The 113,307-nt window shown below is 67.9% G+C and carries 110 protein-coding genes, 1 tRNA gene, 1 other RNA gene and 2 pseudogenes (2 of these 114 running past the window's edge); 47 read left to right on the forward strand and 67 right to left on the reverse strand.

Annotated elements, in window-relative coordinates:
• The 13 genes from LCL87_RS15625 to LCL87_RS15685 form a co-directional block, all read right to left on the reverse strand.
• Positions 1-36, reverse strand: the beginning of a protein-coding gene (locus LCL87_RS15625) for an oxygenase MpaB family protein (protein ID WP_225021166.1). The gene continues 867 nt to the left of window position 1, outside the view; only the first 36 of its 903 coding nucleotides appear in the window; its start codon is at positions 34-36; its stop codon lies off the left edge, out of view.
• Positions 37-93: 57 nt separating this feature from the next.
• Entirely contained in the window at positions 94-687 is a 594-nt protein-coding gene (locus LCL87_RS15630; RefSeq protein ID WP_225021168.1) for an Rv1363c family protein, read from the reverse strand.
• On the reverse strand, positions 674-1,894 hold the full coding sequence (locus tag LCL87_RS15635) for an MlaD family protein (protein ID WP_225021170.1): 1,221 nt from the start codon (positions 1,892-1,894) through the stop codon (positions 674-676). The genes LCL87_RS15630 and LCL87_RS15635 overlap by 14 nt, the downstream gene beginning before the upstream one ends.
• Entirely contained in the window at positions 1,891-2,928 is a 1,038-nt protein-coding gene (locus LCL87_RS15640) for an MCE family protein (protein WP_225021172.1), read from the reverse strand. The genes LCL87_RS15635 and LCL87_RS15640 overlap by 4 nt, the downstream gene beginning before the upstream one ends.
• Positions 2,928-4,043, reverse strand: a complete 1,116-nt coding sequence (locus LCL87_RS15645; protein WP_225021174.1) for an MCE family protein — start codon at positions 4,041-4,043, stop codon at positions 2,928-2,930. The genes LCL87_RS15640 and LCL87_RS15645 overlap by 1 nt, the downstream gene beginning before the upstream one ends.
• Positions 4,040-5,110 (reverse strand): MCE family protein, encoded by a 1,071-nt coding sequence (locus tag LCL87_RS15650; RefSeq protein ID WP_225021176.1) that lies wholly within the window; start codon positions 5,108-5,110, stop codon positions 4,040-4,042. The genes LCL87_RS15645 and LCL87_RS15650 overlap by 4 nt, the downstream gene beginning before the upstream one ends.
• Complete coding sequence (locus tag LCL87_RS15655) at positions 5,107-6,153, reverse strand: MCE family protein (protein ID WP_225021178.1); 1,047 nt, start codon at positions 6,151-6,153, stop codon at positions 5,107-5,109. Before LCL87_RS15655 ends, LCL87_RS15650 begins: the two co-directional genes overlap by 4 nt.
• Positions 6,150-7,328 carry an MCE family protein gene (locus LCL87_RS15660; RefSeq protein ID WP_225021180.1) on the reverse strand — a complete coding sequence of 393 codons (1,179 nt, stop codon included), beginning with the start codon at positions 7,326-7,328 and terminating at the stop codon, positions 6,150-6,152. Before LCL87_RS15660 ends, LCL87_RS15655 begins: the two co-directional genes overlap by 4 nt.
• A 1-nt stretch (position 7,329) precedes the next feature.
• Positions 7,330-8,187 carry an ABC transporter permease gene (locus LCL87_RS15665; protein WP_225021182.1) on the reverse strand — a complete coding sequence of 286 codons (858 nt, stop codon included), beginning with the start codon at positions 8,185-8,187 and terminating at the stop codon, positions 7,330-7,332.
• The gene (locus LCL87_RS15670) at positions 8,187-8,996 is read right to left on the reverse strand and encodes an ABC transporter permease (protein WP_225021184.1); all 810 of its coding nucleotides are present in this window, start codon (positions 8,994-8,996) and stop codon (positions 8,187-8,189) included. Before LCL87_RS15670 ends, LCL87_RS15665 begins: the two co-directional genes overlap by 1 nt.
• 76 nt (positions 8,997-9,072) lie before the next feature.
• Positions 9,073-10,671: a fatty-acid--CoA ligase FadD5 gene (gene fadD5, locus LCL87_RS15675; RefSeq protein WP_225021185.1), complete on the reverse strand. Its 1,599-nt coding sequence runs from the start codon at positions 10,669-10,671 to the stop codon at positions 9,073-9,075.
• A 265-nt stretch (positions 10,672-10,936) separates the two neighbouring features.
• Positions 10,937-11,719: an enoyl-CoA hydratase gene (locus tag LCL87_RS15680; RefSeq protein WP_225021187.1), complete on the reverse strand. Its 783-nt coding sequence runs from the start codon at positions 11,717-11,719 to the stop codon at positions 10,937-10,939.
• Positions 11,716-12,699: an NAD(P)H-dependent flavin oxidoreductase gene (locus tag LCL87_RS15685; protein ID WP_510850781.1), complete on the reverse strand. Its 984-nt coding sequence runs from the start codon at positions 12,697-12,699 to the stop codon at positions 11,716-11,718. Before LCL87_RS15685 ends, LCL87_RS15680 begins: the two co-directional genes overlap by 4 nt.
• Before the next feature lie 274 nt (positions 12,700-12,973).
• On the opposite strand from LCL87_RS15685, the gene LCL87_RS15690 reads away from it, so the two are divergent.
• From LCL87_RS15690 to LCL87_RS15700, 3 genes are read left to right on the forward strand one after another with little or no spacing between them, the layout of a single operon-like run.
• Positions 12,974-14,236 carry a TetR/AcrR family transcriptional regulator gene (locus tag LCL87_RS15690; protein WP_225021189.1) on the forward strand — a complete coding sequence of 421 codons (1,263 nt, stop codon included), beginning with the start codon at positions 12,974-12,976 and terminating at the stop codon, positions 14,234-14,236.
• Complete coding sequence (locus tag LCL87_RS15695; protein ID WP_225021191.1) at positions 14,233-15,366, forward strand: NAD(P)-dependent alcohol dehydrogenase; 1,134 nt, start codon at positions 14,233-14,235, stop codon at positions 15,364-15,366. The genes LCL87_RS15690 and LCL87_RS15695 overlap by 4 nt, the downstream gene beginning before the upstream one ends.
• Entirely contained in the window at positions 15,363-15,839 is a 477-nt protein-coding gene (locus LCL87_RS15700; protein ID WP_225021193.1) for a DUF4334 domain-containing protein, read from the forward strand. The genes LCL87_RS15695 and LCL87_RS15700 overlap by 4 nt, the downstream gene beginning before the upstream one ends.
• A 30-nt stretch (positions 15,840-15,869) precedes the next feature.
• On the opposite strand, the gene LCL87_RS15705 is transcribed toward LCL87_RS15700, so the two are convergent.
• From LCL87_RS15705 to LCL87_RS15715, 3 genes are read right to left on the reverse strand one after another with little or no spacing between them, the layout of a single operon-like run.
• Positions 15,870-16,712, reverse strand: a complete 843-nt coding sequence (locus tag LCL87_RS15705; protein ID WP_225021195.1) for an oxygenase MpaB family protein — start codon at positions 16,710-16,712, stop codon at positions 15,870-15,872.
• A 37-nt stretch (positions 16,713-16,749) separates the two neighbouring features.
• Entirely contained in the window at positions 16,750-17,430 is a 681-nt protein-coding gene (locus LCL87_RS15710; RefSeq protein ID WP_225021197.1) for a GntR family transcriptional regulator, read from the reverse strand.
• Between the two features lie 8 nt (positions 17,431-17,438).
• Complete coding sequence (locus LCL87_RS15715; RefSeq protein WP_225021199.1) at positions 17,439-18,581, reverse strand: acyl-CoA dehydrogenase family protein; 1,143 nt, start codon at positions 18,579-18,581, stop codon at positions 17,439-17,441.
• A 174-nt stretch (positions 18,582-18,755) separates the two neighbouring features.
• Here LCL87_RS15715 and LCL87_RS15720 point away from each other — a divergent pair, with 174 nt between their 5' ends.
• Positions 18,756-20,291 carry an aldehyde dehydrogenase family protein gene (locus LCL87_RS15720; protein ID WP_225021201.1) on the forward strand — a complete coding sequence of 512 codons (1,536 nt, stop codon included), beginning with the start codon at positions 18,756-18,758 and terminating at the stop codon, positions 20,289-20,291.
• Positions 20,261-21,232, forward strand: coding sequence for an oxygenase MpaB family protein (locus LCL87_RS15725; RefSeq protein WP_225021203.1), 972 nt, complete (start codon positions 20,261-20,263; stop codon positions 21,230-21,232). Before LCL87_RS15720 ends, LCL87_RS15725 begins: the two co-directional genes overlap by 31 nt.
• On the opposite strand, the gene LCL87_RS15730 is transcribed toward LCL87_RS15725, so the two are convergent.
• Entirely contained in the window at positions 21,211-22,128 is a 918-nt protein-coding gene (locus LCL87_RS15730) for a LysR family transcriptional regulator (RefSeq protein ID WP_225021205.1), read from the reverse strand. The genes LCL87_RS15725 and LCL87_RS15730 overlap by 22 nt on opposite strands.
• A gap of 74 nt (positions 22,129-22,202) precedes the next feature.
• Between LCL87_RS15730 and LCL87_RS15735 the strand changes: the two genes are divergently transcribed.
• Together LCL87_RS15735 and LCL87_RS15740 are read left to right on the forward strand one after the other, a co-directional pair.
• Positions 22,203-23,117, forward strand: a complete 915-nt coding sequence (locus LCL87_RS15735; RefSeq protein ID WP_225021207.1) for a DMT family transporter — start codon at positions 22,203-22,205, stop codon at positions 23,115-23,117.
• 114 nt (positions 23,118-23,231) lie between these two features.
• On the forward strand, positions 23,232-24,776 hold the full coding sequence (locus LCL87_RS15740) for an acyl-CoA synthetase (RefSeq protein ID WP_225021209.1): 1,545 nt from the start codon (positions 23,232-23,234) through the stop codon (positions 24,774-24,776).
• A 66-nt stretch (positions 24,777-24,842) separates the two neighbouring features.
• Here LCL87_RS15740 and LCL87_RS15745 read toward each other — a convergent pair whose 3' ends face one another.
• The gene (locus LCL87_RS15745; RefSeq protein WP_225021580.1) at positions 24,843-26,165 is read right to left on the reverse strand and encodes an NAD(P)/FAD-dependent oxidoreductase; all 1,323 of its coding nucleotides are present in this window, start codon (positions 26,163-26,165) and stop codon (positions 24,843-24,845) included.
• A 155-nt stretch (positions 26,166-26,320) separates the two neighbouring features.
• Between LCL87_RS15745 and LCL87_RS15750 the strand changes: the two genes are divergently transcribed.
• The gene (locus LCL87_RS15750) at positions 26,321-27,256 is read left to right on the forward strand and encodes a LysR family transcriptional regulator (protein ID WP_225021211.1); all 936 of its coding nucleotides are present in this window, start codon (positions 26,321-26,323) and stop codon (positions 27,254-27,256) included.
• Here the strand turns inward: LCL87_RS15750 and recR are convergent, their stop codons facing one another.
• The 3 genes from recR to LCL87_RS15765 all read right to left on the reverse strand — a co-directional run bounded on the left by recR (position 27,257) and on the right by LCL87_RS15765 (position 28,681).
• The gene (gene recR / locus LCL87_RS15755) at positions 27,257-27,865 is read right to left on the reverse strand and encodes a recombination mediator RecR (RefSeq protein WP_225021213.1); all 609 of its coding nucleotides are present in this window, start codon (positions 27,863-27,865) and stop codon (positions 27,257-27,259) included.
• Positions 27,866-27,874: 9 nt separating this feature from the next.
• On the reverse strand, positions 27,875-28,174 hold the full coding sequence (locus tag LCL87_RS15760) for a YbaB/EbfC family nucleoid-associated protein (RefSeq protein WP_219910028.1): 300 nt from the start codon (positions 28,172-28,174) through the stop codon (positions 27,875-27,877).
• A gap of 72 nt (positions 28,175-28,246) precedes the next feature.
• On the reverse strand, positions 28,247-28,681 hold the full coding sequence (locus tag LCL87_RS15765) for an SRPBCC family protein (RefSeq protein ID WP_225021215.1): 435 nt from the start codon (positions 28,679-28,681) through the stop codon (positions 28,247-28,249).
• A 171-nt stretch (positions 28,682-28,852) separates the two neighbouring features.
• Between LCL87_RS15765 and LCL87_RS15770 the strand changes: the two genes are divergently transcribed.
• From LCL87_RS15770 to LCL87_RS15780, 3 genes are all read left to right on the forward strand, one after another.
• Positions 28,853-30,454, forward strand: a complete 1,602-nt coding sequence (locus tag LCL87_RS15770) for an ABC transporter substrate-binding protein (RefSeq protein WP_225021217.1) — start codon at positions 28,853-28,855, stop codon at positions 30,452-30,454.
• Between the two features lie 121 nt (positions 30,455-30,575).
• A complete protein-coding gene (locus LCL87_RS15775) occupies positions 30,576-32,030 on the forward strand; it encodes an FAD-binding oxidoreductase (protein ID WP_225021218.1) in 1,455 nt (484 codons plus the stop codon).
• A complete protein-coding gene (locus LCL87_RS15780) occupies positions 32,027-33,325 on the forward strand; it encodes a class I SAM-dependent methyltransferase (protein WP_225021220.1) in 1,299 nt (432 codons plus the stop codon). Before LCL87_RS15775 ends, LCL87_RS15780 begins: the two co-directional genes overlap by 4 nt.
• A gap of 53 nt (positions 33,326-33,378) precedes the next feature.
• Here the strand turns inward: LCL87_RS15780 and LCL87_RS15785 are convergent, their stop codons facing one another.
• The 5 genes from LCL87_RS15785 to LCL87_RS15805 form a co-directional block, all read right to left on the reverse strand.
• Positions 33,379-34,146, reverse strand: coding sequence for an IclR family transcriptional regulator (locus tag LCL87_RS15785; RefSeq protein WP_225021222.1), 768 nt, complete (start codon positions 34,144-34,146; stop codon positions 33,379-33,381).
• 29 nt (positions 34,147-34,175) lie between these two features.
• Positions 34,176-34,949 (reverse strand): SDR family oxidoreductase, encoded by a 774-nt coding sequence (locus tag LCL87_RS15790; protein WP_225021224.1) that lies wholly within the window; start codon positions 34,947-34,949, stop codon positions 34,176-34,178.
• Positions 34,950-35,109: 160 nt separating this feature from the next.
• Positions 35,110-35,892, reverse strand: coding sequence for an SDR family oxidoreductase (locus LCL87_RS15795; protein ID WP_225021226.1), 783 nt, complete (start codon positions 35,890-35,892; stop codon positions 35,110-35,112).
• Positions 35,893-35,920: 28 nt separating this feature from the next.
• Complete coding sequence (locus tag LCL87_RS15800) at positions 35,921-37,060, reverse strand: serine hydrolase domain-containing protein (protein ID WP_225021228.1); 1,140 nt, start codon at positions 37,058-37,060, stop codon at positions 35,921-35,923.
• A gap of 29 nt (positions 37,061-37,089) precedes the next feature.
• Positions 37,090-38,457, reverse strand: coding sequence for an NAD(P)-binding domain-containing protein (locus LCL87_RS15805; RefSeq protein ID WP_225021230.1), 1,368 nt, complete (start codon positions 38,455-38,457; stop codon positions 37,090-37,092).
• 213 nt (positions 38,458-38,670) lie between these two features.
• On the opposite strand from LCL87_RS15805, the gene LCL87_RS15810 reads away from it, so the two are divergent.
• The gene (locus tag LCL87_RS15810; RefSeq protein ID WP_225021232.1) at positions 38,671-39,306 is read left to right on the forward strand and encodes a TetR/AcrR family transcriptional regulator; all 636 of its coding nucleotides are present in this window, start codon (positions 38,671-38,673) and stop codon (positions 39,304-39,306) included.
• A gap of 32 nt (positions 39,307-39,338) precedes the next feature.
• Here LCL87_RS15810 and LCL87_RS15815 read toward each other — a convergent pair whose 3' ends face one another.
• Positions 39,339-39,920, reverse strand: a complete 582-nt coding sequence (locus tag LCL87_RS15815; protein ID WP_225021234.1) for a TetR/AcrR family transcriptional regulator — start codon at positions 39,918-39,920, stop codon at positions 39,339-39,341.
• Positions 39,921-40,106: 186 nt separating this feature from the next.
• Between LCL87_RS15815 and LCL87_RS15820 the strand changes: the two genes are divergently transcribed.
• The gene (locus tag LCL87_RS15820; RefSeq protein WP_225021236.1) at positions 40,107-41,255 is read left to right on the forward strand and encodes a 3-ketosteroid-9-alpha-monooxygenase, oxygenase component; all 1,149 of its coding nucleotides are present in this window, start codon (positions 40,107-40,109) and stop codon (positions 41,253-41,255) included.
• 75 nt (positions 41,256-41,330) lie between these two features.
• Positions 41,331-42,755 carry a DUF1214 domain-containing protein gene (locus LCL87_RS15825; RefSeq protein ID WP_225021238.1) on the forward strand — a complete coding sequence of 475 codons (1,425 nt, stop codon included), beginning with the start codon at positions 41,331-41,333 and terminating at the stop codon, positions 42,753-42,755.
• Positions 42,756-42,832: 77 nt separating this feature from the next.
• Here the strand turns inward: LCL87_RS15825 and LCL87_RS15830 are convergent, their stop codons facing one another.
• From LCL87_RS15830 to LCL87_RS15840, 3 genes are all read right to left on the reverse strand, one after another.
• Positions 42,833-44,470, reverse strand: a complete 1,638-nt coding sequence (locus tag LCL87_RS15830) for a long-chain-fatty-acid--CoA ligase (RefSeq protein ID WP_225021240.1) — start codon at positions 44,468-44,470, stop codon at positions 42,833-42,835.
• Between the two features lie 46 nt (positions 44,471-44,516).
• Positions 44,517-45,746, reverse strand: coding sequence for a cytochrome P450 (locus LCL87_RS15835; protein ID WP_225021242.1), 1,230 nt, complete (start codon positions 45,744-45,746; stop codon positions 44,517-44,519).
• A 273-nt stretch (positions 45,747-46,019) separates the two neighbouring features.
• Positions 46,020-46,640 (reverse strand): TetR family transcriptional regulator, encoded by a 621-nt coding sequence (locus LCL87_RS15840; RefSeq protein WP_225021243.1) that lies wholly within the window; start codon positions 46,638-46,640, stop codon positions 46,020-46,022.
• Between the two features lie 45 nt (positions 46,641-46,685).
• On the opposite strand from LCL87_RS15840, the gene LCL87_RS15845 reads away from it, so the two are divergent.
• The 4 genes from LCL87_RS15845 to LCL87_RS15860 all read left to right on the forward strand — a co-directional run bounded on the left by LCL87_RS15845 (position 46,686) and on the right by LCL87_RS15860 (position 51,543).
• Positions 46,686-48,332 (forward strand): outer membrane protein assembly factor BamB family protein, encoded by a 1,647-nt coding sequence (locus tag LCL87_RS15845; RefSeq protein WP_225021244.1) that lies wholly within the window; start codon positions 46,686-46,688, stop codon positions 48,330-48,332.
• 57 nt (positions 48,333-48,389) lie between these two features.
• On the forward strand, positions 48,390-49,199 hold the full coding sequence (locus tag LCL87_RS15850) for an SDR family oxidoreductase (protein WP_225021246.1): 810 nt from the start codon (positions 48,390-48,392) through the stop codon (positions 49,197-49,199).
• 16 nt (positions 49,200-49,215) lie between these two features.
• A complete protein-coding gene (locus LCL87_RS15855; RefSeq protein ID WP_225021248.1) occupies positions 49,216-50,586 on the forward strand; it encodes an aldehyde dehydrogenase family protein in 1,371 nt (456 codons plus the stop codon).
• Positions 50,587-50,736: 150 nt separating this feature from the next.
• Positions 50,737-51,543 carry an IclR family transcriptional regulator domain-containing protein gene (locus LCL87_RS15860; RefSeq protein ID WP_225021250.1) on the forward strand — a complete coding sequence of 269 codons (807 nt, stop codon included), beginning with the start codon at positions 50,737-50,739 and terminating at the stop codon, positions 51,541-51,543.
• 66 nt (positions 51,544-51,609) lie between these two features.
• Here LCL87_RS15860 and LCL87_RS15865 read toward each other — a convergent pair whose 3' ends face one another.
• The 3 genes from LCL87_RS15865 to LCL87_RS15875 form a co-directional block, all read right to left on the reverse strand.
• Positions 51,610-52,596, reverse strand: coding sequence for an alpha/beta hydrolase (locus LCL87_RS15865; protein ID WP_225021252.1), 987 nt, complete (start codon positions 52,594-52,596; stop codon positions 51,610-51,612).
• Positions 52,597-52,780: 184 nt separating this feature from the next.
• Positions 52,781-54,922, reverse strand: coding sequence for a 3-hydroxyacyl-CoA dehydrogenase NAD-binding domain-containing protein (locus LCL87_RS15870; protein ID WP_225021254.1), 2,142 nt, complete (start codon positions 54,920-54,922; stop codon positions 52,781-52,783).
• A gap of 31 nt (positions 54,923-54,953) precedes the next feature.
• A complete protein-coding gene (locus LCL87_RS15875; RefSeq protein ID WP_225021256.1) occupies positions 54,954-56,168 on the reverse strand; it encodes an acetyl-CoA C-acetyltransferase in 1,215 nt (404 codons plus the stop codon).
• Positions 56,169-56,414: 246 nt separating this feature from the next.
• On the opposite strand from LCL87_RS15875, the gene LCL87_RS15880 reads away from it, so the two are divergent.
• Positions 56,415-58,130 (forward strand): amidase, encoded by a 1,716-nt coding sequence (locus LCL87_RS15880; RefSeq protein WP_225021258.1) that lies wholly within the window; start codon positions 56,415-56,417, stop codon positions 58,128-58,130.
• A 25-nt stretch (positions 58,131-58,155) separates the two neighbouring features.
• Here LCL87_RS15880 and LCL87_RS15885 read toward each other — a convergent pair whose 3' ends face one another.
• The 4 genes from LCL87_RS15885 to LCL87_RS15900 form a co-directional block, all read right to left on the reverse strand.
• Positions 58,156-58,794 carry a response regulator transcription factor gene (locus LCL87_RS15885; RefSeq protein ID WP_225021260.1) on the reverse strand — a complete coding sequence of 213 codons (639 nt, stop codon included), beginning with the start codon at positions 58,792-58,794 and terminating at the stop codon, positions 58,156-58,158.
• Positions 58,791-60,749 (reverse strand): histidine kinase, encoded by a 1,959-nt coding sequence (locus LCL87_RS15890; RefSeq protein ID WP_225021262.1) that lies wholly within the window; start codon positions 60,747-60,749, stop codon positions 58,791-58,793. The genes LCL87_RS15885 and LCL87_RS15890 overlap by 4 nt, the downstream gene beginning before the upstream one ends.
• 60 nt (positions 60,750-60,809) lie before the next feature.
• A complete protein-coding gene (locus LCL87_RS15895) occupies positions 60,810-61,505 on the reverse strand; it encodes a hypothetical protein (RefSeq protein WP_510850782.1) in 696 nt (231 codons plus the stop codon).
• A gap of 140 nt (positions 61,506-61,645) precedes the next feature.
• A complete protein-coding gene (locus LCL87_RS15900) occupies positions 61,646-62,014 on the reverse strand; it encodes a YbjQ family protein (RefSeq protein ID WP_225021264.1) in 369 nt (122 codons plus the stop codon).
• A gap of 184 nt (positions 62,015-62,198) precedes the next feature.
• Between LCL87_RS15900 and LCL87_RS15905 the strand changes: the two genes are divergently transcribed.
• From LCL87_RS15905 to LCL87_RS15915, 3 genes are all read left to right on the forward strand, one after another.
• Positions 62,199-63,140, forward strand: coding sequence for an AraC family transcriptional regulator (locus tag LCL87_RS15905; protein ID WP_225021266.1), 942 nt, complete (start codon positions 62,199-62,201; stop codon positions 63,138-63,140).
• A gap of 24 nt (positions 63,141-63,164) precedes the next feature.
• Positions 63,165-63,707: a dioxygenase family protein gene (locus LCL87_RS15910; RefSeq protein WP_225021268.1), complete on the forward strand. Its 543-nt coding sequence runs from the start codon at positions 63,165-63,167 to the stop codon at positions 63,705-63,707.
• Between the two features lie 66 nt (positions 63,708-63,773).
• On the forward strand, positions 63,774-64,229 hold the full coding sequence (locus LCL87_RS15915) for a GNAT family N-acetyltransferase (protein ID WP_225021270.1): 456 nt from the start codon (positions 63,774-63,776) through the stop codon (positions 64,227-64,229).
• 7 nt (positions 64,230-64,236) lie between these two features.
• Here the strand turns inward: LCL87_RS15915 and LCL87_RS15920 are convergent, their stop codons facing one another.
• Positions 64,237-64,758: a hypothetical protein gene (locus LCL87_RS15920; protein ID WP_225021272.1), complete on the reverse strand. Its 522-nt coding sequence runs from the start codon at positions 64,756-64,758 to the stop codon at positions 64,237-64,239.
• A 139-nt stretch (positions 64,759-64,897) separates the two neighbouring features.
• Here LCL87_RS15920 and LCL87_RS15925 point away from each other — a divergent pair, with 139 nt between their 5' ends.
• Positions 64,898-65,812, forward strand: coding sequence for an SMP-30/gluconolactonase/LRE family protein (locus tag LCL87_RS15925; protein ID WP_225021274.1), 915 nt, complete (start codon positions 64,898-64,900; stop codon positions 65,810-65,812).
• 9 nt (positions 65,813-65,821) lie between these two features.
• On the opposite strand, the gene LCL87_RS15930 is transcribed toward LCL87_RS15925, so the two are convergent.
• Positions 65,822-68,053: a DNA polymerase III subunit gamma and tau gene (locus LCL87_RS15930; RefSeq protein ID WP_225021275.1), complete on the reverse strand. Its 2,232-nt coding sequence runs from the start codon at positions 68,051-68,053 to the stop codon at positions 65,822-65,824.
• 186 nt (positions 68,054-68,239) lie between these two features.
• Between LCL87_RS15930 and LCL87_RS15935 the strand changes: the two genes are divergently transcribed.
• Both LCL87_RS15935 and LCL87_RS15940 read left to right on the forward strand, forming a co-directional pair.
• Positions 68,240-69,556, forward strand: coding sequence for an ammonium transporter (locus tag LCL87_RS15935; protein ID WP_225021277.1), 1,317 nt, complete (start codon positions 68,240-68,242; stop codon positions 69,554-69,556).
• A 202-nt stretch (positions 69,557-69,758) separates the two neighbouring features.
• On the forward strand, positions 69,759-71,195 hold the full coding sequence (locus LCL87_RS15940) for a DUF6924 domain-containing protein (protein ID WP_225021279.1): 1,437 nt from the start codon (positions 69,759-69,761) through the stop codon (positions 71,193-71,195).
• A 41-nt stretch (positions 71,196-71,236) separates the two neighbouring features.
• Here the strand turns inward: LCL87_RS15940 and LCL87_RS15945 are convergent, their stop codons facing one another.
• The 3 genes from LCL87_RS15945 to LCL87_RS25920 all read right to left on the reverse strand — a co-directional run bounded on the left by LCL87_RS15945 (position 71,237) and on the right by LCL87_RS25920 (position 73,198).
• Positions 71,237-72,106 (reverse strand): TrmH family RNA methyltransferase, encoded by an 870-nt coding sequence (locus LCL87_RS15945; RefSeq protein ID WP_225021281.1) that lies wholly within the window; start codon positions 72,104-72,106, stop codon positions 71,237-71,239.
• 208 nt (positions 72,107-72,314) lie between these two features.
• On the reverse strand, positions 72,315-72,572 hold the full coding sequence (locus LCL87_RS15950) for a hypothetical protein (RefSeq protein ID WP_225021283.1): 258 nt from the start codon (positions 72,570-72,572) through the stop codon (positions 72,315-72,317).
• Positions 72,569-73,198, reverse strand: coding sequence for a competence protein CoiA family protein (locus LCL87_RS25920; protein ID WP_510850783.1), 630 nt, complete (start codon positions 73,196-73,198; stop codon positions 72,569-72,571). Before LCL87_RS25920 ends, LCL87_RS15950 begins: the two co-directional genes overlap by 4 nt.
• Before the next feature lie 437 nt (positions 73,199-73,635).
• Between LCL87_RS25920 and LCL87_RS15955 the strand changes: the two genes are divergently transcribed.
• From LCL87_RS15955 to LCL87_RS15970, 4 genes are all read left to right on the forward strand, one after another.
• Complete coding sequence (locus tag LCL87_RS15955; protein ID WP_225021285.1) at positions 73,636-73,827, forward strand: hypothetical protein; 192 nt, start codon at positions 73,636-73,638, stop codon at positions 73,825-73,827.
• A 20-nt stretch (positions 73,828-73,847) separates the two neighbouring features.
• The gene (locus tag LCL87_RS15960; protein ID WP_225021287.1) at positions 73,848-74,060 is read left to right on the forward strand and encodes a hypothetical protein; all 213 of its coding nucleotides are present in this window, start codon (positions 73,848-73,850) and stop codon (positions 74,058-74,060) included.
• Between the two features lie 49 nt (positions 74,061-74,109).
• Positions 74,110-74,424 carry a hypothetical protein gene (locus tag LCL87_RS15965; protein WP_225021289.1) on the forward strand — a complete coding sequence of 105 codons (315 nt, stop codon included), beginning with the start codon at positions 74,110-74,112 and terminating at the stop codon, positions 74,422-74,424.
• 629 nt (positions 74,425-75,053) lie between these two features.
• On the forward strand, positions 75,054-75,605 hold the full coding sequence (locus LCL87_RS15970) for an ATP-dependent DNA ligase (protein WP_237692254.1): 552 nt from the start codon (positions 75,054-75,056) through the stop codon (positions 75,603-75,605).
• A 30-nt stretch (positions 75,606-75,635) separates the two neighbouring features.
• Here the strand turns inward: LCL87_RS15970 and LCL87_RS25925 are convergent.
• The 3 genes and pseudogenes from LCL87_RS25925 to LCL87_RS15980 all read right to left on the reverse strand — a co-directional run.
• Positions 75,636-75,854 (reverse strand): annotated as a pseudogene (locus LCL87_RS25925) (DUF6615 family protein); the annotation flags it as partial.
• A 72-nt stretch (positions 75,855-75,926) separates the two neighbouring features.
• Entirely contained in the window at positions 75,927-76,349 is a 423-nt protein-coding gene (locus LCL87_RS15975; RefSeq protein ID WP_225021293.1) for a hypothetical protein, read from the reverse strand.
• 141 nt (positions 76,350-76,490) lie between these two features.
• Positions 76,491-76,691, reverse strand: a complete 201-nt coding sequence (locus tag LCL87_RS15980) for a hypothetical protein (RefSeq protein ID WP_225021295.1) — start codon at positions 76,689-76,691, stop codon at positions 76,491-76,493.
• 345 nt (positions 76,692-77,036) lie between these two features.
• Here LCL87_RS15980 and LCL87_RS15985 point away from each other — a divergent pair, with 345 nt between their 5' ends.
• Both LCL87_RS15985 and LCL87_RS15990 read left to right on the forward strand, forming a co-directional pair.
• On the forward strand, positions 77,037-77,438 hold the full coding sequence (locus LCL87_RS15985) for a putative Ig domain-containing protein (protein WP_225021297.1): 402 nt from the start codon (positions 77,037-77,039) through the stop codon (positions 77,436-77,438).
• The gene (locus tag LCL87_RS15990) at positions 77,413-77,574 is read left to right on the forward strand and encodes a hypothetical protein (RefSeq protein ID WP_225021299.1); all 162 of its coding nucleotides are present in this window, start codon (positions 77,413-77,415) and stop codon (positions 77,572-77,574) included. The genes LCL87_RS15985 and LCL87_RS15990 overlap by 26 nt, the downstream gene beginning before the upstream one ends.
• Positions 77,575-77,710: 136 nt before the next feature.
• Here the strand turns inward: LCL87_RS15990 and LCL87_RS15995 are convergent, their stop codons facing one another.
• Positions 77,711-78,136 carry a hypothetical protein gene (locus tag LCL87_RS15995; RefSeq protein WP_225021301.1) on the reverse strand — a complete coding sequence of 142 codons (426 nt, stop codon included), beginning with the start codon at positions 78,134-78,136 and terminating at the stop codon, positions 77,711-77,713.
• 358 nt (positions 78,137-78,494) lie between these two features.
• On the opposite strand from LCL87_RS15995, the pseudogene LCL87_RS16000 reads away from it, so the two are divergent.
• Positions 78,495-78,829 (forward strand): annotated as a pseudogene (locus tag LCL87_RS16000) (VOC family protein).
• Between the two features lie 12 nt (positions 78,830-78,841).
• Here LCL87_RS16000 and LCL87_RS16005 read toward each other — a convergent pair.
• Genes LCL87_RS16005 through LCL87_RS16020 form a run of 4 tightly spaced genes read right to left on the reverse strand, consistent with a single transcriptional unit; the run spans position 78,842 to position 82,339 of the window.
• Positions 78,842-79,501, reverse strand: coding sequence for a class II aldolase/adducin family protein (locus tag LCL87_RS16005; protein ID WP_225021303.1), 660 nt, complete (start codon positions 79,499-79,501; stop codon positions 78,842-78,844).
• A complete protein-coding gene (locus tag LCL87_RS16010) occupies positions 79,498-80,460 on the reverse strand; it encodes a PfkB family carbohydrate kinase (RefSeq protein WP_225021305.1) in 963 nt (320 codons plus the stop codon). The genes LCL87_RS16005 and LCL87_RS16010 overlap by 4 nt, the downstream gene beginning before the upstream one ends.
• The gene (locus LCL87_RS16015) at positions 80,457-80,957 is read right to left on the reverse strand and encodes an SRPBCC family protein (protein ID WP_225021307.1); all 501 of its coding nucleotides are present in this window, start codon (positions 80,955-80,957) and stop codon (positions 80,457-80,459) included. Before LCL87_RS16015 ends, LCL87_RS16010 begins: the two co-directional genes overlap by 4 nt.
• Before the next feature lie 2 nt (positions 80,958-80,959).
• The gene (locus LCL87_RS16020) at positions 80,960-82,339 is read right to left on the reverse strand and encodes an FAD-dependent oxidoreductase (RefSeq protein WP_225021309.1); all 1,380 of its coding nucleotides are present in this window, start codon (positions 82,337-82,339) and stop codon (positions 80,960-80,962) included.
• A gap of 156 nt (positions 82,340-82,495) precedes the next feature.
• Between LCL87_RS16020 and LCL87_RS16025 the strand changes: the two genes are divergently transcribed.
• Both LCL87_RS16025 and LCL87_RS16030 read left to right on the forward strand, forming a co-directional pair.
• Entirely contained in the window at positions 82,496-83,107 is a 612-nt protein-coding gene (locus LCL87_RS16025; RefSeq protein WP_225021311.1) for a TetR family transcriptional regulator, read from the forward strand.
• 143 nt (positions 83,108-83,250) lie between these two features.
• Positions 83,251-83,649, forward strand: coding sequence for a VOC family protein (locus LCL87_RS16030; protein WP_225021313.1), 399 nt, complete (start codon positions 83,251-83,253; stop codon positions 83,647-83,649).
• A gap of 17 nt (positions 83,650-83,666) precedes the next feature.
• On the opposite strand, the gene LCL87_RS16035 is transcribed toward LCL87_RS16030, so the two are convergent.
• Genes LCL87_RS16035 through LCL87_RS16045 form a run of 3 tightly spaced genes read right to left on the reverse strand, consistent with a single transcriptional unit; the run spans position 83,667 to position 86,091 of the window.
• On the reverse strand, positions 83,667-84,107 hold the full coding sequence (locus tag LCL87_RS16035) for a VOC family protein (protein WP_225021316.1): 441 nt from the start codon (positions 84,105-84,107) through the stop codon (positions 83,667-83,669).
• Between the two features lie 34 nt (positions 84,108-84,141).
• A complete protein-coding gene (locus tag LCL87_RS16040; protein WP_225021318.1) occupies positions 84,142-84,726 on the reverse strand; it encodes an HhH-GPD-type base excision DNA repair protein in 585 nt (194 codons plus the stop codon).
• A 45-nt stretch (positions 84,727-84,771) separates the two neighbouring features.
• A complete protein-coding gene (locus LCL87_RS16045) occupies positions 84,772-86,091 on the reverse strand; it encodes a hypothetical protein (RefSeq protein ID WP_225021319.1) in 1,320 nt (439 codons plus the stop codon).
• Positions 86,092-86,225: 134 nt separating this feature from the next.
• On the opposite strand from LCL87_RS16045, the gene LCL87_RS16050 reads away from it, so the two are divergent.
• Positions 86,226-86,852, forward strand: coding sequence for a DUF5701 family protein (locus tag LCL87_RS16050; protein WP_225021320.1), 627 nt, complete (start codon positions 86,226-86,228; stop codon positions 86,850-86,852).
• A 7-nt stretch (positions 86,853-86,859) separates the two neighbouring features.
• On the opposite strand, the gene fes is transcribed toward LCL87_RS16050, so the two are convergent.
• Entirely contained in the window at positions 86,860-88,020 is a 1,161-nt protein-coding gene (gene fes / locus LCL87_RS16055) for an enterochelin esterase (RefSeq protein WP_225021322.1), read from the reverse strand.
• A gap of 71 nt (positions 88,021-88,091) precedes the next feature.
• Here fes and fepB point away from each other — a divergent pair, with 71 nt between their 5' ends.
• Positions 88,092-89,123: a Fe2+-enterobactin ABC transporter substrate-binding protein gene (gene fepB, locus LCL87_RS16060; protein WP_225021324.1), complete on the forward strand. Its 1,032-nt coding sequence runs from the start codon at positions 88,092-88,094 to the stop codon at positions 89,121-89,123.
• 71 nt (positions 89,124-89,194) lie between these two features.
• Here the strand turns inward: fepB and LCL87_RS16065 are convergent, their stop codons facing one another.
• Both LCL87_RS16065 and ffs read right to left on the reverse strand, forming a co-directional pair.
• Positions 89,195-90,487: an aspartate aminotransferase type Ic gene (locus LCL87_RS16065; RefSeq protein ID WP_510850784.1), complete on the reverse strand. Its 1,293-nt coding sequence runs from the start codon at positions 90,485-90,487 to the stop codon at positions 89,195-89,197.
• A 43-nt stretch (positions 90,488-90,530) separates the two neighbouring features.
• Positions 90,531-90,625, reverse strand: an RNA gene (gene ffs, locus LCL87_RS16070) — signal recognition particle sRNA small type.
• A 96-nt stretch (positions 90,626-90,721) separates the two neighbouring features.
• On the opposite strand from ffs, the gene LCL87_RS16075 reads away from it, so the two are divergent.
• Both LCL87_RS16075 and LCL87_RS16080 read left to right on the forward strand, forming a co-directional pair.
• Positions 90,722-90,809, forward strand: a tRNA-Ser gene (locus tag LCL87_RS16075).
• An 81-nt stretch (positions 90,810-90,890) separates the two neighbouring features.
• Positions 90,891-91,850 carry a barstar family protein gene (locus LCL87_RS16080; RefSeq protein ID WP_225021328.1) on the forward strand — a complete coding sequence of 320 codons (960 nt, stop codon included), beginning with the start codon at positions 90,891-90,893 and terminating at the stop codon, positions 91,848-91,850.
• A 9-nt stretch (positions 91,851-91,859) separates the two neighbouring features.
• Here LCL87_RS16080 and LCL87_RS16085 read toward each other — a convergent pair whose 3' ends face one another.
• Entirely contained in the window at positions 91,860-92,354 is a 495-nt protein-coding gene (locus tag LCL87_RS16085; protein ID WP_225021329.1) for a hypothetical protein, read from the reverse strand.
• Positions 92,355-92,432: 78 nt separating this feature from the next.
• Here LCL87_RS16085 and LCL87_RS16090 point away from each other — a divergent pair, with 78 nt between their 5' ends.
• A complete protein-coding gene (locus tag LCL87_RS16090; protein WP_225021331.1) occupies positions 92,433-93,248 on the forward strand; it encodes a helix-turn-helix transcriptional regulator in 816 nt (271 codons plus the stop codon).
• The gene (locus LCL87_RS16095; RefSeq protein ID WP_225021333.1) at positions 93,245-93,802 is read left to right on the forward strand and encodes a TIGR03086 family metal-binding protein; all 558 of its coding nucleotides are present in this window, start codon (positions 93,245-93,247) and stop codon (positions 93,800-93,802) included. Before LCL87_RS16090 ends, LCL87_RS16095 begins: the two co-directional genes overlap by 4 nt.
• A gap of 23 nt (positions 93,803-93,825) precedes the next feature.
• Here the strand turns inward: LCL87_RS16095 and ctaD are convergent, their stop codons facing one another.
• The gene (gene ctaD / locus LCL87_RS16100; RefSeq protein WP_225021335.1) at positions 93,826-95,619 is read right to left on the reverse strand and encodes an aa3-type cytochrome oxidase subunit I; all 1,794 of its coding nucleotides are present in this window, start codon (positions 95,617-95,619) and stop codon (positions 93,826-93,828) included.
• Between the two features lie 210 nt (positions 95,620-95,829).
• Here ctaD and gluQRS point away from each other — a divergent pair, with 210 nt between their 5' ends.
• From gluQRS to LCL87_RS16120, 4 genes are all read left to right on the forward strand, one after another.
• Complete coding sequence (gene gluQRS, locus LCL87_RS16105) at positions 95,830-96,744, forward strand: tRNA glutamyl-Q(34) synthetase GluQRS (protein WP_225021338.1); 915 nt, start codon at positions 95,830-95,832, stop codon at positions 96,742-96,744.
• A 99-nt stretch (positions 96,745-96,843) separates the two neighbouring features.
• Positions 96,844-97,800 (forward strand): DUF2189 domain-containing protein, encoded by a 957-nt coding sequence (locus tag LCL87_RS16110; RefSeq protein ID WP_225021340.1) that lies wholly within the window; start codon positions 96,844-96,846, stop codon positions 97,798-97,800.
• 68 nt (positions 97,801-97,868) lie between these two features.
• Positions 97,869-98,288: a DUF4282 domain-containing protein gene (locus LCL87_RS16115; RefSeq protein ID WP_225021342.1), complete on the forward strand. Its 420-nt coding sequence runs from the start codon at positions 97,869-97,871 to the stop codon at positions 98,286-98,288.
• 115 nt (positions 98,289-98,403) lie between these two features.
• Positions 98,404-99,156, forward strand: a complete 753-nt coding sequence (locus LCL87_RS16120) for a queuosine precursor transporter (RefSeq protein ID WP_225021344.1) — start codon at positions 98,404-98,406, stop codon at positions 99,154-99,156.
• Here LCL87_RS16120 and tgt read toward each other — a convergent pair.
• Both tgt and LCL87_RS16130 read right to left on the reverse strand, forming a co-directional pair.
• Complete coding sequence (gene tgt, locus LCL87_RS16125) at positions 99,123-100,388, reverse strand: tRNA guanosine(34) transglycosylase Tgt (RefSeq protein ID WP_225021346.1); 1,266 nt, start codon at positions 100,386-100,388, stop codon at positions 99,123-99,125. The two genes, LCL87_RS16120 and tgt, sit on opposite strands and share 34 nt — an antisense overlap.
• A 44-nt stretch (positions 100,389-100,432) precedes the next feature.
• Positions 100,433-101,272 (reverse strand): class I SAM-dependent methyltransferase, encoded by an 840-nt coding sequence (locus LCL87_RS16130; protein WP_225021348.1) that lies wholly within the window; start codon positions 101,270-101,272, stop codon positions 100,433-100,435.
• 164 nt (positions 101,273-101,436) lie between these two features.
• Here LCL87_RS16130 and LCL87_RS16135 point away from each other — a divergent pair, with 164 nt between their 5' ends.
• Positions 101,437-102,237 (forward strand): DUF1206 domain-containing protein, encoded by an 801-nt coding sequence (locus tag LCL87_RS16135; protein ID WP_225021350.1) that lies wholly within the window; start codon positions 101,437-101,439, stop codon positions 102,235-102,237.
• Positions 102,238-102,437: 200 nt separating this feature from the next.
• On the forward strand, positions 102,438-103,616 hold the full coding sequence (locus LCL87_RS16140) for an acyl-CoA dehydrogenase family protein (protein ID WP_225021352.1): 1,179 nt from the start codon (positions 102,438-102,440) through the stop codon (positions 103,614-103,616).
• Between the two features lie 3 nt (positions 103,617-103,619).
• Here LCL87_RS16140 and LCL87_RS16145 read toward each other — a convergent pair whose 3' ends face one another.
• Entirely contained in the window at positions 103,620-104,042 is a 423-nt protein-coding gene (locus tag LCL87_RS16145) for a flagellar basal body L-ring protein FlgH (protein ID WP_225021584.1), read from the reverse strand.
• A 65-nt stretch (positions 104,043-104,107) separates the two neighbouring features.
• Here LCL87_RS16145 and LCL87_RS16150 point away from each other — a divergent pair, with 65 nt between their 5' ends.
• Positions 104,108-104,449: a YciI family protein gene (locus tag LCL87_RS16150; protein ID WP_225021354.1), complete on the forward strand. Its 342-nt coding sequence runs from the start codon at positions 104,108-104,110 to the stop codon at positions 104,447-104,449.
• A gap of 11 nt (positions 104,450-104,460) precedes the next feature.
• Here the strand turns inward: LCL87_RS16150 and LCL87_RS16155 are convergent, their stop codons facing one another.
• From LCL87_RS16155 to LCL87_RS16180, 6 genes are all read right to left on the reverse strand, one after another.
• Positions 104,461-104,922: a PPOX class F420-dependent oxidoreductase gene (locus LCL87_RS16155; protein WP_225021356.1), complete on the reverse strand. Its 462-nt coding sequence runs from the start codon at positions 104,920-104,922 to the stop codon at positions 104,461-104,463.
• Between the two features lie 142 nt (positions 104,923-105,064).
• Positions 105,065-106,048 (reverse strand): DUF6414 family protein, encoded by a 984-nt coding sequence (locus tag LCL87_RS16160; protein ID WP_225021357.1) that lies wholly within the window; start codon positions 106,046-106,048, stop codon positions 105,065-105,067.
• Between the two features lie 189 nt (positions 106,049-106,237).
• On the reverse strand, positions 106,238-107,401 hold the full coding sequence (locus LCL87_RS16165; RefSeq protein ID WP_225021359.1) for an acyl-CoA dehydrogenase family protein: 1,164 nt from the start codon (positions 107,399-107,401) through the stop codon (positions 106,238-106,240).
• Position 107,402: 1 nt separating this feature from the next.
• Positions 107,403-109,301, reverse strand: coding sequence for an ABC transporter ATP-binding protein (locus LCL87_RS16170; RefSeq protein WP_225021586.1), 1,899 nt, complete (start codon positions 109,299-109,301; stop codon positions 107,403-107,405).
• 26 nt (positions 109,302-109,327) lie between these two features.
• On the reverse strand, positions 109,328-111,061 hold the full coding sequence (locus LCL87_RS16175; protein ID WP_225021361.1) for an ABC transporter ATP-binding protein: 1,734 nt from the start codon (positions 111,059-111,061) through the stop codon (positions 109,328-109,330).
• A 100-nt stretch (positions 111,062-111,161) separates the two neighbouring features.
• Positions 111,162-113,307 carry the 3' portion of an MMPL family transporter gene (locus tag LCL87_RS16180; RefSeq protein WP_225021363.1) on the reverse strand. It continues 203 nt past the right edge of the window, so 2,146 of the gene's 2,349 nt are visible here — the last part of the coding sequence; the start codon falls outside the window, past its right edge; it ends in the stop codon at positions 111,162-111,164.

Raw genomic sequence — 113,307 nt, forward strand, 5'->3', positions numbered from 1 at the left:
TTCGGCGCCCGGGAGATCGAGGTAGCGGGTCGGCATGGATCCCCTTCGTCGTTCGCGATTCGCAGTTACCTGGTCTCGGCTACTCGGTCTCGGTTACTTGGTCTCGACGTTGTCGACGATCCAGCGGTCGCCGTCGCGATCGAGGGTCACGACCATCCGGTACTTCTGCGACTTCCCTTCGGGGGCGATCACATTCTTCGCCTCCTGATCGACGAAGGCCAGCACGACCGCGCGGGAATCGTCGACGCTCTCGACGCCGATGTTCGAGACCGTGGCCGTCGCCTGTCCCTGCCCGTCGGTGACGAGACTCCGCAGGGCGTCGACCATCTTGTTGTACTGGCCGGTGAACTCCGGCGTGGACATCCCGGCGATCTTGTCGCGGTTTGCATCGAGGTTCTGGTAGTCGAACGACGCCACCGTCTGCGCGTAGTCACGAGTGGTCTCGACGGCCTGGTCGCGCAGAGTATCCAGCTGCCGCTGCTCCCACCACTGCCAGCCGGCGAGTGCGGCGAACACGACGGCGAGGGCGGCGAGCACCGCGACGGGAACCACGCCGAAGCTGCGCGGCGCCCTCGATGCCGGTCGAGCCTGGCCCGACTCCGCCGACACGGCCTCCGCCGCGGGATCCGGCAGCGTGGCAACCGGTGCAGCGGTGGTGTCGTCGTTGTCGGGCTTATCGTTCGCCATTTCCGAGCTCCTCCAGCAGTTGATTCCATTGGTCGAGCGCCTCGACCCCGGTGGGGACGAGGATCGGGTCCGGCACCATCGGCGGACCGATGACCGTTCCCGGCGTGGTCGCGTTCTGCAGCCCGAGATCGTCGGGGCGCGGGGCCGTTCGTGATCCGCGCTGCGCGATGTTCTCTCCGGGCGGGCAGTACAGCGTGAGGTTCGGCTCGGTGGGACTGAGATCCCCGACGGCACGCCGAGTCGTGTCGTAGTTGCACACCGGCCCCTGCGTCGCGACGAGCGCGAACTGCGCCCGATCCCCCTTGACGATCGACTCGAGTTTGCCGAGCCCCTCGGGGATCTCGTCGAGTCCGGCGGCGAGAGCGTTACGTCGGTCCGAAATGACCGGAGTGACGGTGGCGAGGTTGGCGAGCAGCGCGCCGAAGGTGTCGCGGTACCGGTCGAACAGGTCCCGGGTCCGGTCGAGCGCCGCGGGCGATTGGTCCACGAGGTAGACCAGCACGGGACTGTTGGTGTCCAACTGCTCGGTGAACGTGCGGGCCGCACCCGTGCCGCGCACGAACGCGTCCGAGGTGTCGGACATCGTGCCGAGCAGGTTCGCGCTGCGCACGAGCAGCGACCGCAACTGCGGGGCCTGCTCGTCGAGCAGCGCGGTGAGCCGATCACCGTCCTCGATCAGCCCGGACAGCGTAGGGCCGAGGCCCTCGAACGAGGCACCCAGTTCGGTGCCGAGCGTGCCGATGTCGTCGGGGTCGATGCCGGCGAGCAGCTTCGCGGCGTCCCCCATCAGTCGATCCATTTGGACCGGCTGCCGGTCCTGCGGTGCGGCGAGCTCGTCGCCGTCCTCGAGGTACGGCCCGGCGTCGGTGTTCGGGAAGATGTCCACGTTCTGGATGCCTGCGACGGTCCCCATGCCGACCTTCGCGATGCTGTCCCGCGGAATCCGGGTGCTCGCGTCGAGATCGAACTCGATCCGGGCGCCGCCCCGCTCGGCGTCGAGCGACACCGACGCCACCTTCCCCACCTGCACCCCGCGGTAGGTGACGCTGGTGCCCGCGGTGAGCCCGAGCGCATTGGACATGTTCGCGTGCAACCGGATCGGATCCCGGAATGCCCCGGACCCCGCGACGTAGGCGATGCCGAACGGCACCACCACCGCGGCGGTGATCGCGAAGAGGACCAACTGAACCAGGACGATGCGCCTCATCGGATTCCTCCCGACAGGAGCGACTGGAGCGACCCGGCCTCGGCCGGCAGGGCCGCCGTGCCTCCGGTCAGCAGGTTCTCGATGGAGCCGGGAATGTCGAGGGTGCCGTCGAACATCAGGTAGTCGCCCTTGGCCGCTCGACCGAAGTTGTCGAGGAAACCGTTCATGGTGGTGAGGGTCTCGCCGATGCTCGCGTTGAACGAGCTCAGCGACGCCAGCACCGTCGCGGTGTCGCCGAGCATCGCATCGAGCCCGGTCGACGACTGCGACAACACGAAGTCGACATGTCCGGCGAGCTCGGCACTCGAATCGAGCAACGTCGAGATCCGCTCACGCTGTCCCACAAGTACGTTCGTCACCTCGGGTGCGATGTCGAGGAACTCGTCGATCGTCTGCTGCTGCGCCGCGAACCGGCTCGAGATATCCGCGGCCAGTTGCATCGCGGTGTCGAAGTCCTGACGGTGGTCCATCGCGGTGCCCGTCAGTGTGGTGACGGTGTCGAGCAGTCCGCGGACCTGCTGGGGGCGGCCCGCGAACGCGGTGTTCAGTTCGTCGAGCACGGTCTGCAGCTGGTCGAAGCCGCTGCCGGTGAGGATCGTGCCCAGCGCCGCGAGCGCACTCTCGATCTGCGGCCCGATCTCGGTGCGCGACTCGACGATCACGTCGCCGTCCGCGAGGCTCTCCGCCGACGGCTGTTCGGGCGCGCGCAGTCGGACGAACGGACTGCCGAGCGCGGACGGCAGTTCCACCGCCACCTCGACGTTGTCCGGCAGGGCGACGGACGACGACAGGCTCAGGTCCACGATTGCACCGACGGTATCGGTCGACAGGTCGGAGACCCGGCCGATAACGCGCTGGCCGTTCCGCACGTCGGCGCCCATCAGCAGTCCGTCCGCGTGCGCGAGTTGCACGTGGACCGTGTAGTTCTCCCCCGGTACGGAACGGCCCAGCGGCAGATCCTGGATCCCGGCACCGCAGCCCGAGACCAGCACCGTCCCGGCCAGGCCTGCCACGACGAACGCCGCGCGCCGCATCAGTTTCCCCCGGCCGGGGCCATCCCGCCCGAGAGCAGCGTCGCCAACCCCAGCGGGTCGGAGGCGCTGATCGGGAAGGAGATCGGGTTGGTGAATCCCGCTCCGGTACACAGCGGCATCGGGTACTGGGCGCACAGTGGCTGCGCCACCGCGAACTGCGTCAGCGCGGTGGAGACGTTGAGCCGGATGCGGCCGCGGTCGTCGGGCCCCACGGTCTGCGACAGGTTCTGCATCAGCAGCGGCACCAGGTCCATGAATTCGGCGAGGCCCGGCTGGTTCGCGGCCAGCGTGTCACCGAGCTCCGTCATGTTCCGCGAGATCGCACCCACGTCGTCGCCGTGCTCGGCGGTGAACCGGTTGATCTGATCGAACACGGTCGCCAGGTCCTGCAGCGGCTCGGACAGGTCGAGATCCTGCGCGGACCATTCGTCGCCCAGCACGGCCAGGTCGGACACCAGTGCATCGAGGCTCACCTGGCGCTCGTCGAGCTGCCCCATCAGCGTGTTCAGGTTCTCGACGACGGCGCCGATGTCCTCGGTCCGCGCTCCCACGACACCGGTTGCCGCACCGAGATCGCGGACGGCGCGGTTGAAGTCGTCGCCGCGGCCCTGCATGCCCGACGCGGCCCGCGACAGCAGTTCGCCGGCGTCGCCGCCCTCCGGCCCGAGCGCGGCGGTGAGGGTGCTGAGGCTGCCCATCAGGCCGTCGAAGTCGATCGGAGCGTGGCTGCGGTCGAGGGGAATCACGTCGCCGTCCTGCAGCGTCGGGCCGCCCTGGTATGCCGGGCCGAACTCGAGGTGCCGGTCACTGATCACCGACGGGTTGAGCACGTACGCATTCGCATCCGCGGGTAGGTCGACGGACTCGGGCACCGACGCGGTCACCCGCACGAAGGTGCCCATCGGCACCACCTCCTCGACCGTGCCGACCGGGACCCCGAGCACGGTCACCTTGCTGCCCGGGTAGAGGCCGTTGACGTATGCGAAGTCCACCTGGACGGTTGTCGTGCGGTCGGTGCCCGCGAAGACGTACCACGCACCCGCCGCGACGCCCGTCACCAGGACCAGCGCCAGGGCGATCCGGCCGATCCTGCGGGGACGCGTCTGGGCGGTCATCGGCACCCCTGCATCACGCCGAGCGCGCACAGCATGTTGTCCGGCACGACCGCCGCCGGGGCGGTGACATCCGTCCACGTTCCGTTGCCCGTCGCATCGGTGGCCGCGCGCAGCGCCCGCGGAAGCTGGTCGAGGATCTGTCCGATGTGATCGGCGTTGCGCTGCAACGTATCGGTCACTGCGACGAGGTTGTCCGTCATCTGCCCGAACTCCTCCTCGTGCTCGGTGTAGGTGGTCGCGAGTGTCGACAGCACCGAGCGCAGGTTCTCGACCAGCTTCGTGAGTACCTCCTTGCGCACCGCGAGGGTGCGGACGATCGTCTGCGCGTTGGCGACTGTCGTGGTGAGCGAATCACCCTGTCGAACAGCGAGGTCCGAGAGGGATCGCGACATCGCGAGCAACTGGTCGATCTGTTCGGCATTGCGGGACACCACGGCGGACGCTCCGCTGAGGCCGGCCAGGGCCCGGCCGAGCTGCTCGGGATCGTCCGGCATCACCTCCGAGAGCGTCGTCATCATCGCCTCCAGCGATGCCGCGTCGATCTGGGTGGCCGCATCGGTCGCGTCCCGGCTGACGTCGTCGAGGCTGTACGGAACCGTGGTCCGGGCGAGCGGAATGACGTTCGACGCAGCAGCATCGGCGCCTTCCTCGCTGACGACGCCGGCCGGAATCACCTCCAGGTAGCGCTTGCCGAGCACGGTCTCGAGGCGAACCGAGGCGGTGGTCCGGTTGCCGAGCGGCTGGCCGTTGTCGAGCCGGAAGTCGACGCGCACGTGATCCCCGGCGAGATCGATTCCCTCGACCCGCCCGGCGGGAACGCCGGCGACGTAGACCGGGTCGCCGTCGGACAGACCGCTCGCGTTCGCCAACTCCGCCGCGTACGGACTGGTCCGGGACAGATACCACAGCTTGGGGATTCCGATCGCCGCCGCGAGACCCGCGACCAGCAGCACGATGCCGATCGTTCCGAGCGCGAGCGGGGTTCCGGATCCGGGACGGCGCTCGCCGCGGACCACGAACAGCCAGGCACCCACGACGACGTCGATTACCTTGACCACGAACATCATCGGCACACCTCCGAGTGAGTACTGCCGAAGATGTTCGCCTCGAGGTCGCCTGCCTGCAGAACGAAGTTGCACAGGTAGAGGCTGACGAATCCGCCGTAGGCACTGATGCGGTTGACCCCGTCCGCGAACTGCGGCATCTTCGCGACGAACTGCTCGAACGCCGGAGTGTCGGCGATCCATGCGTCGGTCACCGACTTCAGGTCGGTGATCGACGCGCCGAAGGCCCCCTGCGAGCGCTCCAGTGCTTCCGCGAGAGAGGCGACGGCGCGGTTGCCGTCGTCGAGCAGGACGGCGAGACGGTCGTTGCTGCCGACCACCGACGTGCTCAGGTCGCGCAGTCCGGTGACGAGCTGCTCGAGTTGCGGTTGCCGCTGGTCGACGGACGTCATCAACGCGTTCATGTTGGTGAGAAGTTGTTCGTACACTCCGCTCCGGTCGGCGACGTCCGTGGTGAGCGTTGCGATCCTGTCGAGCAGCGTCGATACGCTGGCGCCCTGCCCGTCGAAGGTCTCGACGAATCCGCGGGTCAGGGTGTTGACCTCGGCCGGGTCCAGCGCGTCGAACAGCGGCCGGAAACCGTTCATGAGCGCGGTGAGGTCGACCGGCGGGGTGGTGCGTTCGATCGGGATCACGCCCCCCGGTTCGAGGGCCTCGGAGGTGACGCCGGCGACCGGTTGCACGGCGGCACCGTCCGGCGGACTCAGGGCCACGTACCGGGCACCGAGCATGTCGCCGTATCGGACCGCCGCGGTGGTGTTCCGGTCCAGGGTGTAGTCCGACGACACCTCGATCCCCACGACGGCCTTGCTGGTCCCGCCGCCCGCGTCCGCGAAAGCGATGGAGTCGACCCGGCCCACCCGGACACCGGACATCGTCACGGGGTTCCCCTCGTGGAGGCCCTCGACGTCGGTGAACTCGACCGTGTACCGCTCGCTGTCCCCGCGCACGGGAACCGAGAGGGTGTTCGCCACCAGTGACGCGCACGCCACCCCCACTGCGCAGAATCCGATCACCTTGGCGATCGGGACCCATCCCAGCTTCATCGGATCCGCACCTCCGTTCCACGGACGAGCGGCCCCAACATGAAGGTGGATGCAGGGTTCTGCGCCGCCGCGGTGTCCCCGAGCAGCCTCTCCTCGATGACCTGGAGGGCCTGCCGCTCGTCCGTCCCACCGGCCACGGAGGCGGGACCACAGTTGCCGGCCTGCGCGCCGTAGCTGGGACAGTCGGCGGCGGAGTACGGCAGGGGATCCGCGAACGTGGGAACGGCGGTGATGTCGAAGTGACCGGTGGCGAACACGCGTGCGCCCGCGGCGCCGAAGGTGCGCGCGCCCTCGAGCGTGCCGACCAGGCCGGCCGGGTTCGCCGCGGTAGTCGCCAGGATCGTGCCGGCGGAATCGAGCACGGTCACCACACGATCGCGCTGCTCGCCGACGAACCCCGCCATCACCGGAGCGAAACTTGCTGCGGCCTCGATGGTCTCGCTCAATGCATCTTTGTTGTCGACCATGCTCTGCGACACGTCGGTGGCCGACGACAGCGTTGCCAGAACGTCCGGTGTCACAGTGCTCAATGCCTGCAGCACGGTTCGGAAGTCGGGGGTCGCGTCGAGGAAGGTCTGCACCGCCGGCGTCAAGGTCTGGGACGCCCTGTCGAGCCGGTCGACGATCCGGCCCACGGTGGCCCCGCGGCCGTCGAGCGCGTGCGACAACGCCGACAACGCAACCTGCATGTTCTGCGGCTGCATCCGGTCCAGGATGTCGACCAGGCGGGTGTAGACCCCGTACAGGGCCACCGCGTCCGGCCCGGTGTCCGCGCGCAGTTCGTCGCCGTCGGCCAGGCTCTCCCCCGGCTGTCCGGAGGGGTCGTCGACGAGCTGGATGTAGATGTCCCCGAAAAAGGTCCGAGGAACCACTCTCGCCATCACAGCCGCGGGAATCAGATCTATCGAGCCGGCGTCGATCTGCAGGCGGACGACCGACGATTCGGTGCCCGAGTCGATCCCCGAGATGCGTCCGACGTTGACGCCGCTGTACCGGACCGGCGCCTCCCCGTTGATGAGCCCTGCGGAGGCCGGGATCGCGACGAGTACCTCAGGATCCCGATGCAGCTGGCCGGTTCCCCGCAGCACCATCGCCGTTCCCGCCACCACCGCGACCAGCACGGCCACGGCGCCGCGCAGGACGAATGCGGTACGGCGCCGGGAGTACACGTCCACCTCAGACCCCCATCCCGGGGATCGTCGGGACCAGCCCCCACAGTGCGAACGTCATGAGCACGTCCAGCACCCCGATCGCGAGGATCGCGGTGCGCAGCGCCCGCCCCGCCGCCTGCCCCACGCCTGCCGGACCGCCCGACGCGAAGTAGCCGTACGAGCAGTGCACCAGCGCAACCACACCCGCGAATACGATGGCCTTGATCGCGGCGTAGACGAGGTCCACCGGTGACAGCGCCAGATGGAAGAAGTAGTCGTACGTGCCGGCCGAGGCGCCGCCCCACACCACGATCACCAGCCGGGTCGACAGGTAGCTGGCGAGCAGGCCGATCATGAAGATCGGCAGCACACACACCATCGCTGCCAGCACCCGTGTGCCGGCGAGGAACGGGATCGACCGCACGCCCATCGAATCGAGCGCGTCGATCTCGTCGGAGATCCGCATGGCACCGAGTTGCGCGGTGAAGCCGGTGCCCACCTTCGCCGCGAGCGCGATCGCGACCACCACCGGCGCGAGTTCGCGGGTGTTCGCGATGGCCGACAGCATCCCGGAAAGCGTTGTCATGCCGACCAGTTCGAGACCTCGATGGGTCTCGACACCGAGCATCATCGCGGCCGCGAGTGACATCGCGAACACGATCCCGATGGTCCCGCCGCCGGAGAGCACGGAGTTGGTCCCGAAGCTGACCTCGCTGATCTGCGCCAGCACGTGCTTGCGATACCGCGTCGCGGCGTACGGCAGCGAAGCCAGGGTGCGGAAGAAGAACGTGACGTGCCGGCCGACGTCGGCGAGGCCGTCGAGCACGGCCGATGCCGGCCGCATCGCCCGGCGCAGCCGCACCCGGGTGTCGAAGGCAACCATCAATACGCTCCCACGGCCGGGACGATCACGGTGTACAGCGCGGACAGTGCGGTGTTGACGATGAAGACGAGCGCGAAGGCGATCACGACGGCCTCGTTGACGGCGTCTGCGACGCCCCGCGGACCACCCTTCGCGTGCAACCCCCGGAACGTCGCCACGAGCGTCGAGGTGACTGCGAAGATCGCGGCCTTCACGAGCGCCATCACGAAATCCGAAGTGCGGCCGTACTGGCTGAACGTCGCCAGGAACGTTCCGGCGGGCAGATGCTGCACGTAGATGTGGTAGAGGTAGCAGGCCATCACGCCGCCGAAGGTGACCATCGCGCACAGCGCCACCGACACCACCACAGCGGCCAGCAGCCGTGGCGCGACGAGGCGCTCGAGCACGTCGATGCCCATGACCTCCATCGCGTCGATCTCCTCACGGATCTTGCGAGAGCCCAGATCCGTACAGATTGCCGATCCGGCGACGCCCGCCATCATCAACGCGCAGACCAGGGCCGACGCCTGACCCACGATGATGAACGCCACCACCGCGCCGGAGTAGCCGCCGGCACCGATCCGACCGGCCAGTTCACCGACCGAGACCGCGACGAACACGCCGATCGGAATCATCAGCAGCAGAGACGGTCCGGTGCTGACCCTGCCGATGAACAGCGTCTGCTTCACTGTTTCCTCGAGTGACAACCGACCGCGCAGCACCGCCCGGGCCAACGACACAATCGCCTGCACCGAGAAGCCGATGAGATACCCGCCCTGGAGCGCGACGTCCCGCATCGGCCCCTTCGCGGTGGGTAGTTCGTAGGTCATGCGCCGGCCCTCCCCAGTTCCGTATCGACCGTCGACCTGACGGCACGCCCCTACCGCGCGCCGTCAGTCCCCACACTCAGCCCTGGACGACGGACGATGCCCCGCCCCGCAGCTCGCCCTTGATCACCTTGCCACTTGCGTTGCGCGGCAGCGCTTCCACGCAGACGACTGCCTTCGGATGCTTGAACCGGGCCAGCTGCTCGTCGAGGAACGGTTGCAGCTCCTCGAGAGTGAGGTCGCCGCCGGCATCCGGCCGCAACGCCACGACCGCCACCGGGATCTCCCCCCACTTGGGGTCGGGACGCCCGATCACGGCCGCCTCGAGAATCTTCGGGTGCGCGAAGAGCGCGTTCTCCACCTCTGCGCAGTAGATGTTCTCGCCGCCGGAGATGATCATGTCCTTCTTGCGGTCGACCACGTAGACGAACCCCTCGTCGTCCACGCGCACCAGATCGCCGGAATGGAACCATCCGCCGTGGAAGGCATCCGCGGTCGCGGCCGGGTTCTGCCAGTACTCGAGCATCATCGTCGGACCCCGGTAGACGATCTCGCCCACTGCACCCGGGGCGACGTCGTTCATGTCGTCGTCCACGACCCGGGCCTGCACCGTCGGGATCACCCGGCCGACCGAGCCCAGCTTGCGGAGCGCGTCCTCACCGTCGAGCACGCACGTGATCGGCGACATCTCGGTCTGCCCGAACACCGCGACGTTCGACGCGTCCGGGAAGGTCTCGGCCATCGCCCGCAGGACCGTGTCCGATGCGGGCGCTGCACCCCAGGAAATACCGCGCAACTTCAGCTTTCGTGGTTGCGCCTGCTGCACCGCGCACACCGCCTGCCACTGCACCGGCACGAGGAACAGCGTGGTGACCTGCTCCTCCTCGAGAACGTCGAGGAGCGTCTCGGGATCGAAGGCGCCGACCGGGTAGATCACCGTGGTGAGGCCGAGCATGAGACTCGGCGCCATCGACCCCAGCGCTGCGATGTGGAACATCGGCGATGCGCAGAATCCGATGTCGTCCGAGCGATTCAGCTGGAACGCGCGGATACACGTGAGCGCCTGCGCCTCCATGTTGCTGTGGGTCAGCACCGCGCCCTTGGGCCGGCCCGTGGTGCCGGACGTGTACATGATGAGCGCGGGGGTGTCGTCCGGGACATCCAGTGCCGCACGGGGAGTGCCCGTCTCGGCGATCAGATCCTCGTATCCGAGAATGTCTCCCGCCGTCTCCGCACCGACTGTGACGGACAGCTCCAGGGCGCCGGTCTCGGCACCGACAGCGGCGGCGAGCGGGGCGAGTGTCGTATCGGCGACGACGGCGCGGGCACCGCTGTCGCGCACCAGGAACGCCACCTCCGGGACGGTCATGCGGAAGTTCACGGGTACCGCGATCGCGCCGAGCGCATTGGCCGCGAGCACGGCCTCGAGGTACTCGGGCCGGTTCAGCATCAGGATCAGCACCCGATCACCGAATCCGACGCCGCGGCGAGAGAGCGCGCCGGCAAGGCGTTCGACCCGATCGTGCAGGGTGGACCACGTGATCGACGCGCCCTGGAAGCGCAGCGCCGGACGGTCCGGGATCATGCGGGCGTGCCGGGCCACCTGGTTGTTCCAGTTGGTTCGACGCGATCGCTGCGCCTCGAGCGAGGCGGCGGGCACAGCAGCGGAAGTGACCATCGAGGGTTCCTCTCGTGCGTGGCGGGTCCTCCCGACCTGACCGGACCCGTGGTTCGATGTGAGGCAGATTACATGCTTTGAGCAGTTTCGATACGCGTTTTGTTAATTGCGATTCTCGAGCAGACGACCACGACGACGGTCCGGCGATCATGGGCCCGGATCGCACCGACACAGTTCCCTGCCTGTGTTTTTCGGACTCGCACCCTGGTGTGGCTCGAGAACGCGCGCGCCGGTTGCGGGACGCCGAATGTGGATGCGGATTCCGCTAGCCGCTGTAGCGCGGGGTCCGCTTCTGCAACATCGCCGCGGCGCCTTCCGCGAAGTCCGCGGAGGCGAGCAGTTCCGTCTGCCCTGCCTTCTCCCGTTCGAGCGCGTCGTCGAGCGCGTCGAGCGTGCCGGCCGCGAGCGCACGCTTGGTGAGTTCGAGGGCGCGACGCGGGCCCGCCGCGAGCCTGGCGGCCACGCCCCGAGCATGGTCGAGCAGTTCGCCGTCCGGCAGCGTCCTCGACACCAGTCCCAATCGATCCGCCTCGGCTGCGGGCAGTCGCTCCCCGAGCAACGCCAGCTCGGCGGCCTTCGCCCGCCCGATCGACGCCGAGACGAGGACGCTCGACCCGCCGTCGGGCATGAGCCCGATGCCGACGAACGCGAGCAGGAAGTACGCACTGTCGGCCGCATACGTCAGATCGGCCGCGAGCGCGATCGACACCCCCACCCCGGCAGCCGGACCGTTGACCGCCGCGACGACCGGCACCGGCACCTCGACGATCGCCCGGATCACCTCGTTGGCAACGTCCATGACGACTCCGGGATCGGCCGGATTCACTGCGGCGGCGGCCAGATCGGCGCCCGTGCAGAAGGCCGATCCGACGCCGGTGATCAGGATGGATCGCACGCTCGGGTCGCGCCCTGCTTCGCGAATCGCCGCGCCGAGCTCACGCATCGTCGACATGTCGACGGCATTCATCCGTCCGGGTCGTGAGATCGTCAGCTCGAGAACGGATTCCCGCAGTTCCCGTCGCAAGCCATCGCCCGTCGTCGTGGTCATACCCGAGCCCCTTCCTCGATCGAGCCGGCGAGCCGGTCACGGATGATCGCCTCGGCTTCTCCGATCATCCGTCGAACCAGGTCGTCGCACGTGGGAATGTCCTCGATCAACCCCTGGCTCTGCCCCGCGGTCCAGATGCCCGCGTCCAGGTCACCCTGCTCGAAGACTCGCCTGCCTCGCGCTCCCGCAACCAGATCCGCGATGTCACCGAACTCGCAACCGCGGGACTCGATGTCGACCACCTCGGCGCTGACCGTGTTCGCCGCGACGCGTGCCGTGTTTCGAAGCGTCCGGAAGATCAATCGCGTGTCCAGCTCGCTGTTGGCGACGATTTGCTCCTTGACCTCCTGCGCCACCGGCGATTCCACCGTGCACATGAAGCGGGTTCCCATGTTGACACCGTCGGCTCCGAGCGCGAGCGCCGCGACCAGACCCCGCGCGTCCGCGATTCCCCCGGAAGCGATGACCGGGATGCTCAGCCGGCGCGTGGCAGCGGGGATGAGCACCAGCCCGGGTACGTCGTCCTCACCGGGATGCCCCGCGCACTCGAAGCCGTCGATGCTGACGGCGTCCACGCCGATCCGCTCGGCTTTGAGTGCGTGCCGCACACTGGTGCACTTGTGGATGACCTTGACGCCGGCGTCCTTGAAGTGCGGCAAGTGCTCCACAGGATTCGCACCGGCCGTCTCCACGATCTTGATCCCGGCATCGATGATCACCTGCCGGTACTCCGCGTACGGCGGCGGCGAGATCGACGGCAGAATCGTGAGATTGACGCCGAACGGCTCGTCGGTGAGGCGCCGGGTCCGCTCGATCTCCTTCGCGAGATCACCCGGCGTCGGCTGGGTGAGCGCGGTGAGGAACCCGAGCGCACCGGCTTCGGCCACTGCCGCGACCAGCTCGGCCCGGCCCACCCACATCATTCCGCCCTGGACGATGGGGTGACGCACTCCGAACATCTCCGTGAAGCGGGTTCTCACATGGACCTCCTCGGATCCCTGGATCAGGTTCAAGAGCCTGGCGCGGAACTGTGGCTGGAGAACAGCCGAGAGGTGAAGCGCCCGGCCAACGCGATCGGGCCGGACCAGTGCAAGAATCGGCGTTAACTTTCGTGATGATCGACTCGTTTGTCAACCCCTCGCCTGCAGGCGAATTGAATTGCCCGACGGAGCAATTTGAATCGCGAACCGGGGTCACCGCCGCTCACCTGTGGGCTACACTTCCGGCACCAGTCCCCACGCGTCAGGAGGTTCGGTGACGGAGCGGACCAAGACCGGAACCCGCGCTGGGCGCGTTCGCATCGACGTGCAGCACATGCCCGCTGCCGAGGTTCGACGCCGGCCCAAGAACCGGAAGGCTCAGATCGCAGCGGTGGCCGCCGAGGCCTTCACCGAGCGCGGCTACCACGGTGTCAGCATCGACGAGATCGCCTCGACCGTCGGTATCTCCGGACCCGCCCTGTATCGCCATTTTCCGAACAAGTACGCACTGTTCTCCCAGGCTGCAACGGATCTCGCCACAGCGCTGGCGAATGCCGTCGCTCAGGACGATGCCGAGGTGGTCACCGACCCGGTCGAACGGCTGGACCACCAGATCCTCGCCGCCGTCCGGACCACCGTCGCCAATCGCCGGACGGCCGGGCTCTACCGATGGGAGAGTCGCTATCTCGAACCACCGGACCGCGCGGCGGTCCTGGATGCCATCGAGGCCGTCAACCGTCGCATCGGCGCGACGCTCGAAGAGATCAGGCCCGATATCGCCCATCGAGATTCGGTACAGATCTGCGTCGCGATCCTCGGCGCCATCGGGAGCATCACCGTTCATCGGGCCACGTTGCCGGTGCGGCGACTCGAACGCCTCCTGCTCGGCGTGTGCCGATCGATCGCGCGCACCGACCTTCCCGCCGACACGCAACCCGCCGGCACGCACACACGAAATTCCGGAATCCCGTTGTCCAACAAGCGGGAAGTCGTGCTCAACGAGGCGATCCTGCTGTTCGAGGCACGCGGATACCACGAGGTGAGCATCGAGGACATCGGCAATGCCGCCGGCATCAATGCCTCCGGGGTCTACCGCCACTTCTCGAGCAAGTCGGATCTACTGGCCGCGGCATTCCATCGCGCGGCAGAGCGACTCGCCGTCGCGGTGAGCACCGCGCTCGGCGATTCCGACACCCCCCGGCAGGCTCTCGAGTCCCTCGTCGAGGTCTACGTACGCCTGTCGTTCGCGCAGTCCGAACTGATGAGCGTGTACTTCGCGGAGATCGGGAGCCTGCCGGCGCCCGAGCGCACCGCTCTTCGAAACACCCAGCGACTCAATGTCGAAGAATGGGCGCTACTGCTCGGCGAGGCCCGGCCCGATCTGTCCGCGCCCGAATGCCGCTTCCTCGTCCACGCGGCACTCAGCCTGGTTCTCGACGTCGGGCGCGTGATGCACTTCGAGCCGACCGCAGCCAATGAAGCCCGAGTCCAGCAGCTCATGCTCGTGACGCTGTTCGGCGAGGCGGGCGACACGTGAGCGTGTCGGCCACCGCCGCGGTACTGCGCGCGCACGGTGAGCCCCTTCGACTCGAATCCGTCCGGGTGCCCGAGATTCGCGACGACGAGGTACTGGTGCGCATCCATGGTGTGGGCATCTGCCACACCGACCTCACGGCCGCCGACGGTGGTGTCCCGTTCCCGCTGCCCGCGGTGCTGGGCCACGAGGGGTCCGGGGTGCTCGAGGCCGTCGGCGCCGCGGTGACCGGACTCGCGCCCGGCGACCACGTGGTCCTCGGCTTCGACTCGTGCCGACGCTGCCGCAACTGCACGAGGGGACGGCCCTCCTACTGCGAGAACTCCGCCGCACTGAATCACGGGGGTACCCGAGTCGACGGCACTACCACGCTCACAACCGCGGATGGAGCTGCGCTGCACGGCAACTGGTTCGGTCAGTCGTCGATGGCGTCGTACGCGGTGGCGTCCGCCCGCAACGCGGTGCGTCTCCCCCGGGACGTACCCGTCGCGCTCGCGGGTCCGCTCGGCTGCGGGCTGCAGACCGGGGCCGGCACCGTGCTCAACGTGCTGCGCCCGGACCCCGGGTCCGCTATCGCAGTGTTCGGACTCGGCGCCGTGGGGATGGCCGCGATCATGGCCGCACGGGTCGCCGGATGCGAGACCGTCGTCGCCATCGATCCCCTCCCGGCGCGCCGAAAGCTCGCCCTCGAACTCGGTGCGACCGCAGCACTGTCCCCGGTCGACGTGGACGACGTCGGGCGCGCGGTGCGCCGGGAGTCCGGCGGTGGCGTCGATTTCGCCGTGGAATCGGTCGGTACCGAACAGGTTGTCCGTCAGGCACTGTCGTCACTGCGCCCGCCGGGCACCTGCGCGACTCTCGGCCTGCGCCCTGGGCGCAATCCGATCACGATCGACCAGGGCCATCTCCTGTACGGACGGACCCTCACCGGGGTCATCGAGGGCGACGCCGATCCGCTGACCTTCCTGCCGAAGCTGGTCGACCTGTGGCGTCAGGGTCGCTTTCCCGTCGAGAAGCTGGTACGAACGTTCCCGATCGACCGGATCGACGACGCGGTGGCCGCGACACGGTCCGGAGAGGTGGTCAAGGCGGTACTCACGTTCGCGGACAACGACACCGGAGGACGAGCATGAACGTACGGGACGAGGTCACGGCGCTGCGGACGCGCACCGATCGGATCGATCCGCGGGAACTGGACGCGCTCTGGGAGCGGCTGGCGCCGTGCCGGCCACGGGACCTCATCGGGTACCGCTGGCGGGGATTCGCCTTCGACACCGGACACCGGACGAGTGCGCTGCTCGAGCACGCCCACTGGTACGGCAAGGCCTTCGCGAGCGAGTCCGACGTGCAACCGCTGCTGTGCCGCGGCGAGGACGGACAGCTGTTCTCCGACATCGGCACCGGCCACGGCGAGGCGAGCCTGTGGGAGGTGCTGTTCCGCGGGGAGGTGACCGCAACGATGGTCTACGACGGCATGCCGGTGTTCGACCACTTCAAGAAGGTCGACGACGACACCGTCATCGGCGTGATGAACGGCAAGGGCAAGCTGGTGTTCGACGGCGACGAGCATTTCTGGTTCGGGTTGGAGCGGGACGTCGCGCTCTGACGCCGGGGCGCCCGAGCGCGACATCGATGCTCAGATCAGGTGCCGGTGCGCCGCGAGCCGTCGGCGCATGTCCCGCAGGTAGAACGTGGCCGTCACCTGCCGGATCGGCCGCGGCACCCGCCGGTAGACGACGGGCAGGACCGACATGAGCCGGTCGAAGCGGCGCTGATCGCGGGGACTCCAGGGAAGCGCGAACTGGTCTCGGACTCGGGGCGGCAGCAGACCGATCGTGAAGAAGCGCTGCAGCGGCATGATCATCCGCACCGGAATCGGTGCCGTGCCACCGGAGAGCAGACCGCGCACGTACGCGCGCACCTGGTCGTCGACCTCGGCGGAGTCGATCATCCGGTCCCAGTACGCGTCGAACTCGGCGCGGGTGGCCGGCCACATGTCGTCCTTGACCTGCAGCGCCGTCCCGTACACCGCGGACTGCCGGTACAGCCGCTCCGCGTCGGCGTCCGTGACCTCCCCGAAGAACCGCCGGTACATGTCGGAACCGTTGCGGTACAACGTCGCCGCGACCCACAACTGCAGCCCCGGATCGAACGCGTTGTATCGCTCGGACCGTACCGGGACGTGCGCCTTGTTGACCAGACGCACCACCGCCTGCTTCTCCTCGGGCGTGCCGAGGGTCACGGCGTACACGTACGTCATGGTGGTCCGCAGCCGGTCCAGCGGACGCTCGAGCGTCGTGCTGTGCTCGGCGACGCCCCGGCCGACGCCCGGCAGCGCCAACTGCAGCAGGACGGTGGCTCCGGCGCCGATCAGCAGCATGGACTCGCCCACGAAGTCGGCGAGATCCAGCGATCCGGCGGACGCGTCCACCGACGCCGGGAGGTCGCGGCTCGGTCGAGTGGTGGCATCGATCGTCATCGTTCGTCACTTTCGTCGGGTGATGGACGGTTGTCGGTCATTCCCAGATTCCGCTCCGCTCGAGGTGCGCGACGAGCCGGTCGGCCGCGTCGTCGAACTGGATCCGAGTGTGCCGCACGACGGCGGCGCGATCACGTGCCCCGATCGCCGAGATCAGATCGGCGTGGGTGCGCACGGCGAGTGCGCCCCACGCCGGGTCCGCCGCGTACAGCTGATACGGCGTGTACCGGGCCGCGCTGGCCAGGAACCAGGCGAGCTTGGGGCCGCCGGCGATGCGGCACAGCTCCCGATGGAACTCGTACTCGGCCTCGGCAATCCGCTCCGCGTCGGCCGCGTCGACCGCCTCACGGAGCACCGTGTTGAGGTCGGTGAGCCGCGCCAGATCGTCGGCGTCCGCGGAGCCGGAGGCACGGACCGCGAGTTCCACCGTGATCCGGCCCTGTAGCCAGAAGATGTCGTACACATCCTCCCGATCCAACGGCGAGACGACGTATCCGCGGTTGGGGACGGATTCGACCATCCCCTCCCCCCGGAGGGTCAGCAGCGCCTCGCGCACCGGCGTCACGCTGACCCCGAGTTCAGCCGCGGTCTCGTCGAGGCGGACGAAGGCGCCCGGCCGCAGCCGGCCCGACATGACGGCACCGCGCAGGTGTGCCGCCACGTCGTCGGAGAGTTGGGTCCGGCGAAGCGGGCGCGTGGGCCGAGCCGGCGCAGCCATGTCGCCTCCTACAGCCCGTACGTCTTGCCGATGATGTCGCGCTGGATCTCGTTGGTACCACCGTAGATCGACGAAACGAGCGTCTTGCGGACGTGGCCCTCCATGTCGAACTCGGTGGCGTAGCCGTAGCCGCCCATCATCTGCATGCCCTCGAGCGCCACCTTCTTCGCGGTCTCGGTGGCCTTGAGCTTCACCATGGACGCCTCACGCGGGAACATCTTGGTCGGATTCTCGTCGACCAGTCGAGCGGTGCTGTACACCAGCAGCCGGGTGCACTCGATCTCGGTCGCCAGATCGGCGATGCGATGACGCAGCGCCTGGAAGGTTCCCACCGGACGACCGAACTGCTTTCGCTGCGTGACGAACTCGAGCGTGTCGTCGAACGCCCGCTGCGCCGTGCCGAGCATCATGGCGCCGAGGATCAGCCGTTCGATGTTGAGGCCCGTCATCAGCTGCGTCCAGCCCTGACCCACCTCGCCGACCACCGCGTCGTCGGGGAGCAGCACGTCCGTGAGGTAGAGGTCGTTGACCTCCTTGCCGCCCATCGTGGCGATGCCGCTGATCTTCAGTCCCGGCGTGCCGGTCGGCAGATGGAACATCGTCAGACCCTCGTGCTTGGAGCCACTGCGATCGGTGCGGGCCACCAGCAGAATGTTCTCGGCGAAATGCGCGCTGGAACACCACGTCTTCTGCCCGTTGATCAGCCAGCCGTCGGACACCTTCTCGGCCTTGCAGCTGAGGTTGCCCACGTCGGAGCCGGCCTCGGGCTCCGACATCGAGATCGACTCGGACGCACCGCGGACGATCCCGCCGAGCACGGCCTCCTTCTGTGCGGCCGTGCCGAACTTCGCGTAGGCGGCCCCGGTGATGAGGGTGGGTCCGATGCCCCCGATCGGTGCCATGCCGCGGGCGGCCTGCTCGAGCAGGATGCACATGTCGACGGCGGCGCCGGCCGAGCCGCCGTACTCCTCGGGCACCGTGATCCCCAGCCAGCCCAGGTCGGCCATCTTCGAGTAGAGGTCCTGATTGTGGTGATGCTCGCCGCGGGCGGTGAGCGCGTCCCGCTGCTCGCGGGTTCCGCACTCCTTGCGGCAGAACGCGGCCACGGCCTGCGCGAAGTCCTGCTGTTCGGGCGTGAAGTCGATCGCCATCTGATGTGCTCCTGCCTGCGAAGAGTCGAGTGAAGCGGGGCTCGAACGCCCGGATCCGGTGCGGATGCCGCGTGTGGGGTTGTCCACATCTGCCGGGACTAATAGTGTGAGCGTCAACACAGTAAATCACATCACATATATGTGATGCGATCCCCGGCACGGAGGAAGCCCGACATGACCCGAGAACTGTCTTCGAGCGACGCGGCACCCGGATTACCCACCGCCCCCACCCGAGAGGACGCGCCCACGACCTTCGCGAGCCTCGACCCCCGCACCGGCGAGACCCTGGCCGAGTACCCGGTCGCGACCGCAACCGACGTGCGCGCCGCCGTCGAGCGCGCACGTGGCGCGGCACGCTGGTGGGACGCCCAGGGTTTCCGTGGCCGCCGCGACTGGCTGCTCGAGTTCAAGAAGGCCATCGCCTCGGACGGCGACGGCCTGGCGCGGGTGATCTCGGCCGAGACCGGAAAGCCGCACGACGACGCGCTGCTCGAGGTGATGCTCGCCGTCGAGCACCTCGACTGGGCCGCCCGCAACGCGAAGAAGGTCCTCAAGCCGCGCCGCGTGCCGTCCGGCCTCGTGAGCGCCAACCAGTCGGCCACGCTCGGCTACAAGCCGATGGGGGTCGTCGGCGTCATCGGGCCGTGGAACTACCCCGTCTACACCCCGATGGGTTCGATCTCATACGCACTCGCCGCCGGCAACGCGATCGTCTTCAAGCCCAGTGAACTCACCCCGGGCGTCGGTAAGTGGCTCGAGGCCAAGTGGAACTCGCTCGCGCCCACCCAGCCCGTGCTGCAGGTGATCACGGGGCTCGGCGCGACGGGCGCGGACCTGTGCCGTGCCGGCGTCGACAAGATCGCCTTCACCGGATCCGGCCCCACGGCTCGCAAGGTCATGGCGGTGTGCGCCGAAACCCTCACCCCGCTGGTCGCGGAGTGCGGCGGCAAGGACGCGATGCTGGTCGCCGAGGACGCCGACCTCGACAAGGCGGTCGAGTTCGCCGCGTTCGGCGCGTTCGGCAACGCCGGCCAGACGTGCGCCGGCGTCGAACGCATCTACGTCGCCGAACCGGTGTACCGCCAGTTCCTCGACAAGTTCACCGCCGCGGTCGAGCGCGTCCGGCCGGGCGGCTCGGACGCCGACACCTACGGCCCGATGACGCTGCCGCGCCAGGTCGACGTCGTGCGCAATCACATCGCCGACGCGCTGAACAAGGGCGCCCGGGCAGTGACCGGCGGAATCGACTCGGTCCACGAGCGTTTCGTCGATCCGGTGATCCTCACCGACGTGCCGGAATCGTCGTCCGCGGTGTGCGAGGAGACATTCGGACCGACCGTCGTGGTCAACCGGGTGCGCGACATCGAGGAGGGCATCGAACGCGCGAATGCCACGTCCTACGGCCTCGGCGCGTCGGTCTTCACGTCGAACCGCAGCCGCGGCAGGGACATCGCGGACCGCCTGCGCACCGGCATGGTCTCGGTGAACTCGGTGCTCGGTTTCGCCGGGATCCCGTCCTTGCCGTTCGGCGGCATCGGCGAGTCCGGGTTCGGCCGCATCCACGGCGCCGACGGTCTGCGCGAGTTCAGCCGCCCCAAGGCCGTCACCGTCCAGAAGTTCTCGGCGCCACTGAATCTGCTGACGCTCGAGCGGTCCGCGCGGGACATGAAGATCTCCGCATGGATGCTCAAGGCCCGGCACGGGCGGTGACGGCGATGACCCTGACCAACGGACGCCGCGCGGGCGTCTTCCCCGCCCCCGACCGCGATCCGCAGCCGCGGTCGGGGCGGCGGGGGTGGGTGAAGGTCATCGAGGGCCTCGATCCCGTGACCCAGCACCAGGACATCCTCCGCATCACCTCGGGATACGAGTTCCCGTGGGACTACCAGCGATCGCTCGAGTTCGCCCTGTTCCGCACCTACTGCGTGCCGACGATATCCGAACTGCTCGCCCGCACAGGCGAGTTCGAGAAGAGACCGCAGAAGCGCTACGACGACACCGCGCTCCTCATGAGCGAACTCGTCGAGCACGGCTACGACTCGCCCCGCGGTCGGGAGTCCCTGCGCAACATCAACCGGATGCACGGCCGCTACACGATCTCGAACGACGACATGCTGTACGTGCTGTCGACGTTCGTGTACGACCCGATCGACTGGATCGACCGCTACGGCTGGCGCAGACTGCACCCGCACGAGCGGCTGGCGTCGTTCCACTTCTACCGTCAAGTGGGAATTCGCATGGGGATCAAGGACATCCCCGATTCGTACCAGGACTTCCAGCGCTTCAAGATGGACTACGAGCGGGAGAAGTTCGTCTACAGCGACGACAACCACCGGATCGGCAGCTACACGCTGGGACTGTTCCAGTCGTGGTACCCGACGTTCCTGGCCAGGCCAGTCGCCGCGGCCGTGTACGCGCTGATCGACGATCGCATGGCGGTCGCGTTCGGGTTCCCGAAGGGGTCACCGCGCGTGCGCACGGCGGCCGAGGCCGGCCTGCGTGCGCGATCCACGGTGGTGCGCCTGCTGCCCAAGCGCCGGGCGTCGGCCGGGGCCACCGACCCGCACAATCGCACCTATCCCGGTTACCCGGTGGGCTACTGCCCTCGGGACCTGGGAGTCGAGCACGATCACTCGCAACGAGTGAACTGAGTCCTCCTGCGGCCGAACGCGTCCTGCACCGCATCGATTCCCGCGCGCACGGCGGGGCCGGCATTGTCGGTCCGCCACACCGCGTAGATGTCGCGGTGCAGGCGCGGCTCGGTCGCCACCAGCGCCACCCCGTCCGGCATCCGATCCATCGCCAGCCGGGGCACCAGCGCCGCGGCGAGTCCCGCCGCCGCGAACGCGAGGTGGGTCGAGACGTCGGATGCCTCGAAGTCGACCCGCGGCTCGAATCCCTGCCGACGCAAGGTCAGCACCAGCCACTCGTGGTACGCGGTGCCGGATCCCCAAGCCACCCAAGGCATGTCCGCGAGGCTCGACAACCGCACCTCGGCGTCCCGCGCGGACGGATGATCGACCGACAGCGCGAGATCGGCGGTATCGCGGTGGATCAGTCGCGACTCCAGATGCGCCGGAACCTCGACCGGCGCCGACTCCCAGCTGTCGACGACGCCGACGTCGATGCGGCCCCGGACGACGGACTCGAGGGTCACCTCGGTCTCGGCCTCGGTCACCGTCACGTGCAGCGGATACCGGGACAGCAGTGCCCGGACCGCCGCCGGGAGCACCAGCCGTGACGCGGTCACGAACGCGCCGAACCGCAGGGGGCCCACCACCTCGCTGCGCATCGCGGCGATCTCCGCCTCCACACCGGACGCGCGGGCCAGTAGTTCGCCGCCCCGGCGAGCCAGCAGTTCCCCTGCCGGCGTCAGGCGCACGCCACGCCCCGCCGGTTCGAGCAGAGCCACCCCGACCTCACGCTCCAGCTTGGCCAACTGCTGCGACACCCCCGACGGTGTCACGTGTAGGACCCGCGCGGCCGCCGCGACGGACCCGGACTGGGCCACCGCGCACAGCGCACGCACTCGGTCGAGGTTCAACACGGAAGCAACACTACCGAATCTCGAGAAATACTTCTTAGTTGTTGTTTGCCCAGGTAGACCCAACAATTGACGGTGTGCAGATCGCCCAAGTTCGCAGCGCGCCCGTAGCGCCCGGCCGCGCCGCCGACCCCCGCGCGCTCGCCGTCGCGGGTGCCGCCTGCATCTCCCTGACCGCGGTGTTCATCCGCCTCGCCGACGTCTCCCCCGCGACGTCGGTGTTCTTCCGCTGCGCGCTCGCGCTGCCGCCGTTGGCCGTGCTCGCGTGGATGGAGCACCGTCGCGGCAACCGGACGAGCAGTGGGGACGCGATGCGGTTCACCGTCGCCGGCGCCCTGCTCGGCGTCGACTTCGCGCTGTGGTCGCAGGCCATCATGCTCGTCGGCGCGGGCATCTCCACGGTGCTCGTCAACGTCCAGGTGGTGGTGGTGCCGCTGCTGTCGTTCGTGTTCCTGGGCACCAGGATTCCCGCCCGATTCGTCGCTACCATCCCGGTGCTGTTCGCCGGGATCGCACTCACCGCCGGGGTCGTGGACGACGCTTCGACCAGCCCGGACCTGCTGTGGGGAACGTTCCTGGCCCTGTTGTCGGGAGTCGCGTACGCGGGGTACATCTTCGTCGTCGGAGGTCGCGGATCCGCGGCCACCGCGGGCACCCAGGTGCTGATCTCCACTGCGGCCGCGGGCGTCGTCGGCTCCGCCCTCGGTTCGGTATGGGGCGCCGTCGACGTGACGCCGGGATGGGCCGCGTTCGGCTGGCTCGCGGCGCTGGCCGTGTCGGCACAGGTCATCGGCTGGATGCTGCTCGGCCGTTCGCTCCCCCGTCTCGCACCCGAGGTCGGCGCCACGCTGCTGCTCCTGCAGCCGGTGCTCGCGATCGCGGCCGCGATGGTCCTGCTCGGCGAACGGCCGACGGCCCTGCAACTCGTCGGCTGCGCAACCGTTGTCGCGACCGCGTGGTTCGTCGCGTCCCGGCCGCACCGGTCCCGCTGAACGAGATTCTCGTTCCATTCACGCGGCGCCCCGTCCACGCTGTGACACCGGACACGCGTCGAGTGTCACCGCGCACCCCTGCCAACGACCCGGACACCCAGGAGGCTTCTCGAGATGTACCCCGGATTCCACGCCGCGACAGCTCCCGATCGACCCGCAGTCGTCTTCGCCCCTACCGGTGAGGTGGTCACCTATCGCGAACTCGAGGATCGCTCGAACCGGTTGGCGCAGCAGTGGTTCGCGCTCGGGCTCCGCAAAGGCGACCACGTGGCGATCCTCGCGGAGAACCATCCCCGATTCCTGGAGGTGTACTGGGCAGCCGTGCGCTCCGGTCTGTACATCACGGCGGTCAACTGGCATCTCACAGCCGACGAGGCCGCATACATCGTCACCGACTGCCAGGCGCAGCTCCTCGTCACCACGCACCGGCTCGCAGACCTCGCGACCGCGATCGTGGACGAACTCGAGAACCGCCCCCACCTGTTCATGATGGACGGTGCCGTCGACGGTTTCGAGTCGTACGAGGAGTCGATGGCCGAGTTCGACCCGGTGCCGCTCGCCGAGCAGCCCCGCGGCGACATGATGCTGTACTCGTCGGGAACCACCGGACGCCCCAAGGGCATTCGACGTCCCCTCACCGGCATCACGATCGACGACCCGCGCGGCATGAACGTCGGCCACTTCGCGCAGACGCTGCTGAAGATGACCGATCAGTCGACGTACCTGGTCCCCGCTCCGATGTACCACTCCGCGGCACTGCAGTGGTCTGCCGGCGCGCACGCGGTCGGGGCCACCGTGGTGCTGATGGAGCGCTTCGACGCCCGCGAGTTCCTCGCGACGATCGAGAAGCACTCGGTCACGCACACGCAGGTCGTGCCGACCATGATGGTCCGCCTGCTCAAGCTGCCCGACGCCGAACGCGCGTCGTTCGACGTGTCGTCGCTGCAGGACTTCCTGCACTCCGCCGCGCCGTGCCCGCCGGCCGTCAAGCAGGCGACCATCGACTGGCTGGGCCCGATCGTCAGCGAGTTGTACTCGGGCACAGAGGGAATGGGAATGACGTTCCTGACCGCCGACGAGTGGCTCGAGCGCCCCGGATCCGTGGGCCGCCCGGTGCTCGGCACTCCCGTCGTGTGCGACGAGGAGGGGCAGCCGCTGCCCGCCGGCGAGATCGGCGCCATCTACTTCGAGCGCGATGTCGTGCCGTTCGAGTACCACAACGACGCCGACAAGACCGCCGACTCCCGGCACCCGAGCAACCCGAGGCTGTCCACCGTCGGCGACGTCGGCTACGTCGACCAGGACGGATACCTGTTCCTCACCGACCGCAAGTCGTTCATGATCATCTCCGGTGGCGTCAACATCTATCCGGCCGAGATCGAGTCGTGCCTGGCGGCGCACCCGGACGTCGCCGACGTCGCGGTGTTCGGTCTCCCCGACCCCGAGATGGGCGAGTACGTGCACGCCGTCGTCGAACTCGATCCCGGAGTACCCGCCGACGACGCCACCGCGGAGGCGCTGCGTGCGTACGTCCGCGAACATCTCGCCAAGTACAAGGTGCCGAAGACGATCGACTTCTGCGACCACCTGCCGCGCCTGGCCACCGGCAAGGTCAAGAAGCACGACCTGCGCGACGCGGCACTGCGCGCTCTCGTATAGCCGAACGGGCGGTTACTGCGCTCGGCACTCGGCCGATGGCGCAGTAACCGCCCGTTTTCGGTGAAGCTAGGCGGCGACCTTCGCGGGTTCGTCGTCGACGACGTGCGCGTCGGGCGCCTCGATCGGCCCGATCTCCTGCGCGTAGTGGAAGTGCGGGCGACGGTGGCCGAGGAACGATCCGAACCACGACATCACCGCGACGTAGCGGTTGCGGAAGCCGACCAGGTACACCATGTGGACGGCGAGCCACAGCACCCACGCGATGAAGCCGGTGAGCTCGATGCTCTTGACCTTGGTGACCGCGCGGAAGCGGTTGATGATCGCCATCGAACCCTTGTCGCGGAACTTGAACGGCGTGCCGCGCTTGGTCTTTCCGAGGATGGTGGCCGCGACGTGGCGTCCGCCCTGCATCGCGACGGGCGACTGGCCGGGCAGGTTGTTCAGCGACGTCATGTCACCGACCGCGAAGATGTCGGCACGGCCGCCGACGGTGAGGTCGGGGTTGACGAGCAGGCGTCCGGCGCGGTCGGTCTCGCAACCGGTGCGCTCGGCGAGCGCCGCCGCGAAGTCGTTGGCCTGCACGCCGGCCGACCAGATGATGGTCTCGGCGGTACGGCGCACACCGGTCTCGCTGCCGTGGGCCTTGAGGGTGGCGCCGTGCTCGTCGATGTCGGTGACGAGCGTGTTCAGGACGACCTCGACACCCGACTTCTCGAGCGACTCCTTGGTGTACTCGCTGAGCTTGCCGCCGTACGCCGGCATCGCGACGCCCGCGCCCTCGACGAGGGTGACGGTGACGTCGTCCGCGGTGACGCCGCGGATCGACTGCTCGAAGTAGCGGCCCGCGAGCTCCTTGATCTGGCCGGCCAGCTCGACGCCCGTGGCGCCGGCACCGATGACGATGAAGCTCAGCAGGTTCTTGCGCCGCTCGAGGTCGGTGGTGGTGTGCGCTTCCTCGAAGCAGCGGACGATCTGGGCACGCAGCCGCTCGGCGTCGTCGACCGTCTTGAGCGCGTAGGTGACCTTGGCGAACTCGTCGCGTCCGAAGTAGCTCTGCCGGGCGCCGGTGGCCGCGACGAGCGAGTTGTAGCCGAGGGTGTGGCGCTCGCCGGCGGCCTCGTAGACGAGTTCCTTCTCCTCGGGGTGCACGTCGACGACGCGGCCGAGGCGGACGTCGGCGTTGGGGTACTTCGCGAGGATCGCGCGGACCGAGGGGGCGATCTCACCGGCCGCGAGGACGCCGGTCGCCACCTGGTACAGCAGCGGCTGGAAGAGATGCTCGGTGGTCTCCGAGATGAGAACGAACGGCTTGCCGGCCTTGGCCAGCTTCTTCGCCGTGGCGAGGGCACCGAATCCGGAACCGACGATCACAACTTCGGTCCGATCGATTACTGCTTCGCTCACGGTTGCCTCCTTCTCGAAATATTCGAGAGACCTGGTCGAGATGTATGAGAGACACCGTAGGAGCGCTAACGACACTTGCGCCAGTAATCAGGGATATTCGGAAAACAGTTATCTCGATCGCTCATAAGTAGTATGGCGTCATGGACTTCCGTCAGCTGCGTTACTTCCTCGCCGTGAGCGAGGAACTGAGCTTCAGCCGGGCGGCGGAACGCTGCTTCATTTCGCAGTCTGCCATCAGCCACCAGATCACCAAGCTCGAACAGGAACTCGGCGCGCCGCTGTTCGAACGATCCACCCGGGTGGTGAAACTGAGCCCAGCCGGGTCCCGGCTCGTGCCCATCGCGCAGGAGGTCCTGAGCCTCGAGACGAAGGCGTTCGCGGTCGCGAAGGAACCACGCAACCGCATCCGAATCACCGCCAGCATGAGCTTCGCACCGCAGAGCCTCGCCGCGATCGCGCACGTCCGCGAGAAGCACCCCGACCTCGATATCGAATTCGTGATCAAGAACTTCACCGATCGCATCGAAGCGGTCTCGGCGGGCGACGCCGACATCGCGCTGATCCGCGGCGAGGTGGACCGGCCCGGGCTCGAGACCGTCGAACTGGGCGTCGAGGACCTGATGATCGCGACGTCCAACCATCATCCGGTGTCGGCGTTCTCCACCGTCGAACTCAGCGAACTCGCGCCCTATCCCCTGTTGCTCCCACCCCGGCACAGCCAGGTCCTGATCCACACGGTGGTCGAGAACGCCTTCATCGACGTCGGCAGGCGCGTCCAGTTCGGCCCGCCCCTCGCGCGGGACCACACCGCGATCCTCGACGTCATCACCAACCCCCGCGCGTGGACCGTGCTGTACGCGAGCACGGTTTCCGAGGCGCCGCGGACCGGCCTGTGCGTCATGCGCGAGCGGAACAACCGCCTGCGGGTGCCGGTCAGCGGCATCGTCCGCAGCGGCGCGGTCTCCTCACCCGGCCTCACCAGCCTCGTGCAGTCGCTGCGTCAGACGATGGCCGGGGAAAGCAGTGTGCCCCTGAGTCCGCCGCAGCAGATCAGGGGCACACCGGAAGAGCGGTAGCTACAGCGTCCGTCGTCCCGACAGCGCACGGCCGAGGGTGAGCTCATCGGCGAACTCGAGGTCGCCGCCCATCGGCAGACCCGACGCCAGCCGCGACACCGTCAACCCCGGGAAATCCCGCAGCATCCGCACCAGGTAGGTCGCGGTCGCCTCACCCTCGGTATTGGGGTCGGTCGCGATGATCACCTCGGCGACGTCGACACCGTCCTCCTGGTTTCCGATGCGCGTCAACAACTCCCGGATCCGCAACTGGTCCGGACCGATGCCGCTGAGCGGGTCGAGCGCGCCACCGAGCACGTGGTAGCGCCCCTTGAACTCGCGCGTGCGCTCGATCGCCTGGACATCCTTGGGCTCCTCGACGACGCAGATCATCGTCCGGTCCCGACGCGGGTCACCGCAGATACGACACTTCTCCTCCTCGGAGACCGTGCCGCACACGATGCAGAACTGGACGCCGTCGCGCACCTTCTGCAGCACCGCCTGGAGCCGGTCGATCTCCGGCGGCTCGACCGACAGCAGGTGGAACGCGATGCGCTGGGCGCTCTTGGGCCCGATGCCGGGCAGCTTGCCCAGCTCGTCGATCAAGTCCTGGACGGGACCTTCGTACAAGGCGCGCCTCTAGAAGGGGAGTCCGGGCAGGCCGCCGGCGAGCGGACCGAGCTTGCTCGCAGCGATGTCCTGCGCCTTGTTCGACGCGTCGGCGATCGCACCGATCACGAGGTCCTGCAGCGTCTCGATGTCCTCGGGGTCGACGACCTTGGGATCGATCGTGAGTCCGACGACCTCACCGGTGCCCTTGACCGTCGCGGTCACCAGACCGCCACCCGCCTGGCCGGTCACCTCGGCCTGCGCCATCTCGGCCTGCGCCGCCATCAGCTGCTGCTGCATCTGCTGCGCCTGCGCGAGGAGCTGCTGCATGTCGGGCTGTCCACCTGGTTGCACTGGACTGGTCCTTTCGTCGGGTCGGTTCGCCAGCGTAGTCCGTCGGCGCTAGGCCAGCTCGCGCTGCAGATTCGCGAGTGTTGCCTCCTGGATGCGGCGCAGACCCAGCGGTGCGAAGGTGCGCTCGAAGAAGCCGCCGATGCCGCCCGCACCCTTCCACTCGGTGGACGTGGTGACGGTGGAGCCTGCGCCGGACGGCTCGACGGTCCACGTCGTGACGAGCGACGAGTTCGCATCCCGCTCGGTGATGGTGTTGCCGGCGACCGTGACAGACGCCTTGACGTTGCGCGACCGCTTCTCCGTGGCCTGCAGCGTCCACTGCGCGACGGTCCCGTCACCCTGGCCACCCTCGAGAACCTGATAGTCGCGGTACTGCTGGGGCAGGATCCGCGGGCGCATCGTCTCATAATCCGTGAGGGCGCCGAGCGCCTGCTCGGGCGTCGCGGTGAGAGTGATGGAACTGCTGGCGCTGACCTGTGCCACTGATACGTCTCCTTGCTCGGGGTTTCCTCCATCCTGCCTGCTCACCCGAGCGCACTGCCAGGCCGCGCCAAGTGACCCACCACACCGTTTTCACTCACTGAGACCTGAACCACAGTGGTTAAGTAATTGTCTTACCCTCCGCTGCGAACACGACAAACAGCGAGGTGAGCTTTGAAGAACTTGTGGTTCCGGTCGGGCGTCCGACTGGCCGCACTCGGCGCGGCGGCAACAGTGCTCGTCGCCGGGTGCGCAACGGCCGACGGAGAGTCCAACGAGGGGTCGGCCGTCACGACCGGCCCGGTGAACGTCGCGCAGGACGCCGGTGATCCGGTCCGCGGCGGCACCGTGACGTTCGGTTCGTATTCGTTCCCGAACGCGCTCGACCCGACCAAGACCCAGGCCGCGGGCTCGACCGGCGGCACCGAGATGGCGGCGATCTACGACACCCTGATCCGTACCGACTCCGAGTCGGGCACGTTCGAGCCGCAACTCGCCCAGGCGCTCGAGCACAACGCCGACTACACCCAGTTCACGGTGAAGCTGCGTGACGGCGCGACGTTCAGCGACGGCTCGCCGGTCGATGCGGACGCCGTCAAGTGGAGCATCGACCGCTTCGTCGCCGCGCGTGCCGACGTGTCGCAGGTGTGGGCGAACTCGGTGACCTCGATCGCCACGCCGGACGCGAAGACCGTGACGTTCACGCTCAACGCGCCGTGGAACGACTTCCCCGTGCTCCTGGCGATGGGTCCGGGCATGGTCGTCTCCAAGAACTCCGAGGCCGACGGGAAGTTCACCCCCATCGGCGCCGGCCCGTTCACGCTGACGCGGTTCGCGGCCAACGAGGAGATCGTGCTCAGCCCGCGCGAGGACTACTGGAACGGTCGCCCCAACCTCGACAAGCTTCGGTTCGTCCCGACGAACGGCGCTCGCGGACAGTTCGAATCGCTGCAGAGCGGCCAGCTGAACATGGCTTACATCCTGCGCGACGAGGCGACGATCCGGGACACCATGAACGCCGGCTTCAGCGGCTACCTCGACATCCAGGGACTGGGCGCGCTCGGCATGCTCAACGCCCGCGAGGGTCGACCCGGCGCCGACGTGCGCGTGCGGCAGGCCGTTGCGTACGGCGTCGATCCCCAGGCAATCAACCAGCGCGCCAACGACGGTCTCGGCATCGCCAGCTCGACGCTCGTGCCGGACACCTCGCGCTGGTCGTCGGGCGCCGAGGGCGTGCCGTTCGACCCGGACAAGGCAAAGCAGCTGCTGAACGAGGCCAAGGCCGACGGCTACGACGGCAAGCTCAAGTACCTGGCCACCAGCGAGAAGAGCGCCGAGGCCGCCGCGCTGGCAGCGCAGGCCTCGCTCAACTCGATCGGCTTCGACGTGCAGATCGAGTACGTCAACAGCACCACCGATCTGGTGCGCAAGCTGTACGTCGAGCACGACTTCGACATGACCCGCGCGGCGTTCGCGTTCATGGACGAGGCGCCGTACCTGCGCCTGTACGGAGGCATGGGCAGCGACTCGCGCAACAACGCGGCCGGCTACGCCGACCCGCAGATGGATGCACTGCTCGTCGAGGTGAAGAGCGCAACCACCGACGACGCCAAGAAGGACGCCATCGCCAAGGTGCAGGCGCGAGCCAACGAGACGATCCCGTACGCGGTGTGGGGACCGAGCAAGGTCCTTGTCGCCTGGGACGACAACGCCCACGGTGTGAAGCGCTCCGCGGACAACATCATGCTGCTCGACCAGGCCTGGGTCGGACAGTGATCGCGGCGGGGCGTCCCGGGGTGCTCCCGGGGCGCCCCGCACGGTCGTTAGCATAGCTATAGATTTGTGACTCGCCGGGATATCGATGGCCGACCGATCGGACTAGCGATAGCGTCAGGGCGTGGCCGACTCCAAGAGTGGTATCCGCGAAATCGGGCTTGCCGCGCACAGTGCGGGGGTCCAACGCCTGCTGTCCAGCTACCGGGCGATCCCCCGGGATGCGAACGTGCGCCTGGCGAAGAAGACGTCCAACCTGTTCCGCGCGCGGGCGAAGAGCACCGCCCCGGGCCTCGACGTGTCCGGGCTGGGCGGCGTCATCTCGGTGGACCCCGACGCCCGCACCGCCGACGTCCAGGGGATGTGCACGTACGAGAACCTGGTCGCCGCGACCCTCCCCTACGGGCTCGCCCCGCTGGTGGTCCCGCAGCTCAAGACCATCACCCTCGGCGGCGCAGTGACGGGTCTCGGCATCGAGTCGACGTCGTTCCGCAACGGCCTCCCGCACGAGTCGGTTCTCGAGATCGACATCCTCACCGGAAGCGGTGAGATCGTCACCGCCACCCCCGACAACGAGTATGCGGACCTGTTCCACTCGTTCCCCAATTCGTATGGCACCCTCGGCTACTCGACGCGCATCCGGATCGAGCTCGAACCCGTGAAGCGGTTCGTGGCCCTGCGGCACCTGCGTTTCACGGACCTGAAGCAGCTCGAGCAGACGATGGCCCGCATCGTCACCGAGCGCACGTGGGACGGCATCGCCGTCGACTACCTCGACGGCACGGTCTTCACTCCGACCGAGTCGTACCTGACGCTCGGCGCGCAGACCGACGAGCCCGGTCCCGTCAGCGACTACACCGACATGAACATCTACTACCGGTCCATCCAGCACGAGTCGGTCAACCACCCCAAGACCGACCGGCTGACCATCCACGACTACCTGTGGCGCTGGGACACCGACTGGTTCTGGTGCTCCCGTGCCTTCGGCACCCAGAACCCGAAGATCCGACGGTTCTGGCCGAAGCGCTACCTGCGCAGCAGCTTCTACTGGAAGCTCATCGGCCTCGACCAGAAGTACGACATCGGCGACCGACTCGAGGCCCGCAAGGGACTGCCGCCACGGGAACGCGTCGTACAGGACATCGAGGTGCCCCTCGACAACTGCGAACAGTTCCTCAGCTGGTTCCTCGAGGAGATCCCGATCGAACCGCTGTGGTTGTGCCCGTTGCGCCTTCGTGAACCCGCGCATCCGGCCCTCGACGCGAACCGGCCGAATCACGAGGCCGCACCGCGGCCGTGGCCCCTGTACCCCCTCGACCCCGGACGCACCTACGTCAACGTCGGCTTCTGGTCGTCGGTGCCGATCGAGTCGGGCGCACCCGTCGGCGCGGCGAACCGCCTGATCGAGAAGAAGGTCAGCGAACTCGACGGCCACAAGTCCCTGTACTCCGAGTCGTTCTACGACGAGGACGATTTCGCGCTGCTGTACGGCGGCGACCATTACACACAGATCAAGAAGCGTTACGACCCCGATTCGCGTCTACTGGACCTCTATTCGAAGGCGGTGCAACGAAAGTGACGACCCTCAGGACAAAATCCGACCCGCACAAGCTCACCATTGCGGAAATCGTCGATACCGTCTCCGACGGTCGGATTCCGCTGCGCTTCACCGCCTACGACGGCAGCGCGACCGGCCCGGACGACGCACCGTACGGGCTGCACCTGAACTCGACCCGCGGCACGACCTACCTGGCCACCGCACCGGGTGACCTCGGCATGGCGCGGGCCTACGTTTCCGGAGACCTCGAGGCCATCGGCGTGCACCCCGGTGATCCCTACGAGATCCTCAAGGCGATGACCGACCTGCATTTCCACCGCCCGTCGGCGAAGGAACTCGCGGCCATCACCCGCTCGATCGGCTGGGACAACCTGCGCCCCATCGCACCGCCGCCCCAGGAGCACCTGCCCCGCTGGCGCCGGTTCGCGGAAGGCCTGCGGCACTCCAAGACTCGCGACGCCGAGGTGATCCACCACCACTACGACGTCTCCAACACCTTCTACGAGTACGTGCTGGGCCCCTCGATGACGTACACGTGCGCGGCGTACGAGTCCGAGGACCAGAGCCTCGAGGACGCCCAGGAGAACAAGTACCGCCTGGTGTTCGACAAGCTGGGGCTGAAGGCGGGCGACCGCCTCCTCGACATCGGCTGCGGCTGGGGTGGGATGGTCCGCTACGCCGCCCGTCGGGGCGTCAAGGTGATCGGTGCGACGCTGTCCCGCGAGCAGGCCGAGTGGGCGCAGGCGGCGATCCTGGAGGAGGGCCTGCAGGATCTCGCCGAGGTCCGCTTCTCCGACTACCGCGACGTGCCGGAGACCGGGTTCGACGCCGTCTCGTCGATCGGCCTCACCGAGCACATCGGCGTGCACAACTACCCGGCGTACTTCGGGTTCATGAAGGACAAGTTGCGGGTCGGCGGCCGGATGCTCAACCACTGCATCACCCGCCCCGGCAACCGCGGCGGCGCGAAGGCCGGTTACTTCATCGACCGCTACATCTTCCCGGACGGCGAGCTCACCGGCTCGGGCCGGATCATCAGCGAGATCCAGGACGCGGGCCTCGAGGTGCGCCACGAGGAGAACCTGCGCGAGCACTACGCGCTGACCCTCGCGGGCTGGTGCCGGAACCTCGTCGACAACTGGGACAAGTGTGTCGCCGAGGTCGGCGAGGGCACCGCCAAGGTGTGGGGCCTGTACATGGCCGGCTCGCGACTCGGCTTCGAGCGCAACGTCGTTCAGCTACACCAGGTGCTGGCCGTCAAGCTGGGCCCGAACGGCGAGGCGGACGTGCCGCTGCGCCCGTGGTGGAAGGGCTGACCCGACCGACCCCGACGGAGGGGCCGCCGTCCGCTCGGACGGCGGCCCCTCCGTCATGTGGTACGCGAGGCCGCGTCGACCTGGCGCGCGGCCTTCTCGATCGCCGCGGCGGCGCGCTGGACGGCCTCGATCATGCGCCGGTCCGTCGTGACCCGGTCGACCGGACCGCAGATCGAGATCGCCGCCGGCTTGGGGATCCCCTTCGACACGGGCGCGCCGACACAGCCCAGCGACGGCGACAACGTGCCGCGGTCGTAGGTCACGCCCTCGGAGACCGCGCGGTCGAGTTCCTCCCGGAGCGCCCGACGACCGCCGACGACGCCTGCGTCGAGATGATCGAACACCGGACCGTCGAGTGCCTCGGGCGGAAGCTGCGTCAGCAGCGCCTTGCCGACAGCGGAGCGGTGCGCCGGGTAGCGTCCGCCGATCCGGGACGGAACGTTGGCCCCGAACGCGCCCGACAGCTTCTCCCAGTAGACGCCGTCGGCACCGTCCAGGAACGCGAGGTGGACGACGGCGCCGGTCGTCCGGTGCAGTTCCTGCATGATCGGCAGCGAGACGCGGTGGAACCAGTGATTACGGACCGCCCGCGAACCCAGCTCGAACAGCCGGATCCCCAGCTCGTAGCGGGACCCGACGCGGTTGAGCCACCGCATCGACACCATCTTCTCGAGCAGACGGTGCGCCGACGAGCTGGGGATTCCGGTGAGCCGGGTGGTCTCGCTCAGTGTCAGGTAACCGTTGTCGTCGAGTGCCTCGAGCACCAGTTCGATCCGGTCGAGCATCGACGTGGCCGGAGCCTGTTCACGGTCATCTGACACGGCCGCGTCCTCTCTGCTAGGGCAGCAGGTCAGACACCGAATCCACCTGACACCGAGACTTGCTGCCCCGAAATATAGTTGGCCTGCTCCGAGGCCAGGAAGACGGCTGCCGAACCGATGTCGGCGGGCTTGCCCCAGCGCTTCAACGGAACCAGCTTGTGCACCTCCCTGGTCCACTCCTCGTCGAACACGCCCTGCGCCTGGAGTTCGAGGAACATCCCGGCCTCGATCACGCCGACCAGCACCGAGTTGGCCCGGATGTTGTGGACCCCCTCCTCCTTGGCGATTCCCCGGACCAGCGCCTCGTTGGCGGCCTTCGGGATCACCGACAGTCCGTCCAACTGCGGGAACCAGTGGTCGCCGGCCGAGCCCAGGTGCACGATCGAACCGCCACCGTGCTCCCGGAAGTGCGGCAGCACGGCGTGGACGGCCGAGTACATCCCGAGGGTCTCGATCTCGACGGACCGGCGGTACTGCGCCGGGGTGGTCTCGGCGACGGTGATCTGCTCGACGACCGGACCAGCGCCCCACACGAGCGTGTGGATGCGGCCGTACTCGGCGACGACGGCGTCGAGGACCCCGGCGACAGCCGACTCGTCTCGCACGTCGACCTGATGCGCGCTCGCCTTCACGCCGAGAGCACGAAGTTCGGCGACCGTCTCCTCCGCGACGTCGCGCTTGGAGTTGTAGCAGACGGCGACGGCAGTGCCGGCCTCCGCGAACTGACGGGCGACACCGCGCCCGATGCCGCCACTGCCGCCGAAGATCAGGGCCGCGCCTTCGGGAAAAGTCAACGCCAGCATGGCGATTCTCCGTTCTCCTGAGGTTCCACGCCCGCCGAGGGGCGGACGCGGCGCAGCGCGGGACGGATGTGTCCCGCGCCACACCGGGAGAACCTAACGACGGAACGGGAGTCGGCCCAGAACCTTTCCCGCCTCACGAGAAAGCGCAGCTCACCACCGGTCAGCCCGCGAGCCTGCCGACATTCGGGAAGTTCGACACCTCCCACCCACCGTCGACGACCAGACTGGTGCCGGTGACATAGTTCGCGTCCTCACTCGCCAGGTAGAGGCACGGGCCCGCCACCTGCTCGGGAACAGCCGCCACCCCGAGCGGGATCCGCTCGAGGAACATCTCCCGGGCCGGCGCGTACCCCATCACGGGAGCCACCAGCGGGGTATCGACGAGACCGGGCAATACCGCGTTGACACGGATCCCGTCGGGCGCCAGCTCGAGTGCGGCGTTCTTGCTGAACATCTCCACCCCGGCCTTGCCGGTGGCGTACGGGCTTCCACCCACCATCGGCATCCGCGCGTTGATCGAGGCGACGTTCACGATGGCGCCGCCCCGGCCACCGGCGCGCATGTGCCGGGCCTCGTGCTTGGTGCACAGGAACACACCCTTCTGCACCAGATCGACTGTGAAGTCCCAATCCTTCTCGTCGAGTTCGACGATCGGACCCACCCGTGAAGCCCCTGCCACGTTGAAGGCCAGGTCGAGCGAGCCGTATTGCTCCACACCGGCGCCCAGCGCCGCTTCGATCTCGGCTTCGTTCGTGACGTCCGCCCGGTGAGCGGCAAAGGCGGTGCCGAGTTCGCCCGCCATCGACGCGAGCGTCCCTCCGTCCACATCGATGCCCACCACGTTCGCGCCCTCGGCCACGAGGCGGCGGGCGATCGCCGCGCCGATGCCGGACGCGGCACCGGTGACGGCGGCTGTCTTGCCGGAGAACCTGGATTCACTCATGTTGCGCTGTACCTCTCCTCGAAATTCATTACGCAATAGCCCCGAAGGTGGCGCGCAGGTAGGCATCCGCACGTGCCGAACCGATGATTTCGGGCGCCATCTTGTTCATCGCATAGGCGAAGGTCACGCGACGGTCGAGATCGTTGACGACGAACGACCCACCGACGCCGGTCCACCAGCAGACCCGCCCCGCGGGAACCGCGGGGGCGGTCAGCGGGTGCGGCAGTCCGTACCCGATGCCGAACCGCAACGGCGCCATGAGGGCCAGGTCCAGCCCACTCGACTGCTGCCGGAAGATGGCGTCGATCGTCTTGCCCAACAACCAGTTCCGACCGTCGAGTACACCCGAGTTCGACACGATCGATTGCAGCCGGGCAATCGATCGCGCGTTGCCGTGGCCGTTGACGGCGCCGATCTCGGCCTGTCGCCACGCCGCGTCCGACGTACGGGTGTAGTCGAGCAGCGGCGAGGTCAACGTCTTGATCATGACGCTGTCCGGGTCGAGCGCCGACATGTCGAACTCGGCGGGCGGCGGCGGCACGATCGGAGCGATCCGGCCGAAGTGCGCCTGGTCGGTTCCGATGTGGAAGTCCGCGCCGAGCGGTCCGGCGAGCTCCTCGGCGAAGAATCGGCCCAGCGTGCGCCCGTCGACGCGACGGATGACCTCGCCGATCAGGTGGCCGTAATTGATCGCGTGGTAACCCGACGCGGTGCCCGGCTCCCACCACGGCGCCTGCCCGGCCAACCGGGCCGCGGCGGACTCGTGGTCGTAGATGTCCGCGAGTTCGATCGGCCGTTCCCACCCCGACACTCCCGAGGTATGGGCGAGCAGGTGCCGAATCTCGATGCCGGCCTTGCCGTTCGCGGCGAACTCCGGCCAGTAGTGCGCCACCTTCTCGTCGAGGTCCAGCATCCCTCGGTCGACCAGGAGCAGCGCACTGAGCGCCGTCATCGTCTTGGTGATGGAGAAGACGTTGACGAGAGTGTCCTGCTCCCACACCGTGGTGCGTTCGGTGTCGGTGTGGCCGCCCCAGATGTCGACGACCGGCTCACCGTCGACGGTCACACAGATGGAGGCGCCCAGCTCCTCGCCGGCAGCGAGCATGCGTTCGAGCTCGCGGCGGACCGGCTCGAAATCGTCCCGGCACGTTCCCTGCGTGGCGGGCATCGATGTCATGGTCATCGTCGACCTCGCTCTCAGGCGTTCTGCAGCGCGCGAGCGGGTACCGGAAGTTGGTTGCCTGCAACGTCGGCACGCTTGCGGCCCGCCTCGATCTCCTTCGTGATCTCACGCACGTAGCGGTCGAAGTCGAGCTGGATGGTGTGGCGCGGGGAGTTGTAGAACGGTCCGAGGTTGTAGGCCTCGTCGGCGGCGATGGTGCCGTGCATCTCGGCGTGCGACGGCAATCGGTACGCACCCGTGAGGTAGGCCGCGACGAGCTTGCTCTGCTGTTCGGCGAAGTTCACGAGGGTAGGCATCGTCTGCGCCAGACCCATGAAGAACAGGTTGTCGATACCCGGCTTGACCATCCGCTTGAACAGGGGGAGGCGATGCTCGCGGTCCGGCAACAGGTTCGAATCGGCGAAGAACGGGAAGCTGATGTTGTATCCGGTGGCGCAGACGATCACGTCCACGTCCTCGACGCTGCCGTCGGCGAACCGAACCTGCTTGCCCTCGAGGGCCTTGATCGCCGGTTTGAACGCAATGTCGCCCGAACCGGCACGTCCGAGGAACTCACCACTGCAGCTCGGGTGCGCCTCGAACGGACGGTGGTCCGGCCGCGGCAGCCCGTAGCCCTCCATCGGTCCGAGCGTCTTGTTCAGGAAGCGCCGACTGAGCGCCATGCGCAGCTTGCGCGGCATCCACGCGGGGGCGATCTCCTTGTCGCCGGCCTTGCCGTTGACGTACTTGGGCATCACCCAGACACCACGGCGAGCCGACACGGTGAGCTTGTTCGCCAGATAGCGCTGGGACAGCTCCGAAGCGATGTCGAGACCGGAGTTGCCCATACCGACGACGACGACGTTCTTTCCCCGCATGTCGATCGGATCGAAGGGATCGTTGTAGGCGTGGCTGTGCATGAGCACGCCGTCGAACTCGCCGGGGTATTCGGGGAGACGGGGGTCCCAGTGGTGCCCGTTGGCGACCACGAGTGCGTCATAGGTGCGCCGCTCCCCCGTGCTCAGCGTGACATCCCACAGGCCCGCCGCGGTGCGTTCGGCCGCCACCACCTTGGTGTTGAAGGTGATCTTCTCGCGCAGACCGAAATGGTCCACGTAGTCCTTGAAGTACTGGAACAGCAGCGAGTGATGCGGAAAGTCGGGCCACTCCGCGGGGACCGGGAAGTCCTCGAACGCCAGGCGCCACTTCGACGTGTCGATGTGCAGGCTCTGGTAGCAGGCGGACATCCCGTTGGGGTTCTTGTAGTACCAGTTGCCGCCGACCTCGTCCGATGCCTCGAAGCAGTCGAACGGGATGCGGTGGTCCTGCAGTCGTTTCGCAACGGTGATCCCGGAGGGGCCCGCACCGATGATGCAGGTCATGGGCAGCTTGGACGAGCTCATGGCGCTCTCTTTCTGTGCACTGGGTGTTGGCCACGGGGACTGTCGTCGCGACAACCCACGGCCCGATCGGCCCTGGTTGCACTGCGGACACAGGGAGAACCGATCTGTGATTCGCGGCACAGCGTATGCATTCACTGACACTGTGTCAATCAACTGACACAGTGACAGCGAATGTCGATTTTCTGCACGTAGAATGCGGTCGGTGAGGAGATCATGAGCGTGAGAGCAAGCCGGCCGGTCCGACGCGGAACGCTGCGGGAGGAGCAGAAGCGAGCAACTCGCGCCAAGCTCGTGGCCGCCGCCCGCAACCAGTTCGAGTCCCGCGGCTACGCGGCTGTGACGGTCGACGAGATCGCGAGCGAAGTCGGCTGCAGTCGGGCGACCTTCTACGTCCACTTCCCCGGCAAACTGGAGATTCTGGAGGCGATCAGCGCCGAGGCGACCAGCGTCATGTCGTACTACGAGGATCTCGACCGCGTACTCGAGACGCGCTCTCGCGCCGAGTTCACACAGTGGCTCGCACGGGTCTTCGAATGGTTCCAGGAGAACCGCCGCATGCTGCCGGCATATGACGAGGCGGTCGCACTCGAACCCGAGTTGCGCACCCTCGCACGCAGAGAACTCTCAGCGCTCCCCAACGCCATGACGCAATACCTCGGACAGTGGCCGGAGGAGGATCGGGACGAAGCTCGCCTGCGCATCGAACTGCTTCTGGCACAGCTGGAGCGGTTCTTCACCCGATGGGCGGTACAGGGCACGATCGACGTGTCCTCGGAGCGTGCCACGGCCGTCCTCACCGACATTTGGTTCCCGGCACTCACCGAACCGGGACGCAACGTCGCGGGGTGAGCAGGCCCGGCCGGAGAACGACCACCGGCGCCTCAGCGGCTGCCGTGGCCGTTCTCTCCCTTGATGATTGCCGCTAGCAGATCCGCGATCCGCGCCTCGTAGAACTCTCGCTCGTCATCCGGGATCTCCGACGACTGCAGGATCCCCGTTCCGAACAACGACCATCCGGAGATCGCGGCGAGCACGGTCATCTGCCGAACCCGATCGTCGACGGTGACGGGAGACGGCCGCGTGATCGCCTCGAAGGCGTCCATATCCTCGTTCGGAATGAGGTCCGAACGGCCGTGCAGATTCAGCCACGCCACGATCCGCACGTACTCGGGGTCGGCAACTCCCACCATGAACAACTCGCGCACGGCCTCCGGCAGCGAGTCGACGCCCTCGACGATCGCCGCCGACTTCTCGTGGCTCCGCGCGAGCACCGCCCGGACGACGTCGTCCTTGTTGCCGACATGCTTGTGGATCAGCCCGAGGTTCACACCGGCGTCGGCCGCGAGCTCACGCATGCTGAAGGACAATCCCTTTGCGGCCAGCAGCCTGCGCGCCGCCATTCGCACGGCCCTGCGCACTTCGTCTCTGCCCCAGGCCTTGTCGGCCGTCTCGACTTCACTCACCCCTTGACAGTAGACGGTCGTCTACTGTGAAATCAACCACAACGAGGCGCCGATCCCGCGCCCGGACGGTCACCGACCGCAGATCTGCCCGGATGGCTCGAACCTGTTCGCACACAGCCGACTCCCCATTTCCGGGTATCCGATACCCGGACACCCCGCGGACGCGACCCGCAGCACGGAGGAAAGATGAACGACCACGACACACCGATCCGCGAGATCACGGCCCAGGCGCCGCCGACACGGTTCGCGCGCGGATGGCATTGCCTCGGCCTCGAATCTTCATTTCGAGATGGAAATCCGCACCAGATCAACGCATTCGGCAGGAAGCTCGTAGTATTCGCCGGACAGGACCAGCGCATCAACGTGCTCGACGCGTACTGCCGGCACATGGGCGGTGACCTCTCGCAGGGAACCGTCAAGGGGAACGAGATCGCCTGCCCGTTCCACGATTGGCGATGGGGTGGCGACGGCCGCTGCAAGAACATCCCGTACGCCCGCCGTGTCCCACCGATCGCGCGCACCGCAACGTGGCCGACGATGGTGCAGGACGGACTGCTGTTCGTCTGGAACGATCCCGAGGGAAACCCGCCGCCCGCGGACGTGACGATTCCGCGCATCGCCGGCTATGGAGACCCCGAATACACCGATTGGATCTGGTACTCGACGACGATCGAGGGAGTGAACTGCCGCGAGGTCATCGACAACGTCGTCGACATGGCGCACTTCTACTACATTCATCTCGCCTTCCCGACGTACTTCAAGACGATCTTCGAGGGCCACACCGCCACACAGTTCATGACCGGTGTCGGACGCGAGGACGTCGCTCCCCGCAAACCCGTTCCGGGAGTTCCGGTCTCCCGTGGAAACACCTCCACAGCGGCGTATCACGGGCCGTCCTTCATGATCGACGACCTCGTGTACCACTACGACGAGGCCGACCTGCCGATCGTGCTGATCAACTGTCACTATCCGATCGACGCCAACTCGTTCGAACTGCAGTACGGCGTCATCGTCAAGAAGTTCCCGGGCCGAGAGGACTCCGAGTCCGCGGCGCTGGCCCGGAAGATCGGGGACTTCGTCCGCCTCGGGTTCGAGCAGGACGTCGTGATCTGGAAGAACAAGGCCCGCATCGACAACCCGCTCCTGTGCGAGGAGGACGGTCCGGTGTACCAGCTGCGACGCTGGTACGAACAGTTCTACGTCGATGCCGTGGACGTCCAGCCGGAGATGACCAACCGATTCGAGTTCGAGATCGACACCACGGCTCCGAACGTCAAGTGGCGGGCGGAAGTACAGGAGAACATCGCGCGGCGCGACGCGCTCGTCAGCGAATAGCGTCGCCACTCCGACACACGTCAGTTCGACCTCGCGTCAACCTCACCCGGAGGGTGAGCAACCCCAGGAGAGCCCATGTCCATACGTAGACGATTCCTGACCGCCGGACTGATGGCCACTGCCGTCACCGTCCTCCTACCCGCGATGTCGGGGGCCGGTCCACTGAGTTCCTCACCGTTCGGCAGCCTTTCGACGGGAAGCCTGTCCGGGGGCAGTTCCGGCGGCGAATGCGCCTTCGCCCCTGGCGGCGCACTCGATTCCCGCGCCCAGTTGGACTTCGAGAAGACGGTTGCGGCGGTGGCCGCGCATCCGCTGGTGCGAGCCGCCAAGTCCGACGTCGCGTCGATGTATCGGGCCGATCGGCAGGGCACCACCCGCGCTGGACAGGTGACCCTGGACGAGGCCGTCGACTCGATCGCCCTGGCCGCAACGCAAACAGTGGTCACCGACGATCCGACCGATCCCCGGTTCTCGTGGATGGTGACGGCTCCGCACTGCTGGCACGGAGTCGAAGTGAACCGTTCGGGCTACGGAATCGACAACCCCGACAACGTGTATCGGCACACAGCCGTCGACGGTCAGTCGTCGTTCGTCATCCACGGTCGCATGCCGGAACGACGCCCCGCTCAGCTGTCTTTCGTCCTCTACGGCGAGCTTCCCGGAACCGGAGCGGTGACGAAGGAGGGCGCCCCGGTGTCGGGGTCGCTCACGTCCGACCGGATGCAGATCGAGCCCGACGGATCGTTCACGATCACCGTCGGCCCGGAACCGGCCGACGGACGCCCGAACCACATTCGCACCACGGCGTCGGCCCGACTCCTGATCGCGCGGGATTCACTGAACAACTGGGCCGAGGAGCAGCCGTCGCATCTGGAGATCGAGCGCACGGCCGGCCCCGCAGCGCAGGCCCCTCGCACTCCCGAGCAGCTGGCAACACAAACCGCAGATCTCCTCCGCACGATCGGTCGGTACTGGCTCGACTGGGACAACACATACATCTACTCCAAGGCGGCCAACGACGTTCAGACTCCCGCAGTCCGCGGTTCGGGCTTCGGATTCGCGACCAGCGGACATTTCGCGCTCGGTCCGAATCAGGCGCTCGTCGTGACGCTCGATCCGGTCGGGGCACGCTACCTCGGGTTCCAGCTGACCGACCCTTGGGGCGTCGCGCGTGAGTACGTCGATCGGGCGGGCAGCCTCAACCAGGCTCAGACCCGACCCAACGCGGACGGCACCATCACCTACGTCATCTCCACCGAGGATCCAGGAACCTGGAACTGGTTGGACACGAACGGGATCGACGGAGGAATGTACGCGATCCGTTGGCAGTCCGCGCCCGCAGACGTCGATGTGTCACGAACTGTGCGGTCCGCCCGTCTGGTCGACATCGCCGACCTCGATTCGGCGCTCCCCGCGGCCACCACCCGGGTCACGCCGGCCCAGCGAGCAGAACAACTCGAAGAACGGGCTGCCCACTACACGCAGCGACTCCTCGGCTGACGTTCGCGACCTCACCCCGACATCTGGCCGTGCACGCCGCATCCGGTGTGCACGGCCAGGCATCCCGCCGGCTCGGGTCAGACCACCCCGAGGGTGCCCGGTCTGAAGGACTGTTCGTAGGCCTCCGCGCTCGACGTCGTCAGCAACGCCAATCCGTCGGACCGTGTCGGCCGCCACCAGACCGGGTCCTCGGTCTGCCAGCGCGTGGCCCGCAACTCCCGGCGAAGCACCTTGGTGGTCGCCGTGGTCGGGATCCGGTCGCAGATGCGGACGAAGCTCGGCAGCCACTTGGGCGAGAAGTCGTCCATGCCCCGCAGGAAGGCGTCGAAACCGTCGGCGTCGAACACCACCCCCGGCCGCAGCTGCAGCGCCACCATCACCCGATCGCCGACGATGTTGTCGGGAACGGGGTACGCCCCCACGAGGGCGACATCCGGATGGCGACCGATCGCGTCCTCGATCTGGGTGGAAGCGATGTTCTCGCCGTCGACCCGGATCCAGTTGTCGTCGCGTCCCGCGAACCAGAAGAATCCTCGGGCGTCCCGGTAGGCCAGGTCACCGGTCCACAGAATGCCGTGCCGCACGCGACGCTCCGATGCCTCCGGGTTGTTCCAGTACCCCTCGAAGGTCGCGGCTCCCTCTGTGTTCACCAGTTCGCCGATCGCCGCATTCGAGTTCGACAGCGCGCCGTCGGTGGCGATCTCCGCTCGCGGGCATTCCGCCAGCGTCTCCGGATCGAGAATCTTGATCCCATTCGATGCGGGCAACCCGAGGCTGCCCGCGGGCGTGTCGGGTGTCCGCACGAAGCTGATGCCGCCCTCGGTGGAACCGTATCCGTCGACGACGGTGCAGTCGTACCGAACTGCGAACTCCTCGACATCGCCGGGCGCCGCCTCGTTGCCCATCACCATGCGAAGGGTCGTCGAGCGATCATCGGGGGAGGGCGGCGCCGTGAGGAGATAGGCCAGCGGCTTTCCGACATAGTTGAAGTGCGTCACTCCGAACTTGCGGACGGTTGGAACGAACTGCGAGACGGAGAACTTGGCGATCACCGTGGCCGCACCGACCGAGAGCGCCGGCAGCCAGCCCTGCACGATGGCCGCAGTGTGGAACCACGGCATGCTCACCAGGCTCACCGTCTCCCGGGAGTGACCGAAGTACGACGCGACGGCCCTCGCAGTGCCGACCAGCCGGCCGTGCGAGCAGACGCACGCCTTCGGCGCACTGGTCGACCCCGAGGTGAAGATGAGCATCGCCGTGTCACCGGGTTCCACGTCGACCCGTGGCGGTTCCAGACCGGAGTAGGGCGCTAGATCCTGCTCGTGCAGAGTGTCGTCGACGTTGAGGACCCGACCGTCGTATCGCACTCCGTCGAGCGCCCGGAGCTCATCGACATACCTGTCCTCGGTGATCACGAACTGACAGTCGCTGTGCTCGACGTCCCGGACCAGATCGTTTCCCCGCCGAGTTCCGTTGAGCCCGACGAATGTTGCGCCGGCCAGCGCGCAGGCGCCGATCCAGAGCGGAAAGTCGATGCGGTTGTCGAGCAGCACGCCGACGTGGAACGGCCCCGACCTCCGATGCTCGAGGAGGTACGCGGCACGCGCGGCGCTCAGTTCCACGAACTCTCGGTACGTCCACGCCCGGTCGCCCTCGTACAGGGCGACGCCGTCGTCCTCTGCACGACGACGCAGAAGTTCTGCAATGGTGCTCAAGAGTGTCCTTCTTCTCTACCCGACAGCATTCGTGACGCCGCGGCGATCACCAGGTGACCGGCATGGAGAACAGCCCGTTGATGCCCGACCATCGCTTGAACGGCAGATCCGCGGGATCGGCGTCCAGCCGCAGGGTCGGCACCCGTCGAGTGAGCGTTTCGAAGATCACCTGCAGCTCGAGACGGGCCAGCCCCTGCCCGATGCACTGGTGGACCCCGTATCCGAAGGCGAAGTGGTCACGAGCCTTCCGGTGGATGTCCAGCCGATCGGCGCCCGGGAAGTGTGCATCGTCGCGGTTGGCGGCCAGGTTCAGCGGAATGATCGAGTCGCCGGCCTTGATCGTGACGCCACCGATCTCGATGTCCTCGGTCGCGACCCGCAGGATCACGAGGTGGACGACGGTCAGGTACCGCAGCAGTTCCTCGACGGCGTTTCGGATCAGCGCCGGATTGCCGCGCATCTCGTCCCACTGGTCACGGTGTTCGAGCAGGGCGTAGGTGCCGAGAGCAGTCATGTTCGTCGTGGTGTCGTGACCGGCGATGATGAGCAGGAACCCCGAGTTCTCCACGTCCATCATCGAGATTTCGCCGCGACGGACGGCTCCGACGAGCTGTCCCATGATGTCGTCACCCGGATCGTCCTGTGCTGCTCGCTCTTCCGCGATCTTGCGGATGTATCCCCGCAGTTCGCCCATCGCCTGCATCGAGATCTCGAGCGCGTCGGGGTTGGTGGGATCGGTCGCGGCCAGTGCACGATCCGCCGCCGAGTTGAAGAAGGCCCGATCTTCAGCCCGGACGCCCAGCAGCCAGCTCAGGACGGTGGCCGGCACGGGCAGGGCGAGGGCTTCGACGAAGTCGGCCTTGCCATCGGGACTCGCGAGCATCGCGTCGATCGTCTCGTCCACGAGTTCCTGGATCGCCGGACGCATCTTGTTGATCGCGCTGAGGGTGAAGTTCTTGGACAGCAGATTCCGGAAGATGGTGTGCTGCGGTGCATCCATGCGGAGGAACAGACGCTGGTCCTCGGGTTCGGGATCGGCGCCGAAGCGCGGGAATCCGGGATGCTGCGAGTCGCTGCTCACCCGCGGGTCGGACAGGATCGCTCGAACGTCGTCGTAGCGGGTGATCAGCCAGGCCTTGCCGCCACCGAACGTCGTGACCTCGGCGATCGGCTCGTTGGCGCGCAGCCAATCGTAAGCCGCCGGGGGGTCGATCGGGGGTCGCGCCCAGGGGAACGGGGTGTCGATGTCGTCCGGGCGGAGAGCTGTGCTGTCCATGTTCGGTCCTTTGCGTAGATGTCGCGGAGCAGAAGGCAGAAGCTGATGGGGCTCGTTCGAGCCAGTGAGAGGGAGCGGAAGTCCGGATTCGGAGACTCGCTCGACCTCGTCGAGTCAACAGGAAAGCCACGGTTACGAAACCCGCAGTCCCACTGAGTGGTACGAGCTGAGACGTATGCAAACTGTTGCTGTGAAAGGCTTTTCATGAACGCAACTCAAACAGCCGACGCGGTAATCCGCGCCGGCTCGGCCGTTCCGTGAGAGTTCCGGACTCTAGATGTCGACGGGTGCAGTGAGAACAGCGCTCGCCATGGCGATCACGTTCTGCTGGAAGTCGGAGATCGAGTTGGGTGTGCGCCGCCTGTTGGCGACGTCCCGAGCGCGGGTCGCCAGCGCCGCAGAAATGAGAATCAGCGATCCCCTGATCCGGTCCTCCACCAGATTGTCGGGCACGTGCGCCATCCCCGCCCTCATGAGATCGAGTGTCCTTGCGAGACTGGGATACTCGACCACAGCCTCCATCTGGTCGGGGTTCAGTTCGAACATGGTCTGCCCGAGGATTCGCAGGTACCTCCGGCCCCCCTCGCTGCGCAGAAGTTCGACCAGGGGAACCACCGCAAGGGTGACGGCATCGACGGGCGTGGCCGGACCCGACCCCGGCCATTCCTCGAACATCCTTGCGCGCCGCTGCTCCAGCTCCGCGAGGTACTTCTCCCGAATCGCCTGGAGCACACCCTCGCGGGAACCGAAGTGGTAGCGCAGCGCGGAAGGGTTCCGCTGACCGGCGCCTTGGACGATGTCCCCGATCAACGTGGCCTCCACTCCCCTGGTCGCGAAGAGCTCCTCGGCAACTTCGAGGAGCTTCTGCTTGGTCGAGGGGGTTCCCTGGCTCATGGCCGTAGTGTACCTTCCGTTTACTACTAATAAGGAGCATTAATCATGATCTCCATCACGAACCGACGGATCGGTCATCTCCTGTTCACCACCGCAACCGTCGCGGCGACGGTTATCGTCGGCAATGCCGGCGCGTACGCCCAGACAGGCAGTCTCGGCAGCGGGAGTCTCGGATCGGGCAGTCTCGATTTCGGAAGCCTGGACGGAGGTGATGCCTTGCCGTACGCGAACACCGGCTGGGTCACGCTCCACGGCGACTCCGCCAATCGCAAGCAGCAGCTGGGCGTCACGCCGTCCGCCGAGTACACGCGGTGGACGGCACTCGAAGGTGCCTCCATCCTCACCCTTCCGGTACTGCTGCCGAACGGCAACGTCGCGGTGACCACCGGAAAGGCCGAGGGCCATGCCAATCTCCACGTTCTCGACCGGATGGGCAACACCGTCTGGGAGTCGCCCCGATGGAACGGAAAGGACGGCGTCGACTCCGCCGCCATCATTTCCTCGCCGATCGTCGACGTGGACGGCAACATCTACATCGGTGACGGCGATCAGTTCTGGTCGTACACGAGCGACGGGGATCTGCGGTGGGTGATCGACCTGCCGGCCGCACCGACCCCTAACCCGTTCGCCGACGGGTCGCGCGCGATCAACCCGTTCGTCACCGCCGCGTTCACCAAGGACGGCGCGGTGCTGGGCACGACGGCCTTCGGGCAGGTCGTGGTCGCCGACCGCGCGACGGGCGAACTGCGCGCCCCGATCCTGCAGCTGCCGGGCACGTTGTCGAAGCGCCACACCAAGACCCCCATGACCCCGGCCTCCTGGTCCAACGGAATCATCGATCCGGCGATCAAGGACCCGATCTTCCAGATCATCATGGGCGGCATCGTGCAGAGCGCCAACACCCCCGCCGTCGATCCGGAGACCGGACGGGTCTTCGTGGCGGCAACCGACACGCAGGAGGACAAGGGTGCTCTCTACGCCCTGGACGTGACGCCCCCGCGGGGCGGCAAACTCGGTTCCGTCTCGATTGCGTTCGCGGCCCAGATGGGTCCGGGCAGCGGGTCGAGCCCGGTCCTGTCCCCGGATTTGCAGACGGTCTACACGTGTGACGACGAGGGCCTGCTCTACGCGTTCGACAGCCGGACCGGCGCGCTGAAGTGGAACGCCCAGTCGAATGCCGCCGCGGCCGCCGTCGCGGTGGGCGCCGACGGCACGATCTACACCCTCACCAATCCCGGTGTCGCCTCCGCCTTCGGCGCAGACGGCGACAAGCTCTGGGACGCAGACCTGTCCGCGGTCACCAACGCCGCGCTGCCGGTCAATCCCGTCTACGGTGCGCCCATCGTCCGCGGCAACGGAAACCCGACCGTGGTGAACGGTGCCATCCTGATCGAGGTCTACTTCGGCTACGACGTCCCGATCCAGGGCCACCCGGTGTCCGTTCCGGTGAAGTCGGCGATCGTGGAACTCGACCCCGCCACCGGTGTCGCGCGACGCACCATCGCCTTCGCCACCGACACCACCGAGGGACTGCTCGGCGTCACGCCCGACGGTCGCATGTTCTCGACGCTCGGCTCGATGACGTCGACCGCCATCGAACCTCTCGCGCCGATGGTGAACGCGAACCTGCCCGAGGGGCTCGAGGTCATACGCCCGCAGGGCGGTCTGGACGGTTTCCTGCCGGTCCAGTGACACGAGACAACTTTCGTCTCAACTGTTTTCGTCTCGTTCCGAGGAGTCTCTTCTTCCATGCCTGATTTCACCGCCAAGCGCGTCGTCGTCACCGGTTGCTCGTCCGGTGTCGGCGCCGCCGCTGTCACCAAGCTCGACGCCCAGGGCGCCACCGTCATCGGCGTCGACCGCGTCGCGAGCACCGACCCCGCCATCGCCCAGATGGTGGTCGGCGACCTGTCCACCCACGACGGCGTCCGCGCAGTCGCCGACCAGATCACCGGCCCCATCGACGCCCTCATCAACAACGCCGGCGTCGCCGCCACACTCCCCTGGCGGACCGTGCTCTCGATCAACGCCCTCGCTCCGCGCGACCTCACTCGCGCCCTCATGCCGAAGTTCGGATCCGAGGCCGCGGTCGTCACCACCGCCTCCCAGGCCGGATTCATGTGGCAACAGAATTTCGCGCGTCTGAACGCCTTTCTCGCCATCGACGACTGGAATGTCGCACTCGACTCCCTCGCCGACTTCCCCGACATCGACACCGCCTGCTACAACCTCTCCAAGGAGGCCGCGATCATCGGCGCGGGAAACCTCGCCGTCGACGCCAAGCACATCGGCCTGCGCTCCAACAGCGTGTCCCCCGGCACCATCGAGACGCCGCTGCTGCCCGACTTCACCACCACCATGGGCGCCGAGAACATCGAGGGAGCCGCAATCTGGGCCGGACGACACGCCCGCGCCGACGAGATCGCCGACGCCCTGCTCTTCGTCGCGTCCTCCGAGGCGTCGTGGATCAACGGCGCCGACATCCCGATCGACGGCGGGCTGAGTTCCATGGTCTTCCGCAACTACATCGCGCCGGCCATGGCCGCGGCCGCGCAGTAGGAAGGGACAGCAAATCATGACCGGCACAAACGAACTCATCTCGATCAACCCCGCGTCCCTCGAAGAAGTCGGACGCACCCCGATCACCACACCCGACGAACTCGACTCCCGAATCGAGGGCGCACACACCGCCTTCGCCACGTGGCGCACCGATCGCACCTACCGCCAGGGTCTGCTCGCCGCCTGCTCGTACGAGCTGATGCGCAAGACCTCGGAGATCGTCCCGCTGCTCAGCATGGAGCAGGGCAAGACCGCCGAGGACGCGGGCGGTGAGGTGTGGATCTCGGCAAAGTGTCTCGCGCACAACGCCCGCGTCGAATGGGACGACGTCACCGCCGCCCCCGAAGCCGCCGGACGCGCCGCTCGCATCGAACACCGCCCGCTCGGCGTCGTCGCCGCCATCGTGCCGTGGAACTTCCCGATCTTCCTGATGATCGCCAAGATCGCGCCCGCACTGGCCGCCGGGAACACCGTCATCGTCAAGCCCGCCGAATCGGTCTCACTGGTCGTCGGCAAAGTCGTCGAAATCCTCCAGTCGATTCTCCCGCCCGGTGTCCTCGACATCGTCCACGGCGGCCCCGACGTCGGACGTGCACTGGTCGAGCACCGCCGCATCCGCAAGGTCTCCTTCACCGGGTCCACCGGCGTCGGACGCCAGATCATGCGCCAGGCCGCCGACACCGTCACCCCGGTCACCCTCGAACTCGGCGGCAACGATCCCGCCGTCCTTCTCGATGATGCGGACATCGATTACGCTGCAGCGTTTCTCGCCAAGAGCGCGTTCTTCAACTCGGGCCAGATGTGCATCGCACCCAAGCGCGCCTACGTCCCGGCCGACAAGGTCGATCGCTTCTGCGACGTTTTCGCCGCCGCGATGGACACGCTGCCCGTCGGCTACGGACTTGCACCCGGCACCAAGATCGGCCCCCTGCACAACAAGGCCCAACTCGACTTCGTCCAGGGCCTGCTCGACAAGGCCGTCGCCGGCGGCGGCACCGTCGTCAAGGGCGGCGGACGCGGCACCGACCTGCCGGGCTACTTCCTCGAGCCCACCCTCGTCCGCGACGTCGACGACACCGCGGACATCGTCGCGCTCGAACAGTTCGGGCCGGTGTTCCCGGTGGTCGCCTACACCGACGTCGAGGATGTGCTCGCCACTCTCGACGAGCAGGACTTCGGCCTGGGAGCCTCCGTCTGGGGCAGCGTCGAGAACGCGGAGAAGATCGCCGACCGGATCGACGCCGGATCCGTGTGGATCAACCAGCACAACGCACTCGAGGTCGAACTCCCCTTCGGCGGAGTCAAATCCAGCGGCTTCGGCCGCGAGGGCGGCACCGCCGGCGTCCACGACTTCCTCGACACCCGCGTCGTCAGCGTCAAACACTGAGTTGCCGGTGTCGCCCCCGCGCGGCGTTCTCCACACAACGCTGCGCGGGGACGACACCATCGACTCCCCACGGAACACCAGGAAGATGCGAACTCATTCAGTGCTGCGTCCCGCCGATGGTGGTCGGGCCAGAGCCGGCACCCGCTGACGATGCCGACCTATCAGGCAGGCGATCCGCCGAAGGGCATCGTTGCGCGCGCAACCTTGATCATCGACTCGTTCGATTCCCCGTACGAGGTTCTCGGCCTCCACGACGTAGCCGAGCGCACCGGGCTGTCGAGCTCGTCGGCCCACCGACTCGTCACACAACTGGTCGACTCACGCTGGATCGCGCGACTTCGGTACGGCTATCGCCTCGGTCCGCGAGCCCTCTCCTTCGTCGCCACCCCGTACGCGAGTCAGCTGGAATTGCGATCGGCGTCCGCACGCCCGCTTCATTCGCTGTTTCTCCGCACCGGGACAGTTGTCCGTCTCTCAGTCCTCGACGGGTTGGACGAACTGGTACTCGACCAGTTCAGCGGCCGCTACGCGCCGCTACCGAGGACGAACATCGGCGATCGGAACTGCCCGTGCGCCAGCATCTCCGGTCGCACGCTGCTGTCGGTGCTGTCCCCTGATTCGCTCGCTCACCTGCTGAACAGCCGACGTCGCAAATGCGCGAACTGCGGGCCGGCACACGCGAGAATCGAGACTGATCTCGCGTTCATTCGCAGGAACAGTGGGATGTTCGTGGATCGTGGACATCGCCCGCACGACGCACCCGTTGCCGCTGCAGTCGTCGACGTCACCGGGCTGCCCGTAGCTGCTGTCTCGCTCGGTGGGAGAACCGGAACGAGCAGCGCCCGATACCTTGCGCTCGTCTCCGAGGCCGTCGACACGATTGCGCGGCATCTGGGTTCACCGGTCAACCGCTACACGCGTGCCGACGGACACCGCGGCGGCCTGAGGCAACACTGATACCCACCGACTTAGGCCCCGAACGGAATTACTCCGTTCGGGGCCTGCTCGTCCGTGGATCTTGCGTCAGTCCCGGGTCGACGCCCCGCCCAGGTCCGCGAGGAATTCGATGAAGACCTTGTTGACCTCGGCCGGATTCTCCATCGCGAGCAGATGCCCGCCGCCGGACACCGTGCGGACCGCGCGAACGTCGGCGTGGTGCTCCTTCAGCTTGTCGATCGGGTCGTCGCCGTGCCAGTTCATCAGGTCGACGTCCGACGCACTGCACAGGAAGTAGAAGGGCGCGCGGGTGATGTTGTCGGCACGCGACTTCCGGTAGGTCCAGTTCATGTCCGCGGCGAGGTACCAGTTGATTCCACCGCCGAAACCGCTGCGCGAGTATTCCGAGACGTAGGTCTCCAACTCCCATTCCGACAGCCACGACCACGGCAGGGCCGGTGGCTGCGGCAACGCCTGCCGGTATGTGGTGCCCGGCGGATGCTGCCACACCTGCGTGAAATCGCCGTCGCCGGAGAGGATGTGGAAGATCTTCATCAGGATCTCGCGGGGATGCCCGTCGAGATCGACGCGGGCCCCGTCCGGGTCGTCGAGGTAGTGCGACATGTGGTTGAAGTGGGCGCGACCCCGCTCGCGCTCGATCTCGCTGGGGAGTCGGTCGTACGACGCGTAGAACGGATTCTGCAGTCCGATCACGCCCCGTACCCGCTCCGGGCGTTCGATCGCGATGTCGTAGGCGATGAACTGGCCGTAGTCCAGCCCGGAGAACACGGCGCTGTCTTGCCCGAGATGGTCGAGCAGGCCGCAGATGTCCGCGACGACGTTGTCGACGCGGTAGTCCTCGAGCCGGCCGGGAACGTCGGTCTGCCCCATACCGCGCAGGTCCGGCGCCACCACCTGGTAGCCCGCGTCGGCCAGCACACCTATCTGGTGACGCCAGCTGAACCACGTGTGTGGGAACCCGTGGAGGAGCACGACCAGTGGGCCTTCCCCCTCTGTCACGTAGTGCATGTCGAGCCCGTTGATCCGCGCGCGGTGGTGCGTCCAGTTCGCCAAGATGCCCTCGCTCTCCTGTGGTCTGCGTCACCTGGAAATCTATGCCGCGCGAACGCGTTCCGCCTCCGGTCCTCCCGCTGTGTGGGCCCCGATCTGCGTGCGCGGTACGAAATTCGGATGTCCCGAACGCACGACACCCCCGCCCGGTGAGCCGGACGGGGGTGTCGTGGGTGGAGCTGGGTTTCTAGCCCTTCAGCGAAGCGGGCGGGGTGAACCGCTCGCCGTACTTGGCGGCGAGTTCCTCGGCACGAGCAACGAATCCGGCCTTGCCGCCCGGGTAGCCGGCGACGAACTGGCTGACGCCACCGGTCCACGCCGGGTAGCCGATACCCATGATCGAGCCGATGTTGGCGTCGGCGGTGGACGTGATGACGCCCTCGTCGAAGCACTTCTGGGTCTCGATGGCCTCGATGAACAGCATGCGGTCGATCAGGTCCTGGATCGGCGGGGTGACCGAGCCGGACTTGAAGTGGTCGCGCAGGCCCTGCCACAGGCCGGTGCGCTTGCCCTCCGCGTAGTCGTAGAAGCCGGCACCGCCGAGGCGGCCCTTGCGGTCGTTGCCCTCGACGAGGTAGTTGATCACGTCGCCGGCCGGGTCGGCCGGGAGTTCCTTGCCTTCGGCCAGCGCGGCGGCCTTCGACTCGGCACGGATCTTCTGCATGAGCGTCAGGTTCAGCTCGTCCGAAAGCTGCAGCGGCGCCGCGGGGTAGCCGGCCTGCATGCCCGCCTGCTCGATGGTGGCCGGCTCGATGCCCTCGGCGACCATGCCGATGGCCTCGTTGACGAACGTGCCGATCACGCGAGAGGTGAAGAAGCCGCGCGAGTCGTTGACGACGATCGGGGTCTTGCGGATCGCCTGCACGAAGTCGAAGACGCGGGCGAGGGTCTCGTCGGAGGTCTTCGCGCCGCGGATGATCTCCACGAGCGGCATCTTGTCGACCGGCGAGAAGAAGTGGATGCCGATGAAGTCCTCGGCCCGCTTGACGCCGGTCGCGAGGTCGGTGATCGGCAGCGTCGAGGTGTTGGAGCCGAGCAGCGCGTCGGGCTCGACGATGTCCTCGATCTCCTGGAAAACCTTCTTCTTCAGGTCGGGCGACTCGAACACGGCCTCGACGACGAAGTCGACGCCGGCGAAGTCTGCCGGATCCGCGGTCGGGGTGATCAGCGACAGCAGCGCCTTCGACTTCTCCTCGGTGGTCTTGCCCCGCGAGAGCGCCTTGGCCTCGAGCTTCTCGGCGTACGCCTTGCCCTTCTCCGCGGCCTCGCTCGTGACGTCCTTGAGCACCACCGGGATTCCGGCCTTGGCGCACACGTAGGCGATGCCCGCGCCCATCATGCCGGCGCCGAGGACACCGACCTTCTTGATCTCACGCTTGGGGATGTCCTTGGGACGCGAGGCGCCGGAGCCGATGGCCTGCATGTCGAAGAAGAACGCCTGGATCATGTTCTTCGCGACGCGGCCGGTGACCAGCTTCGTGAAGTAGCGCGACTCGATGAGCAGCGCGTTGTCGACGTCGACCTGGCTGCCCTCGACCGCGGCGGCCATGATCGCGCGCGGGGCCTCCATCGGGGCACCCTTGAGCTGCTTGCGCAGGTTCGCCGGGAAGGCCGGCAGGTTCGCGGCGAACGCCGGGGTGGCGGGGGTGCCGCCGGGGATCTTGTAGCCCTTGACATCCCACGGCTGCACGCCGGACTCGGGGTTGGCCTTGATCCACGCCTTCGCGGCGGGGACCAGCTCCTCGACGGACGAGACCACGTCGTCGATCAGGCCGACCTCCTTGGCCTGCTGCGGTCCGCGCTGCTGGCCCTGGAGCAGGAACTGGGTGAGGGCGGTCATGATGCCGAACATGCGGACGGTGCGGACGATGCCGCCGCCACCCGGGAGCAGACCGAGCGTGGACTCGGGCAGACCGATCTTGACGCCCTTGACGTCGGCCGCGATGCGGTGGTGCGTCGCGAGCGCGATCTCCAGGCCACCGCCGAGCGCGGCGCCGTTGATGCACGTGACGACGGGCTTGCCAAGCGTCTCGAGGCGACGCAGATCGGCCTTGAGGGTCAGCGAGTGCCCGAAGATCTGCTCGGCGTCCTCGGGACCGACCTTGATCAGGTTCTTGAGGTCGCCACCGGCGAAGAACGTCTTCTTGCCCGACGTCAGCACGACACCGGCGATGGAGTCCTTCTCCGCGTACAGCCGGTCGACGGTCTCCCGCATCGACGAGATGTAGCGGTCGTTCATGGTGTTCGCGCCCTGGTTCGGGTCGTCGATGGTCAGCACGACGATGCCGTCGGCGTCCTGCTCCCAGTTGATGATGTTCTGATCGCTCACTGTTTCGTCTCTCCTGGTTGATTCGTGAGCGTCAGACGCGCTCGATGATGGTGGCCACGCCCATGCCGCCGCCGATGCACAGCGTGACGAGGGCCCGCTTGGCGCCGCGGCGCTCGAGCTCGTCGACCATGGTTCCGGTGATCATGGCGCCGGTCGCGCCGAGCGGGTGACCCATCGCGATGGCGCCACCGTTGACGTTGAGCTTCTCGTCCGGGATGTTCAGGTCCTTCTGGAACTTCAGCACGACGGACGCGAACGCCTCGTTGATCTCGAACAGGTCGATGTCGTCGATCGTCAGGCCGGCCTGCGCGAGCACCTTCTTGGTGGCCGGCGTCGGGCCGGTCAGCATGATCGTCGAATCGGCGCCCGAGGTGGCGGTCGCGACGACGCGGGCGCGCGGGGTCAGGCCCATCGCCTTGCCGGCGTCCTCGCTGCCGACGAGCAGCAGCGCGGCGCCGTCGACGATGCCGGAGCTGTTGCCGCCGTGGTGGACGTGGGTGATCTTCTCGACCCAGTGGTACTTCTGCAGCGCGACGGCGTCGAAGCCGCCCATCTCGCCGACCATCGCGAACGCCGGCGCCAGGCCCGCCAGGCTCTCGGCCGTGGTGCCGGGGCGCATGTGCTCGTCGTTGTCGAGGATGGTGATGCCGTTGATGTCCTTCACCGGGACGACGGACTTGGCGAAGTAGCCGCCGGCCCAGGCCTTGGCGGCGAGGTCCTGCGAGCGCACCGCGTACGCGTCGACGTCGTCGCGGGTGAAGCCCTCCATCGACGCGATCAGGTCGGCGCCGATGCCCTGCGGCACCACGTAGTTGTCGTAGTTGGTGGCCGGGTCGTTGACCCACGGGCCGCCGTCGGAGCCCATCTTCACGCGCGACATCGACTCGACGCCACCGGCGATGACCATCTCGTCCCAGCCCGACCGCACCTTCTGCGCGGCCATGTTGACGGCCTCGAGACCCGATGCGCAGAAGCGGTTGATCTGTACGCCGCCGACGGTGTCGGGCAGGCCGGCGTCGGTGGCCGCGATGCGTGCGATGTCCATGCCCTGGTCGCCGAGCGGGCTCACGACACCGAGGATCAGGTCGGAGATGCGGTCCTCGTCGAGGTCCGGGAAGCGGACGCGCAGCTCGTCGATCAGGCCGGTGACCAGCGAGATCGGCTTGACCGAATGCAACGAGCCGCTCTGCTTGCCCCGACCACGCGGGGTCCGGATGGCTTCATAGATGAATGCCTCTGTGGTCACGGTGTTCCTTCCTGTTCACGTCTGCGTGCCGCGCGGCAACCTGCCCATACGCGGCACAGACCTCGGCTGCCCCACCTTAGAACGTGTTCCAGTTAGCGGGAAGGACCGAAGCGATCCCGGTCTGTGACCGAGGCGATCACCGGAATCGTCCGGTGCGCCCGCAATGCCCGGCAGCGGGCCGCGTGGGCGGATACCCTCGGCTGGCCGGTCCCAGCCCGACCACGACCGGTTCGAGGGAGGACGAGCATGGCGACGGACAGCGACGCTGCACGAACCGGCGTGACCCGCCGCCGATTCCTCGGGGCGGCCGCGCTCGGGGCGGGCGCCGCGACGGTGGGCACAGCGACGGTGGGTGTGCGCCCCGCCGCCGCGACGGGCCGACGGTCCGCGCCCGCGCGGGCCCTCCCCTCCCCCTCGTCGATCACCGTGACCGACCCGGCGCTGCTGAGCGCCGTCGAGGCGGCCAGCCTGTTGCAGTCCGGGCGCCTGAGCCCCCGGGAACTGCTCGACGCCTGCCTGACCCGCAGCGCCGCGTTCGACGGCGACATCGGCAGCTGGGTCCGCATCTACCCGGAGATGGCGTACGCGGCCGCCGACGCCGCGGCGCAGCGCCTGTCCGGCAGGGGCCGCGCCACCGACGGCGACGCTCCGCTGCTGTGCGGTATCCCGTTGGCGCTCAAGGACCTGTTCGCGGTGTCCGGCCTGCCGCTGACCGCGTCCAGCCGGGTCCTCGAGGGCAACATCGCGGCCGGCGACTCCACGGTGTGGCGGCGACTGCGCGACTCCGGGGCGGTACTGCTCGGGCACGCGCACACCGACGAGTTCGCGATCGGCGTCGCCACCGAGCAGGTCGGCAACCCGTGGAACACCAAGTTCTCGCCGGGCGGGTCCTCCGGCGGCAGCGCGGCCGTCGTCGCCGCGCGCTTCGCGCCACTGGCCACCGGAACCGACACGGGCGGGTCACTTCGCCTGCCGGCCAGCGCCTGTGGCATCACCTCGATCAAGCCGACGTTCGGCCGCTGCAGCACGTACGGGGTGATCCCGCTGACGTGGACGCGCGATCATGCCGGCCCGATGGGCCGCAGCATCGCCGACGCGGCACTGTTGCTGGGGCACATGGCCGGACCCGACGTGCACGATCCCACCACCACCGTCGGGCCGGACGTGCCCGCCGACGGCTATCCACTGGCAGCCAAGGGCGGGTCGACCCCGTTGGCGGGCAGGCGCTTCGGCATCCACCGGCGCGCCGTGGACGAGATCCCCTCACCCCTCGGGGCGATGTTCGCGACGTTCGTCGACGTGGTGCAGCGTCTCGGCGGCACCGTCGTCGACGTCTCGATGCCGATACTGCCACCGGACCTGGTCGTGGGCGACCGGGTCGAGATGGGCACCTACCACCGGCAGTTCGCCGACCGCCTCGGCTCCTACCGCCCCGAGAACGCCGTGTCGGTCGGCACCGCGATCGCCGCGGTCGCGATCCCCGCCATCGACTACCTGACCGCCGAACGGAACCGTCTGCGCTTCCAGCACGAGTACAACCGCATGTTCGCCGACAACGACCTCGACGCCGTGCTGGTCCCCGGCTCGAAGGTGGACGGCGCCAAGCGGATCGAGATCGCGGGCATCAGCGTGTTCGCCGGGGTGACCGGCAACGTGGGCTGGGCCAATTCCACCGGCGCGCCCGTGGTGTGCACCCCGGCGGGTCGGTCCCCGGTGACCGGGCTGCCGTTCGGCGTGCAGATCGGTGGACGCCCGTGGGACGAGGCGACGCTCGTCGAGATCGCCCTCGAGATCCAGGCGGCCCGGCCGGACTGGCTCGCGGTACCGGACGTCGCGCCCGCGCCGCGCGCCATCCCGGAGTCGAAGGTCGCCGCTCCCGGTCCCGGACCGGATCCCACGAACACGGCCGAGGTCGGGTTCGGGCACCGGTTCGTCCCGACCCTCTCGACCGCGCCGCTCTGAGCCCGCCCCGGGGTCGGCCCCGGGCTCAGCCCCCGAGACCGGCTTCCCGGGCCCGGACGATCGCCGTCGATCGGTCCGGTACGCCCAGCTTGGCCAGCACGTTCGAGACGTGGTTGCGAACGGTCTTGGGGCTGAGCACCAGCCGGCGGGAGATCGTCATGTTGTCGTGGCCGCGCGCGATCAGGTCCAGCACCTCGTGCTCGCGGTCGGTGAGTTCCCGGAACACGCCCGATCGGGCCCGCGGCGCCGCGACCGCGGTCATCGCCTTGGCGGCGACCGCGGCACCAACGATCATGTCGCCGTTCGCGACGGCCCGGATCGCGCGCTCCACCTCCGCCGGATCGGCGCCCTTGACGAGGTAACCGCGGGCGCCGGCGCGGAGGGACGCCAGCAGCGAATCCTCGTCCTCGTGCATCGTCACCACCAGCACCCGCAGGTCCGGGTGACGGGTGCACAGCGCCCGGGTGGCGTCGATCCCCGAACCGTCCCCCAGCTCCAGGTCCATCAGCACGACGTCGACGTCCGCGGTGACCGCATCGATCGCCTCCGCGGCCGAGCTGGCCTCGGCGACCACCTCGATGCCGTCGAGGGTGGACAGCAACGCGACCATACCCAGCCGGAACACCGGGTGGTCGTCGACAACCGCGACGGCGATGCCCCTCACGACGCCACCAACGGGATCCGAGCCGTGACGACGGTGCCGGTGGGGCAACCGGTTTCGATGGTCACCGTCCCGCCGAGCTCGTCCGCGCGCTCCCGCATGGACCGCGTCCCGACGCCGGTGGGCCCGGACGGGTCGAAGCCACGGCCGACGTCCCGGACCACGATGGTGAGGACCGCCAGGCCGGCACCGTCGGTGTCACACGACGCCTCGACCCGGCACCCGGGAGCGCCGCTGTGCCGGCGCGCATTGGTGACCGCCTCGATCGCGATGCCGTACGCCGCGGCACCGGCCTGCCCGCCGATGTCGGCCGGTACGTCGGCCACGACGTCGAGATCGAATCCGCTGCGGGCGTAGCCGGTTGCGAGTTCCTCGAGCGCGGCGGTCAGGCCGAGTTCGTCCAGAACCGGCGGGAACAGACTGCGCGAGAGCGACCGGACGCCGTCGACCTGGTGGTCGAGCTGCTCCTGCAGTGAGTCCAGCAGCGCCGCCGCAGCCTGCGGATCGGCGGCGAGCAGATTGCGAACACCTTGGAGTCCCAGCCGGATTCCGGCGAGCGACGGGCCGAGGCCGTCGTGCAGTTCGCGGCGGATCACCCGGCGCTCCTCCGCCCGCACCGAGGCCAGCCGTCGTCGTGCCGCGTCGAGGTCCTCGGCGGACTGGACGACGACGAGACCCGCCGTGACCACGGAGGCCAACTCGGACAGCGACTTCCGTGGTCGGATACCGAGCGACTCGCCGGGCGGCGCGGTCACCGCGAGACTCCCGACCCGGGTGCCCCGATGCATCAGATCCACGGTTTCGGCCGGGCCGGTGGCGCTCCCCCAGCCCGCCACCTCGGCGCCGTCAGCCCGGTGCACGGTCACCGATTCGAGCCGCAACCCCAGACCGACACCGGCGGCCAACCCCTCGAGCAGCTCGGCCGGGGACTCGGCACTGCCGAAGTGCCGACCCAACTCCCGCACCGCGTGCCCGGGTTCCGCGCCCGACCCGTACACGAGCCGGTGCACCCTGCGCTGCAGCCATATTCGCGCCGGCTGCACCGCAACGGCCACGGCGGCCGCGGCGGCGAACTGCGCGCCGGTGGAGTCCCCGTCGGGCAGCAGGCCCGCCAACGCCGTCGCCACCACGACGTACAGTCCGATCAGCAGCGCGGTGAGACTGCCCGCCAGCACAGCCCTGCTGACCGCCAGATCCAGCCCCCACATGCGTTGCCGCAGCACCGAAACGAAGATCGCGCCGAGGAAGAACGGCTGCACCACCAGGTGCATGGCCGGGGTGAACATCCACAGCCCCGGCCAGGTCGCCGGCAACATCAGCGGGACGAAGGACAACGCCATCAGCGCGGTCCCCAGCGCGAGCCAGCCCAACCCGACGCGCTCGCCGGCCGGACCCCGCCGCCACCGCCGTGCGACGTCCGCCGCGGCCACGAGGCCGACGGCCACGACGGGCGCGAGCAGCGGAATCTCCGGCACGTCGGTGAACGTGCGCGCCCAGAAGAACCACACGGTCACCAGCGTGCCCGCGACGAGTCCCACCCGGGCCGCGACGTCCAACCTGTGGTCGCGCACGAGCCACGGGATCACCAGGAACAGTGCCAGCGTCCCCGGGATCCACGCGGTGTTCTGCAGCGGTGACAGGACGTCCACCCACGGCAACCCCGGGCGCACCGTTGCCCACTGCGAGTAGCCGTAGCCCAGGGCGGCGAGTCCGATGCCGATCGCCGCGGCCCCCAGGATGATCGGGACCGGGTGCACCCGCCGCGCCAGCACTACCCCCGCCACCGCGCCGTAGACCGCGGCGCCGACGACGTCGACGAGGAAGAACAGTTGGTTCGAATCGATGGTGGGGTCGGCGACGAGAAACGTCACGAGCGACAGCACGACGAGCGTCCAGCAGGTCACCGCCACCGCGGCGGCCGCGACCGGCGCCCCCGCACCCGTGATCCGCTCGGCCATGCTCCCCTCCCGTGTCGTCCGATCCGCCCGGCAGGACGAATCGCTAGCGAGTATGAACCGCTAGCTCCGCACCCGGTCGCCGAACGCGAATCCGATCGCCACGACGAGCACCCACACCGGCCCCGTGAAGCCGGCCATGTACTGCAGCGGGGACACCCCGAACAGCGCGGTGAGCCCGCCGAGCACCAGCGACGTCCAACCGATCCAGCGCGGCCCCGCCCCGTGCCGCAGCAGCGCCGACGCCACCGCCAGCGCACTGACACCGGCGCCCGCCCACAGCCACGGGATGGTGCCCATCCAGTGCGCCCCGACCACCGCGTACTCGGGGACCACCTCGTCGAGGTGGCCGAGCCCGAAGATCAGTTCGGTCGTGAAACCGGTCCCGAGGAGGCAGGCCGCGCTGGTGAGGACCAGTCCGCCGCCGGCCACCGCGGGCAGCAGCGTGCCCTCGGGCAGACGGTCGGAAAGCCGGCGCGCCAGGCCTGCCGCGAACACCAACATCAGCAGCGCCGCGATCATCAGGGACACGTGCATGACGACGACGGCCGTGCGCTGGTCGGCGAGACGGTTGGCGATCGCCACCGCGTCACCGGCGACCCCCTCCGCGTAGGCGGCGTCGATGAATCCACTGGCCTGGATGCCGATCACGCCGGCCAGTCCGGCGGCGACACCCCCGTACGCCCACGCCCGGGGCCGATGCCCGGTGACGGCCGGTTCCCCGGCGGGCGACAACTCCGACACCTCGACTGCACTCACGGATGCTCCTACGGGTCGCGGTGCGCTTACCCGGCCGGGTGGCGTCCACCGGAACACGGTCACCGCGTTCGCCAGTCAGGCTCCGTCGCCCGCCGTCCCGGGCACCAGGGACCGGTGTCCCGAGTACCCGGGACACCGCGTCAGCGCGGGCCGTACCCCAGTTCCGCCGCGGTCTGCTTGGCGGCGTCCGAGACCGGCACCGCATACGCGGCCGTGCCGTACGCACAGATCTCGGACCAGTTGCCGCCCAGGTCCGACGTCTCGAACCGCATCGCGACGATGACGTTGCCGCCGCGCTGCGCCGCCTCGGCGACGAGTCGGTTCATCGCCTCGTTGCGGCTCTCGGTGAGGTTCTTGGTCATGCCCTGGAGTTCGCCGCCCACGAGCGACTTGAGGCCGGCACCGATCTGCGATCCGATGTTGCGGGACCGGACGGTCAGTCCGAACACCTCACCGATCACACGCTGAATCTCCCACCCGGGAATGTCGTTCGTCGTCACAACAAGCATGACGACGAGGCTAGGGCACCGGATCGCCGCCGGATCGGATCCGGAGAACGCGAGTTCGATCCGGATCGCGCGGAAACCTCCCGCCGACCGGCAGACACCCCTGGCCACGCGACCACCGGCGGCGTTCAATTGGCTCATGTACCCGTGACAGGCACATCCGAACACGGGCTGGGAGGTGGCAGCGATGTCGAAGCCGGGCGGCGGACTCGCGTCGAGAGAGTGGGACGAGGTCTCGCAGGTGGTGGCGGACGCCTACTTCCCGCACACCCTCACACCGAGCACGCCCTTCTCGATGGGCGACGTCTTCCTGCGCAGCACCGGAACCGGACCGGTGCGCATCGCGCGTCTCGGCTGGGGCGCAGACGTGTCGGTGCAGTCCGATCACCCCGGCGCCTACGGCGTGAACATCCCGCGGACGGGCCGCCTGGACTCCGTCGTCGGCGGTCGGGAGGTGTCGTCGCTGCCGGGCACCGCGACCGTGTGTCCACCCGATGTCACGACCCGGATGCCGCACTGGACCGCGTCGTGCGAAATCATCGGCGTCCGTTTCGATCACGAGTACCTGGAACGCGAGATGCACCGCATCGTCGGCCGGCCCGGACTGGCTCTGCCCAGCCAGGTGGATCTGTCCACCTCCTCCGGCGCGTCGTGGCTCCGGTTCGTCGAGTCGTTGTCCGACCAGATGGACGGACCCCGCTGCCTGCTGCACAACGATCTGGTGGCCAGCCAGATCCTCAGTGCCGTCACCACCGCCTTCGTCCTCGCGGCCGTACCCGACGACGCCGAGGGGGCGGCCACCACACGTCCCCGGATCGTCAAACGGGTGATCGACGCCCTGCACGACGATCCGGCCCACCCGTGGACCGCCGCCGAGATGGCGGAGAGGGCCGGGGTGAGCGTGCGCCGACTGCAGGAGGGTTTCCGGCAGTACGTCGGCCGCAGCCCCACCGAGTACCTCACCGACATCCGGATGGTCCGCGCCCGCGACGATCTGCACGACGCCACACCGGGCGACACCGTCTCGGCCGTCGCGCTGCGCTGGGGCTTCGCCCACTCCGGCCGGTTCGCCGCCGCCTACCGCACCCGTTTCGGGACGTCGCCCTCCGCGGCGCTCCGCAGTTCCTGAACCCGCCCACCCGAAGGAATCACCGTGCTCTTCACGTCCCGCTTCCCCACCCGTGTGCCCGCGGCCGCTCCCACCGCGTCACCCGATCCCGTCGGTGACCGACTGATGCTGACCGGCCGTGTCCTCGACGGCGACGGACGGCCCGTCCGCGGCGCCACCGTCCAGGTCCGAAGCAGCGACGGCACCGGCGCCGCACACGCCGGCACGGCGGCGATCCGGACGACCACCGACGACGCCGGCCGCTACACGATCTCGACGACCATCCCTGTGCCCTACCAGATCTCGCCGCACGGACCCACCGGGTGGTTCATCGCGAACGAGAAGTGGAGCCCGTGGCGCCCGGCCCACCTCCACGCCACCGTCAGGGCGCCGGAGATGTGCACCGCGACCGCGCGGCTGTACTTCCGCCGGGACACGTGGACCCGGCACGACGCGCCCGAGTCCGCGATCCTCGACCCCGAACCAGATGCCGACGGGATCGACAGGGCCGTCTACGATTTCGCGCTGGAATGCCGCGAGGACCGGGCCGGTTCCGAGTCTCGGCCGGTGGTTGCCCCAGTCGGTTGAATCCGGACGCCGATGCCGCCCGCCTGCGTACGCTGACTCGGAACCCCTTCGCCCGAGGAGTAGTACATGACGGTCACGATTCACCAGGCATCCGAGGTCACCGACGAGCTGGTGCAGGCGTGTACGACGCTCATTCCGCAGCTGTCGACGTCGGCGCCGCCGATCACCGCGGCCTACCTCGAGCAGGTCCTGGGGTGCCCCACCAACACCCTGTTCGTCGCCAGGCTGGACGGCCGCATCGTCGGAACACTGACACTCGTCGTGTTCCCCATCCCGACCGGCCATCGGGCCTGGATCGAGGACGTCGTGGTCGACGCCTCCGCGCAGGGCCGCCAGGTCGGATCCGCGCTTACCAAGGCCGCCCTCGCCCGGGCCGACGAGCTTGGCGCCCGCACCGTCGATCTGACGTCCCGCGGCTCGCGTGTCGCCGCGAACCGGCTCTACCTGAAGCTCGGTTTCGAACCGCGCGAATCCAATCTGCTGCGGTTCTCGATGGCCGAGACATCGCTGCCACGGGGTTGAGGCTCCCCTACGCGGGCGGCCGGTAGCGACCCGAGTAGACGACGTATCCGGTGTATCCGAGCCCCACGAGCAGCAACGAGACTGTCGTGGTCGGCATGATCCAGAACGGCACCCGCACACCGGAAGCGGTGAGGCCCGACAGGATCGTCACGGCGACGGCGACGGCGACGATGAGGACGCCGAGCCACTCCAGGTCACCGATGAATCGAGTGTTGAACCCGTCCCTGTTCTCCGGCCGGGACCAGTAATCCGAGTGCGGGCCGGTCACGTTCAGTGCGCGGTCGGGAATCTTCGGGATGTACCACCGGGCGCCACCGCAGACGAGCGCGACACCGGCTGCCCAGCCGCTGGTGAGAGTTACGAACTGGGCCAGGCCCGTCCATTCGAGGATCTCCCCCGATTCGTCGAAGCGCGACGGCACCCGGCCGGGTGCGGTGAGCAGCAGCCAGCCCGTGGCGACGACGAACGCGATGCCGGAACCGACGAGCGAGTACCGGGACACTCGCACACGTTGCGATGCCTTCCCCATGCGCGGACCATACGGGCAATGGCATCCACCGACAACGATGCCGCGCAGAACAACTTTCCCAGCGTGCTGCTGCTTGCCGAAATGCGCCGCAATTGGACAATCCGGAGACAAGCCTTGCGTCGTCGCTTAGGTTGTGCGCGTGACGAAATTGCGCAATCGCACGCGGGCGCTGCTCGTCGCTGTTGCGATCGTGGGGGGAACCACCACTGCAGCCGCGTCTGCACAAGCCGCTCCCTCTCAGGAATGCGGCGGCTGGCAGGTCGAAACCGTCGTCCAGGGTCTGGAACAGCTCGAAAACCTCGAGGCCGACGGCGACGGGGGCTTCTATCTGTCCGGTGACACGAAGCTCTACCACGTGGATTCGGCCGGAGAAGTACGCACCGTACTCGACGATCTGGCGGCCCCGGGCGGCTTGCAGCTCGACGGTTCACAGCTGACCTTCCTGACCCGGCAGGACGGGAAGTTGCGGGAGCTGGATACCACAACCGGTCAGCTATCGCCGCCAATTTCCTTCGCGGGCAACGGATTACTCCGTCTTCCCGACGACGATTTGCTCACAACCTGGGTGGGGACGGAGGGCCACCCGTCGAGGGGCCTGTCGCGGTACCTCCGCGAAGCCGGCGCAGTCGCGCCCAACTGGTCGATGGTTCCGCGTTCGGAGGGACTGGTGCTGAGCCCGGACCACAGCGCCGTCTATACCGACGATCTGTTCACCGGCCAGATCATCCGTGCCCCCTTGGAGCATCCCGACCAGTGGACGGTCGTCGCCACGCTGCCCGGACCACTCCCCGGGCCCGACGACCTGACGATGTCGCGCGACGGCACACTGTACGTCGCCGCCCACATCGAGGGCGCGGTCTACCGCGTCGACCCGGATACAGGCGCGGCCTGTCCGATCGCGACCGGACTGTCGGGCGGATGGACCGGGCCGAGCTCTGTGCGCATCGGACCGCACGACGATGGCTGGGCACTCTACGCAACAGCCTTCGACGGCACTATGCGCCGATTGGCCCCACCCGCCGGCGTCGACCTCGCCCCGGTCAGCAGCAGCTGACTCGGGCGATCAGTCGAGCTTCCGGGCCCCGAGCACCTCGACGAGCATTTCGCCCGCCATCTCCTCCGGATCGCGTCGGCTCGCCTGATCGACGGGTACGGCGGCCTCCGCCATCATCTCCGCCTCGTCCTCCGGTGTGGAGGGCGGAGGCGGGGCGTCGTAGTCGTAGTCCGCGGGCGGCGGACCGGGATCGTCCGGGTAGTCCGGCGCCTCGGGCGGCGGGATGTCGTCGTCCCGGGGAGCCGGCGGCCGCTGCGGAGCGGCAGCCGGGGCCCGCCCCTGGCTCGGCCGCGAGAACTTGGGCGCCGCAGGAGCTTTCGCCTGCGGAGCCGCCTGGGCCTGCACCTGTTGCACGGGAGCCGAACCGTGCTCGCACGTCACGTTCCACTCGCCACCGAAGACCTCGCGCATCGCCGCGCCGATCACGTCGGTGTTGCGCGGCTCGACGAGACGCTTGACCAGCGGGACGGAGTCGTGTGCGAGGACCAGCCGATCGCCGTCGACCGCACGCACCGTGGCACCGGAGAGCATCACCTCGACGGTGCGGCTCCGTTCGCGCACCTTGGCGCGCACCTCGGACCACACCGCGCGGACCGCGGCAGCATCCGGTCGGCCGGACGAAACCGGCTCCGCCGGAACGGGTTCCGGCTCGACGACGGCCACGGGCTCCGGCACGGGGGCAGGCTCGGGAACGGGGGCAGGCTCGGGAGCGGGCGGGACCGGCGCGGGCGCCGGGGCCTGCCGAACCGGTTCGGGTGCCACCTGTTGCGGGGCCGGGGCCGGAGCCGGAGCCGGCTCGGGCGCAGGTGCGGGAACGGGCGCAGGTGCGGGCGCGGGCGCGGGCGGCGGAACCTCCACCGCGGGGCGCTCCGCCACAGGCTCGGGCTGCGGCTCGGGCTGGCGCGGGGGCTCCGGCGGACGCGAGGGCTCCGGCTGTACCGGCTGGGCCGGCTGGGCGGGCGCGGCCTCCGGCTCGCGGCGCTGCGACGGACGCTGATAGACGGGTCCGGACGGCGGCGGCTCGGCGGCAGCCGGGCGCGGCGCCGCGGCGGGCGCAACCGCCGGTGCGGCGCCGGACGTCGGAGCGATCACGACGCCCTGCTCGATCCGCTCGAGCCGTTGCAGCACAGCCGATTCCGCGTCCGTCGCGGACGGCAGCAGCATGCGGGCACACATGACCTCGAGCAGCAGGCGCGGAGCCGTGGCACCGCGCATCTCGCCGAGACCGTCGTGCACCAGCTCCGCGTAGCGGGCCAGGGTGGCGGGGCCGATCCGCTCGGCCTCCTCGCGCATCCGGTCCAGCACGTCGCCGGGGGCATCGACGAGCCCGCGTTCGGCGGCGTCGGGCACGGCGCGCATGAGGATGAGGTCGCGCAGTCGCTCGAGCAGGTCGACGGCGAAGCGGCGCGGGTCGTGCCCGGCGTCCATCACCTTGTCGACGGTCCCGAACAGCCCGGCGCCGTCGTTGGCGGCGAGCGCGTCGACGGCCTCGTCGATGAGCGCGACGTCGGTGACGCCGAGCAGCGCGAGCGCCCGCGAGTATCGGACGCCCTCGTCGCCGGCGCCGGCGAGCAGCTGGTCGAGCACGCTGAGCGAGTCACGCGGCGAGCCGCCACCGGCGCGGATGACGAGCGGGTACACCGCGTCCTCGACCGGCACGTGCTCCTGCGCGCAGATCTTCTCGAGCAGCCCGCGCATGGTCGACGGCGCCAGCAGCCGGAACGGGTAGTGGTGCGTGCGGGACCGGATGGTCGGCAGCACCTTCTCCGGCTCGGTGGTCGCGAAGATGAAGATGAGGTGCTCCGGCGGCTCCTCGACGATCTTGAGCAGCGCGTTGAAGCCCGCGGTGGTGACCATGTGGGCCTCGTCGACGATGAACACCCGGTACCGCGACTCGGCGGGCGCGTAGAACGCGCGGTCGCGCAGCTCGCGGGTGTCCTCCACACCGCCGTGGCTGGCGGCGTCGAGCTCAATGACGTCGAGGTTGCCGGGGCCGCCCGGGCCGAGCGCGATGCACGACGAGCACTCGCCGCACGGCCTGGACGTGGGACCCTGCACGCAGTTGAGCGAGCGCGCCAGGATGCGGGCCGACGACGTCTTGCCGCAGCCGCGCGGACCCGAGAACAGGTAGGCGTGGTTGATGCGTCCGGCGTCGAGTGCGGTGCTCAGGGGCTCGGTGACGTGCTCCTGACCCACCACCTCCGCGAACGAAGCTGGTCGATATTTCCGGTACAGGGCCACGGCGAAAGACTACCGGCGACCGGCGACAGTTCGTCGCAGGAGTGACGCCCCACTCGAATCCCACCCGGCGGACGGGGAGAGATTTCCGAAACACAGAAGCAACACGGACGCCCCGCCGTCGAAACTGCAGGACGCGATCGTCATTTCTCGCGTGCGGTGACACCCCGCCGGTGAGGAGAAGTTCACATGCTCGAGACGATCGATCCCGCGACGACCGCGTGGCTGCTGATCAGCACCGCGCTGGTCCTCCTGATGACGCCCGGCCTGGCCCTCTTCTACGGCGGCATGGTCCGCTCGAAGGGCGTCCTCAACATGATCATGATGAGTTTCATCTCGATCGCGCTGGTCACGGTGGTGTGGCTGGTCGCCGGCTACAGCCTGGCCTTCGGCGACGACGTCGGCGGCGGACTCATCGGCGGGCTCGAACACTTCGGCATGGCCGGCATCACCCCGGACACCGCACGGTCCGGCGTTCCCGAGTTCCTGTTCGCGACGTTCCAGCTGACCTTCGCGATCCTCACCGCGGCGCTGATCAGCGGCGCGATCGCCGACCGCGCCAAGTTCTCGTCGTGGATGTTCTTCGTCCCGGTGTGGGCGCTGCTGGTGTACGTGCCGGTCGCGCACTGGGTGTGGGGACCGGACGGTTGGATCGCCAAGCTCGGCGTGCTCGACTACGCGGGCGGCCTGGTCGTCGAGATCGTCTCCGGCGCGTCCGCCCTGGCCCTCGCGCTCGTCCTCGGCCCGCGCATCGGGTTCCGCAACGAGCCGATGCGCCCGCACAACCTGCCGATGGTTCTGCTCGGCGTCGGCCTGCTGTGGTTCGGCTGGTTCGGCTTCAACGCCGGTTCCGCAATGGCCGCCGACGGCACCGCCGCCGCAGTCTTCCTCAACACCCTCGTCGCGGGCTGCACCGGCCTGCTCGGCTGGCTGTTCGTCGAGCAGAAGCGCGACGGCCACCCCACCACGTTCGGTGCCGCGTCGGGCGTCGTCGCCGGACTCGTCGCGATCACCCCGTCCTGCGGCTGGGTCGGCATGGTCGGCGCCGCGATCATCGGTGTCGCCGCCGGCGCCGTCTGCTCGTTCGCGGTGGGCTGGAAGTTCCGCTTCGGCTACGACGACTCCCTCGACGTCGTCGGCGTCCACCTGGTCGGCGGCATCGTCGGCACCGTGCTCATCGGTCTGCTCGCGTCGGAGGTCATGACCGGCGGCGTCGAGGGCCTGTTCTACGGCGGCGGGTTCGCCCAGCTCGGCAAGCAGGTGCTCGCGGTCGCCGTCGTCGGCCTCTACGCCTTCGGCGTCACGTACAGCCTCGGCAAGCTGATCGACCGGGTCGTCGGGTTCCGCATCAGCGCCGAACAGGAGACGTCGGGCATCGATCTCGCGCTGCACGCCGAGTCCGCCTACGAGCACGCCGTCCTCGCGCACGGCGCGCCGGCCGGGCCGTTCGGCCGGGAGCACGAGCGGCCGCGGCCGCGCCCGGAACCGGAGTCCGACGCGGTCTGACCACCCCTTCCAGGGCGCCTGGTATGTGACTCGCGGCGATACGGCGGCGCCCCTTGCGGCACAGGCGGGACTTTTGAGCAAGCCAGCAGCCATCTGTCCCGTGACTACACCTTGGCGATCTTCAGCGAAAGCAACTGCGGTCCTCCGCGACTGCCGAGGCGCGTGCGGTCGAGTTCTGAGGGGAGACCGATACATTGGGCGAATGTCGATGTCCTGGCCGCAGGTACGCGGGTTGAGCTACAGCACGATGGGCCGATCGGTGCGCGCCGAGATGTGGGCCGGCGGCACCTATGCAGGCAAGGTGTGGTTTCAGCCGCCGACCTCGTGGCGGATCGAGAACGCCGCCGGTGAGGTCACCTACATCGAAAACGCGACTGACGAGTACCGCCGCGACGACGACAGAGTCATGGTGCACGTGGTGAAGTCCCCACATCGGTGGGTGATGATGACCGGCGACATCCCCTCACTTCTCCTGCAGGCGTATTCGATGTGGCTCCCACGACAGCAGGGTGTTCCCGCGCGATTTGGTGATCCCACCGCACCTCGCCGGGTCGATGTCCGCGGCCGCACCGGCTGGGAAGTGCAGTTCACCGACCAGCCCGGTAGCACCATCATCTACGTCATCGACGCGGAAACCGGTGTCGCACTGTCCCGATCGACGTCCGGGACTGTGCTCGAACTCTCGAACCCCGTGATCGACGAGCTCTTCGATCCTGCCTTGTTCGCATGGGCCGGCGCGACAAAGGTCGAGGAAGACCCTCGAGTCAGCGCAGCTCAGCGCGAGTACGAAGCGAAGATGCAGGCGCTGTCCCAGGTGCCGGCCGCGGAGGTCACCTGGACACCGGGGAAGATCCAGGCCCGACCCATCGACGGCGATCCGCGCACCGGATCATTGAATCTGGAGATTATGCCCAGATATCCGGATTTCAACCTGCGGCAATGGGTGACCGAACTCGGCGAGCCGTCAGGCGAATTGAGCACCCGCACCCCGCTGTTGCACCGCACCACGGTCGGCCCGTGGACCTACGAGATCCGCGGTCACACACCGATCGACCCCGGCGACTGCGAACGCATCATCGCCTCGATCCTTCCCGCGGATCTGCCCTCCACCCCGCCCGATCAGATTCGCGCAACAATCGACCGGGAGGCCACCGAACAGGCCGATGCCGAACTGACCCGGATGCTCGGGGCCGGACGCCGACTCGATGACTACCTCGGCGGCGACGGGGGCGTCTCCCTCCTGATCCGAACAGACTTCAGCGACGACACGAAGTGGCGTGAAGCCGCCGCGGCCGCAATGGCACCCGGAGAAGGCGAGAACTCGGACTTCTCGGCTTACCTCACCTGCATCGACAATCCCGAGAACGACGGCCTGTCGATCCCCGACCTGATCGAGCGCATCGGGGACCATCCGCCGTACTACCTCTTCATCGCCGACCACACCACCATCACCGACCCTGAACACCCGATCCTTGCCGTCGACACCGGCCCCGAGGACTTCGGCAGCACGCGTGGCCAGACCGTCCGCGTCATCCCGTCTCAGATGTGGTCGATCGAAAACAACCTCTCCATCAGCAACATGGACTTCGACGAGTTCGTCGAGTCCGCCGACCAGGACGGCGTCTACCGAGGTTTCTGACCGAGGCCCATCTGCGTGCACGCCCCGGTGAGTGCCTTCACCTACCTCGTCACGGCATGCCGTTCGGTCAGCTCGGGGAGCCTACCCACTGGCTTATGGAGGCGCTGTCGCATGGCTTCGTAGAGCACGATGGACGCCGCGTTGGCGGCGTTGAGGGAGCTGGCCGAGCCTGTCATGGGGATGCGTATCAGTCGGTCAACGTCATCACGCCATCCCGCGCTCAGGCCAGTCGTCTCATTTCCGACGACGAGCAGCGTCGGCAATGTCAGGTCGACGTCGTAGACGTCGGCGTCGCCGTTCTCGTCCGTTCCGACCATCTGGATGGGAAGGCCTTCGGCGCGATGGGACTCGACCCAATCCCGGACGTCTGCTGGTGACGAGACTCGGACTGTCGGTACGGCGAACAGCGATCCCGTGCTCGCCCGCACGGCGGCACCGTCGTACGGATCGGCCGCGTGCCCGGTCACGATGACACCTGCCGCACCGAACGAGTCTGCGGATCGGATGACCGAGCCGAGGTTGCCGGGACTAGTGGGCCGGTCGAAGGCAATACCGAGGAAGTCTTGTGCAACAGGGATGCGCCCCAGGTCGTCCCCGGGAAGGGACATCACTGCGAGGAGTTCTGGGGCGTCATCTGTCTTCTCGCCGAGTTCCGCGATCAGCTCGCGGGAGAGGGCGAAGCGCTCACCTCCAGCAATCTCCAGCACGTTCCGCGCCCACTCGGACAGTCGGCGATCTGGATCGAAGAGGATGGCCTCGACGGCCCATCCTCGGTCGAGCGCAATCGTGATGGGCCGCACCCCCTGTACGACGAACGCGCGCAAGCGCTGCCGCTTGTTGCGGTTCGACAGAAGCGAATGCCATTGCTGGAAACGGGCGTTACGCGTGGTGATCTTGAGGACCGGCGACATGCCGACACCTTATGAGCAGCCGCGCTGCATTGCAGCTCAGTTTCTTCGTTGCTTGACCGACGCAACAACCAGCGTCCACCCACAATCACCGATCCCACTCGCCACGGCCAATAGCTGAAGAGGCGGTGTCTGTCTTGCGTCAAGAAGGTGGCAGAGGTTGCGGGAGGGCGATGAATGCGCGGGGAGTAGATCAGATTTCGGCTGGAGGCTAGCTGAATGCTGTGACGGAGGAGACCAGCGCGGCGACGATCAGGAGTGACAGCACGGATGATTCGTAGCGATCCTGGTTGAGGGTGTGGAAGATCTTTGTGCCGAGGACGAATCCGAGTACCAACGCGACGAGCAACCACTCGGTGCCGGGCAGGGGGCTCCACGCCGATGACACGAGTAGCGCCGCCACGCTCAGGGGCAGCCGCGCCAATGGGATGGGGCCGATCGAGACGTACTGGTCCGACGGGACCGTCACCGGGTACTCGGACTACTGCCAGGCGCAACACGACGCGGCTCTCGCCGCCGAGGTGCACATGGCCGACGAAGGCCGACAATGCCAGCAAGCCGACTGGGCGCCCCCAGGTGCCGTGGCCAGGGCACGGGCCCTCGTCCCTGCCGTAGTAGCCGTGCTGGGCCCAGATGCTGCACGCGCCGCGCGGCTCGCACCATTCCGGCACGAAGGCCCCTAGCCCGTCGATCACGATCGGGGATGTCCCACGATTCGAGTTGCCCGACGTTGCCTCCTCGGTCACGACGTCCCCCCGGTTTGATCCGAATACTCGGGACATGCCCGAGGAAGGGCCGGTCCTTATCGGTCACCCAGCACACCGTGACGCCGTCGGCCGCCATCGCCGCGGTGCGGGCTGCGAGATCCTGGGCCGTCGAGACGGCGAGCTGCGCTTCCCAGGCCATCCGCCGGTCGCCGTCGGGACTGGTCGCCAAGACGTCGGCGCGCCAGCCGTTGCCAGGAACCTCCAACTCGGCATGCCAGCCTGCGGCTCGGCTTGCCGAGGCAAGCTCGATCTTGAGAAGGCGGTGCGCCAAACTTTCCCCGGCTAGGCCACACCAGGGGGCACCGGGGTCGTGGGCGAAGAACCGCATCCCGGACCGGGACACTTTCGCGTGCAGACCATGTCCACATTCACGACACGTCAGCGGCGGCCGAGTACGTGCCTTGTGCAGATCAGCCCACCGGAGCTCGACGCTGCCTTCGTGCCGAGCAGGTTGGCTTGATTCCCCTTCGAGCCGTCAAGGGTGAGATCGACAAGCCCGGCTGCGGGATGGACAGCTGTCAACGGCACTGCTCTAGCCTGCCGCGCCGATGCCCGCGCTGTCCGGAAAACGCCTCGGCAGCTTTCTACGCGGCGATGCCGACTCTGTGAGCCGCCCGCGGCGGATCCTGGCAAGCCGCCATGCGTTGGCCATCTTTAGCAAGTGCACTCGCGCAAGCACAATCACGCCACCCAACCAGCGTTCTCGACGGTGATGGCCATGCACCTCGGCGAAGACCTGGCTGTCCGACTCGACACCCTCGCGCGGTGGGTCGTCGCGCGGGTGAGTTGATCCGGATCGCAGTCGATCGGTTCCTCGTCGAGATAGGGGAGTTTCGCCTGGCCGGCGCACCGTTCGACCTCGAACCGCCGTCAAAGATATTCAACGGCGAAGCGAGCCGCGACCGCCGGATCCGGCGCCGCCAGCGTCTGGAAGCTGCACGCCGCGAGGCGAACTGACCTCGTGTGACAATCCCGGGATGACCACGACAGCACGCCGAACCCTCGCCGGCCTCGCGGCCGTGGCCATCATCCTCATCGCCGGTGGGCTCCTCTTCGACCGCCACGAGACCCAGGCCTACTCCGAGTGGGCCGTCCTAGTCCCGTCCGCCGGCTACCCAGCAGGGCGACATGCCAGTGATTTGCCTCACAACTGGATCGTCCGAGTGATTTCGGTTCCGGCGGCGTGGTGATGTCAGCCGCGCCGCCGATTCGCGGCGGCGGGGATAGGAGGATTCTCAGATGGGGACCATGAAGACGACATTGAAGATCGCTGCTACGGCGGCGGGCGTGTGTGCTGCACTGGCGCTCGGCTCCGGCACTTCTTCGGCGTTCACGGTGCAGCCCGTTCCGGGCGGCACTCAGATCGAGGTCAATCACGGTGAGGCTGTGCTGCTCTCGCAGGTCCGCATCGTGGGCCCGCTGCTGCCTCCCCTGTTCGGGTATGTGGCCCAGCAGTACATCGATCAGGCCGCGCGTGGGAATGGTGTCGCCGGGGTGACGATCTACGGTCCGCTGCAGAATCCAGATGTGGTGCAGTTCTACCACTACAACTAGCTGGCGATCGTCGTACAGGACAGCGGGTTGGAACCGCGCTCGGAGAAGAACCCCGGACATCCACATCAGTACGACCGATGTGGATGTCCGGGCTGTCACGGAGCGTTTCGCGGCCGCGACGCGCGGGTTCCGCAGCCCGGCGGCCCCCTCCGTTGACGAGATCGATCCCCCGACGTGTAGCAGGACGTCCAGGTCGTAGGAGAAGCGGAGCCCACCCAGTCGGCGCCTCGTGCGGGTCACTGCGGCAATCCCCTCACCGGGCACGTCCGGGCCGCCGAGTTTAGGGCGGCTGACTCCGCGACGGCTTGCATGAGCGCCGTCTGCATCCCGCGCGCTGACCGCGTGATGCGAGGGAACTCGATGTGGCTCATGCCCTTACGTAACGGCGGGCAACGCACCAGGAACCATGTGGTCGGATGCGCCAGCTCCACACGGCCCGCAGCATGCTTTGTCGTTTCGCCACGCCGGTCGGGTGGGCCGCGCACAATCTGGGATATGAGTGCCGCGAAGGCTCCCCCGTCGCCGATGCTGGCCACGCTCGGCGAGTCACCGGCCGGTGAGGGGTGGGCGTTCGAGATGAAGTGGGACGGACAGCGCGCCGTCACCGAAGATCGCGGCGGTACGTCCGGTTGTTCAGCCGCAACGGCAACGACATCACCGGCGCGTTCCCGGAACTCACCACCCCGATCGCAGACGCCGCCAACAGCCACGACGTGATCCTCGACAGTGAGGTCGTCGCCCTAGACGCGAAAGGCCGGCCATCGTTCAGCCGGTTGCAGCGCCGAATGCACGTGCTGCGGCCGACGATGCAGCTGCGCAAAGACTTTCCTGTCACCTACTCCGTTTTCGACCTCCTTGCCCTCGACGGTGAATCGACGACCGGCCTGCCATCTCTCGAGCGACGTGCGCTGCTCGACGGCCTCGCGTTGACGGGGCGGGAGGTGCAGGTGCCGCCGTTCTGGACCGGTGTCGACGGCGACCGGATGCTCGCGCTGGCCCGCGAGCACCACCTCGAGGGTGTGGTCGCGAAACGCCACAGACTCTCGCGGCAAGCATCGAGTCGGCAGCACGCCGCCGACCGGGAATCGCCAGCATGGATCTCGCCCGGGTGCTTGGTGTCCCGGGCGACGATCGCCATCTGCGGTGACTCCCCCGTGAACTCGCTTGGCTTGGATTCGTAAGCGAAACCATCCGAGATTTCGAGACCCCACCCACCATTCCCAGTCCGCGCCAGTCGACTTCTCCTCATACTGGTTGAAGCGCTTGACTGCGAGCTGAGGGTGCGCCCGCATGAGACTGAATAGAAGTTCTTCGGTGATCGAGTCCTCGCGGAACTTGAGCTTCGCGCGGTCGCCGAGCTTAATTCGATCCCACGTTTCGATGGACATTCGATCCATGCCTCGAATGAGTGAGCGGAGTTCCAGCGGCATCCGGTCACTATCGCAGGTGCCGTACCCCCACAGTGCAATTAGTTAAGGACCCCGAGGATCCATGGCCAGTTCTCAGGGGAGTAGTGATTCCTCGTTGCCTGAGCAGGACCCGCGCAGGTACGAATCCCAGGTGTCAACCGTCGGATCGCACTCGACCATCAGCGTGTTTTGTGAACGCGTGGCCGGATTCCAGATCCCGATCACCGAGCGCGGGCCACGCTTGTTCACCGCGAACACCCACTCCTCCTCGCCCGGTAGCGCGTCGTTGATCTGGTCGGTGAGGTTGTCGATCACGTTGAAGTGCCCCTCGGCGAGATCCTCGAACGAGATGTAGTTAGCCGTGGGGCCCGACTCAATCGTGACGGCGGACGCGGTGGTGGCGGATGCCAGCCCGATTCCGGCCACGGCGAAGGCGGAGGCCGACAGAACGGTGACAGTGCGGAGTGGGAAGCGGATCATGAGGTCCTTCCAGACGGCGGTGACCATCACCGACAATGAGAAAAATCTATAGCAGCGAAACATTTCTACACCGAGACGTTATCCGGATTGCTCGCATTTGAGGAACTGATCGCGGAAGCGGCCGTTGAAGGACTCTCACCGACCGTTCTGCCGGGGCGATCCTGGGTAGGCCATCGGTCAGTCCGATTCGATGAGGAGCCGCTCGCGGTCGTACTGGACGGATCGCTCGATGGCCGTCCGCGCCGCGTCCTCCGATCCCCAGACGTACGACAGGAACGCAGAGCTCAGGCTCCGACGTTCCGCGGCGCGCTCGTCTCGCACTGTCGCGTATTCCATGTACGGCCGGCGGGCGTTCTGGTTCACGGTCCGTTTGCTCATCCCGAGCAGCTTCGCTGTCTCGGACTGGCTGAGGCCACTCAGGAGGGCGTCCTTCACGAGTGCCGGCCCGACGACGTTCTCCTCGAGGAAGCGCAGATGCTAGACGAGCTGTCGGGCATCGTGGCGGCGCTGTGCGAGGTCGGTTCGGTTCGAGGCTTCAGCGTTCGTGCCGTCAGGTATTGCGGTACCCGTTGGGTACCGCAATACCTTGATGCCGGCACGAACAGGGACGTGATGGCTCCATCGCCCCAAGACCGCGCACGCGATGCCAGCCCCCTCGCCGCCAACACGGCGCACGACATCTGTGACTTTCAGCGATGAGTGGCGCGGTTCTGACCGCTGAATGTGGCAGGGGGCAGCAACACGGTGTCGGTGATCGCGATCGACCAGGCACCCACCCTCACCGGAACCCCTGCTGCCGGGGTCGTCGGCCAGCCCTACAGCCACACGTTCACCGTCACCGGGCAACCCGCCCCCACCGTGACCGTCACCACCGGCACCCTGCCCGACGGCCTCGACCTTTCGACGGATGGTGTGCTCTCCGGAACCCCCACCACGACAGACTCATCGACTTTCACGGTCACCGCCGCCAACAGTGTCGGCACCGCGACCCTCGATGTCACCCTCGCTGTTGGCGACGCCCTCGACATGGAAGTCCACCGCTACCGGCACATCTACAACGCCATCCGGCCACACCAGGCACTGTCCAATCGGACGCCGAGTGAGGCGTACCGCGGACGTCATTGAGTTCGTTCTACCCGGCTGCGAGGCTGCGAACCGCGCGGGCCTGGTCGCAGCGGGGATCGGCGCAGCCGCGCTCGCCGCCTCGGCGGTCATCTGGTGGCGGCAGCGTTCGGCGCTGACCGGTGCCGGCGGGCAGTGACTGCTCCTCCTGAACGCGGCCGCGGTGCCGTCGGCTACAGCTCGATCCCGGCGTCAGGGCTCGGCGGCCACCTCCTGCCTAGGTCGACTGGCTGTGGTCCCGACCCACGACGACGACAACCCAAAGACCGAGCGCATCACTCGTCGTGAGCGTCCTCATAGACGAGGACTGTAAAGTCCTCGTCATCCGAGTAGCGCCACTCACAGGACGCCCACGCCGCCGGATTCGCTTCCGCCACTATCTGCTTTATGGCTTCCTGCACCGACTCTTGCCAATCCTCGAACGACATTTCCCTATTACGCTCCAGGTATACCTGGTAGTCAAGACCGGCATGCCAAGGGAACGACCCCCCCGGATAGCGATCCAGGAATACGTCGTAGTCGAGATCGGCAGTCCAGCCGGACATCATCCACTGATCCTCGCCCTCGGGTTCGAGCTGTCCGTAATTCGGCTCCAGCCCCTCTCGCTTCATCAGCGCACGGACTGCGGGCAGTACCAAATTGGCCTGCTGCATAGTGAGAGGAGCCTGAAGTTCGAAGGAGAAACGAAACAATCTCTGCATGAGCCGGAACCCTAGAGCAACAGATCCCTGGCGTCGTCGGAACCAACTGTCAGCCACTCGAATTCAAACGCCGATAATCAATCTTATGTCAACTCGGCTGGTAGACAGCGGGTTTGACGTATCACCTCATCGACAGCTGATCGTCGCCGTCCCCCGACCGGCGTCGCCTTTGCGGCTTCCCTGGCGACTCAGCGCCGGGCTCGCCCGCGAGGATCCCGGCGGCCCGCGCGATCGCGACCTTCACCCGGGAGCTTTGCGCAGGGGTACCGACGAGCTCGTGGCGCGGACCTAGGCCAGCGGCACCGCCTCTCGCGCCCTCCGCTCCTCTCTGTAGGCGTTCCGGAGGAAGAGGTGCGTCGTGGCGCCGTTCCCAGCTCTCACCCACATCGCAGTCACGGTGTCCGACATGGCCGTCAGCACCCGACTGGTATACCCGCCTGCTGGGGTCGCCGCCGGTGCTCGACGAGGACGAGGAATCCGGCACCTTCCATCACGCCGTGTTCGTGCGCGGCGGGGGGCACGATGTTCGGCCAGCGCACCCACACCGGTGAGCCCCCGGACGTCGGATTCGACAAACGCCGGATCGGCCTCGACCACGTCGCATTCGCCTGCACCACCGGCGAACTCGACTTCTGGCGGGACCGTCTCGACGAATTGGGCATCGCACTGGAATTCTTCGCACCGCCCGGCTGACGCGCCCGCTGCTCACACGCGGCGCTTCTCCCCGTACTGCGTCGCGATCGCCATCTCGATCACCGACTGCAGGTCGGCCGGCGTGAGCGCGCGCGGCTGCTGCACCGCCGCGGCGCGGAGATAGACCTCGCACAGCCACTCCAGCAGCACGATCCGGTCGAGCGCCTCGGTGGGCGACTGGCCCACCGCCACGGAGCCGTGATGGGCCAGGATCGCCGCGTTGCGGTGCGCCAGGGCGGTGACCGTCGACGTGGCGAGTTGCTCGCTCCCGAACGCCGCGAACGGCACCACCGGAATGGCACCACCGAGCAGGAGCTGCTGGTAGTGCACCGGGGGCAGCTCGTCGGCCACCAACGACAGCGCGACGGTCGACGTCGAATGAGCGTGGACCACACTGCCGTTCGATGTCGACCGGTAGATGCCGAGGTGCATCTCGAGTTCGGTCGTCGGGCGCAACGCGCCCTCGATCAGCTGGCCGTCCAGGTCCACGACGGTGATGTCGTCGACGGTCGCGTCGAGCAGGTGCACGCCGCTCGCGGTGACCGCGACCGCGTCGCCGTCGCGGGTACTGACGTTGCCGGCGCTTCCGAGGACCAGTCCGCGCGCGGCGACCTGACGCGCGGTCTCGGCGACCGACGCGCGCAGTTCGGTGAAGTCACCGGCACTCGTCATGCGAGATCCCCGACCGAGCGCCGGGCCGCGATGAACTCGCGCACCGTGTCCGCGTCGTAGGTCCCGTAGGCGCTGCCGAGCCCCTGCGCGGTCTGCGCGGCGGTGGCGTTGCCGAACTCGGCGGCGGCGAAGACGTCCAGGCCGAGGGAGATGCCGCGCAGGAATCCGGCCGAGAACGCGTCACCGCACCCGCTGGTGTCGACGACATCGACCGGGAACGCCGGCACCTCGGTGATGCCGTCCGCGGTCGCGACCATCGTCGGCTCCGCCCCCGCCGTCGCGACCACGCACCGTGCGCCCAGTTCCAGCAGCCGCTCGCACCCCTCCCGCAACGACGACGCCTCGGTCCATCCGATCACCTGCTCGTCGTTCGGCAGGAGATAATCGATGTGCGGCAACGCCGCTCGGATGTAGTCGAGGACTCCGGGCAGGCCTTGCGCCAGGCTGTCTGCCGACGTGATCGCACCGTGCTCGTGTGCCCGCTCGAGGATCCGCGCACCGAGGTCGCCGCCGTAGAACTCCACCGCCCCCAGGTGCACGAAGTCGGCACCCGCCAGCTCGTCCCACGGAACATGCTCGCCGAGGAATTGATTCGCACCCACCACATGGAGTGCCGGCCGCGAGCCGTCCGGACGGATGGGAAGAACAGAGGCCGAGGTCTGCGCATCGGCGACCTTGTGCAGCAGCGACGTGTCGACGCCCTCGCGTTCGAGGAGCATGGTGAGCATCTCGCCCACCACGTCGTCGCCGATCGCGCCGGCGGCACGCACCTGCACTCCCAGACGGGACAGGACGAGGCCCGTCCCACCCGCTGTTCCGGCCGGCGAGATGGCGATCTGTTCGACGAGGGCGCCGTCCTGTCCCTCGGGAATGCTCTCCACCGGACGCACCAGCGTGTCGAGCACGTGCACGCCCAACATCATCGCCTGCACCGAATCCGTCGCCTTCGTTGTCGTCATCGGACTTCGTTCCCTTCCCGGAGTTCCTGCTGTGTCGGACGTTCGGACACGATGACCGTCTCCAGCTTGCGCATCGACTTGTCGAAATCGGCGGCCATCGAGGAACCGAGGATCTTGTGGACGAGGGCGCCGAGCGGGGCCGGCCCCAGCGTGAAGTGGAGCTCGTAGGTCATCGTGGTCGCGGCGTCACCGACCGGTTCGAACCGGAAGATGTTGACTACGTCGCGCAGCGGTGCGAGCCCCACCGCGGAGTCGATTCGGAGCGTCTTGGGCTCGAGCGTCCGGACGGTCCACTCGGCGCGTGACGTCAGCGGACCGACCGAGGCGACCCGCTCGCGGTACGACTTGCCGACGGTCGCCGGGCCGTGGTGCGCGGTCACCTCCCGGACGCTCACCACCCAGTCTCCGTAGCGCCCGGTGTCCGACGTCAGTTCCCACACCTCGTCGAGCGTGGCGGCGAGAACGCGCTGCGCGCTGATCACAAAACGATTGGGCATGATCACATCTTTCCCTCGGCAGCAACGACTTCGGCTGCAGATGATTCACCGGAACGGACGGCACCGTCGAGGTACCCGTTCCAGTACGGCGAGTGCTCCGCACCGGCCCAGTGCACTCGCAGGAAGGGCACGTCGCGCCACATTCCCAGTTCGGTGACCACGCCGGGCGCGAGCACCGACGTCGGGCCGCCACGCGTCCACTCTTCCTTGGTCCAGTCCTGTTCGATCCACTCGACCGGTGTGAGCGCCCGCTTCCCGACGACCGTGGCGAAGGCCCGGAGCACCGCTCCCCGGCGCTGACCGGCCGGGAGCGACACCCATCGCCGCCACTGGGCGCCGCCGACGAAGCCCATCAGAATGCCGGGGCCACCGTCCGGTGGGGAGTTGTCGAACATCGAGCACACCGGCGAGGTGGGATCCCGGAAGACGCCCTGACCCGACAGTCCGTCCTTGCGCCAGAACGGTTCCGGATAGACTGCCTCGATCTTGCAGAGCGTGCCGAGGGCCATGCGTGAGAAGAGTGCGTCCTGCTGGGCCGGGAGCAGCGGATCCCACGAGATTCTGCTGGCCAGCACGGGGGGCACGGCGACGATCACCCGACTCGCGGTCCATTGGCGGTTGTCGCTGAACACCCGCACGCCACGTCCGTCCTGCTCGATCCTCCGCACCGGCTCGCCGAGCGCCACCGCATCCCCGAGCTCGTCGGCGAGCCGCAGCGAGAGCATCTGGGCACCGCCGTGGAACCGCGAATCCTGCGCTGCCCCACGCACACCGATCATCCGCTCGACGGTGCCCGGGGTGTACTCATTGCCCGCGCCGGCGACGTACGAGAGGCCGAACAGCGCGGACGCGTCGGTGGCGGTCCCACCGAATGCCGATCCCAGCAGGACGTTGAGCAGGTCCAGTCCGCCGTCGGTGACCGCGCCGCGCCGGATCCAACTCGTCAGCGACTGCGAGTCGAGAGCGCTCGCCCCACGCGCGTTCCACGGCTCGTCGACCGGGATGGACCTGGCGGCCCGGTTCACCCGGAGGATCAGCGCGCCCACGTCGGCCAGTGCGGCGGGGTCCGGCGGAACGTCACCGGTGAACGTCCGGGCCGTGCCGTTCTTGACGTAGGTACTGAGCCCCTGATCGTGGGTCGAGAAGGTCTCGACCTCGAGTTCCTTGGCCAGCGCCAGGACCCGGTCCTGGGTCGGGCCGACGAACTGGCCGCCGGAGTCGACGATCCGGCCGTCGCCGAGGTCGTGATTGAGCGTGCGGCCACCGACCCGGTCGCGCGCCTCGACGACCTGCACGGTCAGTCCTGCGTCCACGAGTCGACGGGCTGCCGTCAGCCCCGCCAACCCTGCACCGACCACGATCACATCGGTTGTCGATGCCATGGTCACTTCTCCGATCCTCGACTCTGAACAACTCGCATTCGTCCCGCAGGACGTCGAGACCGGACCGATGCCCCACCGACCGACCGTCGCGTGGAGCCACGTTAGAACAAAGTCTGGCCAAATGGCCAGACTTTGGTGGATCAGTATTCTCGATCCATGAATTCCTCACGTCGCTCGCACTACGCACGCGGACGCGAACGGCGCACGGAACTCGTCGCTGCGGCAATCGCAGTGATCGCCGAGAAGGGGCTCGAGCGAGTCACATTCCGAGCTGTCGCCGACCGTGCAGGGTTTCCCGCCTCCACGACCAGCTACTTCTTCGAATCGGTCCCCGATGTGATCGATGCGGCGATCACGCAGATTGCGGACGCGGTCACCGACAAGGTGGGCAAGCTGCTCACCGAAGCCCGGTCCGAGACGGTTGGCCGGGACGAACTGGCAGAGGCCCTGGTGGAACTCGTCACGGGGCAGGACAACGACGATTCCGTCGCGCAGTTCGAGGCATACCTGGCTGCGCGACGGCGACCCGAACTCGCCGAGCCGGTCCATCGCATCATGGGCGTGATCGAGGAGGCCACCGAACGCGCTCTGGAGCTGTTCGGCGTCGAGAATCCCGAGCTACCGGCCCGCCAGTTCGTCGCCCTGATAGACGGTTTCACGTTGCACGAGATCGCCCGACCGGGCGATCCGTTGAGTCGCGTCGCCCTGCGGGACTCGATGATTCGCCTGCTCGAGTCCCATCTGTCGAGCCCGGGGACATCTCGCTGAACCACCCGACGTGATGCGGCAGCCTCGCCGGTCGCCTAGCCCTTCGACCGAACGGAGGAGGTCGATGTGCAAACACCGCCCCGGCACATACCGGGCGGCGATAGGCTTGGTGGCACCAATGCATCCGGAGGAAGAGGTGCGTCATGGCGCCGTTCCCAGCCCTCACCCACATCGCGGTCACGGTGTCCGACATGGCCGCCAGCACCGAGTGGTACACCCGACTGTTCGGCTCACCACCGGTGCTCGACGAGGACGAGGTATCCGGCGCCTTCCACCACGCCGTGTTCGTGCTCGGAGGCGGGACGATGTTCGGCCTGCACACCCACATCGGCGAGCCCCCGAGCGGCGGCTTCGACGAACACCGAATCGGCCTCGACCACATCGCATTCGCCTGCACCACCGGCGAACTCGACTTCTGGCGGGACCGTCTCGACGAATTGGGCATCGCGCACGGCGGCATCAAGACCGCCGGCTACGGTTCGGGCCTGTCCTTCCGCGACCCGGACGGCATCGCGCTCGAGTTCTTCGCACCGCCCGGCTGACCCTGGCTGATTGCGCGTCAGCGCAGCTGCTCGAACAGGGACACGATGATCCCTTCGGGCCCACGGACGTAGGCCATCCGCACGCTGTTCTGGTACTCGCCGATGCCGCCGACGAGCCCGTACCCGTCGACCGCGACCGCGTCGACGGCCGCCTGGAGGTCGCCTACCTCGAAGGACACGTTGCGCAGCCCGAGCTCGTTGGCCATCGCCGTCGGTGATCCGGGCACGTGATCGGGCGTGACGAAGGACGACAGTTCCAGCCGGAACCCACCGCCGGGCGCCCGCAGCATCACGATGTTGCAGTGTGCGCCGGGGATGCCGCACACGGTCTCCACGAACTCGCCCTCCACGGACCCGGTGCCCTCCACCTCGAGACCCAGCCCGACGAAGAACGCCGTTGCCGCGTCGAGGTCCGCGACGGTGATCCCGACGTGGTCGAAACGTTGCACGTGCGCCATGGAATCCCTTGCCTTCGAAATCCGAGTGGACGGCCTACTTCCCCTTCGCCGCCTTCGCCGCGGCCTTGGCGGCCTGCTTGAACTCCCGCACCTCGAGGAGCGTCTGCCGGTCGACGACGTCGGCGATCGACCGGCGCGAGCCCTCGTCACCGTACGATCCGGCGGCCTCGCGCCAACCCTCGGGCTCGACACCGATCTGCTTCCCCAACAGCGCCAAGAAGATTCGCGCCTTCTGGTCGCCGTACCCGGGCAGCGCCTTGAGCCGCTTGAGCACCTCCTTGCCGTCCGGATCGCCCGACGTCCAGATCGCGGCGGTGTCGCCGTCGTAGTGCTCGACGATGTAGCCGCACAGCGACTGGATCCGCTCCCCCATCGATTTCGGGAACCGGTGCACCGCCGGCGGCTGCGCGCACACCGCGATGAAGTCTTCCGGGCTCATCTCGGCGATCTTGTGCACGTCGAGGCCACCGAGCCGGTCGTCGAGCTTCTTCGGGCCGGCGAAGGCGGTCTCCATCGGCACCTGCTGGTCGAGGAGCATGCCGATCAGCAGCGCGAGCGGGTCCGACGCCAGCAGGGCGTCCGCCTCGGGGTCACCGACGAGGTTCAGCGTGAGTGCCATGCCCCGATCCTGCCATCCACGCGGGCGTCGCAGGCACCATCGCCGTCACCGGCCGGGCGGACGCCGCCAGGCGACCACGACGACGATGACGCCCGCGGTGATCGCGATCGTCGCGGCCAGCGCCTCGAGCCAGTGCCCGAACAGCGTCGGCTGATCCACCGCGGGCACCGCCGCGAGCGCGGCGAACACCGCGACCACGGCAATGACACCGGCCGCGACCGTCCACGCCTGCGCGATCCGGGAATGCCGGTGCCCGCGACGTTCGGCGCTGCGCAGGAGAGCCCGCTCGATCACCCGGGTCGCCTCCCCCAGCTCGGCGTCGAGCGCCGTCATCTCCGTCGACAGCCGTCGCACCAGCGCCGTCCGCACCTGGGCGGGCGACATCCGCGGGAGCGACTCCCCGTCGTGCCGCGCCTCGGCGGCCAGCAGCACCCGTTCCATGCGCCGCGCCTGCACCGCGGCGACGTCGTCGAGCGCCGTCAGCAGGCGCGCGTCCTCGAGCACGTCGTGGTCACGCAGATGGTCGAGCACCAGACGGTAGTCGGCGGCGTGCCGGGCCCGGACCGCGACCCACGGCACCAGGGCCCGGATCATCTCGGCCACACCGAACACGTCGTGGTCGTGATCGGCGGCGGTCGCCTCGAGGTCGAACAGGATCGCGCCGGCGTCCTCCCGGACGGCGATGGCCGCACCGTCACGCACGGGCCGTTCGGCGAGGGCGAGGCGCTCCCACCGCCACCCCGCGGCGTCGGTTCCGGGCCCGCCGACGCACTGACGGACCCGATCGCCGCCGTCCCCGCGCACCTCGACGACCAGTCCGGCCGACGCGCGTTCGTGCCCGGTATCGGCGACCAGCTCGGACAACCGCAGGTTCGGCAGCGCGGGATCGAGATCCGGGAAGACCTCGTGCAGACGCGCGTCCGCGGTGAGCCCGAACGGCGCGAGCAACCGGTCGACCGCGCTGTCGATGCCGCTCCCACGCCAGTCGGCGAGCCCCTCGACCGGGTCGGCGGTCCAGTCCTCGCACGCGAGTACGACCCCGTGCCCGGGCACCTCCCACAGCGACAGGCAGTGCGCGGGCGGTCCGACATGGATTGGCGCGGAGACTTTTCCGAGTACCAGTGGGTCTCCCGTGAACTCGACGCACTCCCGCACCGCGAGCAGGTTCACCGGAAGCGACGCGCTCACCGGATCGTCGTTCGACGCCGGCAGGAACGGTGCGGATCCCGCGCCGGGACACGAATCGACCTGCGCGCCCGAGTCGCCCGGAATGTTCAGGGCCAGAAGGAAGACGTCGAGACAGCCCGCTCGACGCGTCGACGTCGCGGGCACACGACGCCCCTCGACAACGGCCGGGGTGGCCATGGCACTCACCACTTTCGAACCCGCCGCGACCGGCGCGGCGACCCTGGCCGGAGTATGTCAGCTTTCCGCCGGAACGGGAACCAATGCCGGAGACCGCGCGTTGAACCCTCCGCCGCCGTCGAAAGGATTCACCCGTGTCCGACGCCATCACCGAATTCGATCGCCAACTCGACCACCTCGTCGCCCTCGGCTACCCCGCCCTCGCGGGCACCACCGAGGAGTCTTTCCGCGAGGGGCTCGCTCCGCTGCGTGACATCGTCGCCGCCCGCCCCGACGCCGATGTGGTCCGGCATGAGGACCACGTCCCATTCGTGCTGGTTCCGTCCGGGATTCCGGCCGAGGAGGCGATGGCCCGCACCGCACTGGGCAGCAGACAGGGGTTCACCGTGCTCGAGGCCGGCGAACTCACCACGTTCCGTCCGATCGAGGGCGTCGACGTCCCCGACGGCCCCGGCTACCTGCTGTTCGACGTCGACACCGGATCCGAATTCCTCAACGTCACCCCGCAGGACGCGCTCGTCAAGATCACCGCGAACGGCCGCAGCCCGCTCACCATCGCCGAGGGCATCGCGCTGATCACCGCCCGGCCCGACATGCTCCGCAAGAACAAGTGCTTCTCGCTGTCGGCGTCGCGCTGCGGCGACAAGCGGGTGCCGGCCCTGTGGATCAGCGACCGCAGGCCGAAGCTGGGCTGGTGCTGGAACGGCAACCCGCACACCTGGCTCGGGTCGGCGCACGCCGGGGACCGGGCCGGAATCTGACCGAAGCTCAGGCGTCGGCGCGGCCCAGCAGCGCCGACGCCCCCTCGACCAGCAGATCGCGCCACTGAATGTAGTCGTGACCGCCGCAGAACTCGCGGTAGTCCACATCGAAACCCTTGGACCGCAGCAAGTCCCGAACCTCGCGATTCTCCTCGATCAGTCGGGGCTCGAGCTGTCCGGCCGCCATCCAGAAACGCGATCCGCTCGAGTCGGCCTGCGCGAGCCGATCCTGGATGGACCGTCCCGCCATCGGGGGCCGCGGCCACCAGAACGAGCCGGACAGGCTGACCGCCCCGCCGACGTGATCGGGCGCCTGCAACGCCGCGAAGGTGGCCGCGAGCCCGCCGTAGCTCGAACCACCGACCAGCACCGACGCCGGATCGCCGGTCGCACCCCACCGCTCGCGCAGGTACGGCAGCAGGTCGCCGGTGAGCGCGTCGAGAAACTCTGGGCTGCAGGGCAGTTCGCGCGAGCGCAGCCCGGGATCGATGCTGTCGATCATCACCACCAGCGGCACCCGGTGGCCACGCTCCCCGAGCCGATCCAGGGCGGGTGCGAGCGGAATCTCGACCGCCGCCACCCGGCCGTCGAACACGATCAGCACCGGACGCTCCCGATCGACGAGTCCCGGCGGCTCGTAGAACCAGATGCTCCGATCCACGCCGGCGAGCGAGCGCCCCTCCTCGGTCATGCGGCCGCGCGGCGCCGCTCCGTGCACCCACCACCGCTGCGGCGAGGCGCCCGGCATCACCGCCTCCGAGCGCGCGGGCAGTCCCATCGATGTCACGACCGGGAGCGGGTTCAGCTCGTCGGTGACGAGGTCGGCGAGCACCCCGCGCCACCACTCCCATTCCGTCTGCCCCGCAGCAGGTTCGGTGATCGGCTCAGTGCGCGGCAGGAACCCGTAGCCGCCGCGCCACTGCTCGGGCACCTCCCGCGGCTGCACCCACAGATCGCTGCCGGGCAGCTGGCAGAGCGCATTCGCGTCCGGATCCCGACGATCGGTGATGCCGTTGGCCTCGAGGTACACGTGCCGCACCGGCGAGCCCTCCGGCGCGTGCCAGACGAACGTCGCGGTCACGAACCCCGGCGGTCCGGGATCGATCAGCGGCGCACCCTCCGCCCGCAGACGACGCTGCAGGTCATCGACCGATGTGATGCTCGACATAGGTACCCCTTACTTAGGTGACGCTTTCCTAATAGTAGGGTCGGGCCACCCACCCCTCAGGAGGAGCCCCCTTGTTATCGACAACCCTGCGTCGGCGCTCGGCCGGTACCCGGATCGCGGTCGCCCTGGGCGCCCTCGCAATCGGGCTGACGACAGCCGCCTGCTCGTCCGACGACGAGTCCACGGACGCCTCGGCTGCCACCACCGCGCAGTCCGGCGAATGGCCTCGCACCGTCGAAACCGCCACGGGCCCGGTCACACTCGACGCCCAGCCGCAGCGCATCGTGTCCACCAGCGTCACGCTCACCGGATCGCTGCTGTCGCTCGACGCACCGGTGATCGGCACGGGCGCGCAGCCCAAGAGCACGGTCACCGACGATCAGGGCCTGTTCACACAGTGGGCCGATGTCGCCGCCGAACGTGACGTCGAGGTCCTGTACCAGGGCGCGCCGAACGTCGAGAAGATCACCGCGGCCGCGCCCGACCTCATCGTCGTCTCGACCAGCGGCGCCGACTCGGCCGCACAGCAGGTCGCGACCCTGTCGCAGATCGCGCCGACACTGCTGTTCGACTACTCCGACAAGTCGTGGCAGGACCTGACGACCCAGCTGGCCGCCGCGGTCGGCAAGGAGGATCGGGCGACGGAACTGCTCGCCGAGTTCGACGCCAAGGTCGACGACGCCAAGCAGGTCATCGCGCCGGCGCTGCAGAACGGCGCCGCCCCGGTGAACATCCTCACCTACAACTCGCCCGAGGATTCGCGCATCTTCACGGCCGAGTCGGCGCAGGGCCGTCTCGCCACCCGCCTCGGCCTCACGGTCGCCTCGCTCCCGGCCGAGATCACCGGCACCGGCGCGGCGGCCGGCCGATCGGACATCGTCGCGGTGAACATGGAGAACCTGCCGCTCGCGCTGACCGGGCCGACGACATTCATCATCAACGCGCAGCAGCCGGGCGCGGACAAACTGAAGGCCGACCCGACGCTCGCCGCCGTACCGTCGGTGCAGCGCGGCGCCGTCTACCCGCTCGACTTCGACAGCTTCCGCCTGGACTTCTACAGCGCGAACAACGTCGTCGACCGGATCGTGGCAGCGCTGTCGTAGCAGCGGCGACGGGGGGAAACGCACAGTGGCCGGTCACCGCGAGGTGACCGGCCACTGTCGTGTTCGGGGAATTACTGCTTGGTGAGCGCGTGCTCCGCGGCCGCCAGCAGCACGCAGGTCGCGACGCCGTCCATCGCCTTGGCGAGCTCGTCCATCGACGGGAAGCTCGGGGCGAGGCGGATGTTCTTGTCCTCGGGGTCCTGCTTGTACGGGAAGGCGGAACCGGCCGCGGTGAGCGCAATGCCGGCGTCCTTCGCGAGCTCGATGACCCTCTTCGCGGTGCCGTCGACGACGTCGAGGCTGATGAAGTAGCCACCCTTGGGCTCGGTCCACGACGCGACCTTCGTCGCCCCCAGACGCTCGTCGAGGATCTCGAGCACCTTCGCGAACTTGGGCGCCAGGATCTCGCGGTGCTTGTCCATGTGGGCGCGGACACCGGCGGCGTCGCCGAAGAAGCGCAGGTGACGCAGCTGGTTGATCTTGTCCGGGCCGATGCTCTTCTTGCCCAGATGCTGCTGGTACCAGGCCTGGTTGGCCGCGGAGCTACCGAAGAAGCTCACGCCGGCACCGGCGAAGGTGATCTTCGACGTGGACGCGAACACCAGCGGACGGTTCGGGTTGCCGGCCTCCGCCGCCATGCCGAGGATGTCGAGCGCGGGCGCGCACTCCTCGACCAGCGGGTGCACCGCGTACGCGTTGTCCCAGTAGATGCGGAAGTCGGGGGCCGCGGCCGGCATCGACGCCAGGGCGCGGGCGACGTCCTCGGAGTACACCGCACCCGTCGGGTTCGAGTACGTGGGAACGCACCAGATGCCCTTGATCTGCGGATCCGACGCCACCAGCTCGGTGACCTTCGCCATGTCCGGGCCGTCGTCGCGCATCGGGATGGCGATCATCTCGATGCCGTACGACTCGGTGATCGCGAAGTGGCGGTCGTAGCCGGGCGCCGGGCACAGGAACTTGATCACCGATTCCTGCGACCACGGCTTCGGGGAATCCGGGGTGCCGTGCAGCAGCGAGAACACGATGGTGTCGTGCATGATCTCGAGGCTCGCGTTGTTGCCGGCGATCAGGTTCGCCGTCGGGATGCCGAGCAGCTCGCCGAAGATCGCGCGCAGTTCCGGCAGACCCGTCAGGCCGCCGTAGTTGCGGCAGTCGGTGCCGTCGCTGTCCCGGAACTCGCCGTCACCCGGAAGCGCGAGCAGACCGTTCGACAGATCCAACTGTTCCGGTGCCGGCTTGCCACGAGTGAGGTCGAGCTTCAGCTTCTCCGCCTTGAGCTGCTCGTACTTCGCGGTCTGACGCTCGAGTTCGGCGCGAAGTTCTTCATGGCTCATCAACCCGATTTGGGTTTGCACAGGCATCTGGGCGGCCTTTCACCGACACGACCGGTCGGGGACGGGAAGAGATAGGGGACCCCGCGCACCCGGCAGAGCCCGTTGACCCTTGCTGCCTTCCGGCCCTGGGGGAGTTCACAGGATGCGCGCCGCGCGGGATCCGTCTACGAGTGTAACCGGACGATCGGGAATCGCAGTGATCCACCCCTCCCGGGGACCCCGTTTGGCATTCCGACCCCTCCAACAGGTAGGCTCCCCCACGGAGGATTCGCCTAGTGGCCTATGGCGCTCGCCTGGAACGCGGGTTGGGTTAACGCCCTCAGGGGTTCAAATCCCCTATCCTCCGCCACGGGAAGCCCCCGGTGACTTGTCACCGGGGGCTTTTCCTTTTGCGTAGGTGCTCTGCGAAAGCCGCGGATACGCTCGCCGCATGGTGCGGAGAGCGTTGTTCGACCCGACCGATCACGACCTGTTCGCCGTGCAGCGGCAGCGCTTCGATTGGACCCTGCTGCAGAACGGCACGGTGTTCCGCTACGACACCCACTTCCAGCTCGACAGCGCCTGCGACCGGCTCGGCGGCCTCGGTTACCTGGTGCACAGCATCGATGCCCGCGACTGGACCTCGGTCGAGGACATGTACGACGCGCTTGCCGAGAGCATGTCCTACGACCGTTCCTACGGCGGCAGCCTCGATGCGATGAGCGACGTCTTCGCCGACGTCGGCACCTACATCTTCGGCAGCGATCCGGAGACCACCGGAACCGTCCTGGCGATCGCCGGATTCGAGACTCCGCTCGGCATCGATCCGCGCACTGCGCGGGGAATCCTGGACGTGTTCGCTCGCCAGGCGCGGCTCACGGGCCTGTACGGCCACCCAATGCTGTGCCTGGTCGAATCGACCGCCACCGACCTCGGCCCGGTCGGCGGCACCGGCGTTTACCGTGGCAGCGTCTGGGACGTCGAACCCGAAACGCCCGAACCCTTCCACCCCGAGGACCTGGTCGAACACATCCTGCAGGTCTACGTCCCCGACCCCGCCGACTACGTCACGGCGCTTCGTTCGGTCCTCGCCGAACTCCTCGCACCGATCGGGCAATGGGAGATCCTCGGGCCGATTCCGATCACCGATCCGCGCGCGGTCGGAGACGCCCGACGCAACGCCCGGTGCCGCCCGCAGCCACTCCCTCCCGATTCCCGCTTGTGGCAGCTCTCGATCGGGGTCCGCGGGGAAGGCGATCACGACGTGCTCGCGACCCAACTCGTGCACGCCCACCACGACGCGGGTCTGCACTTCGAGGGAATGGCCTCGCGGCTTCACCTGGCCGGAACGCCGGAGCTCGAGGATGCGCTCGGGCGCTACCGGGAACTCCGAGACGACGCCGACCGCTGAGGGATTCGCTCACCCACCCGGAGCATTGGTGATCTTCTCCCCTGCCGGGTTGAGTGCCCACCACAGGTTGTCCATGCCCTGTCCCGCAACGGAACCGGGCCGCGGATCGCCCGCGAAGAGGTAGAGCGGCATCCCGTTGACGGTCACCTGTTTGCCGCCCTGCGGGCCGGGGATGGTGCCGATCACGCCGGAGACGCCCGCGATCTCGGGCCGGGACTCGTCGGTCGTCACGGGCGGCCACATCTGCAGGCACACCGCGTCGCACGCGCTCGCGTTCGTGCCGGGTTCGTCGCGGTCGTAGGCGTAGACGGTCATGTTGTCGACATTCACGACGACCTGACCGATGCTCGATTCCCCCGTCGTCAACACCGGGCCCGCCGACGGCACGGTGGACGGCATCGTCGTCGACGACGGGACGGGTCCGGAGTCGTCGCTGTCGGAACAACCGACCAGCGCGGCGCCCGCCGCGACTGCGGCGAACGAGATCACCAGGATTCTTCTCATGCCGTTACTCCCGTCCGTGTGTCCAGTCCGGCCCGTTCCGGGCGCGGATTGTCGGTGGTCACCCCTACCCTGAGCGTCATGGGGTGGTACACGCCGACGCCCGTGGCGCCGGACCTGTCTGGAGCGCTCGTGTGCGCGTGGTCCGCGAACGCCGAGGGCCGACACCTGCTGGTGCCGGACGGCTGCGTCGACGTGCTGTGGATCGCGGGAGTCGGCGTCCGGGTGTGCGGGCCGGAGACGGCGGCGTGGTCGTTCACGCTGCCGCCGGGCAGCGAGTCGTTCGGCATCCGGTTCCGCCCGGGGGCGGCGCCGCACGTGCTGCGCACGTCGGCCGCGCAGATCCGCGACATCCGGGTCTCGCTCGACGACGTCCTCGGCTCGGCGGCCGAACGAGTCCTGATCGATCGGCTCGAGCACGCGGCCGACACCCCCGAACGGCTGACGATCCTGCAGGACACGGGCCGGCAGTGGCTCACCGCGCAACACGAGCCCGACCCGCTCGCGGCCCGGATCACGTCGGCGCTGGCCTCCCGATCGTGGAGCGTCGAGAGCCTGGCGGACGCGTCGTCGATGACGAGTCGGCAACTGCACCGCCGCTGCAACGACGCATTCGGGTACGGGCCGTCGACGCTGCGGGCGATCCTGCGCCTGCAGCGGTTCATGGCGCTGGCTCGCACCGGACGGCACCGCGGCCTCGCTTCTCTCGCAACCGAATCCGGCTTCAGCGACCAGGCGCACCTGTCCCGCGAGTGCCGCCGCATCGCCTCCATGACTCCCACAGCGCTGCTCGACAGCGAGGCGCCCGACTGGCACGGCGAGGCGTCGGTGCTCGACCCGGGCGTCCGATCCGTACAAGACCGCACCACCGCGACGAACGGAGAATCAGCCGCATGATCACCACCGAATCCACCCCGGACCTGTACCGGCGCCTGGCCGCCGCACTCACCGACCGCGTCGACGCGGTGCCGGCCGACCGCTGGGACGCCCCGTCGCCGTGCGACGGCTGGACCACGCGCGACGTCGTCGCCCACACCGTCGAGACGCAGGCCCACATGGTCGGCGTCGTCGGCCTGGCGATCCCGGACGGCCCGTCCACGACAGTCGATCCGGCCGCGGCGTGGCGGCACACCCGCGACGCGGTGCAGGCGATCCTCGACGACCCCGCCAAGGCATCGCTCGAGTACGACGGCCACTTCGGGCGCACCGATCTGGCCGCGACGATGCGCACCTTCTACTGCTTCGACCTCGTGGTCCACGGCTGGGACATCGCCCGAGCGGCCGGCCTCGACGAGACGATCCCGGACACCGACCTCGACCTGCTCGACGCCGTCATTGCGCAACTGGGTGATTCGCTGCGCATGGACGGGGTCTGCGGCCCGGCGCTGAACGTGCCCGACGACGCCGACCGGCAGACGCGCACTCTGGCCGCGCTGGGTCGCCGCGCCTGAGCCGATCGCACCCGGCGGCGACGTCATGTGTCGCCGCTGGGTCGGCCGTGGCGCTCCTCCTCCGGTGGCGGCGTCCGGTCGGTGTCCGCCTCCCGGTCGCTGCTCTCGATGACCGCGGTCGCCTGCCGGGCCGCGTGCCCCGGACCGACGTGCGCCTCGGCCCGCAGCCGCTCCACCATGTGCGGGTAGTGCAGCTCGAATGCCGGTCGCTCCGAACGGATTCGGGGCAGCTCGGTGAAGTTGTGCCGGGGCGGCGGGCAGGTGGTGGCCCATTCCAGCGAGTTGCCGTACCCCCACGGGTCGTCGACGGTGACGACGGTGCCGTAGCGGAAACTCTTGAAGACGTTCCACAGGAACGGCAGCGTCGACGCGCCGAGGATGAACGAGCCGACGGTCGACACCGAGTTCAGCACGGTGAAGCCGTCGCTCGGCAGGTAGTCGGCGTACCGGCGCGGCATGCCCTCGGCGCCGAGCCAGTGCTGCACCAGGAACGTGGTGTGGAAGCCGATGAACGTCAACCAGAAGTGCCACTTGCCGAGCCGCTCGTCGAGCAGGCGTCCGGTCATCTTCGGGAACCAGAAGTAGATGCCCGCGTAGGTCGCGAACACGATGGTGCCGAACAGCACGTAGTGGAAGTGCGCGATCACGAAGTACGAATCGGTGACGTGCCAGTCGATCGGCGGGCTCGCCAGCAGCACCCCGGACAGACCACCGAACAGGAACGTGACGATGAAGCCGATCGAGAACAGCATGGCGGACTCGAACGTCAACTGACCGCGCCACATCGTGCCGATCCAGTTGAAGAACTTCACGCCGGTCGGCACCGCGATGAGGAACGTCATGAACGAGAAGAACGGCAGCAGCACGGCTCCCGTGGCATACATGTGGTGCGCCCACACCGCGACGGACAGCGCCGAGATCGCGATCGTCGCGTAGACGAGACCGGTGTAACCGAAGATCGGCTTGCGCGAGAACACCGGCAGGATCTCCGAGATGATGCCGAAGAACGGCAGCGCGACGATGTACACCTCGGGGTGGCCGAAGAACCAGAACAGGTGCTGCCACAGCAGGACGCCACCGGTCGCGGGGTCGTAGACGTGGGCCCCCACCACGCGGTCGGCGAACAGCCCCATCAGCGCCGACGTGAGGATCGGGAACGCCACCAGGATCAGGATGCTGGTGATGAAGATGTTCCACGTGAAGATCGGCATCCGGAACATCGTCATGCCGGGCGCGCGCAGGCAGATCACCGTGGTGATCATGTTGACCGCGCCGAGGATGGTGCCGAGGCCGCTGAGCGCGAGGCCCATGATCCACAGGTTGGCGCCCATGCCCGGCGAGTGGAGGGCATCGGTGAGAGGCGAGTACGCGGTCCAGCCGAAGTCGGCCGCACCGCCGGGGGTGATGAAGCCGGCGCTGGCGATGATGCCGCCGAACAGATACAGCCAGTAACTGAAGGCGTTGAGCCGCGGGAACGCGACGTCGGGGGCGCCGATCTGCAGCGGCAGAATGTAATTCGCGAAACCGAAGACGATGGGCGTCGCGTACAGCAGCAGCATGATCGTGCCGTGCATCGTGAACAGCTGGTTGTACTGCTCGTTCGACAGGAACTGCAGGCCCGGCAGTGCGAGTTCGGCGCGCATGAGCAGCGCCAGCAGGCCACCGAACATGAAGAACGCGAACGACGTGATCAGGTACATGATCCCGAGCACCTTGGGATCCGTCGTCGTGATCACGCGATAGATGAGTGCGCCCTTGCGGGCGAACCTCGCCGGATACGGGCGGACGGCAACAGGTTCGGATGCAACGGTGGCCACCGGTCCTCCTGACCGCACGCCACCCGATGGGGCGCGCTCCCTCGTCGAGGCGTGACCGGTCACGGTCCGCTCGACGCAACGACCTACAGGACGGCAACCGGCACAAGCTCAGCACTGTGGACGCTACGCCCCCGGACCACCGTTGGCTACGGGATTCGTCCACCTCGACCGGACGCAAAGCGACCGCCACGACCTCGATAAGCTGCAGCAATGCCGAACCAGGTCGACCCATCGACGCAAGCGGGACGATTCGCCCCCAGCCCCTCCGGCGACCTGCACCTCGGCAATCTCCGCACCGCCCTGCTGGCGTGGCTGTTTGCCCGGTCCACCGGTCGGCACTTCCTCATCCGGGTCGAGGATCTCGACCGGGTGCGGCCGGGCGCGGCGGAACGCCAACTCGCCGACCTCGCCGCACTCGGCCTCGACTGGGACGACGACGTCGAGTACCAGTCGGCGCGGCTGCCGCTCTACGACGCGGCGATCGCCCGCCTGCAGCGCGCCGGCCTGACGTACGAGTGCTTCTGCACGCGCAAGGAGATCCTGAAGGCCGCGTCGGCGCCGCACGCGCCGGCGGGCGCCTACCCGGGCACGTGCCGGGACCTGTCGGGCGAGGCGCTCGAGGAGCGGCGGGCCGGCGGGCGTCCGCCGGCGATCCGGCTGCGGGCGGGCACCGACCGGTTCACCGTCCACGACGTCCTGCACGGCGACTACACCGGCACCGTCGACGACCTGGTGCTCCGACGCGGTGACGGCATCCCGGCCTACAACCTCGCGGTCGTCGTCGACGATGCCGCCCAGGGCATCGACCAGGTGGTCCGCGGCGACGACCTGCTGTCGTCGGCGCCGCGCCAGGCATACCTCGCGGGGCTGCTCGGGTTGCCCGCGCCGACCTATGCGCACGTGCCGCTGGCACTCAACACCGAAGGCAAGCGACTCGCCAAACGGGACGGCGCGGTCACGCTCGCGGACCAAGCCGCGCTGGGGCACGACCCCCAGGAGGTACTGGGCATCCTCGCCCGATCCCTGAAGCTGGCCGAACCTGGCGAAACAGTCAGTCCCGCAATACTTCTCGATCGTTGGAATCCCGACAGAATTCCCACCGATCCGTGGGTGATCGAAGCCTGATCGTGTCCCGATAGGGCAACCGAACCAACCAGCTGCCACGTAGCGTCTCGGTCCAGACGTTCGAACACCGCCGTATGCCCCGACGAAACAGGTGCAGCCATGACCACTGGTGGACAGGGCCCGAACGACGAACCGGAGCAGGGCGACGACCGGCCGCGGCCCGGAGGTACCCCGCCGCCACCACCGCCCGGCAACTACCCGCCGCCACCGCCACCCGGCGGCTACCCACCGCCCGGCCCGCCTCCAGGCAACTACCCGCCGCCTCCCCCCGGCGGCTACCCACCCCCGCCGGGCCCGGGCGGCGGCTATCCACCTCCGCCTCCACCGGGGAACTACCCGCCACCGGGCAACTACCCGCCACCCCCGGGCGGCTACCCTCCCCCGCCCGGCTCCTATCCGCCACCCCCGCCGGCCTACGACTCCGGCTACGGTCAGTCCGGACCCGGATCGGGGCTCCGGGTGGGCGACGCCATCTCCTACGGGTGGCGCAAGTTCTCCTCCAACGCGCTGTCGTGGGTCGTGCTGATGCTGATCGCCGGTGCCATCCAGGCCCTGCTCAACTGGGCCTTCGCCAGCGGCAACAACGCCGTGTCCGTCATCGGCGGGCTGGTCTCGATCATCGTCGGCTACCTGCTCCAGGCGGCCTTCGTGACGGGAGCGCTGCAGGAGACCGACGGCACCAAGCCGTCCATCGGATCGTTCTTCCAGATCCGCAACGTGGGTGCGGTCATCGTGGCGTCCTTCCTCATCGGCGTGCTGGCCACGGTCGGACTGATCCTGTGCATCATTCCCGGCGTCATCGCGATCTTCCTGACGTTCTGGACCCTGCAGTTCGTGATCGATCAGAACCGAGACCCGATCGGCGCGATCAAGTCCAGCTACCAGGCGATCTCGTCGAACTGGGGCACGCTGCTGCTGCTCGCGCTCGCACTGTTCGGGCTGAACATCCTCGGGGCCATCCCGTTCGGCCTCGGGCTGCTCATCACGGTGCCGCTGTCGATCATCGCGTCGACCTACGCGTACCGCGTGACCGTCGGCGGACCGGTCGCGCCTTGACCGAATAAAACCAACCTGACCGTATTGTGTTCATGCTCGATACCCGACATGCCTGAACGAGGGGGAACATGAACACCGGCGATACTCACGGTCCGAACAACTCCGGCGGCGCGGCGCAGCCCGTCCCCGGCTACCCCGGTCCTCCGCCCGGACCCGGCTTCGGCGGATACGCACCGGCACCGCCGGCACCGCCGCAGGGACCGCCGCCCACCAGCTTCTTCTCTGCGCTCTTCGACTTCAACTTCAACAGCTACGTCACCCCGAAGGTCGTCAAGGTCGTCTACATCCTGATGACCGTCATCTTCGGCCTCTGGCTCCTGTTCGGAATCGCATCGGCTTTTTCCGCCTCGCTCGGGTTCGGTTTGCTGGCGCTGATCATCGGCCCCTTGCTCTTCATCGTCTGGCTCGCACTGTTCCGGATCGTGCTCGAGTTCTACGTCGCGGTGATCAAGATTTCCGAGGACGTCAAGGAACTCAAGCGTCGCTGACCGCTACGTCCGCGCCGTACTGCTCCCGTGTGATCCTCGGGAGCAGTACGGTGCAAAACGGGCGGGGACGGGGTGCGGATCGGCGTCACACCCTGTCTAATGCTTGGATTGCGCGGTGACAGAGCCCGTGCAGTCCCCGCCCCACGCGTCAGATCCGGCGTCCTTCGCCCCCGTCCACCGCGGCTATTACGCCACCCTGGTGGCCCTGTTCACGGCGACTCTGCTGATATCGAATATCTGCGCCACCAAGGGGGTGGCATTCTTCGTCGACCAGGACGTCTCGGTCGGCCCGTTCCAGGTCCTGCCGATCATCACCGACGGCGGCTTCTTCCTCTTCCCACTCGCGTACGTGGTCGGCGACGTGCTCAGCGAGGTGTACGGCTTCAAGGCCACCCGCCGCGCGATCTACATCGGTTTCGGCTCGCTGCTGATCGCGGCGCTCAGCTTCTGGATCACCCAGCAGCTGCCGTCGGCCGACTTCTACGAGAACGAGGCCGCGTTCGACGCCGTCGTCGGCGTGGTGCCGCGGCTGCTGATCGCCGGCCTGGCCGGCTACCTGGTCGGCCAGTTGCTCAACTCGGCGGTGCTGGTGCTCATCAAGGAGCGCACCCGGGAGAAGCACCTGTGGGCGCGGCTGATCGGCTCGACGGTGGTCGGCGAGTTCGCCGACACCCTGATCTTCTGCTCCATCGCCGCCGGCGCGATCGGCATCTCGACGTGGGAAGACTTCATCAACTACTTGATTGTCGGCTTCGTGTGGAAGACCCTCGTCGAGATCCTGGTGATGCCGGTGACCTACCGGGTGATCGCGTTCGTGAAGAAGCGCGAACCGGCCTATGCGCCGGTCGAGGACGGCTTGTTGCCGTAGAACCGACCCAGCATCTCCGCCTTGTACTCGTCGAAGTAGCCGCCCTCGATGCTCTCCCGGATCCGGTCCACCAGACGCACGGTGAACCGCTCGTTGTGGATGGTGCAGAGCGTCGAGGCGAGCATCTCCTTCGCCTTGAACAGGTGGTGGATGTACGCGCGCGTGTAGTTGGCGCACGTGTAGCAGTCGCACTCGTCGTCGATCGGGGTGAAGTCCCGGCGGAACCGTGCAGTGTTGATGTTGAAGCGGCCGTCCGGGTGGTAGATCGCGGCGTTGCGCGCCACCCGGGACGGGTTGACGCAGTCGAACGTGTCGGCGCCGTTCTCGATCGCGACGAACATGTCGTCGGGCTCGCTGATGCCGAGCATGTGCCGCGGCTTGTGCTCGGGCAGCTCCTCGTTGACCCAGCGCACGATGGTTCCGAGGTTCTGCTTCTCGAGCGCGCCGCCGATGCCGTAGCCGTCGAAGCCCCGGCCGCTCACACCGGTGATGGTCTCCAGACCGCGGGCGGCCTGACGACGCAGATCCTCGTACTGCGCGCCCTGCACCACGCCGAACAGCGCCTGGTACGGCCGGTGCGCGCGCTCGGCGGTGAGCTTCTCGTGCTCGGCGATGCACCGCACCGCCCAGGCCTGCGTCCGCTCGACGGACTGCTCCTGGTAGCCGCGGGTGTTGAGCAGCGTGGTCAGCTCGTCGAACGCGAACATGATGTCGGCGCCCAGCTGGTGCTGGATCTGCATCGACACCTCCGGGGTGAACCGGTGCGCCGAGCCGTCGAGGTGCGACTTGAACGTGACGCCGTCGTCGTCGACGTGCGCGAGACGCTGCTTGCCCTCGGCGATGACGTCGTCGGACTGGACGCCGACGGCCTCCATCGCGAGCACCTTCTTGAAGCCGACACCGAGCGACATCACCTGGAAGCCGCCGCTGTCGGTGAAGGTGGGGCCGTCCCAGTTCATGAACTTGCCCAGGCCACCGGCCTCGTCGACGATGTCCGATCCCGGCTGCAGGTACAGGTGGTACGCGTTGGCGAGCACGGCCTGCGTGCCGAGGTCCTTCATCGACTCCGGCAGCACCGCCTTGACGGTCGCCTTGGTGCCGACCGCGATGAACGCGGGCGTCTGGATGTCCCCGTGCGGGGTGTGGATGGTGCCGGTGCGGCCCAGCCGGTCGGGCAGGCGTGTGCCCACCGTGAAGAACGGGTCGGACGGGGTCGGCACAACATCACTCACCTGGCCATAGTGTCACAGGCCGGACACCCCTCCCCGCCTCCGGGCTACGCGCGCTCGTGCGCGGTGAGCAGCAGGTACTCCCAGTCCATCGCGAACGATCCGTCGCCGACGTCGAACTGTCGGGCCAGGTCCGCGAGGTCGCGATCGAGCGCCGCCACCTTGTCCGGATCGTCGGATATCGCCTTGTACACCGCGATCGTCGGCCCGTAGTTGGCCTTGAAGTAGTCGCGGAACGCCTCGGGGCGGTCGAAGTGGTCGACGCGGACGGTGTCGCGCTGCGCGACGACATCGGTGACCCGGTCGCCGAGCAGTTCCCGCACGTGAGCTTCGTCGCCCCAGCGCGGCGGCGGCTGCGCCCCGGGCGGGGGCGGCGGCGCGTACGGCTTCATCGCGGCGAACATCCGGCCGATGAAACCGTCCGGCGTCCAGTTGAGCAGACCGATGGTGCCACCCGGCTTGCACACCCGGACCAGCTCGTCGGCGCTCGCCTGGTGGTGCGGCGCGAACATCACTCCCACGCACGACAGCACGACGTCGAAGTCGTCGTCCGCGAAGGGCAGCGCCTCGGCGTCCGCCTCCTTCCACTCGAGGTGGGCGCCGCGCTTGGCCGCGAGTTCACGGCCCCGGTCGAACAGTTCGGGCGTGAGGTCCGACGCCACGACGTCGGCGCCGGACAGCGCGGCGGGGATCGCGGCGTTGCCGGTGCCCGCGCCGACGTCGAGCACCCGCTGACCGTCGTGCACACCCGACGCCCGGGCGAGGACCGCGCCGAGTTCGGGGATGACATCCTCCGCGACGGCCGGGTAGTCGCCCGACGCCCACACCGCCCGATGTTTGGACTTGAGCACCCGATCGGCTTCCTTGGCTACAAGTGATTCGCTCATGTTTCGAGCGTGCTCCGAGGTTCCGAGCGGAACAACCCACCCCGGGGGAACGATTTCGCCACCCACGCCCGCGTGACGTGCGGTTCCTCTCGTCCCGGGCAGGCGACGTGGCGCGGCGATACGCTTTTTCGCGTCAAGGACCACCGCAGGAACGGAGGCCTCGCGTGACACCACGCACCACGGCGGGAACCGCCAATTCGGCCCAGCATCCCGCCTTCGAGAAGATCGCCCGCATCGGCCAGGCAGCGAGCGGGGTCGTGCACCTGCTCATCGGCTACATCATCATCCGACTGGCGTTCGGCGACGGCGGAACCGCCGACCAGTCCGGCGCCCTGACGACCCTGGCCTCACAGCCGGGCGGACGCGTGGCCCTGTGGGTGGCGGCGGTGACACTGGCCGCGCTGGCCGCGTGGCGGGCGGTGGAGGCCGTCGCCGGGAAGCGATCCGACGTCGAGGAGCCGTCCGCGCTGGACCGGGTCAAGACCGTCGGTGTCGCGGTGGCCTACCTCGCACTGGCCTTCACGGCGTTCCAGTTCGCCCGCGGCGGCGGAAAGTCGAGTACCGAGCAGAACGTGAGCCTGAGTGCTCGGCTGATGCAATCCACCGGCGGCAAGGCACTTCTCGTCGCCGCCGGCTTGGTGATCATCGGCATCGGCGGCTACCACGTATACAAGGGTGGCAAGAAGAAGTTCCTCGACGACCTGCACCGCGGCGACCTGCCCCGGGTGGCCACGCCCCTCGGCGTGGTGGGCTACATCGCGAAGGGCCTCGCCATCTGCGGGGCGGGCGTCCTGGTCGTCGTCGCCACGTTCACGACCGATCCCGCCAAGGCCAGCGGGCTGGATGGCGCCGTCAAGACGCTGGGAACGGTCCCGTTCGGTCAGGTTCTCCTCGTCGCAGCCGGACTCGGGATCATCGCCTACGGCGCGTACTGCTTCGTCCTGGCGCGTTACGGGAAGATGTGAACCGCACAATCCAACCGCGAACCAACTGAAACGTGTTCCACTTTGGATAACTCGATCTTCTCGAGTTTTCCGTAGACATGGCTCATTGCCTGCAAATATTTCCCTCGGCTTCCCAGCAACCGTGCGCTTCGTAATGGTGAACACGTTCTACTATTGAGACGTTCAGCCGGATCGGGGCAAACAGAGACGAGGGATGTCACATGGCACACGTTCTGGATCGGATCGAGCAGTACGCGGACGAGATCCGCGCGGACGGCGTCGAGGGCGACAAGCTGATGCGCCTGTCCGACGCCAACGCCAAGCGTCTGAAGGAGGCCGGCGTCATCCGGATGCTGCAGCCCAAGGGCCACGGCGGCCTCGAGGCGCACCCCCGGGAGTTCGCGGAGACCGCGATGGCGATCGGCGCGATGGACGGCGCCACCGGCTGGGTCGGCGGCATCGTCGGCGTGCACTCCTGGGAGCTGGCGTTCTTCGACCCGAAGGCCCAGGACGAGGTGTGGGGTAAGGATCCCGACACCTGGATGGCGTCGCCGTACGCGCCGATGGGTGTCGCGGTACCGACCGACGGCGGGTTCATTCTCAACGGGCGCTGGTCGTTCTCGTCGGGCACCGATCACTGCCAGTGGGTGATGATCGGCGCGGCCGTCGGCGACCGGGACGGCAACCGGTTGATGCCGCCACAGATCCTGCACGTACTGCTCCCCCGCAGCGACTACGAAATCGACCACGACAGCTGGGACGTCGTCGGCCTGCGCGGCACCGGCAGCAAGGACCTCATCGTCAAGGACGCGTTCATCCCGACCCATCGCACGCTGGACGCGTCGAAGGTGTTCGACGGCACCGCGCCCAAGGAGGCCGGCCGCGGCGAGACGCTCTACAACTTCCCGTTCTCGTGCATCTTCCCGCTCGGCATCACGTCGTCGCTCATCGGCATGGCCGAGGGTGCGCTGGCATGCCACATGGCGGCGCAGCGGACCCGGATCACCGTCGCGGGCACCGCCGCCAAGGAGGATCCGCACGTACTGTTCGCGATCAGCGAGGCGGCTGCGGAGATCGCCGCGTCCCGGGCGGCGATCCTGTCCACCGTCGACCGGTTCTGGGACATGACCGAGCGCGGTGAGACGGTCAGCTTCGAGGAGCGGGCCATCGGCCGACGCACCCAGACGGCGGCCGCGTGGCGGGCCGTGCGCGCGGTGGACGAGGTCTTCGCCCGCGCCGGCGGCGGCGCGCTGCAGATGAAGACGCCGATGCAGCGGTTCTGGCGAGACGCCCACGCCGGCCTGGTGCACGCGATCCACGTGCCCGGGTCGATCTTCTACGCCTCGGCGCTCACCGAACTCGGCGGCGAACCGCAGGGCATCCACCGCGCGATGATCTGAGCCCTACGGGACCTGGAAGGTCGCGACACCCGGGGTGATCGGCCCGGGTGTCGCGGACAGGACCGCCACGGCGATCTGTCCGGGCCCGGTCTGCAGGGTTACTGCCGCAGGGATCCCGTTGAGCCCGTCCGACAGTCGAGCCGAACCCGATGCGCCCGTAGACAGATTCAGCCAGTGCACGTCGGACGAGAGCAGGCATCCCCACCCGCCCGCGTTGCCGCCGGTGATCGTCACCGCGCCGGCCAGTTCGTCGACCACGGCCGCACAGCGCACCGCGGGGGCGTCGAAGCTGCCGTTCGGATTCCCGTACGGGGCCGGAGGGATCTGGAACGGAACGGTCACCGCGGCAGAGGCGATCGCGGTCGGCGCCAGCGCGCCACCTGCCACGACGCCGGCACAAACGGCCAGTCGGCGAACGGTTTTCATCATGACAGGACCCATATCGGCAAGGATAGGCCCGATACCGCCGACGAGCAGAAGGAATGGACGCGATGACGAAGTATCTGATCTCTTTCCCGAGTGACGCCCTGGACCTTCCACCCGAGGAGCTGCAGACAGTCTCGGATGCGGCGCACGCCGTGGTGGAGGAGGCGAAGGCGGCCGGTGTCTGGGTGTTCGGTGGCGGAATCGACGAGAGCGTTCCGCCGGTCCTGGTCGACGGCGACGGCACGGTGACCGAGGGCACGTACCCACAGACGAGGCAGCTCGAGGGCGGTTACACGGTGCTCGAGGTGCCCACCCGCGAGGCGGCACTGGAATGGGCCGCGAAGTTCGCGGCCGCCTGCCGCTGCGCACAGGAGGTACGCGCGTTCGCGTACGACCCCGCCAGCTGACGGGAGCCCGCTCAGTCGCGCGCGAGGTGCGGCGGGAACCCTCCGGTCGCGATCGGACCCCACTCGTCGATCGTGATCCGGATCAGGCTCTTGCCCTGCATGCGCATCGCGTCACGGTACTCGTCCCAGTCCGGGTGTTCGCCCGAGATGCACCGGAAGTACTCGACGAGCGGCTCGAGTGCGTCGGGCATGTCGAGGACCTCGGCGGTGCCGTCGATCTGCACGTACGCGCCGTTGAAGTCGTCCGAGAGCACGCACACGCTCACGTGCGGATCGCGGCGGATGTTGGCGGCTTTGGCCCGCTGCGGGTACGTCGAGATCACGATCCGGCCCTCGGCGTCGAGACCCGACGTCACGGGCGAAATCTGCAGTCCGCCCGATTGTTTACGAGCAATGAGCACACTGCGGTGCCGTGACCTGATGAAGTCGAGCAACTGTTCGCGGGTGACGTGTTCGGCGGTGGCGACGGCCATGAGGCACTCTCCTGAGCGGTGGGTCCGGGCGCGGGTCCAGCGTATCGGCTGGCGAATCGGCGACGTCGGCAGATCTCGTCGGATGAGCGGGACTTCCGGTCGCGGGGAGAGTTCTGCGCCCCTCACCGGCCCCGACTCAGACCTACGCGTAGATCGCGATTGGCAGAACTGCGAACGATCTTCCTTCGATCACTGCGGGGAAGTGGAGGTCGATCGGCGGCGCAGTCTTGCTGTTGCGGTCGAACTGCCGCGCAAACCGATTCAGCTGTCCATCGTTGGCCCGCTCGACGCCATCGGTGATGGTCTCGAACATCCACCCAAGGAAGTCGGGGTCAATCCGACGGAGGAATTTGTTCTTCCGCAAAATGTGAACATTGTCCTCGGGCGGAGTGATCACCTTTCCGAACACAGTGAACTCGCCATCGAGGAGTCGATCAGGGTCAGCGGTAACGAAATGTTCTGCCTCGCATACGACAACACCGGTAATTCCCGCGGCAATCTCGCAGTGAAACTCGATCGTGGCATCCCGCCGGAAATCGGTATGCAGTGCCGCCGTGACAGCTCTTGCCAAATCTGACCGTGCCGTGGCCTGTTGTTCGATGTACTCCCACTGCCCTTTCAGCTTGTCGATGTCGAAAAAGTCTTCAGTCACTGCCGGACGTTTCGACCTGGACACGAATCTGGTTATCTCAGCAACCAACTCGGGGCTCGCGATGTCAAGGACAGCACTGACGGGGTCAGGACCGAAGGTGCCGGTAAACTTCACGATGTCCCCGACCCCAATATCATCATCCGCGTTCTCGACGACTGCAGTCTGGTCGCCGAGTGCATCATGCAGCCGATGCAAATGCAAGGCGATGTCGTACGACACGTCGACACGAAGCCGACGCGACCTTGCCTCACTCTCAGTTCTCGAACGGTCAGAGTTGCCACCCACATCGACCGAAACACCACCGACGAAGGGCGCTTGCGCCTTCCCGCCCAGCTGAGCCTTGCTCCCACGGCCGCGCGTTTCCCCGCGTTCGAGGCCATGCTGAAACTCTTCCTCCCCCGTCCGCGCCAGCCCCGTGTTCGTAGCCGCCTGCGTGAGACTGCCGACGAAATCCGAGTTCTGGTACACGACCACTCGGGGCACCGACGTCAGGCCGGGCGCTGCGGGCCCCGAGTCTTGCCCCTCGGGATCTCGCTTCCACGGAACCCAACTCCACCTACCCATGGGTCGAAAACTCCTTCATATTGATGTGTTTGACAGCCTTTGGCATCATTGCTAGCTCACTGGCAGAAGAAATTCGAACCGAGTCGGTAGCCGCCAGTGTCAGCGGAACGCCGCGTGCCCCGTCAGCGCCCGCCCGATCGACAGCAGATGCATCTCGCTGGTGCCCTCGTAGGTGAGCACCGACTCGAGGTTGTTGGCGTGGCGCAGCGGCGAGTATTCGAGGGTGATGCCGTTGGCGCCGAGGATGGTCCGGCACTCGCGGGCGATCGCGATAGCCTCGCGGACGTTGTTGAGCTTGCCGACGCTGATCTGGTCGGGCGTGACCTCGCCGCGATCCTTGATGCGCCCCAACTGGATCGCCAGCAGCATGCCCTTGCCGAGTTCGAGGGTCATGTCGGCCAGCTTCTCCTGCGTCAGCTGGTATCCGGCGAGCGGCCGGTCGAACACCTCGCGGGTGCCGGCGTAGGAGATCGCGGTCTCGAGACTGTCCCGGGCCGCGCCGAGCGCCCCGAACACGATGCCGAACCGGGCCTCGTTGAGGCACGACAACGGTGCGCCCAGCCCCCGCGCCTCCGGTAGCTGCGCCGACGCCGGCAGGCGGACGCCGTCGAGCACCAACTCGGACGTCACCGACGCCCGCATGGACAGCTTGCCGTGCACGGCATTGGCAGTGAATCCCGGTGTGCCGGTGGGGACGAGGAAGCCGCGCACACCGTCGTCGGTCTGCGCCCACACGGTCGCGACGTCGGCGAGGCTGCCGTTGGTGATCCACATCTTGGTGCCGTCGAGGATCCAGTCGGAGCCGTCCCGGCGGGCGCGGGTGCGCATGCCCGCGGGGTTGGAGCCGAAATCGGGTTCGGTGAGGCCGAAACAGCCGAGCGCCTCACCGGAGGCCAAGCGCGGCAGCCACTCCTGCTTCTGTTCCTCCGAGCCGAAGCGGTGGATCGAGAACATCGACAGCGAGCCCTGCACCGAGACGAAGCTGCGCAGGCCGCTGTCGCCGGCCTCGAGTTCGAGGCACGCGAGTCCGTAACTGACCGCGTTGGTGCCCGCACACCCATAGCCCTGCAGGTGCATGCCGAACAAGCCGAGACCGCCGAGTTCGCGGGCGATTTCCCGTGGCAGCGTTCCCGATTCGAACCATTCGGGCAGCTGCGGACGCAGCCGACCGTCGACGAGCCGCCGGACCGTGGCCTGGATGTCGCGTTCCTCGTCGGAGAGGAGGGCGTCGATCCCGAACAGGTCCAGCGGCTCCATCGTCATGTCAGTCCACCGCTCCCACGAATTGACTGTTGTACAGGTTGAAGTACGCCCCGCGCCGCTCGAGCAGCTCGTCGTGGCCGCCCTGCTCGACGATGTGTCCGTCCTCCATGACGACGATCAGGTCGGCGTCGCGGATCGTGGACAACCGGTGCGCGATCACGAAACTCGTCCGGTCACTGCGCAACTGCGCGGTCGCCTGCTGCACCAACAGTTCGGTGCGGGTGTCGACCGAGCTGGTGGCCTCGTCGAGGATGAGGATCGACGGCTGCGCGATGAACGCGCGGGCGATCGTGATGAGCTGCTTCTCGCCGGCGCTGACGTTGCTGCCCTCTTCGTCGATGACCGTGTCGTAGCCGTCGGGCAGCATGTGCACGAAGCGGTCGACGTAGCTCATCCGGGCGGCCTCGAGGACCTGCTCGTCGGTGGCGCTCGGGTGGCCGTACGCGATGTTGTCGCGGATCGTGCCGCCGAAGAGCCACGTGTCCTGCAGCACCATGCCGATCCGGGACCGCAGATCGTCGCGGGTCATCTGCGCGATGTCGGTGCCGTCGAGGGTGATCCGGCCGCCGTCGAGCTCGTAGAACCGCATGATGAGGTTCACCAGCGTGGTCTTTCCGGCACCTGTGGGACCGACGATCGCGACCATCTGACCCGGCTCCGCGGTGAGCGAGAGCCCCTCGATGAGCGGGGTCTCCGCGTCGTAGCCGAATCGGACGTCCTCGAACTGCACGCGGCCGCGGGCCTGCGCGGGCGTGGCCGCTGGATCGGGATCCTCCGACTCCTCCTCCTCGTCGAGGACCGCGAACACGCGCTCGGCGGACGCGATACCCGACTGCAGCAGGTTGACCATCGAACCGATCTGCGTGAGCGGCTGCGTGAACTGGCGCGAGTACTGGATGAACGCCTGCACGTCACCGAGGCTCATGGTGCCCGACGCCACCCGCATACCACCGATCACGGCGATCGCGACGTAGTTCAGGTTGCCCAGGAACATGATCGCGGGCATCACCATGCCGGAGATGAACTGCGCCTTGAACCCGGACTGGTACAGCTGCTCGTTCTTGACCTGGAACTCGGCCTGCACCTCGCGGCCGCGGCCGTACGCGGTGACGAGTTCGTGGCCGGTGAGGGACTCCTCGATCTGACCGTTGAGCTCGCCGGTGGTCTTCCACACCGCCGCGAAGTGCGGCTTGGACCGCTTCGCAATCTTGGCCGCGACGATCGCCGACAGCGGCACCGTGAGCACCGCGATCAGGGCCAGCAGCGGCGAGATGACGATCATCATCGCGAGGATGCCGATGACGCTGAGCGTCGCGATCACCAGCTGGCTCAGCGTCTGCTGCAGGCTCTGCGAGACATTGTCGATGTCGTTGGTGACACGGCTGAGCAGATCACCGCGCGACGTGGAGTCGAAGTAGCGCAGCGGAAGTCGGTTGATCTTGCGCTCGACGTCGTTGCGCAGCCGGCGCACCACGCCCTGCACGATGTTGTTGAGCAGGTACGCGGCCGCCCACGAGACGAACGCCGACCCGAGGTAGAGGGCCAGCACCAGCGCGAGCACCTGGCCGACCTCGGTGAAGTCGATGCCGACACCGGGCACGACGTCCATGCCGGACACCATGTCGGCGAACTGGTTCTGACCGGCGGCCCGCAGCCCTTCGACGGCCTGGTCCTTCGTCAGGCCCTCGGGCAGCTGCCGGCCGATGACGCCGTCGAAGATGATGTTGGTGGCATGCCCCATCAGACGCGGACCGATCACCGACAGCACGACGCTCGACACCGCGAGGATCAGGACGAACGTGACCGCTACCCGGTGCGGACCGAGCCGCCCGAGCAGACGCTTCATGGACGCGCCGAAGTTCTCCGCCTTCGCGGCGGGCGCGCCCGGGGTGCCGGGCATGGGGGGCGAGGATTGGGTCGCGGTGCTCACAGCGCCTCCTGAACCGAACGCTGGGACTCGACGATCTCGACGTACGTCGCGCACGTCTCGAGCAGCTGCTCGTGCGTGCCGATGCCGACGGTCGCACCCTCGTCGATGACGATGATCTGGTCGGCGTCGGCGATCGTCGACACCCGCTGGGCCACGATGATCACGCAGGCATCCTCGGTTTCGGGTCGCAGCGCCGCGCGCAGTCGGGCGTCGGTGGTGAGATCGAGCGCCGAGAAGGAGTCGTCGAACAGGTAGACCGACGGCCGGCGCACGAGGGCGCGGGCGATCGCCAGGCGCTGGCGCTGTCCGCCGGAGACGGTGGTGCCGCCCTGCGCGATCGGGGTCTCCAGGCCCTCGGGCATGGCGCGCACGAAGTCGGCGGCCTGCGCGATCTCGAGCGCCCGCCACAGCTCGTCGTCTGTGGCATCGGGCTTGCCGTAGCGGAGGTTGGTTGCGACGGTGCCGGAGAACAGGAACGCCTTCTGCGGTACCAGACCGATGTGGGAGCGCAGCAGCTCCGGATCGAGCTCACGGACGTCTGTGCCCGACACGGTGACCGCTCCCGACGTGACGTCGATGAGCCGCGGGATCAGGCCGAGCAACGTGGTCTTGCCGGAGCCGGTGGCGCCGATGATCGCGGTGGTCTTGCCGGGTTCGGCGGTGAAGCTGATGCCGCGCAGCACGGGCTCGTCGGCGCCGGGGTACTTGAACTCGGCGTCGCGGAGCTCGACGAGCGCGGGGCGGTCCATGACCGTGACCGGGTTCGACGGCGCCAGCACCGACGGCTCGGTGTCGAGGACCTCGGTGATGCGCTCGGCACACACCGCCGCACGGGGGGCGAGCATCGCGATCATCGACGCCATCATCACGGCCATGAGGATCTGCATGATGTAGCTGAGCATCGCGGTCAGCGAGCCGATGCCCATGCTGCCGTTGTCGATCTCGTGGCCGCCGAACCAGATCACCGCGACGCTGGTGAGGTTCGCGATCATCATCACGAGCGGGATCATCAGCGCCGTCATCCGGCCGACCCGCAGTGCGGTGTCGGTCAGGGCGCCGTTGGCCTCGTCGAAGCGTTCGGCCTCCGAGCGCTCGCGCACGAACGCCCGCACGACGCGGATGCCGGTGATCTGCTCGCGCAGAACACGGTTCACCGCGTCGATGCGCGTCTGCATGGTGCGGAACGACGGCACCAGCTTGGTGATCATCACGATCATGGTCAGCGCGAGCAGCGGAACGCTCACCGCGAGGATCCACGCCAGTCCGGCGTCCTCGCGGATCGCCATGATGATGCCGCCGACGCACATGATCGGCGCCATCACCAGGATGGTCGCGCTCAACACCACCATCATCTGCACCTGCTGCACGTCGTTGGTGCTGCGGGTGATCAGCGACGGGGCGCCGAACCGTCCGAACTCGCGGGACGAGAACGACCGGGCTCGGTGCACGATCGAGGCGCGCACGTCGCGGCCGAAGCCCATCGCCGCACGGGCACCGAAGAACACCGATCCGATGGAGCAGATGATCTGCACCAACGTCACGAGCAGCATCTTGCCGCCCGCCGACATGATGTAGCCGGTGTCGCCGGCCGCCACTCCGTTGTCGATCAGGTCGGCGTTGACGCTGGGCAGGTACAGCGCAGCGCCGGTGGCGACGAGTTGGAGGAGGATGACGCCGGCGAGGTCGCGCTTGTAGGGCCCCAGATAGGTGCCGAGGAGTCTGATCAGCATGGTTTGCGAAGGTTACCAATCTGAAGGACGAAAAAGGAGAGATCAGGCCCATTTCTCGGGGCCCGATCCCTCCCTCTTCATCGAATGTTCACAGTCTCTTCTACGAGACCGTGGCGTCTTCGAGGTCCTGCTTGTCGCGCGGTAGTGCGCGGGTCAGCTTCTCGCCCTCGATGTCGACGTTCGGCAGGATCTTGTCGAGCCACTTGGGCAGCCACCACGCCTTGTCGCCGAGCAGTGCCATCACCGCGGGGATGAGGACCATGCGGACGATGAAGGCGTCGAAGAGCACCGCCGCGGCAAGCGCGAACCCGATCGACTTGATGAACGAGTTGGGCTCGAGCATGAACGCCCCGAACACCGAGATCATGATGAGCGCAGCAGCGGCCACCACGCGGGCACCGTGGCTGAAACCGATCGTCATGGCGCCCTTGGCGGACGCGCCGTGCACATACTCCTCGCGCATGCGGGTCACCAGGAACACCTGGTAGTCCATCGCGAGCCCGAACACCACACCGATCAGGAAGATCGGCATGAAGCTGACCAGAGGCTGCGGGTTGGCGATCAGCCCGCCCCAACCCTCCTGGAAGATTGCGACGGTGGCACCGAACGTGGCGGCGACGCTGAGCAGGAAGCCCAGGGCCGCGGTCAGCGGCACCAGGATCGAGCGGAATACCAGCATCAGCAGGATGAACGCGAGCCCGACCACGATGATCAGGTACGGCACGAGTGCCTCGAGCAGGCGGTCCGAGACGTCGGTCTCGAGCGCGGTCTGGCCGGTGACGCCGTAGTGGACGCCGATCTGCTCGTTGAGCGCGCCCTCACCGTCGCGGATGGACTGCATCAAGTCGATGGTCTTCTCGTCGGTCGGTGCACTGCCGGGGGTCACCAGGACCTGTGCAGTGTCGCCCTCCGGGTTCATCGCCACGATCTGCGCATTGACGACATCGTCCTGCGCGGAGATGGTCCGTACCACCTCGCCGAAGGCCTCCGGCGCCGGGACGGTGGCGTCCTTGGCGTCGACGACGACGAGAAGTGGGGCGTTGCGGCCGGGACCGAACGCGTCGGACACCAGGTCGTAGGCCTGCCGCGAGCTGGTCGCGGGGTCGCCGGTGCTCTCGGACGGCAGGGCCAGCTTGAGCCCGGTTGCCGGCAGCGCCAGCGCTCCGAGAATCGCGATACCGACGATCAACGGGATCGCGGGCTTGCGGGCGACCCAGCCGGCATAGCGGGCGGCCGGACCGGGGACCGCGTCCGCAGCCTCCGGGTCCGGAGCCTTGACGAACGGGACCTTGCCCGCAAACGCCTTGCGGCCCAGGAGACCGAGGAAGGCCGGCAGGAAGGTCAGCGCGACGAGCACCGCAACGAACACCGCGAACGCCGCCGCCATACCCATGTCGCTGAGGAACTTGATGCCGACGACGCGGAGCGCCACGAGCGCGATGATCACCGTCAGGCCGGCGAACACGACTGCCGAACCGGCAGTGCCGACCGCACGGCCCGCCGCCTCCTCGCGATTGCCACTGACGCTGACCTCGTGCTTGAAGCGGGAGACGATGAACAGCGAGTAGTCGATGGCCACGGCGAGACCGATCATCACCGCCAGGGTCGGAGTCATCGATCCGAGTTCGGTGAATCCGGTCGCGACGGTGATACCGAGGCTGCCGATGCCGACACCGATGATCGCAGCGATCAGCGGGAGCCCGGCGGCGACGAGGGAACCGAATGTGAGCAGCAGGACGACGGCGGCAACGGCCAGGCCGATCAGCTCTGCAGATCCGCCCGGCATCTCGGGGGCTTGCGCGGCGCTGCCGCTGAGCTCGACCGTCAGCCCGGCGTCACGCGCGACCTGAGCGGCGGCGGCGACCTGGTCGGTCAGTTCGACATTGACGTCCTCGAAGGTGCCCGCGAAGGGAACCTCGACGTAGCCGACCGTCTTGTCCGGGCTCAGCGGGGACAGGGCCGCGGCGTTCGCCAGCGCAACGTCGACGGGTGTTCCGGCCTGCTCTGCCTGCGCCGTCACCATCTGGGTCAGACTGGCATCGGCGACCACCGGGTTGACCAGCGCACCCTGAGCTGCCTCCGGAGATGCGGTGGCCGGGTCGACCTTGGCGGCCGGGTCGACGAGGTCGATGCCGCGGATCTTGGCCAGGGTGGCATCCATCGCGGCCTGGTTCTCCGGGCTGTCGAGGGTCTCGCCGTCGGGGGCGGCGAAGACGTACCGAGCGGAGATGGAACTGAAAGGATCC

The organism is Prescottella equi (assembly GCF_020171745.1).
Lineage (GTDB): Bacteria > Actinomycetota > Actinomycetes > Mycobacteriales > Mycobacteriaceae > Prescottella > Prescottella equi_A.

Excerpts from the sequence above, each read along its gene's own strand:
- LCL87_RS15700 (WP_225021193.1), top strand. The coding sequence starts at position 15,363 with ATGAACGTACGGGACGAGGTCACGGCGCTGCGGACGCGCACCGATCGG.
- LCL87_RS15920 (WP_225021272.1), bottom strand. The coding sequence starts at position 64,758 with ATGGGGAAGGCATCGCAACGTGTGCGAGTGTCCCGGTACTCGCTCGTC.
- fadD5 (WP_225021185.1), bottom strand. The coding sequence starts at position 10,671 with ATGGTCACTTCCGCTGCTGTGCCCGCCGCCTCGCTCGAGGCGCAGCGA.
- LCL87_RS15995 (WP_225021301.1), bottom strand. The coding sequence starts at position 78,136 with ATGCAGAGATTGTTTCGTTTCTCCTTCGAACTTCAGGCTCCTCTCACT.
- LCL87_RS16080 (WP_225021328.1), top strand. The coding sequence starts at position 90,891 with ATGGTGCGGAGAGCGTTGTTCGACCCGACCGATCACGACCTGTTCGCC.
- LCL87_RS16065 (WP_510850784.1), bottom strand. The coding sequence starts at position 90,487 with ATGCCTGTGCAAACCCAAATCGGGTTGATGAGCCATGAAGAACTTCGC.
- LCL87_RS15630 (WP_225021168.1), bottom strand. The coding sequence starts at position 687 with ATGGCGAACGATAAGCCCGACAACGACGACACCACCGCTGCACCGGTT.
- LCL87_RS16010 (WP_225021305.1), bottom strand. The coding sequence starts at position 80,460 with ATGACGACAACGAAGGCGACGGATTCGGTGCAGGCGATGATGTTGGGC.
- LCL87_RS15965 (WP_225021289.1), top strand. The coding sequence starts at position 74,110 with ATGGGGACCATGAAGACGACATTGAAGATCGCTGCTACGGCGGCGGGC.
- LCL87_RS16015 (WP_225021307.1), bottom strand. The coding sequence starts at position 80,957 with ATGCCCAATCGTTTTGTGATCAGCGCGCAGCGCGTTCTCGCCGCCACG.
- LCL87_RS16085 (WP_225021329.1), bottom strand. The coding sequence starts at position 92,354 with ATGAGAAGAATCCTGGTGATCTCGTTCGCCGCAGTCGCGGCGGGCGCC.
- LCL87_RS15720 (WP_225021201.1), top strand. The coding sequence starts at position 18,756 with ATGACCCGAGAACTGTCTTCGAGCGACGCGGCACCCGGATTACCCACC.
- LCL87_RS16005 (WP_225021303.1), bottom strand. The coding sequence starts at position 79,501 with ATGACGAGTGCCGGTGACTTCACCGAACTGCGCGCGTCGGTCGCCGAG.
- LCL87_RS15655 (WP_225021178.1), bottom strand. The coding sequence starts at position 6,153 with ATGAAGCTGGGATGGGTCCCGATCGCCAAGGTGATCGGATTCTGCGCA.
- LCL87_RS15710 (WP_225021197.1), bottom strand. The coding sequence starts at position 17,430 with ATGGCTGCGCCGGCTCGGCCCACGCGCCCGCTTCGCCGGACCCAACTC.
- LCL87_RS15800 (WP_225021228.1), bottom strand. The coding sequence starts at position 37,060 with ATGCCCGCCACGCAGGGAACGTGCCGGGACGATTTCGAGCCGGTCCGC.
- LCL87_RS16150 (WP_225021354.1), top strand. The coding sequence starts at position 104,108 with ATGACGAAGTATCTGATCTCTTTCCCGAGTGACGCCCTGGACCTTCCA.
- LCL87_RS15810 (WP_225021232.1), top strand. The coding sequence starts at position 38,671 with ATGAGCGTGAGAGCAAGCCGGCCGGTCCGACGCGGAACGCTGCGGGAG.
- LCL87_RS16035 (WP_225021316.1), bottom strand. The coding sequence starts at position 84,107 with ATGGCGCACGTGCAACGTTTCGACCACGTCGGGATCACCGTCGCGGAC.
- LCL87_RS15640 (WP_225021172.1), bottom strand. The coding sequence starts at position 2,928 with ATGCGGCGCGCGGCGTTCGTCGTGGCAGGCCTGGCCGGGACGGTGCTG.
- LCL87_RS15645 (WP_225021174.1), bottom strand. The coding sequence starts at position 4,043 with ATGACCGCCCAGACGCGTCCCCGCAGGATCGGCCGGATCGCCCTGGCG.
- LCL87_RS16110 (WP_225021340.1), top strand. The coding sequence starts at position 96,844 with ATGACCACTGGTGGACAGGGCCCGAACGACGAACCGGAGCAGGGCGAC.
- LCL87_RS15960 (WP_225021287.1), top strand. The coding sequence starts at position 73,848 with ATGACCACGACAGCACGCCGAACCCTCGCCGGCCTCGCGGCCGTGGCC.
- LCL87_RS16155 (WP_225021356.1), bottom strand. The coding sequence starts at position 104,922 with ATGGCCGTCGCCACCGCCGAACACGTCACCCGCGAACAGTTGCTCGAC.
- LCL87_RS16145 (WP_225021584.1), bottom strand. The coding sequence starts at position 104,042 with ATGAAAACCGTTCGCCGACTGGCCGTTTGTGCCGGCGTCGTGGCAGGT.
- LCL87_RS16030 (WP_225021313.1), top strand. The coding sequence starts at position 83,251 with ATGGCGCCGTTCCCAGCCCTCACCCACATCGCGGTCACGGTGTCCGAC.
- LCL87_RS15650 (WP_225021176.1), bottom strand. The coding sequence starts at position 5,110 with ATGATGTTCGTGGTCAAGGTAATCGACGTCGTCGTGGGTGCCTGGCTG.
- LCL87_RS15680 (WP_225021187.1), bottom strand. The coding sequence starts at position 11,719 with ATGACCACGACGACGGGCGATGGCTTGCGACGGGAACTGCGGGAATCC.
- LCL87_RS15935 (WP_225021277.1), top strand. The coding sequence starts at position 68,240 with ATGCTCGAGACGATCGATCCCGCGACGACCGCGTGGCTGCTGATCAGC.
- LCL87_RS15980 (WP_225021295.1), bottom strand. The coding sequence starts at position 76,691 with ATGAGCAAACGGACCGTGAACCAGAACGCCCGCCGGCCGTACATGGAA.
- LCL87_RS15915 (WP_225021270.1), top strand. The coding sequence starts at position 63,774 with ATGACGGTCACGATTCACCAGGCATCCGAGGTCACCGACGAGCTGGTG.
- LCL87_RS16095 (WP_225021333.1), top strand. The coding sequence starts at position 93,245 with ATGATCACCACCGAATCCACCCCGGACCTGTACCGGCGCCTGGCCGCC.
- LCL87_RS15665 (WP_225021182.1), bottom strand. The coding sequence starts at position 8,187 with ATGGTTGCCTTCGACACCCGGGTGCGGCTGCGCCGGGCGATGCGGCCG.
- LCL87_RS16165 (WP_225021359.1), bottom strand. The coding sequence starts at position 107,401 with ATGACGATGGAGCCGCTGGACCTGTTCGGGATCGACGCCCTCCTCTCC.
- LCL87_RS15890 (WP_225021262.1), bottom strand. The coding sequence starts at position 60,749 with ATGGCCGAGCGGATCACGGGTGCGGGGGCGCCGGTCGCGGCCGCCGCG.
- LCL87_RS25920 (WP_510850783.1), bottom strand. The coding sequence starts at position 73,198 with ATGCGGTTCTTCGCCCACGACCCCGGTGCCCCCTGGTGTGGCCTAGCC.
- LCL87_RS15840 (WP_225021243.1), bottom strand. The coding sequence starts at position 46,640 with ATGAGCCAGGGAACCCCCTCGACCAAGCAGAAGCTCCTCGAAGTTGCC.
- LCL87_RS15940 (WP_225021279.1), top strand. The coding sequence starts at position 69,759 with ATGTCGATGTCCTGGCCGCAGGTACGCGGGTTGAGCTACAGCACGATG.
- LCL87_RS15900 (WP_225021264.1), bottom strand. The coding sequence starts at position 62,014 with ATGCTTGTTGTGACGACGAACGACATTCCCGGGTGGGAGATTCAGCGT.
- LCL87_RS15790 (WP_225021224.1), bottom strand. The coding sequence starts at position 34,949 with ATGCTGGCGTTGACTTTTCCCGAAGGCGCGGCCCTGATCTTCGGCGGC.
- LCL87_RS16020 (WP_225021309.1), bottom strand. The coding sequence starts at position 82,339 with ATGGCATCGACAACCGATGTGATCGTGGTCGGTGCAGGGTTGGCGGGG.
- LCL87_RS15835 (WP_225021242.1), bottom strand. The coding sequence starts at position 45,746 with ATGGACAGCACAGCTCTCCGCCCGGACGACATCGACACCCCGTTCCCC.
- LCL87_RS15705 (WP_225021195.1), bottom strand. The coding sequence starts at position 16,712 with ATGACGATCGATGCCACCACTCGACCGAGCCGCGACCTCCCGGCGTCG.
- LCL87_RS15795 (WP_225021226.1), bottom strand. The coding sequence starts at position 35,892 with ATGAGTGAATCCAGGTTCTCCGGCAAGACAGCCGCCGTCACCGGTGCC.
- LCL87_RS15850 (WP_225021246.1), top strand. The coding sequence starts at position 48,390 with ATGCCTGATTTCACCGCCAAGCGCGTCGTCGTCACCGGTTGCTCGTCC.
- LCL87_RS15670 (WP_225021184.1), bottom strand. The coding sequence starts at position 8,996 with ATGACCTACGAACTACCCACCGCGAAGGGGCCGATGCGGGACGTCGCG.
- LCL87_RS16130 (WP_225021348.1), bottom strand. The coding sequence starts at position 101,272 with ATGAGCGAATCACTTGTAGCCAAGGAAGCCGATCGGGTGCTCAAGTCC.
- LCL87_RS16040 (WP_225021318.1), bottom strand. The coding sequence starts at position 84,726 with ATGGCACTCACGCTGAACCTCGTCGGTGACCCCGAGGCGGACGCCCTG.
- LCL87_RS16045 (WP_225021319.1), bottom strand. The coding sequence starts at position 86,091 with ATGGCCACCCCGGCCGTTGTCGAGGGGCGTCGTGTGCCCGCGACGTCG.
- LCL87_RS15760 (WP_219910028.1), bottom strand. The coding sequence starts at position 28,174 with ATGCAGCAGCTCCTCGCGCAGGCGCAGCAGATGCAGCAGCAGCTGATG.
- LCL87_RS15635 (WP_225021170.1), bottom strand. The coding sequence starts at position 1,894 with ATGAGGCGCATCGTCCTGGTTCAGTTGGTCCTCTTCGCGATCACCGCC.
- LCL87_RS16115 (WP_225021342.1), top strand. The coding sequence starts at position 97,869 with ATGAACACCGGCGATACTCACGGTCCGAACAACTCCGGCGGCGCGGCG.
- LCL87_RS15880 (WP_225021258.1), top strand. The coding sequence starts at position 56,415 with ATGGCGACGGACAGCGACGCTGCACGAACCGGCGTGACCCGCCGCCGA.
- LCL87_RS15905 (WP_225021266.1), top strand. The coding sequence starts at position 62,199 with ATGTCGAAGCCGGGCGGCGGACTCGCGTCGAGAGAGTGGGACGAGGTC.
- LCL87_RS15750 (WP_225021211.1), top strand. The coding sequence starts at position 26,321 with ATGGACTTCCGTCAGCTGCGTTACTTCCTCGCCGTGAGCGAGGAACTG.
- LCL87_RS15715 (WP_225021199.1), bottom strand. The coding sequence starts at position 18,581 with ATGGCGATCGACTTCACGCCCGAACAGCAGGACTTCGCGCAGGCCGTG.
- LCL87_RS15740 (WP_225021209.1), top strand. The coding sequence starts at position 23,232 with ATGTACCCCGGATTCCACGCCGCGACAGCTCCCGATCGACCCGCAGTC.
- LCL87_RS15855 (WP_225021248.1), top strand. The coding sequence starts at position 49,216 with ATGACCGGCACAAACGAACTCATCTCGATCAACCCCGCGTCCCTCGAA.
- LCL87_RS16175 (WP_225021361.1), bottom strand. The coding sequence starts at position 111,061 with ATGCTGATCAGACTCCTCGGCACCTATCTGGGGCCCTACAAGCGCGAC.
- LCL87_RS15820 (WP_225021236.1), top strand. The coding sequence starts at position 40,107 with ATGAACGACCACGACACACCGATCCGCGAGATCACGGCCCAGGCGCCG.
- LCL87_RS16170 (WP_225021586.1), bottom strand. The coding sequence starts at position 109,301 with ATGCCCGGCACCCCGGGCGCGCCCGCCGCGAAGGCGGAGAACTTCGGC.
- LCL87_RS15825 (WP_225021238.1), top strand. The coding sequence starts at position 41,331 with ATGTCCATACGTAGACGATTCCTGACCGCCGGACTGATGGCCACTGCC.
- LCL87_RS15725 (WP_225021203.1), top strand. The coding sequence starts at position 20,261 with ATGGATGCTCAAGGCCCGGCACGGGCGGTGACGGCGATGACCCTGACC.
- LCL87_RS15805 (WP_225021230.1), bottom strand. The coding sequence starts at position 38,457 with ATGAGCTCGTCCAAGCTGCCCATGACCTGCATCATCGGTGCGGGCCCC.
- LCL87_RS15860 (WP_225021250.1), top strand. The coding sequence starts at position 50,737 with ATGCCGACCTATCAGGCAGGCGATCCGCCGAAGGGCATCGTTGCGCGC.
- LCL87_RS15945 (WP_225021281.1), bottom strand. The coding sequence starts at position 72,106 with ATGTCGCCGGTCCTCAAGATCACCACGCGTAACGCCCGTTTCCAGCAA.
- LCL87_RS16025 (WP_225021311.1), top strand. The coding sequence starts at position 82,496 with ATGAATTCCTCACGTCGCTCGCACTACGCACGCGGACGCGAACGGCGC.
- fes (WP_225021322.1), bottom strand. The coding sequence starts at position 88,020 with ATGTCGAGCATCACATCGGTCGATGACCTGCAGCGTCGTCTGCGGGCG.
- gluQRS (WP_225021338.1), top strand. The coding sequence starts at position 95,830 with ATGCCGAACCAGGTCGACCCATCGACGCAAGCGGGACGATTCGCCCCC.
- LCL87_RS16140 (WP_225021352.1), top strand. The coding sequence starts at position 102,438 with ATGGCACACGTTCTGGATCGGATCGAGCAGTACGCGGACGAGATCCGC.
- LCL87_RS15845 (WP_225021244.1), top strand. The coding sequence starts at position 46,686 with ATGATCTCCATCACGAACCGACGGATCGGTCATCTCCTGTTCACCACC.
- LCL87_RS16090 (WP_225021331.1), top strand. The coding sequence starts at position 92,433 with ATGGGGTGGTACACGCCGACGCCCGTGGCGCCGGACCTGTCTGGAGCG.